Genomic DNA, 112,789 nt, shown 5'->3' with positions numbered 1-112,789 from the left:
GACTGCGACTACACCCACCTGATGCGCTACAGCTGCAACAGCGGCTCCGCCGTCGGCGTCACCACCGCCGAGGCACTGCTGCACGCCCTCAACGAGGCGATCGAGCGGGACGCGCTGTCCCTGCTCCTGGCGCGGGCCTTCCTGGGCGGGGATGGTCTCCGGCTCCGGCTGATCGATCCGGACACGCTGCCGAACGGGCTCGCGCGAGCGTACGCCACGGCGGGAGAGCTGATCGGCTCACCGGTGCACCTGCTGGACATCACCAGTGACGTCGGAGTGCCGACCATGCTGGCGTACACGGCCCCCACCGCCCTCCATCCGCACCGGCGCGGTGCCGGGACCTCGCTGAGCCCGGCCTACGCCGCCTGGCGCGCCCTCACCGAGCTGATCCAGACCACCCTCGGCGAGAGGCTGTCGAGCACCCCCACGCAGTGCGATCTGGCCGGCTTGGCGGCGCACCCGAAACTGCACGCGTGCGGGCGGTTCGACCTCACCGATCTCCTGCGTGAGGCGCGTGTGGTCCCCTTCCCGCAGGTCGTCGAAGTGGTTGCGACTCCCGGCGGCCAGTCGCGGAAGGTGGCCGCGATGCTGGCCGCGCGGGGTCACCTGGCCTACCACCGTACGGTGTGCGTTCTCCCCGGCGGGGTCACCGCCGTGCACGTGATCGTGCCGGCTCTGGAGCGGTTCATGCTGGTCACCAACGGCAACCTCGTCATCCCCGGCCGCCGGGGGCAGGCCGCCGCGACGGGCGGGGCAGGTGCCTTTCACCTGCCTGGGGAAATTTCCGAATCGATGCCACCCGATTGACGATGCCATCAATGAGGCAGCCGGTTTTTCCGTTTTACCGACCTTGCGTGTGGAGTTTGCGGGCCTGTTTTCATATGAAATATGCCCACAATGGATTATGTCTTCACAATACTGGCGGCAGAATCGCAAAGCCATATGGTGGATGGTGTTGGGCGTTTTGCTCCTAGCTCTGGCCATCGCGCTCATGATCGTGGCTCAGCTGTTGCCGCAGGGCCCGGGGACACGGGTCGGAGTCCTCCAGATCATCGCGGCGGCGGGCAGTGTGATGACGCTGGGCAACGGTCTGGTGCCGTACCTGTTCTGGTGGCGTAAACGCGGCGAGCCCGTGCCCGTGCCGACGTCCGCCGACATCGGCAAGGCGAAGGACGTCCTGGCCGGCCTGGTGACTCAGCAGTGGCGCGACGAGACGGTCCTGCGCTCTCTGGGCGATCCCGAGCCCATGCCGCTGGCCTGGCGCTCGACCGAACGCCGCGAACTGGCCGACCATCCTGAGATCATCGCCAAGGGCGCTGTGGCCTTCCCCGGCGTGGACGTGCACATGGCGGACATGGTGCGCAACTTCCGTGCGCTGCGCTGCCGCCGGTTGATCATTCTGGGCGGTCCTGGCACCGGGAAGACGACCCTGGCCGTGCAGCTGGTGCTCGAACTGCTGCGCACGCGGCAGCCAGGGGAGCCCGTCCCGGTGCTGCTGTCGGCCGCGCGCTGGAACGACCGCGTACATCCGCAACTGCGGGATTGGCTGGTCGCGAGCCTGGCGGCGGACTATCACGCGCTGCGCGCCGAGGGCCTCGGCCCCGACATCCCGGAGACGCTCGTGGCCCGCAGTGAGGTGCTGCCTGTCATCGATGGGCTGGACGAGTTGCCGGAGGCCGCCCGCGCGGCCATGCTCACCGCGCTCAACCGCGGGATGTACGAGACCGACCAGCTCATCCTCACCTGCCGCACGACGCAGTTCGCCCAGGCCGTGGCGGAGATAGGCGACGTCATCACAGCGACGGCGGTCATCGAGCCGCAGCCGATGTCCCCCGCCGCCGCGACCGACTACCTGCGGGCGTGCCTTCCCCCCGTGCCCCACCCCATCTGGCTCGAGATCCTGGAGGCGCTGCGCACGGGCGCCGCCCCAGCCCTGTCCAAGGTCGCCTCGGCCTCCCTGGGGCTCTGGCTGGTCCGTGCCACCTACATCGCACCGCGGGTGGATCCGACGCCGCTGCTGGAACTCGGGCGCGGCAGTGCGGCCGAACTGCACGACCATCTGTGCGATCAGCTCATCCCCGCCCTGGTGAGCACGCGGCCGCCCGTTCCCGGCCCACCTCGGCCCTTCCGGCCGCGGTACGCATGGACCTCGGATCAGGTCAGCCGCTGGCTCACGTACCTGTCCCGACAGGTCACGCTCAAGGGGGAGGACTCGCTCGACATGGCGTGGTGGCACCTGGCTCGCCACACGCCCAGCCGTCCGGTCCGGGTGTGGGCCGGCATGGTGATCGGAGTCGTGGTCGGTTTGGCCTTCACCCTGCTGACCCGGCTCCCCGTCGCCGGCGTGGTCATCGGCCTGCTGTCCGCGCTGGTAGTCATGATCATGATCGGATCCTGGTTCACCGAGTCGCCGGGCCATGCCGACTTCCAGCTCCGCGGCCGGCTCTCCGAGGTCCTCCGCGTCCTCAGGGATGGGCTTCTCGTCGGAGCTCTGGGGGCTCTCGTCGGCTGGCTCATGGGCGGTTCGGTGGGCGGAGTGAAGGCCGGTCTGGCGGGAGTCGTGCAGGGGGGCTTGGCGGGCGTGAGGGACATCGGCCTGCTGTCCGGCGTCGGGTTCGTCGTCGTGCTCGGCCTGATCCGCTGGGTCGAGCGCCCCGCCACCACCGCGACCGCGAGATCCCCTCGCTCGACCTGGCAGGCCGACCGGAAATTGACCGTCATCCGGATCATCAGCGGGCTCGTGGTCGGGCTCATGGCCGGGGCCATCGGGGTGCGGGCACACCTGCCCACAAGCGTGGCGATCGTGGGCGGGCTGTTGCTGGGGCTGCTGTCCGGGCTCATGCTGGGCAGCCACCACGCCTGGCTGGCCTACAACCTGACGGTGCCCCGCCTGGCCACCAAGGGGATGCTGCCCCTGCGGGCCATGAACTTCCTGGACGACGCGCACCGCCTGGGCCTGCTGCGTGCGGAGGGGCCTTACTACCAGTTCCGGCACATCGAGCTGCAGCGGCATCTCGCGCGCGGGCAGCATGCGACACCCGGGGAGCAGCCGCAGCAGCCGTCACCGCTGCCGTGACTCACGACCTGCTCCAGCGGGACAGTGCTGATCAGGCAGAGATCCGCGCTGCCGGGCACGGCACGCGCGGCCTTCGGCTCGAATTCGTGGCCCGCCTCGTGCAGATTGATCTTTGAACGGCCGAACGCGAGCGCCCGGCGTCCCTCGAAGGTGACCGGCTCCATGCCGAGAACGCGGCTGTAGAAGTCGACCGTCGCCTCCAGATCGGCGACGGTCAGCACCAGGTGGTCGAGGCGGTCGATACGCATCAGGGGTCCCCTCATCGCTCTGGCCGGTACAGGAGGCGGCCATAGTGACACGTCGGTCAGGGGATGAAAAGTCGTGAGGTGCCCTGTCCCCCGGGTGTGGCCGCCGCCCAGAACCGTGCGGCGGTTACGCGGTCGGCTGAGCCCGGTCGGTCGACAGGCGGTACCGCGTGGGCGTGACGCCGTACGAGCGGGTGAACCAGCGGGTGAGATGGGCCTGGTCGGTGAATCCGGTCTCGCCGGCGACGCGGGCCGCGGGATGCCCCTGGCCGAGCAGGCGACGGGCGGCGCGCAGTCGCAGTTGGCGCTGGTACTCGCTCGGCGTCAGCCCGTAGGCGGCGCGGAAGGCCCGGTAGACCGCGTACCTGCTGGCATCGGTCCAGGCAGCGAGGTCGTCGGCGCTGATCGGCTCGGCGTAGCGGTCGTGGACGAGCTCGCGCGCCTTCGCCGCCAGCCGCGCCATGGCGGGCGAGTGGAGCGGGGCGGGCGGCGGGGGCGGTGTTCGCGCCGCGCCGTGGACGAACGCGGTGATCACAGAGGAGAGGAGTTCGTCGCGCTCAAGCGGGGTGGCGCCCCGCAGCAGGGCGGTGTGCAGCTCGCGCAGCCGCGCCGCCAGGACCGGCGTGTCCAGGACCGGTGCGGCGAACAGCGGCAGCCCGGCCGGACGCCCGGTCACGTCCGCGAGCACGTCGGCGATCAGTTCATGGCCGATGTGCACGATCCGGTACATGAAGCCCAGCTCGTGGGCCGCGTGCCCGTCGTGGACCTCGTCGGGGTTGAAGACCATCACCATGCCGGCCGAGCTCGTGTGCCCGGCGCCACGGCAGGTGAAGGTCTGCGCGCCGTGCTCGGTGACGCCGAAGGAGTAGGTCTCGTGGCTGTGCCGGTGGTAGCGATGGCGTAGGAAATGCGCGTACATGGCCTCCAGCGGCTTCTCGGGCGAACGCCAGTACCGGGTCCATTCGCCGGCCTCGCCGCTCAACCCGTCGTCACCCCTTCCCGCTCCGCACTGAGTGCACGAGCGTACAAGACCGGCATACCGGCTTCGGCGCAGGCTGGTCACTGCCGCCGAGGGCGGCGGCAACTGTGACGGAGGTGACTTCATGGTGAGCACGGCGACGAGTGACCCCGTACGGACCAGGCCGTACCTACTGCTGGGAACGACGATGTTGCTGTGGGGGAGCGGCTTCGGCAGCTCCAAGGTGATCGTCGATTACCTGCCGCACCCCGTGGTGGCGGCGCTGCGGTTCGGCGGTGGGGCCGTGGCTCTGCTGATCGCCCTGCGACTCTTCCGGCGGGGCGGCGACGCCCGGCGGGCGTCCTGGCGGGACCGGGCGCGGGCGGCCGGCGCGGGTGTGCTCGGTGTCTTCGTGTACAACGTGCTGTTCTTCTGGGGGTTGTCACTCGCGCCGGCGATCGACGGGAGCACCATCGTGCCGGTCATGAGCCCCGTGCTGACGACGTCCTTCCTGTTGCTGGCGGGGAAGGAGAAGGCGTCCCCGGCGCGCGTGGCGGGTCTGGCCGTCGGCGCTGCCGGTGCGCTGATCTTCTTCGCGGGTTCGGGCGGCGCGGCGGGCGGTGGACAGGGCCGGCTCGCCGGGGACCTGCTCTTCCTGCTCAGCGCCTGCTGCTGGGCGGCGTTCACGCTGGCGGGGCGCCGCGTGCTCGCGGGGATCGAACCGCTGGAGGCGACGACGTACGCGACGCTGAGCGGGGCGGTGCTGCTGGCGGTGTACAGCGTGCCATCGGCCGTCGAGGTCGCCTGGCAGAGCGTGCCCGCCCACGTCTGGCTGAACGTCGTTTTCGTCGCGCTCGGCCCGACCGCGGTGGCCAATCTGCTCTATTACCGGGGCATCCACGCCGTCGGCCCCGCCTCCGCGTCGATCATGATGTTCCTCGTGCCCGTGGTCGGGACCACCTGCTCGGCCCTGTTCCTGGGGGAGTCGTTCGGCACGGTGCAGGCGGTGGGGGCGGCGGTGCTCCTCGTCGGCGCCGTCCTCGCCGTCACCCAGGGCCGGCTCGGCAGCCGCTGACCAGCACCCGCGAGCGTGCGAGCAGGCCCCGAGCACGCTCGCACGCTCGCGGGCCGTCAGGCGACGACGAGGGACTCGGCCCTGAACTCCCGACCGGCGACGATCTCGGACACGAAGCCGTCGGGACCCACAGGCCGGTCACCGATCAGGGTGACCCGGTGGAGGGTGCGCTGGACGTCCAGGTGGTCGAGGTCGGACGGAGCGAGGTGGGCGGTGGCCCGGTTGTCCCAGAAGGCCAGACTGCCCGGCTGCCAGCGGAACCGGACGGTGTACTCGGGACGGGTGATCTGCTCGTACAGCAGGTCCAGCACGCGGCGGCTCTCCACGGCGGACAGGCCGATGATGTGATCGGTGAAGCCGGGGTTGACGAACAGCGCCCGTTCGCCGGTCTCGGGATGCACCCGCACCACCGGATGTACGGAGACCAGCAGGTTGTCGTTGATCCGCTTGACGAGCTTGCCGTCGTCCTCGGCCGGCCGGTATCCGGCGAGGAAGCGGTGCTCGGCGCGCAGACCGTCCACGAACGCCCGCAGCGGCGCGGACAGGCCCTCGTACGCGGCGACCAGGTTGGTCCACTGGGTGTCGCCGCCGAACTCCGGCACGGTCTCGGCCCGCAGGATCGAGGCGGCCGGCGGGTTGACGGCGGCGGTGACGTCGGTGTGCCAGCCGGAGTTGTAGGAGTAGCGCCGCTTGCGGTTCAGCTCGCGGTAGTCGGGGCCGTACCTCTCCTCGTAGCGGCGCGGGTCGATGGTGAGGATCTGCGGGTGGTCCTCCGGCCGGGTGTCCTCGTGCGGGTGGGCGTGGGTCAGCTCGCCGAACTGGCGGGCGAAGGCGATCTGGTCGGCGTGGTCGAGGGTCTGGCCACGGAAGAAGACCACCTTGTGGGCGAACAGGGCCTGGCGGATCTCCTCGACGGTGGAGGGGTCCAGGGGGTGGGCGAGATCGATGCCGGTGATCTCGGCACCGATGTGCCCGGCCACGCGATTGACGGTCAGAATGCTGGTCGTGGGCATGCTGAAGCGCTCCTGAGATGGTGGAGTGTGAAAAGGGAAGACGGGGAGCGGGACCCGGAGGTCACCGCATGGCACAGAGCGCGCTCGCCTGCCGTCTGAGATCGACGTGGAGGCGAGCCACCAGAAGCTCGCTGCTCTTCACAGTCCAGATCCTGCGCTAAATTCCCCACAAAAGCAATAGGAAATTAGGGGAATTCTCAAAGGCGGCCGCTCTCGATCGCCTCCTTCAGCGCCACCTGGGTCTGCTGGTGGGAGGAGACGCCGTTCGTCACGGTGAAGTCGATGAGCAGGACGTTCGCCTCGAACGTGAGGTGCTCGGTCACCCGGGTGTGGCCGCCGCCCAGATCGGTGAAGACGATCACCTGGTGGGTGACGACGTTGGGCATGGTCCAGGTGTCGGTCTCGTAGAAGTGGTCGGCGGCGTGGATGCGCTGCTGGGCGTGCGTGTTGACGGTGACGGGCACCCCGTCGGCGACCGGGACGTCCTCGACGGCCGTGAAGTTGACGTGGCGCAGGCCGTCCTGGAGGTAGTCGGCGTGGGTGGCGACGCGCTTCAGGAACGGGTGCAGGCCGATGTGGTGGTTGATGTCGGAGTACGCCGCGAAGACGTGGTCGATGGGGGCGTCGATGTCGATCGAGAGGTCACGGGTGGCCGCGGTCCGGCCGTCCACGGGGAGGGGCCCGGTCAGGTGCTCGTAGAACCGGTAGGTGTCCCAGGCGAGCTGCCACTGGGTGGCCAGCGCCGGGTCGGTGTCGGCGTGGGCGGGAGCGCCGGTCAGGACGAGGGTCGCGGTGAGCAGTGGGGCGGTCAACAGGCGCAGAAGTCTCCTCACGAGTACCTTCTATCGCAAAGATCGCCGGTTAGCGATCGCCCGGCGCGAGGGGTCCCGCGATCCCGCCCAGCAGGGCGATCACCGAGAGGGTGACCAGCGACAGGACGCTGGAGACCAGGATGGTGTCGCGGGGCAACTCGGTGGGCCGCCCGTACTCGGCGGCGTAGACGTAGGTGTTCTGCGCGGTGGGCAACCCGGCGAACAGGACGGCCGCGAACAGCGCGTGGCCCTCGAGCTGCAGCAGGAAGCGCCCCGCCAGGAAGGCGATCAGCGGCTGGACCAGCAGCTTGAGCGTCACCACCGGGGCGACTCGGCGCCAGGCGACGGCCGAGCCGTTCAGCGACATGCCCAGCGCGAACAGCGCCAAGGGCACCGCCGCGCCGCCGAGCAGGTCCAGCGGTCTCATCACGGGTTCGGGCAGCCGCCAGCCGAGGGCGGACATGGCCAGGCCGAGTACCGAGGCCACCACGATCGGCATCCGCAGCGGGGCCAGCAGGGACGAGCGTTCGACGCCCAGGCCCAGGAAGATCAGCGGAGACATCACCAGCACCTGGAAGATCAGGACCGACACCACGAAGGTCGCGTCGTGCAGGACGTACAGGCCGATGGGGATGCCGAGGTTGCCCGCGTTGACGTAGGCCGACGACATCGCGCCGATCACCCGGTCGGGCAGCTTGCCCCGGAGCGTCACCAGCGCGAGCAGGCCGACCAGGACGGTGCTGATCGCGAAGGCGAGCAGCGGTCGCGGCTGGATCTGGCTCAGCGGCGTCCGGCTGAGCGTGGTGAACAGCACGGCGGGCATGGCGATGGTGAAGGTGAACCCCGTGAGCGCCTGCTGGAACTGCCCGCTCGCCACCCGGAAACGCCCGGTCAGCCAGCCGAGGGCGCCGATGATCCAGATGGGGGTGAACGCCGTGACAACCGTAAGCATCCGACACACCGTATCCAGCGGCCAGCACGTGCGCCGAGGCCGGGTCGCCCCCTCAGCGGCGATCTTGGCGACCTCCTCCGAGATGCAGAGGTTCCGTTCGGTGAGCTGGTCGGCGGCCCACTCGCGGGCGCAGACGGGCAGGATCTCGGCCTCGATGTCCCGGGCGAGCAGGGAGTACTGCCGATCGGCTGCGACTGAAGGTGATCGGACGGTAATGTTGAGTAACAGCCGGGTGTCTGACTGTGCGCTCGGTCCCCGCCCCCGTCGGTGTTCGCATTGATGGGACAGCGTCCGGCGGGGCGGTGGCCCAAGAGCCGCACTCCCCTCAGGAATGCGGAGTCAGGCCCCGACAACGCGGCTCTCAACCACGGTCCGCCCGGCTCGCCGGACGGACGCGGCATCGGCTTCCACCAGATCGCTACCCGACCACGGCCGGCATGCGACGAGGCTACGCTGATGTCCGTTTACTCAGGTAACACAGAGAGCCGAAGACGCTGATGAAGGGCGTGCCGCACAAGGGTTGGCCGGAACGCACATCGCGGGCCGGCCATGATCGGCCGGCCCGCGCGATGTCCGGGTATGGGTCAGGGGAGTAAGGTCCTACCAGCCGCCACCGTGGAGCTGGCCGCGCACCGCGCCGCCGGGGAACTCACCGGTGTGCAGGTTGACGTACCAGTTCTTCGGGTTGTGCTTGATCCCGCCGGCGACCTTGGCGGAGGTGCTCGCCGAGCCGGCGATGCCGTTGATCCCGGCGGGCAGGCCCTTGGCGGCGCTGAAGAAGTCCACGACCACGGGGCCGTTCTTGCCCTTCTTGCCGCGGTGGATGTGCCCGTTCGTCGGCGCGGCGATCTTCTTCCACGCGGTGGCGAAGTGCACCTGGGTGCCCTTCACCCAGACGAGCCACGCGGCCCGGCCATCCTTGTCGCCGACCTTCGTCCCGGGCGCCGGAACCTCCTGGCGGCCGTCGGCCGATGCGGTGAGCGTGGAGTGCGAGCTGTTCGCCAGCACCGACTCGAGCGCCACCGGGCGGATCCGGTAGAGCTGGGCGCGCACGGCGCCGCCGGTGAACTCGCTGGTGTGCAGGTTGGCGTACCACTTCTTGGGGCTGCTGGTGATCCGGTTGAGCAGGCCGGAGTCGCTGACCTTGACGGTGCCCTTCACGGCGCTGAGGCTGCCGGGCAGCGCCTCGCCGAAGAACGGGATTTTGACGTCGCCGTTCTTGCCCGCTTTGCCCTGGTGGATGTGGAACGCGGTCGGGGCGGCGACGTTCTGCCAGCGGATGGCGTAATCGACCTGGTTGCCGTGGATATGGAATACGGCGATCGCGCTGCCGTTCTTGTCGCCGACTTTCTGGCCCGCCGCGGGCACTTCGTTCTTGCCCAGCAGCGAGGCGGCCAGGTAGACATCGGAGCTCGTGCTCGCCTGTGCGGCGGTGGGCGCCAGGGCGCCGGCGACCAGGACGGTACCGAGAACGAGGCCGGGGACGGTGAGGGTGCGCTTCGTCATGATGACCCTTTCAGGTGCCTCGAGGGTGAGGCTCTTCAGCTGTTGACGCACGGTTGTACGGGGTGCGGCAGAGCCTGGGTTCAACGAAGAAATGTGGATAAATACCCATAAGAAAGACTGGCGAAAGGTCTTGATTTACTTTGTAAAGGCATATGCCCGAGTTTAGGGATCTTGTTTGGCAAAGATCCGATCTGCTAGCGGACCGGCTTTTGGCGTACCGCTGCCGCCAGAGCTGCGACCCCGTCGGTGATCTGGCTGTCGTTCAGGCTGGTGTAGCCGAGGATGAGGCCTTGGCGGCCCGGTGTGGTCAGCCGGTAGGGAGCGACGCCGGCGACGCGGACGCCTTGGGCGGCGGCCGCCGTCACTACGTCGTCCTCCTGGAGGTCGTCCGGGAGCCAGACGACGACGTGCAGGCCTGCCGCGATCCCGGTGGGTTCGAAGTCGGGCAGTTGCTGGGCCAGCCGGGCGAGGAGGAGGTCGCGGCGGTGCCGGTAGAGGGGGCGCATGCGGCGCAGGTGCCGGTCGAACTCGCCCCGCAGCAGGAAGTCGGCGAAGGCGAGCTGCTCGATGGCCGGTGAGCCGCGGTCGGCCAGGAGCTTGGCCTCGGCGACGGCGTCGGCCAGGTGCGGGGGTAACACGAGCCAGCCGAGGCGGAGGCCTGGGGCGAGGGTCTTGCTGGCCGAGCCGGCGTACATGACCACGTCGGGGGCGAGGCCCTGCATGGCGCCGATGGGGGCGCGGTCGTAGCGGTACTCGGCGTCGTAGTCGTCCTCCAGGATGAGGGCGCCACGGTCGCGGGCCCACTGAACCGCCTGCATGCGGGTACGGGCGGGCAGGACGCCGCCGAGCGGCCACTGGTGCGACGGGGTGAGGACGACCAGGTCGGCGTCACTGCGTTCGAGGGCGTCCAGATCGATGCCGTGCTCGGCGACCGGCAGGCCGAAAAGGTCGAGGTTGTGCGTGCGCGCGTGCTGCCGTACGTCGTCGTGGGCGGAGGGGTCCTCCACAGCGACCCGGCGCGCCCCGCGCCGGGCCAGCACGCCGGTGACCAGCTGGGCGGCCTGCGCGAAGCCGCTGGTGATGAGCACCTGCGCGGGGTCTGCGCTGGTGCCGCGGGAGCGGTTGAGGTAGTCGGCCAGGGCGGTGCGCAGTTCGGGCAGGCCGTAGCCGTCGGTGTAGTCGAGCCGGTCGTGCGGGGCGTCGGTGAGGACCCGCCGCAGTGAGCGGAGCCAGGCGGCGCGGGGGAAGCTGGCAGGGTCCGCGCGGCCGTACCCGAAGTCGAAGAGCGGGCCGCGGGACCGCGGCGGGTCGGGAGTGGGGGTGGTCTGCCTGGGTACGGCGGCCACGCGGGTGTAGGAGCCGGGCGTGCTGGTGAGGTAGCCCTCGGCGACGAGCTGGTCGTAGGCCCCGACCACGACACCCCGCGAGACCCCGAGCTCGGTGGCCAGGCGGCGGGAGGCCGGCAGAGAGGCCCCATGACGCAGCCGGCCCGCGCGGATGGCGTTGCGCAGAGCCGCCTCGATCTGGCGGTGCAACGGGGTGGTGCCGGTCCGGTCGAGGTCCACCAGCAGGTCGTGTACCAGGCTCGAGTTCACCGTACTCACCGTCGCAGGGTAGTAGCGGTCGGCAGGGCCCGCTCATCCGGCGGCGAAGGCGCCGACCGAGACCGCGCACAGGAGCAGTCCGACGGCGTGCACCAGGTTGGTGCGCTCGCGCAGGACGACGGCGGCCAGTGCGACGGTGAAGGCCGGGTAGAGCGAGGTGATGACGGCCGAGACGGAGAGTGTCCCCTGGCTGGTGGCCAGGAAGTACAGGAGTGTGGCGCCGACCCCCAGCACTCCCGTCCAGAGCGCGGCCCACGGCGGTCTCCGGGTGAACACGTTGTCGGCCCCGGACCGCCTGCCCGCCAGCGCGAACACCGCCAGAGCCGCGGCCAGGACGACGACGGCGCTCAGCTGACTCGCCGCCACCGGCCACAGGCCCGCTTCGTCGCCGGCCCGGTCGAGGCAGATGAACAGCGCCGCGAAGCCCAGCCCGGCGAGCAGCCCCGGGCCGACGCCGCCGGAGCCTTGCCCGCCCGACTGCGTGGAGACCAGCCAGATCCCCGGGATGGCCAGGCCGAGGCCGAGGAGGGCGAGCGGCGTGAACTCGTGGCCGGACAGCAGGTCGACGGGAATGGGCAGGCCCGCCGCGCCGACGGCCGACAGCGGCCCGGCCACGTTCATCTGTCCCCGTGACAGGCCGCGATAGAGCGCCAGCGTGCCGATCGCGCCGCCGATCCCGGCGGCCATCCCCCACGCGATCGCGCTCGGGGTGGCGTGCGTGCCGACGGCGAGCGCGGCGGTCAGACCGCCGGCCGCGGCGGCGCATTGTCCGATGAGCCCGACCAGCCCGTAGTGGGCTCGGCGCGACAGGAGCCCGCCGAGGAAGTCAGAAGCGCCGTACAAGGCCGCGGCGGCCAGCGCGAACAGGATTGCCATCGGCATGGCCGGTCACCGGCCCACGCGGTAGGCGAGGTGGGAGACGTCGGGGCAGGTCGCGCCGTCCGGGGATGGGCTGGTGATCATGATGGTCTGTCCACTCTTTCGCAGCGGTGTATGGGTGAGTCCTATGCTGCCGATGGATTGGATGTCTAGACAGTACCGATTTGTGGCCAGTATTCAGGTCCGATTCTCGCCGCGCGGGCGCGGCGAGAATCAGGCGGTCGTGGCCTCGCGGGCCGCGGCCAGGTCGAGAGCGATGTCGGTGATCATGTCCTCCTGGCCGCCGACCATCTTGCGCCGTCCGACCTCCACCAGAACGGCCCGCGTGTCGAGGCCGTAGCGGGCCGCGGCGGCCTCGGCGTGGCGCAGGAAGCTGGAGTACACCCCGGCGTAGCCGAGTGTGAGGGTCTCCCTGTCCACCCGCACGTCCCGATCCTGCAGGGGCCGGACCACGTCGTCGGCCGCGTCCATCAGCTCGAACAGATCGCACCCGTGTTTCCAGCCCATGAGGTCGGCGACCGCGACGAACGCCTCCAGCGGGCAGTTGCCGGCGCCGGCGCCCTGCCCGGCCAGCGACGCGTCGACGCGCCTGGCGCCGTTCTCGACGGCGACCACGGTGTTGGCGACGCCCAGGGCGAGGTTGTGGTGGGCGTGGATGCCCACCTCGGTGCGGTCGTCGAGCACGTCACGGTAGGCGCGGAACCGGTCGCGCACTCCGTCCATCGTCAGCCGGCCGCCGGAGTCGGTCACGTACACGCAGGCGGCGCCGTACGACTCCATGAGCTTCGCCTGCCGGGCGAGCTCGGCCGGTTCGGCCATGTGGGACATCATGAGGAAACCGGCGACGTCCATACCCAGGTCGCGGGCGGCCGCGATGTGCTGCGCGGAGATGTCGGCCTCGGTGCAGTGGGTGGCGACGCGCACTGAGCGGATGCCGAGCGCGTGCGCCTGCTTCAGATCGTGCACGGTGCCGATGCCCGGCAGCAGCAGCGTGGTCGGCACGGCGTCGCGGACGACGTCGCAGACGGCCTCGATCCACTCCCAGTCGGTGTGCGCGCCGACGCCGTAGGTGATGCTGGAGCCGGACAGGCCGTCGCCGTGGGCGATCTCGATCGCGGCGACCCCGGCGGAGTCCAGGGCGGCGGCGATGGTCCGGGCCTGCTCCACGGTGTAGCGGTGGCGGACGGCGTGCATGCCGTCCCTGAGGGTCACGTCCTGGACGTACAGGTCAGCGGTCATCGGGAGATCACCTCCGTGAAGCGGTGCGCGGCGATGCGTTCCGCGGTACGCAGCGCCGCCGAGGTCATGATGTCGAGGTTGCCGGCGTACGCGGGCAGGTAGTGGGCGGCCCCCTCGACCTCGAGGAACACCGACACCTTCGCCGCCTCGCCGGACCGGGTGCCGGCCGGCAGCAGCGCGCGCAGCGGGTCGTCGGCGGCGACGCGGTCGAACTGCACCTTCTGCTTGAGACGGTAGCCCGGCACGTACGTCTGCACGCGGGCGACCATCTCCTCCACCGAGGCGGTCACCGCGCCGTCGTCGCACTCGCCGACCAGGCAGTGCACGGTGTCCCGCATGATCAGCGGGGGCTCGGCGGGGTTGAGGACGATGATCGCCTTGCCCCGGGCCGCACCGCCGACCTTCTCGATGGCCGCGGCGGTGGTCTCGGTGAACTCGTCGATGTTGGCGCGGGTTCCGGGGCCGGCCGAGCGCGACGAGATCGAGGCCACGATCTCCCCGTAGTGCACCGGGGTCACGGCGGCGACGGCGGCGACGACGGGAATGGTGGCCTGGCCGCCGCAGGTGACCATGTTGACGTTGTCGGCGTCCAGGTGCGCGTCCAGGTTGACCGGGGGGACGACGTACGGGCCGATGGCGGCCGGCGTCAGGTCGATCACCGTACGACCGGCGGCGCGCAGTACCTGGTCGTTGCGGCGATGGGCGCCCGCCGAGGTGGCGTCGAAGACGATGCGGACGTCGGCGAACTCGTCCAGGGCCAGCAGACCGTCCACACCCTCGTGGGTGGTGGCGACCTTCATGCGGCGCGCGCGGGCCAGGCCGTCGGAGTCCAGATCGATGCCGACCATCGCCCCCATCTCCAGGGACCCGGACAGCCGCAGGATCTTGATCATCAGGTCGGTGCCGATGTTGCCCGAGCCGATGACCGCGACCTTGGTCCGCTCGGTGGCGGTCTTCATGCCTTCACTCCTTCCGGGGCCGCGAAGCCGACCCCGACCGTGCCGAGGCCCTCGATCCGGGCCACGAATTCGTCTCCCGGCGCGGCGACCGCCATCGGCCCCAGGGCACCGGTGAGGACGATGTCGCCGGCCCGCAGCGGGTCGCCCAGGCCGGCCAGCGTGGCGGCCAGCCACAGGGCTGCGTTGAGGGGGCCGCCCAGGCAGTCGGCGCCGGTCCCTTCCGAGATGGTCTGACCGTTCTTGGCCATGCTCATCCGTACGCCGCGCAGGTCGACCCGGTTCAGCGGCACGGGGGTGCCGCCCAGGACGAACAGGCCGCTGGAGGCGTTGTCGGCGACGGTGTCGACGATGGTGATGTCCCAGTTCGCGATGCGGCTGTCGACGATCTCCAGCGCGGGCAGCGCGAACGCCGTGGCCCGCAGCAGGTCGGCGACGGTGGGGTCACGGTGCGGCAGGTCCTCGCTCAGCACCAGGGCCACCTCCGCCTCGACCTTCGGCTGCAGGAGCCGGCCGGCGGCGATCTGGCCGCTCTCCGCCACGGCCATGTCGGCGAACAGCACACCGAAGTCCGGCTGCCCCACTCCGAGCTGGCGCTGCACGGCGGGGGAGGTGAGGCCGATCTTGCGGCCGACCGGCCGCCGGCCCGCGGCCAGGCCGCGCTCGACGTTCAGCCGCTGCACGGCGTAGGCGGCCTCGATGTCCGCCTCCGGCAACAGGTCGCGGACCGGGGGGTGGGCCAGACCGGTGCGGGCGGCCTCCGCCAGGAGGGTCGCCACCTTGGCCACGGCATCGGGCAGACTCATGACTGCGGGTACCTCCAGAATCGGGTGCCCCCAGATATAGGCGACCGGTCAGCGGGGCGGCAAAATATGTTCCGTGACACGGAACACAGCCTCGGGGAACATGCTCGACAAGGCGGCAGCGATCCTGGACTGCTACCGGCCGGACGGCGGCGCGTTCCGCTTGACAGAACTATCCGCTCGTACGTCACTGCCCAAGACGACGGTGTTCCGGCTCTGCGCGGATCTGGTCCGCCTGGGCCTGCTGGAACGGGAGGCGGACACCTACCGGCTCGGCGGCAAACTGTTCGAACTGGGTTCGCTGGTGCCGCGCCGCCATGATCTGCGCGAGGCGGCGCTGCCGTTCCTGCAGGATCTGTTCGAGGCCACCCGCGAGACCGTGCACCTGGGGGTCCGGGAGGGGCACGAGGTGGTGTACGTCGAGCGGATCCATGGCCACGACGTCCTGCCGCTGCCCTCCCGCATCGGCGGCCGGCTCCCTCTTACCTGTACCGGGGTCGGAAAGGCCCTGCTGGCCTTCTCGGATGCCGAGCTGACCGAGCAGGTGCTCGCCGGGCCGCTGGCCCGTCTCACCCCTCACTCGATCACCGACCCGGTGCGCCTGCGCACGGCCATCGAACAGGCCCAGGTGTCGGGCCTGGCCTACGAGGAGCAGGAAGCGGCGATGGGCGTCAGTTGCATCGCCGCGCCGGTCTTCGACGGACAGGTGGCGGTGGCGGCCCTGTCGGTGGCCGTGCCGCGCGTGCGGTTCCGGCCGGCTCAGCTCGCTCCCGCCGTACGCACCGCGGCTCTGGGCTTGTCGCGCCTGCTGCGTTCGGGGCGGCCTCAGTAGTTCTTGAGGGTGATGGCGTTCGCGGCGGCGTTGAGCGGCTTCAGGATCGGCCGCAGGGCCAGGTCCTTCCAGGGCAGGTGGCTGACCAGCCGCATCATGGTGGTCTGCATCCGGATCTGGCGGGTGCTGCCGGCCACCATCTGCTTGGCGTTGCTCTCGCCGAGGCTGAGGTTCACGTCGACATATCCCCGCATCTCCTCCTGGTAGCGGGCGAACGCCACCCGGTGGTCGCCACCGGCGGCCTTCAGCTCGCCGGCCAGCACGTACGCGCCGACGAGGGCGAGGCTGGTGCCCTGCCCGGACAGCGGGGACGGGCTGTGCGCGGCGTCACCGACCAGCGCGACCCGCCCGGCCGACCAGCGATCCAGGTGGACCTGGCTCGCAGAGTCGAAGTAGAAGTCGGGGGAGTGCGGCATGGCGGCCAGCAGGGTGGCACTCTCCCACCCGGCGCCGGCGAAGGTCTCGGCGACCAGGCGCTGCTGTGCCACGACGTCGCGACGGTCGGGCAGCACGGCGGGGCTCGGGAAGATGAACTGGGCCTTGGCGGCGGACTGGCGGGTGCTGTAGAGGTTCACGACCCTGCTCGGGGTCGGGTAGATCAGCTCCCAGCGGTCGAGGCCGAGATGGTTGGGCACGGTGAACACGCACGCGTGCATGCCGAGCGGGCGCACGAACTTCGCCTCGTCGCCGAAGACCCGGGCCCGCAGGTTCGAGTGCAGCCCGTCGGCGCCGATCACGAGGTCGAACATCCGCGGCGCGGAGCGCTCGAAGGTGACCATGACGCCGTCGTGGCTCTGGGTGAGGCCGGTGATGGAGTCACCGAACAGGTACTCGACGCCCTGCTTGGTCGCGTCGTACACGATGCGGGCCAGGTCGCCGCGCAGCACCTCGTCGTCGCCGGGGGAGCGCAGGCCGATGAGGTCGGGGCCGAGCGTCGCGAGCGGTTTGCCGGTCTCGTCCACCCATGCCCCGCCACGCATCTGGGTGCTGTGCCGGGTGATGGCCGGGGTGAGGCCCATCCGGTCGACGACATCCATCGCCACGCCGCGCAGGTCGACCTTGTAGCCGCCTTCGCGCAGCGCCGGGGCCAGCTCCACGACGGTGGGGGTGAAGCCGTACCGGTGTAGCCAGTACGCGAGGGCGGGACCGGCGACGCTGGCGCCGGAGATGAGGACCGTCTTGTTCGCGAGGTGCTGTGTCATGGCAGTAGCGTCGCCGGGCCCCCTTACCGAGGACTCACCACGCGCTCACCGTCACTCACCGGCCAGCCCGAGCACCTCCTCGGTGGTCATCCCGCGACCCCGCTGACGCGCCTCGGCATACCGATCGGGCCCGAGCACACGCGCGGCCTCGGCCGCCACCGCAGCCACTCCGCCCACCTCGGCCGCCTCTGCCGCTCCGGCCGCCTCCGCCACCTCGGCCGCTCCAGCTACTGCGGTCACCTCCGCCACCGCGGCCGCCTCGTGGTCGGCGCCCAGTTCCACTCCGCGCAGTGACGCCGCGGCGCCCATGAGGGTCGCGGCCCGTTCCGCGTCGTCGGCCAGCAGTGCGGCCCCGGCCAGACCGTCCACCGCGTCTGCGGAAGCCGGTAGGTTCCCGCCGCGGACAGCCGTCTCGAGGGCGGCACGGTGGTGGGCGCGGGCCCGCGCGGCATCCCGGTCCATGGCGGCCGTCCAGCCGAGCCCGGTGAGGATACGGGCCCGAACGCGCTGCCCGGTGATCGAGGCATCCCCGCAGCCGGCCAGCGCCGCCTCGTACAACTGCCGCGCCGTGCCCGGTTCGCCGGTTCGCCGGGCGAGGTCGGCGAGGCCACGGCGGGCGTCGGCGAGCAGGTCCGGCGCGCCGACCGCGCGGGCGAACTCGACGGCCCGCTCGTAGCCGGCTCGGGCAGCCGCGAGGTCGCCGTCCTCGGCCAGGAGATCGGCGCGGCGCGTGAGCAGGTCCGCGGTGTCCTCCGTACGACCCAGCTCCTCGATGAGCGTGATGGCCTCATCCATCCACGCCACCGAGCGCGCCCGTTCACCCCGCGACGCCGCGATCCCGGCGAGTTTGTCCAGCGCGTTCGCGATTCCCCAGCGATCACCTGCCGACCGGAAACCGGCCAGCGCGATCGTGAGCTCGGCCTCGGCCGCCGAGGTCTGCCCGCCGAGCAGCAGCCGCAGGCCGTCGCCCATGCGCAGGAACGCCTGCGACCACGGGTCGGTGCCGAACAGCCGATGCTGCCGCGCGGGGGCGACATCGACCAGGCGCCCGGCCATGGCCAGCAGGAACACGACGTGAGGCCGCCGCAGCGGCCGGTCGTACGCGGCGAGGCCGGCGGCGGCACGGTCCAGGTGGCCGCGCAAGCCGACGTCGCTCCCGTTACCGGTCGCGGCGGCGGTCACCACGCTGCACGCATATTCCTCGGCCCCCTCGGCAGGGGATCCATCACCCAGCTCGTCGAGCAGCCGGGCGGCGAGCGGGGCGGCCTCGCCGCGCAGGCCGCGCAGCCACCAGAACCACGACAGGGCCGCGATCAGCCGCGACGCCAGCGGCGGGTCGGCGGTGACGGCCCAGCCGAGTGCGGCCAGCAGGTTGCCGTGCTCCGCGCCCAGCCGGGCGAGCCAGTTCAGCTGGTCGGGCCCTCGCAGGTGGTGGTCGGCGGCTTCGGCCAGCGTGGTGAAGCACTCCGCGTGCGCCCGCAGGCATTCCGCCCGCTCACCGGTCTCGGCGAGCCGCTCCGCGCAGTACTCGCGTACCGTCTCCAGCATCCGGTACCGGCCGTCGTGCTCCTCGACCAGCGACTTGTCGACCAGGCCGGCCAGCACACCCGCCACATCGTCGTACCCGACCGGCCCGTCCAGACCGCAGATCTGCTCCGCGTCCGTCAGGGTGGCGCCGCCGGCGAACACGGTGAGCCGGCGCGCGAGCGCCTGTTCATGCGCGTCGAGCAACCCCCAGCTCCAGTCGACCACCGCGCGCAGCGTCTGATGCCGGGGCGCCGCGGTGCGCTCGCCGCGGGACAGTAGCCGGAACCGGTCGGCCAGCCGCGCGTCCACCTCGTCCAGGGTGAACGAGCGCAGCCGGGCCGCCGCCAGCTCGATGGCCAGCGGAAGCCCGTCCAGGGCGGCGCAGATCCGCCGCACCGCGCCGATCGTGGCGGCGTCCACGACGAACCCGTGCCGTACGGCGGCGGCCCGGTCGGCGAACAGCCGCACCGCCGGACCGGCCAGCGCTTCGGCGAGCGTGGCGCCGGGGTCAGGCACGGCCAGCTGCCCGACCGGGAACAGGACCTCGCCGGTGATGCCGAGCGCCTCCCGGCTGGTGGCCAGGACCCGCAGCGCGGGGCAGGCGGCCAGCAGCCGGTGCGCGAGCCCGGCCGCGCCCGCGACGACGTGCTCGCAGTTGTCCAGAATCACCAGCACCGGCCGGTCGGCCAGCGCCGCGACGAGCCGATCCTCCGGCGGCCCCGACTCGCGGAGACCCAGCGCGGCGGCCACGGCCGGCGCCACCTGGGCCCCGTCGCTCAACGGGGACAGGTCGACGAAGCACACCTCTCCGGGCATTCGGCCGCTCGCCTCCACCGCCAGCCGGGTCTTGCCGGTGCCACCCGGGCCGGTCAGCGTGACCAGCCGCGACCCGGCCAGCAGCGTCGCGAGCCGGCGGAGCTCCTCCGCCCTTCCGACGAAGCTGGTGAGCTGGGCCGGCACCCGCCGGAGCGCCGGGGTGGCCGCCGGTTCCGCGCGCAGGATGGACAGGTGCGCCTCGGCCAGCTCGGCGGACGGGTCGACGCCCAGCTCGTCGCCCAGGAACCGGCGGGCCTCCTCGAACACGGTGAGCGCTTCCGCCTGCCGGCCACCGGCGTAGAGGGCTCGCATCAGCAGCGCCCGTGCCCGCTCCCGCAAGGGGTGTGCCTCGACCAGTTCCGCCAGTTCGGCGGCCACCGCGTGGTGCTCGCCCAGGGACAGCGCGGCCTCGGCCCGGTCCTCCGTCGCGGCCAGTCGTTCCTCCAGCAGCCGGGCGGCTGCCGCCTCGGCGAACGGCGCGTCCAGCACGTCCGCGAGCGCCGGCCCGCGCCACAGGTCCAACGCCTCACCCAGCAGCATCGCGGCACCCGCCGGGTCCCCGCCGGCCAGCGCCTGCCTGCCCTGCCCGGCGAGCCGGGCGAACCGGTGCGCGTCCACCGCGTCGAGGTCGACCGCGAGCCGGTAGCCCGCCGACCCGAACTCCACGGCGGCTCCGTCCCGCAGCCCCCGCCGGAGCCGGGAGACCTGCGACTGCAGCGCGTGCTCGGCGTGCGCGTCCTCGCCGTACAGCCCGGCGACCAGCCGGCCGACGCTCACCGCCCGGCCGGCCTCCAGCAACAGCATCGCCAGCAGCGACCGCACCTGCGGACCGCCCACCGCCACCGGGTCTCCATCGGGCAGACGCGCCTCAACAGGTCCCAACACGCCGAACCGCATTAACAGCCCCCGGCTTCGCACATGCCGACAATTATGCCCACCAGCGCTTATGCCACGGGCCTTCTGGCGCGTCTCGTGCTAGGTTTTCTATGTCTTCCTAGTAGGGAAAGTGGGAATTATGTACAAGCCGGAGGAGTGCGCCGAGCTGGCCCGCCGGGCCGCGGAGTCCGTCGACCTCGGCGAGCTGCCGCGGAGCGGACCCGGGGGCTATGTGCTGCTGTGGTCGGACGAGCACTCCATCGCCTGGCTCAACACCTGGTGGGAGGCCCGCGACACCGGCTTCCACGACCACGACGGATCGGCGGTCGGCGTGTACGTCCTGGCCGGCAGGGTGTCCAACGAAGGGCTCCCGATCGAAGGCACGCGGCGGGTCGGGTGGTACGGAGCGGGCGAGTCGTTCTCCTTCCCCGGCACCGGCATCCACCGGATGGATCACGAGGCGGGCGCGATCACGATCCACGTCTACTCGCCACCGCTGCGCGGCATCGGACACTACGAGGTGGTGGACGGGTTCCTGCGGCGCACGCCCGGCTCCCCCGACGAGGCCTCGCCGCCGAGCCCGGCACTACGCGAGGCGCTCGGCGTCGGCTGACACCTCTCACTACTAGGACACCGCGGTTCCCGGTGTGAGGTTCGCGCGGTACCAGTCAAGGGTGGCGGCGATGGCGTCGGCATGCGGTGTCGCGACGAACGGGCCGAACGTACGGGTGAACTTCGAGGCGTCGGCCACGAAGGGCCGATCGCGCTGGTACCAGGACTCGCCGAGGGCGCGAACGGTGGGATTCATCAGGCCGATGAGGCGTTGCATGGGGCGACCGAGGGCTGCCGTTCTGCCGGGTCGGCCCAGTTCGGCGAAGACCAGGTCGAGGAACTGCTGGCCGGTCAGGGGCGGTGCCGCCGGCAGGTGCCAGGCCTGGCCGTCGGCCCGCCCGTCGGTGCCGAGCACCACGAGCCCTTTGGCGATGTCGGGCAGGTAGCTGAGCGTGTGGGGCTGGTCCAGCCGCCCGGACCAGCGGGCGACCTTCCCGTCGAGCGCGGCGGCGAAAACTGTCGTACCGACGCTGGTGTTGACGCCGCCGGGGCCGTAGTAGTCGGAGGCCCTGCCGATGGCGACCCGCAGGGAGCCGGAGAGGTGTGCCGCCAGGAGCGCCTCGGCCATCTCGGCGCGGACACGGCCCATGGGATTGCGGGCGGCATACGGCATGTCCTCGGTCATGGGGCCGGCGACGGGGCCGTACATGTAGAGGTTGTCGGCAAAGACCAGCTTGGCTCCCGCGGCGGCCGCTCCCTGGCAAACCGCGTCGGTCAGGCTGGGGAACTCCTGCACCCACCGGTGGTAGGCGGGGGCGGCGCAGTGGTAGACGACCTGGGCGCCGTCACAGGCGGCCTTGGCGCCGGCGGATGTGGTGATGTCGCCTCGGTGGACCTCGACACCGGGCAGCGCCGGGACCCGGCCGCTGCGGTTGACCGCGCGGACGCGATGTCCCTGGGAGGCGAGCACACGGACCACGGAGCTGCCTACGGCGCCGCTGGCGCCAAGGACGACATGCAGGTCGGATACAGCGGGCACAGCGGCCTCCTCAAGTGGTTCTCCCCAGGGCCGGTGATCGGCCGCCGGAGAGCGGAGCAATTCCGTAATGCTGTTATGAAACAGCGTTACGCTATGCTTGTCAAATGGCCCGCCCACGCACACGCGACTACGACGAATTGCGCCGAGACCTCCTGGACGCAGCCGGCCGGCTGCTCGCCCAGGAAGGCCCGCAGGCGCTGAGCACCCGACGAGTGGCCCAGGAAGTCGGTACGTCCACCACGGCCGTGTACAACCTCTTCGGCGACAAGGCCGGCCTGCTGCGTGCGATGTTTCTGGAAGGGTTCGCCCGACTCGCCCAGGAGTTCGCCATGGTGCCGCGCGATGGCGACCCAGAGGACGATCTGATGGCCCTCGGATACGCCTACAGGGCCGCCGCCCTGGCCAACCCGCACCTGTACGAGCTGATGTTCGGACGGCCCATCGCGGACTTCCGGCCCGACGGGGCGGCGCTGGCTCAGATCCAGGAGACGTTCGACACCCTGGTGCGCGCCGTCGCGCGGTGCATCGATACGGGGCGGTTCGCCCCATCGGATCCTTACGAGGTCGCCGTCCACCTCAACGCCCTGGTGCACGGACTGGCGAGCCTGGAACTACAGGGCGCCTTGGCCGACCGCGATCAGGCCGACCGCCACTGGCGCATCGCCCTGGAGGCGACCTTCCGCGGCCACCGCGCCACCATGCCGTGACGTCGACGCGGCACCGCGTACGGTCGGTGGCTGGTCAAGGAGCTCGCCAAGGCGATCGAAACCACTCGGCAAGCCGAGGTGGCACAGCTGCAGAAGGTCGTCGACCGCCTCTGATCGAGGGATCCAGCGAGCTGCTCAGGTGTCACGAGCGCCTGGGCAGCAGGAACGGGGTCAAGCGTTGATACGTCTGATCAGGACAGTCGTCATGCAGTGAATGCCCGCAGCCGGTCAGGACGTGGACCTCGGCCGCGGGCAGCCGGTCGGCGAACCGATGGAGGAGCTCGACAGGCAGGAAGCGGTCCTGATCGCCCCACAGGAGGAGCACCGGTGCCTTCACCAGGTGCAGGTCCCGCTCGGTGGTCGTCCATCGTACGGATCGCTCGACCCTCAGCAGGGTCGCCCGGTTGCGCGGTGATCTCATCTCCGTGGCCGCCTCGCGCGCCAGGGCATAGGGGATGCGATCACGGTGGACGAAGGATTTACGCAGCAGGTGCCGTACCGACCACAGGGGCATGAGCCGTACGGCGAGTTCGCCGATGAGCGGCAGCCGCATGAGCCGGAACTCCCACACGTCGCGGACGTCGAGCCCGCCGGGAGCCAGCAGCGCCAGGCGGCTGACTCTGGCCGGGAACAGCTCCGCGAAACGCAGGGCGAACCCGCCGCCCCAGGAGTGGCCGACGATGGCGATCTCCGGCAGGTCCAGGGCGTTCAGGAATGCCGCGACGGAGTGAGCGATCGCGTCCACGTCATGCCCGAACGCCGGGTCGAGAACCACCGTGCGTCCCTGGCCGGGAGGGTCGAGGGCGTACACGGTGTGGTGCTCGGCGAGCACCTCGATCATCGCGTGGAACGAGAGCCGCCAGCCTCCGCTGCCGGGTAGCAGCAGCACGGGAGGACCGGATCCGGCCTTGCGGTAGCGGAACCGGGCGATGGGGGTGTCCACGTAAAGGTCGTCCATAGCTCACATCAGCTTGTCCGGAGTGATGGGAAGATCGCGCAGCCGCTTGCCGGTGGCGTGGTAGACGGCGTTGGCGATCGCCGCGGCCACCCCGACGATGCCGAGTTCGCCGATCCCTTTGGCGCCGAGCGGGGTCTGCGGGTCGGGCCGGTCGACGAAGCGCACGTCGATGTCGGGGACGTCGGCGTGGGTCGGCACGTGGTATTCGGCCAGGCCCGGGTTGGCGATCCGGCCGGTGCGCTCGTCGAACAGGGTCTCCTCGGTCAGCGCCATGCCGATGCCCATGATGATCCCGCCCGCCATCTGGCTGGTGGCCTGTTTCGGGCTGACGACGCGGCCGCCGTCGAACGCGCCGACCCAGCGGACCACGCGCACCTCGCCGGTGTCCTCGTCCACCCGCACCTCGCAGAAGTGCGCTCCATAGGTGTTGGTGGCGCGTTTGATCGTCTGGTACGGCAGCGCGGACGAGCCGGTCACCTCGAGCGACTCCCGGCCAGCGGCGGCGAGGATCCGCTGGTAGGTCATGCCACGGCCGTCCGGCAGGAACACGCCCTCGTCGCGCGTCTCCACCTCCTCGGGCCCCAGCCCAGCCAGCGGGGAGCCGGTGCCCTTGGTCAGCGCCAGCAACTCGCGTACCAGGGTGTCGCGGGCGGACCAGATGGCCGAGGCGATGGTGGTGGTGGCGGCCGAGGCGCCCGGGATGCGGGTCTTGGCCACGTTCGAGTCGCCGTGCAGGAAATGGATCTTGTCCATCGGCAGGCCCAGGCGCTGGGCGGCGTGCTGGGTCTGCGCGGTCGAGGTGCCGGCGCCCAGTTCGTTCGTGCTGCTGTGGATGGTGACGGTTCCGTCGGCGTCGAGCCGGAGTCTGACGGCCGCGACGAGTATGGCGTCGGGGTTGATCGCCGCCGCCATGCCGTACCCGATGAGGTGGTGCCCGTCGCGCATGGCGCGCGTCGCGGGCGGGCGGGCGCGCCAGCCGAACGCCTCCGCGCCGATCGCGTACGCCTCGCGCAGGTGACGGCTGGTGAAGCGGTTGCCGGAGACCGGGTCGCGGTCGGGCTCGTTGCGCAGGCGCAGGTCGAGCGGGTCCATGTCGAGCCGCCAGGCGAGCTCGTCCATCGCCGACTCCATCGCGAACGAGCCGGGCGCCACGCCGGGCCCGCGGAAGAACGCGTTCTGGATGCGGTCCACCCGCACCACCCGCTGGTGGGCGCCGATGTTGGGGCAGGCGTACAGGTGGCGGGAGGCGGCGATGGCGGCCTCGGCGAACTCGTCCGTCGTGCAGGTGGACAGCGCGTCATGCGTGATCGCGGTGAGCCGTCCTTGGGCGTCGGCGCCCAGCGCGATCCGGCTCCGGGTGGGCGCGCGCCCGCCGGTCATGTGGAAGGTCTGTGCCCGGGACAGGACGAGCTTGACGGGACGGCCGGCGAGTTTCGCGGCCGCCACCGCCAGCGACACGTGCGGCCAGGCCGTGGTCTTGCCGCCGAAGCCCCCTCCGATGTACGGCGCGAGCACGCGGACTCGCCCTTTCGGTAGCCCGAACTTCTTGGCGAGCATCTCCTTGACGCCATAGGGGTACTGCGAGGCGTCATAGACGGTGAGGTCGTCGCCGTCCCAGTGCGCCAGCGTCGCGTGGGGTTCCATGGCGTTGTGGTGTTCCAGCGGTGTGGTGTAGACGTGCTCCACCTTGACCTGCGCGTTCGCCAGGCCCGCGCGGGGATCGCCGACGAGGGTCCTGGCCTCCTCCAGCACCGCGTGGGCCGGGGTGAAGGCCGCCTCGGGGGTCATCGACAGCACGGCCGGTTCCTGCGCGTACCGTACGTCGATGAGCCTGGCCGCGTGCTCGGCCTGCTCGCGCGTCTCGGCCACGACGACCGCGACCGGCTGGCCGTTCCAGAAGATCTCATCGGTGTTGAGGATCGGCAGGCTCATGGCGGCCGCGGCGACCATTCCCTTGAGCGTGGCGTACGCCGCGGTCGGCTTCATCCTCGGCGCGTTCTGGTGCGTCATCACCAGGACGACGCTCGGGGCCGCGGCCGCTCTGGAGGAGTCGATGGCGAGGATGCGGCCCTTGGGGATCGTGCTGCCGACCGCGACCGCGTGGGCGAGCCCGGGGAGGTCGTGCTCGGCGGTGTAGCGGATGGCGCCGCTGACCTTGGCGCGTCCGTCGACCCTGTCGACCATCCGGCCGATCTCGCCCTTCTCCGTCGACAGCGGGTCGTGACGGCCATCCGGAAGCAGCCTGGCGATCTTGCCCACGGCTCTCATGCCGAGGCCGACTCCACGTGAGGTGAGGCTCATGACAGACCTGCCAGTTCGGTGAGCGTGCGACGGATCAGGCGTTCGGCCAGCTGCACCTTGAAGCCGTTGTGCCGCCGGGGGCGCGCCTCGGCGACCGCCTCCTCGGCGGCCAGACGGAACGCCGGCTCGTCCGCCACCGCGCCCGTCAGCATCTCCTCGGCCGAGTACGCCCGCCACGGCTTGTGCGCCACCCCGCCCAGCGCGATGCGTACCGCCGCCGTCCTGCCCCGCTCGACCCGCAGGAGTACGGCGACGCTCACGAGCGCGAACGCGTAGCTGGCACGGTCGCGGACCTTCACATAGGCCGCCTGCCCCGGCAGATCGGGCGGCAGGTCGACGCTCGTGATCAGCTCGCCGTCCCGCAACTCCGTCTCGACGTCCGGAGTGCGGCCAGGCAGCCGGTGGAAATCGGTGAACGGTACGGCTCGTCGCACCCCGCCGGGCCCCTGCACGTTGACGACGGCGTCGAGGGCGGCCAGCGCGACGCACATGTCGGACGGGTGCACCGCGATGCAGCTCTCGCTCGACCCCAGGACGGCGTGTGTGCGGTTGAATCCGTCGAGAGCGTCGCAGCCGGTGCGCGGCGCGCGTTTGTTACAGGCCGCCGCGGCGTCGTAGAAGTATCCACACCGGGTCCGCTGGAGCAGGTTCCCGCCGACCGTCGCCTTGTTGCGGAGCTGGGGCGAGGCGCCGTTCAGTATCGCCTTCGCGAGCAACGGGTAACGGTGACGGACCCGCTCGTCATGGGCCACCTGCGAGTTGCGGGCCAGCGCCCCCAGCCGCAGGCCACCGCCTGGCTGGTCCTCGATGCCGGCGAGCGGGAGCCGGGTGATGTCCACGAGCCGCTCCGGGCGCTCCACCTCCTCCCGCATGAGGTCGATCAGGTTCGTGCCACCGGCGAGATACCTGGCCGACCCTGCCGCCTGGTCGATCGCGTCGGAGACGGTCGCGGCCCGGACATAGGCAAACTCCTTCATGACCGCGCCACCTCGCGGATGGCGGCCACGATGCCGTTGTAGGCGCCGCAACGGCACAGGTTCCCCGCCATCCGCTCCCTGATCTCGGCGTCGGTGAGTGCTGCAGGGCTGGCTTCGGGTGACACAGCGCTCGGCATCCCGGCACGGTGCTCCGCGAGCATGGCGACGGTCGAGCAGATCTGCCCCGACGTGCAGTATCCGCACTGAAATCCGTCATGGGCCAGGAAGGCGTCCTGCACCCGGCCGCCCACCTCGTGAGCGGCCATGGCCTCGATCGTGGTGATCTCCATGTCCTCGCACTGCACGGCCGGCGCCAGGCAGGAGTTGATCCGCTGACTGTCGGCCAGCACCGTGCAGGCACCGCAGGCGCCCTGGTCGCAACCCTTCTTCGTGCCCGTCAGGCCGAGGTGCTCGCGCAGGCAGTCGAGCAGGCTCACCCGGGGATCCAGCTCCAGCTCGTACGACATGCCATTGACTCTCAACTGGACAGAAACGTTCATGACCGTCCCTCCCTTCAGTGGGCGTGTACGCCGGCGGGGAGCTGGGCCTTGCCCCTGGGCACCAGCGCCAGCGCGATGATCGCGGCCGCCCCGGCGCCGACGGCGCAGGCCGTGTAGGCGGCGGCGAATCCGGCCGTCGAAGCCTGCTCGATGCCGACGGCGGCGATCGTGGACAGGACCGCCGTGCCGATGGACCCGCCGACCTCGTGGAAGGTGTTGACCACGCCGGACGCCAGCCCGGCCTCGTGGTGCGCGACGAACCCGAGCGCCGTGGTGGTGGCGGCCACGAACACCGGCACCACGCCGGCGGCGCCGATGGTCAGCCCGATCACGATGCCCGCCGTACCCTCCGACAGCGCCAGCACCACGGCGCCGCCCCCGGCGAGGACGAGCCCGCCGACCGCGGCCACGCGGGCGCCGAGCCGCCCGATGAGGCGGCCCGCCAGATGCCCGGCGACGGCGGTCGCCACCGCGACCGGCAGGAACAGGAACCCGGCGGTGAGCGCGGACAGCCCCTGCACGCGCTGCAGGTACAGCGAACCGAGGAAGACGAAGCCCAGCAGCAGAGCGGTGCCGATCAGCATGAGGAACGCACCGGTGGCGACGGGACGGCGGCCCAGAACCCGCACGTCCATCAGCGGCTCCTGGACAGCCCGCTCCACCAGCGCGAACACGGCATAGCCGACCACGGCCCCGGCCAGCGCGACCAGCGTGGCGATGCTTGCCCAGCCCGCTTCTCCGGCGTTGACCAGGCCGAAGATGAGCGCCGCCGTCGCCCCCGTGACCAGCACGGCACCAGGCAGGTCCACCCGCCGCCGCACCTGAGGCCGGTCGGCGGGGACCAGGCGGGGCAGCAGGGCCAGTACGGCCAGCCCGACAGGCACGTTGATGAAGAACACCCACCGCCAGCCCGGCCCGGCCGCCAGCACGCCGCCGAGAATCGCGCCAACGGCGAACCCCACACCGCCCAGAGCAGCCCAGATGCCCAGCGCCTTGTTCCGCTCGGCTCCGTGGAAGGTCCGCGTGAGCGTGGCCAGCGCCGAGGGCGACAGCAGTGCGGCGCCGACGCCCTGGGCGAGCCTGCCGCCGATCAGCATGGGGCCACCGGTGGCCAAGCCGGTCACCAGCGAGGCGAGGACGAAGACGATCAGGCCGGTCAGCAGGACGCGACGGGCCCCGAAGGTGTCGCCGAGCCGCCCGCCCAGCAGCATGAGCCCGCCGAAGCACAGCGTGTACGAGGTGACCGCCCAGGTGAGCGGGACCCGGTCGAGACGCAGGTCGGCACCGATGCTGGGCAGCGCCACGTTGATCACGGTGACGTCAAGGATCAGCATGAACTGCGCCACGCACAGCAGGACCAGAGCCGTCCAGCGCCGCGGGTCCGTCGCCTCCGCCTGGTCCGGCGAGTGCGCGAAATGATGGCCGTGAGCCACAAGATCTCCCTAATATGAACAGCGATGTACGAGTTATCGTAGACGAATCTCCGAGTAACTTGAACATGCATGTTCAACTTAAGACGCCTATGGCGAGGGGCATTGGTGCGGGCGGTCAGAGTTCGTCGAGAACCTCGATGTCCTCGGCGGTGACCTCGCGGGCCACCGCGAACGCCTCGGTGGCCGCGGTGGTGCCGGGCAGCGTCTGGCGGGCCGCCCGCAGGCTGGCGGCCGAGTCCCAGCGCCAGACGCCGACCCAGGCGGGGTCGCCGCCCTGTGGTCGCAGGACGTCGATCCGCGGTACGTCGTCCAGCAAGGGGCGGCCAAGGCGCTGGTCGGCAAGCCGGGCGCACGCGCGGAGACGCCGGGGGAGGAGGTCGCCGATCTGCTGTACGGCCTGCTGTATCTCCTGTTCGTGAAGGAGCGGGGGCGGCCGCGTGGGCGCTGGGAGCGATGGGCCTTCGAGACCCTGCGTAACCAGCTCTGCTCGGATCAGCCGTGCAGGCCGTCGGGGTCGCAGTAGTCGACCTGGTTCGTCGGCTTGAAGTTGGACACGACGATCTCGCGTTTGAACGGGCCGCCGCGTGGCACGTCCTCGGCCGACACCTCATAGGTGAACTGCTGCATCGTCCGAAGCCGGGTGCCACCGATGACGACCGGGCGCCGGACCAGGTAGATGGCGGCCCACGGGCAGCAGTAGTAGCTGCCGTACGCGTTGCCCCCGGCATCGGTGGCGTAAGTTATGGCGCCACCGGTGAACGCGGCGTCGATCTCGGCCTGGATGCGCAGGGTGCGGGCCGGATCGGGGTCGTACTCCCACATCTCCTTGATCGCCTGCCGGGCGCGGGGATCCGACTGCCAGATGCCGCGCTTCTGCGGGTCGGTCAGGCACCAGGGATCGAAATTGCGCGCGTTCACCGGCGGCACCGCGACGGGAGGCACGGCCCGTCGCGCGTCCACCCCTTTGTAGCCGGCGATGAGTTGCGGCATCGCGGTCAACTGGCCGAGGTGGTAGTAGATCTCCAGCGCCCGCTGCAGCCGCTGCTCGATCGCCTCGTGCATGCGCGGGTTCGGGTTGGTGTGCAGCAGCCCTTCGGCGTAGTCGGCGGCGGTCGCGGCCTCGGCGACGAGTTGCCTGAGCCGCCGTAACGCGTTCAGGTGCCGGTCGGCGTCGGCGACCGTCTGCTCGAAGACGCCGAGCGCGACCTCGGCGTGCTGGCGGATCGCGCGGGACGCGGCGAGCATGCCGTGCAGGTGCGGCAGCGGACATGGGCTGGCCTCGGCCCACTCCGGCAGGTCGGCCGGGAGGAGTAGTTCCTGCTCCACCAGGTAGCCGGGATTGCCCGCCGCCTGCCGCGCCCGCGACACCCAGCCTTCGACCTGCGCGAAGCACGCCTCCACCTGCTGGGCGGTCACCGGCGGCACGAATCCGGAGGTACGGGGGTCGGCCGCGTAGTCGGCGTCCAGCAGGTGCTCGCCGATGGCCTGGAGGACGAACGCGTTCCACACGCACAGCAGTTGCCCGGCCGCCCCCTGCGGACCGTGCCACAGGTTCACCCCGTCCTGGGCCAACCGGCGCCGGAGGCTTTCCGCCTGCTCCAGCTCGGTGTACACGATCCCGCCCGCCCGCCGGTACGCTTCGAGCTCGTCGGCCCGGACCTCGCCCTTGAAGGCGGCGGCCATCCGCTTCATCATCCCCATGCGATCCCCTCACCCCGTACGTCGTCCGTCGTAGCGTAAGTCGGGATATGGGCGGCGATCTCCGACATACCTCAACGGTTTGATCACGGGTCGACAGGCAGATCCTTCGGCTGTGGCACCGAGGTTCCCTTGTGCGAGGGGCCGTGCGAGTCGGCGCAGTGCGCGTCCGCCTCGCCGATGGTCAGCAGCTCGGGCGGGGCGTGGTCGACCTGCAGGGTGGTGTGTTCGATGGCGTAGGTGTCGTGCAGCAGCCGCTCGGCGGCCACGCGTACGCCGTGGCAGTCGGCGCCCGGCGTGACCAGGATGTGCGCCGACAGGGCGGCGTAGCCGGAGGTGACCTCCCAGACGTGCAGGTCGTGGACCTCGACGACGTGGTCCAGGGCGGCCGCCCGCTGGCCGATCTCGGCGGGGTTCATGCCCACGGGCGCGGCCTCCATGAACACCCGGCCGGCGTCGCGCACCAGCCCCCAGCCCGCCTTGAGCATCAGCCCCGCCACCACCAGGGCGGCGATCGCGTCGGCCTGCGCCCAGCCGGTCAGCCACACCACCGCGCCCGCCACCGTGGTGGCGATGAAGGCGAACAGGTCGTTGAGGATGTGCTGGTAGGCGCCCTCGACGTTCAGGCTGGAACGGTTGGCGCGCGACAGCAGCCAGGTGGCCGCCAGGTTGACGGCGATCCCGGCCAGCCCGGTCACCACCACGTACAGGCCCTCCACCTGGGAGGGCTCGAGGATCCGGCGGATGCCTTCGTAGATGAAGTAGGCACTCAACAGCAGCAGCGTGATGCCATTGACCTGGGCCGAGATGATCTCGGCCCGCTTCAGCCCGTAGGTGAAGCCACCCTGCGGGGGCCGGGCGGCGATGCGCATCGCGATCAGGGCGAAGACGATGGCCACCGCGTCGGTCAGCATGTGCCCGGCGTCGGAGATCAGCGCCAGTGACTGCGCCACCAGGCCGATGACGACCTCGATCGCCATGAAGCCGACGATCAGCGCCAGGGCGCCGCCCAGGTAACGGCGATCGGCGTCCACGCTGACGGCGTGCCCGTGCCCGTGCCCGTGCCCGTGGCCACCGTGGTGATGCTCTTCCGCCATGATGTCCTCTCAAACTAATACATGAACAGATGCTCAGATGTGAGGGTCGCAGGACTGCCGTCGATCTGTCAATCGTCCTCCTACGCCTCTCGTTCGGGGTGGATCGCCTGCGTGTGGGCCGTGTGGGCGGCGGCCAGGTCCAGCAGCATGCGGACGTGCGCGTCGTCGAGCCGGTAGTAGGCCATCCGGCCGGCCCGCCGTACCGAGACCACGCGATGCGCCCGGAGCAGGCGCAGGGCGTGGGAGGTGGCGGACTCGCTCAACCCGCTCACCACCGCTAGGTCGCACACGCAGAGCTCTCCCTCGAGCAGCGCCATGAGCAGCCGCAACCGGCCGGGGTCGGAGAGCAACCCGAAGACGTCGGCGGTGTCGGTCAGGTCGGTCTCCGCCGGCATGCGCGCGTGCACGGCCGCGACCCGCTCCGCGTCGACCACCCTGGTGCTGCAGCTGTCGACGTCCGTCACTTGATTAGCTGAAGATGCGTTCATGCGTCAACCATAGGGCGCGAGGTGGCGAGGTCGCGCAGTGCCAGGGCGAGCCGGTCGACGTCGTCCGCAGAGGTGAACAGGGCGGGAGTCACCCGGACGCAGTCGCCCGCGCTGACGCCGCCGCGGCGGACGGTGAAGATGCGGTGGCGGCTCATCAGGTGGTCGGTGATGGCGAGGTTGTCGGCCTCGCTGGTACGCCCGCTCACCCGGAACGCGGTGATGGCGCCGTACATGGCGGGATCCTCGGGCGTGAGGATCTCCACGCCGGGGACGTCACGCACCTGGTGGACCCACCGGTCGCGCAGGTAGCGCAGGCGTGCCTGCTTGCGCGCCGCGCCGAGAGCGTCATGGAAGTCCAGGGCCGCGCCGACGGTGAGGATCGGGGCGACGTCCATGGTGCCGGAGTGGACCCGGGAGCGGATGTCCTGCGGGGGATAGGTCTCATCGGCGAAGACGCGGTCGACGTCGGCCAGGCGGTCCTGGCGAATGTAAAGGAACCCGGATCCCAAGGGCGCGCCCATCCACTTGTGCAGCGAGAACGCGGCGAACTCCGCGTCGAGGTCGGCGATGGTGAAGTCCAGTTGACCCCAGGAATGGGCGGCATCGACGATGACGTCGACGCCGTGGGCGCGGGCCAGCGCGGTGATCTGCTTGACCGGCAGCACCAGACCGGTGCGGTTGTTCATGTGCGACAGCAGGAGCAGCTTGACTCCCGGGCGCTCGCGCAGGGCTTGGGCGTAGGTGTCCAGCACCGCTCGCCGGGTCGCCGGTTCCGGGATGACGAGCCGCTCGACCCGTACGGTGCGGCGGTCGCGCAGCCAGTTCATCGCGTACTGGGCGCTGTGATAGTCCAGGTCGGCGTACATGACCGCGTCGCCGGGGCGGAGCCCGCGGTAGCCCGCGATCAGATTCTGCAGGGCCTCGGTGCCCCCGCGGGTCAGCGCGATCTCCTCCATCGCGACGCCCAGCAGGGCGGCGATGCGCTGCCGGACCTGGTCGGCCTGGGCCTTGTACGTGGTGCGCAGCAGGTAGGAGCTGACCTCGTTGAGGTGGTCGACGTTGCGGTGATAGGCCCGCCGTACGGGCTCGGGCATGATGCCGTAGTAGCCGTTCTCCAGGTTGACGAACTCCGCGCTCACCCGGAACTGCCGTGCGACGGCGGCCCAGAAGGGCTCATCGCGGGCCAGCCGCTCGGGCGCGACGCCCGGGGGAACGATCAGTGGATCGGCGAGGACGGGGCCGGCGGCCAGTGCGCCGAGCCCGGCCACCATCCTGCGTCGAGACAGGCTCATAGCACGGCAGGATAACCATTCTGGCGAAATGTATTTCGTTGAAATATGGCATGTCGCGAACAGGGAACCCTGCTTTACGGAAACCTTTGTCTTCGCTGGGCGCGTTCTGCCGCGCGCCGGGCATCATTGCCAGTGATGCTCGCGACCCGATCAATTCGTTCTCGCCGTCCGGCCCCATGGAGTGCCGGCCGGCTGCTCGCGAACGCCCTGGTCGTCCTCGTCATGATCATTGGTGTGGTGTTCGCCCATGGCGGCGGGTGCGCGGCCGTGATGCTGTCGGAAGCGGGCGCGCACGCCGGGCACAGCGTCCGGTTCACCCCGATCACGTCGGTGAGCTCGCCGGATGTGCGGTGTCTGCATCGCGAGCTGCCGGTCGGTCATCATCACGGGACGGAAGAGGACTGCTCGGCCGGCGTGTCGGTGTCCTTCGACCTGCCGGCGGGCTCCTGCGCTTCCTCGGCGCAGGTCGCCGGGAGACCTCCGGTGGTCTCGGGGGACAGGTCGCCACCGGCTTTGCCCGGTTTCGCGGAATTCTGCGCCCTGCGTATATAGGACGTCGACCCTTTTATCATCGTCGTCCATTTCCGTCAGCCCGGCGGTTATTCCGTCTTGCCCGGAGAGAATCATTCGCATCGGGGAACAACCACATGCCATCAACATCCGTACGCGTTCAGCGCGCAGGCTACCCATCACTCTCCCTCGCGGTCGGGAACACCCCGCTGACGTTCATCACCGACCCCCGCGTGCCGGAAGGCGGCGGGTTCTGGGCCAAGCTGGAGGGCTTCAACCCGGGCGGGATCAAGGACCGGCCCGCCCTGCACATGGTCCGCCAGGCGCGCGCCAGAGGAGACCTCAAACCCGGCGCGACCATCATCGAGTCCACCAGCGGCACGCTCGGGCTGGGCCTGGCGCTGGCGGGCATCGTCTTCGGCCACCCGGTCGTGCTGGTGGGCGACCCGGGCATGGAGCCGCTCATGCGGCGGCTGCTCACCTCCTACGGCGTCCGCCTGGAGATCGTGGCCCAGCCGCATGCCGTCGGTGGCTGGCAGCAGGCCCGCCGGGAGTACGTACAGCGCCTGCTGACGGAGATCCCCGATTCCTACTGCCCGGACCAGTACAACAATCCCGACAACGTCGACGCCTACGCCGGGCTGGCACACGAGTTGCTGGCCCGGCTGCCCCACATCGACGTCCTGGTCTGCTCGGTCGGCACCGGCGGGCACAGCGCCGGCATCTTCAACGTGCTGCACCGCCACTTCCCCGACCTCAAGCTCGTCGGCGTCGACACGGTCGGGTCCAAGATCTTCGGCCAGCCCGGCAGGCCACGGCTGATGCGCGGGCTGGGCAGCAGCATCCATCCCCGCAACGTCGCCTACGACTCCTTCAGCGAGGTGCACTGGGTCAGCCCGGCCGAGGCGGTGTGGGCCTGCCGTACCCTCGCCGCACGGCACTACATCTCCGGCGGATGGAGCACCGGCGCGGTCACGCTGGTGGCCGGCTGGCTCGCCCGCACCACCGCCGGTCAGACCATCGTCGCCGTCTTCCCCGACGGCCCCTGGCGCTACTGGGACACCATTTACGACGACGACTACTGCCACGCTAACGCCCTGCTCGGCACCGTTCCGAACGACGAACCGGACCTGCTGGCGGCCCCCACCGACCGCGAGGTGCACCGGTGGACCCGCTGCGCCGACGTCAGCGACCCGCTGGGGAGCACGCGGTGATCGGCGCGCTGCGGCAGTTCCGCTCCTTCGACCGCCCGATCCAGCTCCTGCAGGTCAACCAGGTCGGCATCAACCTCGGCTTCTACATGCTCATGCCCTACCTCGCCCATCACCTGGCCACCGGCGCGGGGCTGGCGGCCTGGGCGATCGGGCTGATCCTGGGACTGCGGAACATGAGCCAGCAGGGCATGTTCCTGGTCGGCGGCAGCCTGGCGGACCGGCTCGGTTACAAACCGATGATCATGATGGGGTGCGCGCTGCGTACCGTCGGGTTCGCCCTGTTCGGGCTGACCACCTCGCTCCCGCTGCTGGCTCTGGCCGCGCTGCTGACCGGTTTCGCCGGGGCGCTGTTCAACCCGGCGGCGCGCGCCTACCTCGCCTGTGAGGCGGGGGAGCGCAAGGTCGAGGCGTTCGCCGTGTTCAACGTGTTCTACCAGGGCGGCATCCTGCTCGGCCCGCTCGTCGGCGTGGCCCTGCTGAGTGTCGGCTTCACCGCCGTGTGCCTGTCAGCGGCGGCGATCTTCGCGGCGCTGACGGTCCTGCAGGGGAGGTACCTGCCCAAGCGTCGCGTCATGGACAGAGATGAGCGCCAGCCCGTACTGCGTGACTGGAAGCGGGCGTTCGGCGATCGGGCCTTCCTGTCCTTCGCCACGGCGATGATCGCCTCCTACGGGCTGTCCTACCAGATGTACCTCGGAGTGCCGCTGGAGGTGCAGCGCACCGGCGGCGGCGACGGGGGAGTCACGGCGCTGTACGCGCTGTCGGCCCTGCTCGGCATCGCCGGACAGGTGCGCCTGACCGCCTGGTGCGCCGCGCGCTGGACCCGGGGCCAGGCGATCACCCGCGGGCTGGCACTGATGGGACTGGCCTTCACGCCGATGGCGGTGGCGGTCTCTCCGCCGTGGTCCATGCTGCCCGCGGTCGCCTGCTCGATCCTGCTCACCCTCGGCACCATGATCGCCTTTCCCTTCGAGATGGCGACCATCGCCGACATGGCGGGAGACCGGCTGATCGGCACCTACTACGGGGTGTACAACCTGCTGTCCGGCGTCGGCATCCTGGCCGGCAACCTGCTGGCCGGCGCCCTGGTCGACGTGGCCCGCTCGTCAGGCTGGGCGAACCTGCCCTGGCTGCTCCTGGCCGCCGCCGGCCTGGCCTCCGCGGCGGCCGTCAGCCGTCTGGAGCGCCGCAACCGGCTGACGGCCTTTTGCACGTCTCACTGACTGTCGTACTCGTCGTGGCGGCACCACCAGAAGCCGTTCTCGTTGCGGCCGAGCGGCGCGCGGTCGAGCCACTGGTACATGCCCCAGAGGCCGTCCAGCCCGCGCTCGTACGCCGAGTAGGTGTGGTACACGACGCCGTCCTCGAGCGCGAACGCGCTGACGCCGGGCCCTTCTCGCCGGTACGTCACCCAGTCCGTTCCGACGATGCTCGACGCGAACTCGTCGAGACCGGCACCCTCCTGACCGGTCGGCCGGAAGTCGCTCTTCCGGAAGTTGTACTCGACGGCTCCCGACCGCCACTCCTCCTCGGTGTGCGCCGCATGGAAGTCGTAGTTGAAGTCGCTGCCGTACGACGAGGCCCAGGGAAAGCTCCAGCCCATCCGCCGCTTGTACGCCCGCAGCTTGGCGAGCGGAGCCCGCGACACCGCGCAGAGCGTGACGTCGTGGTTGGCGAGGTGGACGACGGAGCCGTCGAAGCCGTCCGCGATCGCCGAGCAGGACGGACACCCCGCAGCGTAGTCGGGCCCGAACATGAAGTGGTAGACGAGCAACTGCGAGCGCCCTCGGAAGAGATCGGCGAGGGACGCCGGGCCCTCGTCGGTCTCGAAGTGATACTCCTTGTCGACGCGGACCCAGGGCAGCTCCTGGCGCCACCGCGCCAGCTCGTCACCGCGCCGCGTCAGGGCCTTCTCGGCTTCGAGCAGCTCCAGGCGGGCCGCGAGCCACTCTTCACGTGTTCCGGTCTTGTGATCGGTCATTGTTCTTCTCCCTACGTGAGTCCGGGAACCGACGCGGGCGATGATGATCAGGAGGCCAAGCCTGGTGATCGCCAGTGCCGAAGCCGCATCGTTTCCCGTCCTTCACTCATGACAAGCCTTTCCCCACCGTGTCGGTGGCATGCCGGCCCGTCCGGCTGCCCCTCACGACTCCAGCCGGCGTCTGAGGGCGTCGAGGCTGGAGTCCCAGTCACGGGCCAACACGGCGAGAAACTGCTGCGCGACCTGGATGGGGGCCGACTGGAGCCGGTAGCGGACACGGCGCCGCTCGCCGGGCTCGGCGATGACCAGCCCAGCCTCGGTGAGCAGGCCGAGGTGCTTGGCGATCGCCTGCCGGGTGATCGGCAGGACGGCCGCCAGATCCGTCGCCGTGGCCGGCCCGCCGGACGCGAGCGCGGCCAGGATGCTCCGCCTGCTGGGATCGGCCAGCGCGGCGAAGACCTCTTCCGCGACGGCCTCCGGGTCACGCCCGGGCATCGAGGTATTCGACGAGCTCGCCCAGCTCCTTCTGCCAGCCCTCGACGTTGCCGCCGTACGCGCCGGAGTAAAGGTCGTCGGGCAGCTGCGCGAAGCCGGTCTCGACCACGGTGAGCCGGGTCCCTTCGGCCACCGGCTCAAGGGTGAACTCGACATAGGTACGGCGCGGATCGTCGGCCGGCAGGCCATAGATGCCCCAGGTGTAGCCGAACACGCGCGGCGGCTCCAGGCGCTCGATGCGCAGGTCGGCGCGGTGGCCGCCCTCGAAGGTCAGCTGGGCGAGGCCGCCGACGCGCAGGTCGACGGTCGCCTTGTGGCCGAACCACGTGCCCAATCCCTCAGCCGTCGTGATCGCTTCCCACACCGTCGCCGGCGGTTGGGCGACGCTGATGCTGCGCTCGATCCGATCGGGAAAACCCATGACGCACCTCCATCTATGGCAACCATTCGGTTGCTATAAATCTATGGCAACCATCTGGTTGCGTCAAGTCGGTCGGTGCGCGCGTCGCGGGTGCGGGCCGCTCGGCCTGGGCGGTCTCGGAGATCGACCGTGGAGGCCCAGTGGACCGCCCGCGAGCGCAGCCGGGAACGGTTCACCTGCGAGCAGCCGCCGTACAGCATGCTCATGCGCGTGATGACAGCACGGAGCGGCCGCCCTCGGCGGTGCCCGCTGTCCACACGTTGGCCGGTGAGGAGGCCTCGATGCGGGAGAGTTCGCGGAGCGGGAATCCTTGGGGGCCGGACGGGGCCGGGCGCATCTCGGTCCAGACCTGGCCGTTCCACCTCATGCTCAGGGGAGCGGTGAAGGACGAGCCGGTACGCGGATCCCGCCGCTTGGTGCTGCGCGCGCCCGCGGCCCATGCGTCGCTCGGTCCAGTGGCGGCGAGGTCGTTGACGGCGGTGCCTGGGCCGGAGCGGTAGCCGCTGTGTCAAGGAATGACCCACTCCCAGAATGCAATATATTGCATATAGGAAGGAGTGTCATGGATACCAGCCCAACTACGGAGATCATCGGCATCCTGGGCGGCATGGGCCCGGCAGCCACCGCCGACTTCTACGCCAAACTGGTGTCGATGACACCGGGCTCCAGCGACCAGGACCACCTCCGGACGGTCATCTGGTCCGACCCCACCATCCCCGACCGCACCGAGGCCCTGCTGGGCGACGGCCCCGATCCCACGCCCTGGCTCCTCGACGGCAGCCGCGTCCTGCGCGAGGCCGGCGCCACCCTCATCGCCATCCCCTGCAACACCGCCCACGCCTTCGTCCCGCGCATCGCCGACCACGTCGGCCTGCCCATCGTCCACATGATCGGCGAAGTCGCCCGGCATCTCACCACGCTCAGCCCCCGCATCCACACCGCCGGGCTGCTCGCCACCACCGGCACCGTACGCGTCGGCCTGTACCAGGAGTGGCTGGACCGCTTCGGCATCGGCCTCGTCCTGCCCGACGCCGCCAGCCAGGATCACGAGGTCATGACCGCCATCCGCGCGGTGAAGGCCGGCGCGCGTGACGTCACGGTCACCGAGCCGCTGGCGCGGGCCGCGCGCAGGCTCACGGCTCAGGGTGCACAGGTGATCATCGCGGGCTGCACGGAGATCCCCCTCGGGCTATGCGCCGAAGCGGTCGATGTCCCCCTCGTCGACCCGGCGCTCGTCCTGGCTCAGGCCCTGGTCCGCCGGGCCGGAACCAAGCCTGCACAGTAAGTGCGATGTACTGTATGCAATATGTCGCTCGACATCCCCGTCTCCCGCCGCCTCCTCAGTGAGGAGGTCTTCCACCGCCTGCGCGACTCCATCGTGCGCGGCGAACTCGTTCCCGGGGAGAAGGTCAAGGACGGTGAGCTCGCTGAGCGCCTCGGCCTCAGCCGCACCCCGGTGCGCGAGGCGCTCGCCCGGCTCTCCGACATCGGCCTGGTCGAAGCCAAGCCCGGCGTCTACACGCGCATCACGACTCTCAACCGCCGCGACGTTGAAAAGACCCTTGCCGTCCTGCGCTCCCTCGACCAACTCGCCATCGAGACGGCCGTTCCTGTCATGACCGAGCAGGACCTGCGCCGCATGCGAGCGGCCAACCGCGACTTCGAACGGGCCGTCGCCGCCGACGACACCACCGCCGCGCTCGCCGCCGACGACGCCTTCCACGCCGTCCCCATCACGGCCGCCGACAACCCGGTCCTCAGCCGGATCGTCGAACAGCTCCACCCCCAGATCCACCGCATCCTCTACCGCAAGTTCTCCACCCTGTTGGGCGGCCGCAACACCATCGAACACCACGACGAACTCGTCGACGTCTGCGCCGGCGGCGACGCCCGCGCCGCCGCGGAACTCTCCGGACAGCACTGGTCCGAACTCGGCGGCCACATCAACCAGCTCTTCGAGACCAACCAGTTCACGGAACCCGCGATCGCCTGAGGGCCTTCATGTCCCGCCAGATTCAGCCCTTCACGGTGAACACCACACATTGGTACGACGTGAGTGCTGGCGAGCCGTTGTCCGTTGTCTGCAGGATCAGGTGAATCGTCTGGCCGGGCACCGCGTCCTGGGGCACGCGGAAGGTCGCGATGCGGTGGCGCGCTTGCGAGGTCTGGGTGAGCGCGACGGTGCCGGGGTAGGTGTCGGCATCGCCGTACTGCCACCAGGTGCTGGTCAACCGGTCGCCGTCCGGGTCACGGGTGAGGCCGTGGAGAACGACCGGCTGGCCGCGGGCGGCTCGCGGCATAGGTCGCGGACGACTGGCCGCTCGGGTTGGTGTCGGGCCCGTTGCGTCCGCCCCAGCCGCCGTAACTCGGATCGAGGTATCCGCGCAGACCGTTGTCGAGCAGGTTCATGAAGATCGAGGTGTCACCCTCGGAGATCCACGAGCCTTTCTCCTGAGGAGCCGTCCAGACCACGTAGCCCATGCCCTTGAGTTGTTCGGTGGTCAGGCCGGAAAAGCCGAAGTAGTCGAAGATGTCATGGGGCACCATCTGCTTTCCATCGCCCCAGACCCGATAGAACTCGCCGAACAGGCCGACGCCGGACACGTTGGCCTTCGTCCACTCGGCGGACAGGTACCTGGCGTCCTGCGGGAGCACCGAGCTCCGGGCACCGTACAGAGGGATGATCGTTCAGCACGCGAGACACCGTTACGTGCGACACGCCGGCCTCGCGTGCCACATCCGCCGCGCGTTCCCGCCAGAGCGGCGCTGGGGCCACGGACTCATCGCGACAGGTGCTTTCGGAGGAAGTTCAGGGTGGACCGATGTAGCCGGGTGCGGTGCGGGACCGTGGCCCAGGCGTGGTCGGCGCCCGGGACCACTTCCAGTTCCGCGTTGCCGTTGTAGTGGTCGAGGTAGCGGCGTGCGTAGGAGAGCGGGGCGATGTCGTCCTTGTCGCCATGGATGATGTGGACCGGGCCGGTGTAGGGGCGGGCGCGGCCGTACACGTCGAGGTGGGTGATGTCCTCGACGAGCGCCGGGCTCATGCGATGGCTGTCGGCGTCGAAGTACCCCTGCTCCGCGATTTCGGCGGCGATATCGCGTCCTTTGAGAAAGCCGCCGCCGACTTCGAAAGGCGCGACGGCGGCGGGCGACCACAGGCACAGCGCCCGGATGCCGGGCTCCTCGGCTGCCACGATGCTCGCGACGACGCCGCCCATGCTCATCCCGATCAGGCCGATCCGATCGGGGTCGGCGAAGTCGAGCGTCCGTACGTCCTGGATGACCGAACGCACCTCGGCTATCTCGCCGGTGATGGTGACGTCGAAGAAGTCGCCGTCGCTTTCTCCATGGCCCGAGAGATCGACCCGTACGGACGCGATGCCCGCCCCCTCAAGCAGCCGGGAGATGTGGACGAAGGACGCGGCCTCCAGCCGATTGGCGCTGAAGCCGTGCACCAGCACCACGGTCGGCTGGCGCGTGGACCCCTGGGGGAGGTGCACGGTGGAGCGCAGGGTCAGTCCCTGGTGATGGAAGTCGTGGTTGAGGATCAAGACCAGGAGCTCCTTCGGATCAGCCCTTGACGGCGCCGGCGGTCATCCCGGCGACGATCTTGCGGTTGAAGAAGACGAAGGCCAGCAGCGGTGGGATCGTGATCAGCACGATGTCCATGAACAGCAGGTTCCACTGCGTGCTGTACTGGCTCTGGAAGTTGTAGAGGGTGACCTGCACGGTGGCGTTCTCGTCGCCCGGCGTGAAGTACAGCGGGTTGACGAAGTCGTTGAAGACGGCCACCGAGCCGGTGAGGATCACCGTTATGGTGACCGGCCGCAGCAACGGGAAGATCACCCGGAAGAACAGGGCGAGCCCGGTGCAGCCGTCGATCATGGCGGCCTCGTCCAGTTCGCGCGGGATAGCCGCGATGAACGCGCGAAACAGCAGCACCGCGTACGGCAGCCCGAACGCGACCTCCACCAGGACCAGCCCCGGCAGGGTCTTGAACAGGCCGAGCGCCTGCAGCAGCCAGATGGTGGGCACGATCGCGGGCGGGATGATCAGCCCGGACAGCACCAGGGAGCCGGCCACCGAGCCGAGCTTGCCGGAGCGGCGCTGCAGCACGAAGCCGGCCATCGCCGCGAAGATCACAATGAACGCGACCGAGGCGACCGTCAGGATGGTGCTGTTGACGTAGGCGCGCAGCAGCACGTAGTCGCGCGCCTCGATGACCGCCGTCAGATTCTGCACGATCCGCCAGTCGGCCGGCCAGGAGAAGTCGAGGTCGGCGGCCTGTGCCTGGTCCTTCACGGCGGTGAGCAGCATGAGCGTGAACGGGATCAGGAAGATCACGGTGGCCAGGACCAGCGCGATCGCTTCCGCGCTGAGCCTTTTGACTGCTCTCATAGGGCGACCTGCCTTCTGCTCAGGAAGTGGTTGAGCGGGAGTACGAGGGCGGTCACGAGAACGAACAGGATGACGTTGCCCGCGGTGGACAGGCCGAAGAAGCCGGCCTGGTACTGCTTGTAGATGATCGAGGCGACGGTGTCGCTGGTGAATCCGGGCCCGCCGCGGGTCATCGTCCAGATCAGGTCGAACGAGCGCAGCCCGCCGATGAACGACAGGATGATCACCGAGAAGGTAGCCGGCCGGCTCAGCGGCAGCGTGACGTGCCGGAAGCGATGCCAGGCGCCACCACCGTCCACAGCCACCGCCTGGTAGTAGTCACGCGGGATGGACAGGATGCCGGCGATGTAGATCACGGTGGCCAGGCCGACGCCCTTCCACACGTCCACCAGCGCGACCGACAGCAGCGCGGTGTTCGCATCGCCCAGCCAGTCGGGGCCCTCGACGCCGATCAGGGCGAGGGTCCGGTTCACCAGCCCGGTGTCTGGCTTGAGCAGCACGCTGAAGGTGATGCCGACCGCCACCGTGGAGACCAGCACCGGGAAGAACACCACCGAACGCAGGAAGCCGCGCGTCCGCAGCCTGCTGGTCAGCACCACGCCCAGCAGCAGCCCGAGCACCACCTTCAGCCCGCTCGTCAGCACCGCGTAGATGACGGTGTTGGCGAAGCCGATGCGCAGGTTCTGCTCGGCGAAGAAGTCCCGGAAGTTCTGCAGCCCCACGAAGGTGCTGTCGAACAGCGTCCAGCGGGTCAGCGCGAAGTAGAACGCCATCACCGTCGGCACCAGGAAGATCACCAGGTAGACGACGGCGGCCGGCAGGTACAGCCAGTACGGGTAGGCCGAGCGCTGCCGGTTGTGGGAGGCGCGGGCATGGCGCTGGTCGGGTACTCCGTCGGACCCCGCGCGGGGTCCGACGGCCTGCTTGGTCACCACCCCGTGAGGCCCAACTGCTTGGCCTGCTTCTCCACGTCCTTGTCGTACTGGGCGGCGCCCTCGGCCGGCGAGGTCAGCCCGGAGCCGACCGCGACGGTGATCTGCTCCAGCGACGGGCCTTTCACCGGGGACAGGAACTCCAGCGCGGGCGCGGTGGCGCCCTTGTCGATGTACGCCTGCACGTCCTTGGCCACCTGCAGGGCGTTGTCCGGCAGCTTGGCGCCCTTGACCCGGTACGGCCCCGTCGGCTGCACCACTGTGTTGATCGCGTCGGCGGCGGCCGGCGAGGCGACGAAGGCCACGAACTTCTTGGCCGCGTCCAGATGCTTGGTCGTCTTGGGGACGTAGATCGCGGGTGGCTCCCAGACGCTGGCGCCGTTCTTGGCGGCGTCGGTGCCCGGGACGCCGAAGAAGCCGATGTCGGTGGCCGCCTGTGGGCTTGTCGCCAGTACGGGCGGCAAGATCGCGGTGAGCATCGGGTAGTGCGCGCCTTTGCCGTCGGCGAGCAACTTCAGCCCTTGATCGAGGGTCGCCGAGCCGAAACCTTTGTTGAGGTAGCCCTTGGCGTGCACTTCGGCCAGATGCTGGAAGCCTGCCTGCGCTGCCGGGGTGGTGGCGAACTTGGCCTTGCCCGCGGTGTAGTCCTGCGCGAAGGCCGGCACGGCGGCCTGGACGTTGTAGTAGTCGGCCAGCACGAACAGCTGCGAGGTCCAGGTGTCCTTGAACGTCGAGATCACCGGCGTGATCCCGGCCGCCTTGATCTTCTCGTTGTTGGCCATGAACTCGTCCCAGGTCTTGGGCACCTGCAGCTTCAGCTGCTCGTAGACCTTGCGGTTGTAGAGGATGCCGCCGCCGGACGCGGCGCTGGCCGGGACGCCGTACACGTGGTCGCCCTGGGTCACCACCGGCAGGTAGTCCGGCTGGACGTTGGCCAGCACGGGGTCGCCGGTGAGGTCGACGAGGGTCTGGGCCGGATTGAGCGCCTGCAGCAGTGACCCGGAGTTGTACCAGAACACATCCGTCATCTCGCCGGTCGAGAGCCTGGTCTTGACGATGTTGTCGCCCTCGCTGCCGCCGGGCTGCGTCTCGATCGCGATCTTGATCTTGGGGTTGGCCCGCATGAAGGCGTCGGCGAGAGCCTTCGTGGTGTCCACGGTCGACTGGTCGCTGCCCGTCATGAAGGACAGGGTGACGCTGCCGTCGGCGGCTGGCTGCGAGCCGGAGCCGCAGGAGGTCAGGGCCGCTGTCGTGAGTACGGCCAAGGCCGCCGCCCACGTGCGGTGAGAGGTCTGCACAACACCCTCCAGATTCGTTGAATCGTTTTAACGGCCCCCGATGCGACTTAACGTAAGCGTTACGTCGCCGAAGCGTCAAGGCTCGTTTTGGGTAACGTTTTCCACGTGTTTCCCTGCTCGAAGCTGTGGATCTCTCTGGTCGAAATAGATAACGTTTCCCAAGTGACCAGTGCCGGAGCCCGTACAATCGGATCCCGCCTTGTGAAGGGAGCTCGATGGTCACGCCCAATCGACGGCGACGGGTGACGATCGCCGACGTGGCCAGTCACGCCCAGGTCTCCATCACCGCGGTGTCCAAGGTGATACGCAACGCCTACGGCGTGAGCCCGGCCATGAAAGACCGGGTCAAGACGGCCATCGAGGAGTTGGGCTATCGCCCGCAGGCGGCGGCGCGGGCGATGCGCGGGCGCACCTTCACGATCGGCGTGGTGCTGCCGCACATCAGAAACCCGTTCTTCGCCGACATCCTCGACGGGCTCACCGAGCAACTGGAGGGGACCGACTACCAGGCGATCATGATCCAGGGAGGCGTCACCCGTCAGGCCGAGAAGCGAGCGGTCGACGCACTGATGGATCGGCAGGTCGACGGCATCCTCATGGTCGGCCCCCTCGCCGCCAAGACACGACTGGAGGAGGTGGGGCGGGACATGCCCACCGTGGTGCTCGGACGTCACGAGCGCTCAGCCGTCTACGACTCGGTGGTCGACGATGACGACGCCGGCTCCGAACTCGTGGTCAAGCACCTGATCTCGCTCGGACACCGGCGGATCGTGCACATCACGCACCAGGACAACAGCAGCGCGCGGCCTGCCGACCTGTTGCACATCATCCGGGCCGAAGCCTACAAACGGGTCATGCACGAGCACGGTCTTCAGGACGAGATAGCCATCGCGAAGGCCTACTACAACGAGGAAGGCGGCTATCAGGGCGCCCGCGAGCTGCTGGGCCGTTCGCCTCGCCCGACGGCGATCTTCGCGGGAGCCGACCAGGCGGCCTTCGGCGCGCTCGCCGCAGTGCACGAGGCCGGCCTGTCGGTCCCGGCGGACATCTCGGTCGCCGGCTATGACAACACCAAGCTGGCCGACCTGCCCAACATCTCGCTGACCAGCGTCGACCAGGACGGCGCCGTCATGGGCAGCACCGCCGCACGGCTCCTGCTCGAACGCGTCGAAGGCCGTACGTCGGCGGTGCGCTTCTCCGTGAACCCACGGCTGGTCATCCGCCACTCCACCGCTCCTCCAGACGGCTCACCGCAGACCACGACATGACGGATATATCGGCTTTCGTGAGTTGGCTTGACTGTTGATCACAGGTGCACGAGATTGTTCGCGTCTTTCCGGACCATCCAAGGAATCCAATGAAGCGAACCATCGTCGGCTTCGCCGTGGTCGCGGGCCTGATGCAGCTCACCGCCGCCCCGGCGCAGGCAGCACCCAGGGTCGACCCGATCAAGGCGCTCAAGGCCGAGCTGACGCGCGGCAAGGCCGTCAACGTCGTGTCCACCGTGAAGGTGAACTACGGTCGCGGCCTGTCCATCAGCGTCGACATGGACGGCACGATCGGGTTCGGCCCCCAGGGCGAGATCGCCTCCGACCTGTCCCAGACCATGCAGTACAGCAAGAAACTGATGAGCATCGCGAAAGAGGACGGTACGGAGGACGACGCCGTCCTGTGGCAGACGCCCCTCAGAATGATCTCTTCGGGCTACGACGACTACGTCTCAGGCCCCCTGGTGGATGAGGCGTTGCCCCAGGGGACGAGCTGGGTGCGTTACCGGAATACGGATCTGCCGGCCAGCGACCTGGTGCTCGAGGTCCTGGAGCCCGCCACGCTCAAGGCCCTCCTGGCCCACCGCACGTACTGGCGGGACGGGGTGCTGAAAGGGACGATCAAGACCGACAAGCTGGCCAAGGTGTCCCCCTCCTTCGTCTCGCACTTCGGATCTCGCTCGAAGAGCGGGCGCGTCGGCAAGGTCTCCTACACCATCCGGCTGAGCTCGACCGGCCTGGTGGAGCGGCTGTCGGCCACCGCCGTCCTGCCCTTCTACGACGGCTCCCTGCGGATCGAGTCGGACACCCGCTACTCCGCGTGGGGGCGTCAGGTGACCGTACTCCTGCCCCTGAACGGCGATGTGATCGACAGACAGGAGCTCGGGGAGAAGCTGCCGGACCAGGTGCCCGGCATCTGGCGCTGACCGGTTTCCCGCGCACCGAAAGAATCGTCGCCCAGGCGGTGGACCGCCTGGGCGAACTGCGGACGGTTCCGGTCAGGGGATGATGACGTGGAAGCCGGTGTCGCGGGCGCCGGCGGCGGTACCGGTGCCGACGAACACGTCGCGGGAGTCCCCGCAGGGGACACTGCCGTCAGGGCGGACGAAGATACTGGAGTCCCAGGGCGCGCCCGTCCACTGGCTGGTGGCGACCGGGACGGTGTTCATGGCGTTGATATCGGCGTCGAGCCGGATGCAGTACTGGCCGACGGCGATCCTGCGGACGGCGGTGACACCCTTGGAGCGGACGACGGAGCCGTTGGCGTTGACGACGGCGGCTGCGCGGACACCCGGGCCGGAAGCGCCGCCGAGGTCGGCCAGCGCCGGGAGGGCGAAGGCGCCGAGCGCGCCGGCGCAGGTGGTCAGGGTCACGGCCATGGCCATGGTGGTCTTCTTGACGCGAGGCATGCTGGCTCTCTTTCGAGCAAGGGACTGTACGGGACAGGCTTCTCATCGGGCCGGGCGATGAGCTGCCGACCGTTCCGAAGCCAGCACTCACTGTAGTTTTTCGGTCGCAATAAGTGGCTGCGGCGACACGGTAAAGATCAAGTCTTCTGGCATTCTCGCCGATGGAACCACGCGGGGATCGGCTGGATCCCGGGCCGCCTGATCAGCCAGGCACAGCTGCCAGATTGAGCACCACCAGTTCGGGGGCCTTTCCCTGTCGGCAGGGGTTCGCGCAGGGCGGCGCGTCCCAGCTGATCACCAGGCTGGATGAGAAACCCATACTTATCGTCACCACACCTTCCGCGGCCTTCGGCCCGATCTCGGCGCCCTGCCCGGTCGTGAGGTCGTACACGTCCAGGCCGGTGGTGTTCACGAACCGATCCCTTCGGATCTGCGAGAACATCGCGTTGAGGGCGCCGCGCAAGGGCTGCGGGCGGCCGCCGTCGCGGCGCCATGCCATCGCGTGCTCGCCCTGCATGCCCACGCACCAGGTCGGGGCGCAGCGCATTTGCTTGACTCCCTGCGGCGCGCGCAGAGGGGTGCGCTTGCCGGTCTCCAGGTTGACCAGCACGCGCTGGTTCGCCTGGCGATCGACGGCCTGCCCTGTGTCGTCCGCCCAGGGCCAGGACACCAGGTGCAGGCCATCGGTGCCGGGCATGGCCCGCGCCGGGCCGCCGCTGATCGGGACCGAGTACAGCCCGCCCTTCTTGACCGACCAGACGACGCGGTCACCCGAGACCCCGATGCGGTCGATCGACGTCGGTGGCACGCTGATCCGGGCCACTTTGGCCGCCGTTCCGCCCGTGCGGGGCAGCACCCACAGATCGACAGCGTCATGCGCGTTCAGAGCCGTGGCCCACCAAAGGATGTACGTGGGACCGAGCTCGATGCCCTGCGGAAAGGAGTAGGCCCGCACATCAGGAATCTTGCCCAGGACCGTGGCCTTTCGACGCGCTGTGTCGTACACCTCCAGCCTGAGCCCTTCCAGGGGGGACTTGTCCGCCCGAAGTAACAGCTCGGTGGCGCTCATCGCGGTGACGGGCCGGTACGTCGAGCCGTCCGCCGCCTTGGCGGGGATGGTGGTGACAGCGGACGGCCAGACCTCGGCGGCGGGCCGGAGCGCATCGGTGCGCGTGGGTGAAGGGCTGGTGGCCACGTCCTGCCGGCCCGGCGCGGTCAGCGACCCGGTCGCCAGCACCAGCGCGGTGGCGGCCGCGGCGCCGACCGGCATCAGGATCGCCAGCGCCCGGCGGCGGTGGCGCAGCCTGCGTCCCGCCTGGATGGCTACCTTCACGTCCACCCGTGAGGGTGGCTGCTCCTCCGGCACCAGCGTGTCGAACAGTGGCTTGAGCTCCATCAGCGATCCTCCTTGGTTGCCACCACGTCCAGCAGCACGCGCAGGGCGGCCAGTCCGCGGGCGGTCTGGGTCTTGACGGTTCCGGTGGAGCAGCCGAGCACCGCGGCGGTCTGCTCCACGCTCAGATCGCAGTGGAAGCGCAGCACCAAGGTGGCCCGCTGCCGCGGTGACACCCGGTCCAGCGCGCGGTGCAGATCCATGGCGAGGTCCGCGTCCTCCGCGCGGGCCGCTGCCTCGGGCGGGGCCGCGCTCAGCCTGGTACGGGAGAACCAGCCGGCCCGCTGCTCCTTCAGGAAGATCCGGACCAGGATCACCCGTACGTACGCGTCCAGGTCGGCGGCCTCGCGGGCGTGGCGCCACTTGACGTACAGCCGCGTGATCGTCGTCTGCACCAGGTCGTCGGCCCGATGCCAGTCCCAGCACAGCGCGTACGCGATCCGGCGTAACCAGAGCAGGCGTCCGCTGACGTACGCGGTGTACTCCTCGTCGGTGTTCACGCCTGGTGGATGCCTCCGGTGGCCGGCCAGGTTGACGGCTGGGCCGAATCTATTTCACCGTCATCAGAAGACGAGCTGTCTGTCAGCGGGGCTTGGTGAGCGACCACAAGGATGCCGCCATGAGGAGAGCGGTCAGCCCGCCGCAGATCATCACGGTGGAGACCGTGAAGGCGTCGACGCCGCCGCCGCCGACGAGCGCGCCGAGGGCGAAGGTCGCCTGGAACGAGGAGGTGAAGAGGATCGTGGCGCCTTCCGGCGCTTGGGGAGCGGAGTTGAGGAACCACGCTTGGGAACAGAGGGGCACGCCCCCATAGGCCAGACCCCACAGCACCAGCAGCACGACAGCGCCGACGGCTGTGGTGCCGACCACGGGCAGCATCAGGGTGGTGAGCGCGATCAAGCAGCCGGTGGCCACAAAAGCGCCGCGCAGGCTCATGGCGATGGCTTTGCCCGCCAGGAAGTTGCCGGCGATTCCGGCGACGCCGTACGCCAGGAGCGCCGCGCTGATGGCCGTGGGGGACAGGTGGGTGATGTGCTGGAGGAAGGGCGTGATGTAGGTGTAGGTGCCGAAGTGCGCAAGGACGATGAGGAACGTGGCCAGCAAGGCGATCTTCGTACCTCGTTCGCGCAGCAGGTCGAGCAGGACGCGGGGGCTGGTGACCTGGTGGGCGGGCAGCGGTGGCAGCAGCGCCAGCAGGGCGATCAGGACGAGGATCGCCAGCGCGGCCAGGGTGAGGAAGGCGGTTCGCCAGCCGGCGAGGTGGCCGATGAAGGTTCCGGCCGGCACACCGAGTACGGAGCCCAGCGGCACGGCGGAGAAGATCAGGGCGGTGGCGGTGCCGACTGACGGCGGCGGCACCAGGCGGGCGGCCAGCCCGGCCCCGATCGACCAGAAGCCGCCGATGGTGAGGCCGACGAGCGCCCTGGAGATCAGCATGATCCAGTAGGAGCCGGCCACGGCCGCCAGCACGTCGGCTGTGGCGAGTACCGCCATGAGAACACACAGCATGACCCGCCGGTCCAGACGGGCGGTGGCCAGCGTGACGGCGGGCGCGGCTATCGCGGCGACGATGCCGGGCAGGGTCATGGTCAGCCCGGCGATGCCGTCGGAGAGGCCGAAGTCGGCGCCGATGGTGGTCAACAGGCCGATGGGCAGGATCTCACTGGTGACGATCGCGAAAATGCCCAGGGTGAGCGAGGTGACCGCCAGCCAGTCGACGAGTGGTGAGCGTGGTCGGATGGATGTGATCGTGGACATGGTTCCCGTTCAGGCTGGAGTGCGTGGAGTAGGGCAACCAGCCAAGCAGTGACCAAGCTGCAGGCACCGGCATGTTTCGGACCACACCATCGCTGGGCGACGTGCGCGGGCGCTCTCAGCGGGCGACCGGATCGGCGGTGATCGTCGTACGGTGGTCATCCGGCGCGGCCCTGCGGACCAGGAGCAGGACAACGGCCGCGGTGATCAGCGCGCCGACTCCGCTGAGCAGGAAGATCTGGTCGAGGCCGGAGACGAAGGCGGATCGCGCGGTACGGCCGGCCGCGTCGGTCAGGCCGGCCAGGACGGTGTCCGCCTGGCCACCGATGACCGCGGCGGTCGCCGAGTCCAGATCGGGGAAGTAACCGCTGTCGGCCAGCACCGGCCGGACCGCACCGGCCATCGCGGTGGTCATGATCGGGATGCCCAGCGCGAAGCCGAGCTGGCGCAGGGTGTTCACCGCGGCGCCCGCCATGCCGGCCTTGCCGGGCGGGACGGCAGCGGCCGCGGCGGCGGCCAGTGTCGGCGAGGAGATTCCGACCCCGGCCCCGGTCACGAGCAGTCCGGGCAGCAGCGCCGTCCACTCCGAATCGCCGGACACGAGCATGTCCAACAGCCCACCGGCGCCGATGAGCAGCAACCCGATCCCGATGGGCCACTGAGGGGCGACGCCGCTCATGAATCGCCCGGCGAAGCCGGACACCACGAACGCCATGGCGCCCAGAGGCGTCAGCACCAGCCCGGCCGCGACCGGGTCGAAGCGCAGCACCGACTGCGCCCAGATCGACACGAAGACGAGATTGGCGAACGCGGACGCGCTGAGGATCAACGCGCCCAGCATGAGAGCGGCGAACGACGGGGTACGGACCAGCGCCAGGTCCAGCATGGGATCGCGCCGGCGCCGCTCGACGAGCACGAACGCCACCAGCGCGGCGGCGGTCGCCGCGAAGAGCGCGACGGGGACCGGGGCCGTCCAGCCGTCGTCGCCGACCCGGATCAGCCCGAAGATCAACAGCGTGGCGGCGAGGGTGAACGTGATGGTGCCGGGGACGTCGACGCGTCCGCCGGCCGGGTTCTTCGACTCGGCCACATGACGCCGGGCGATCACCCAGGCGAGCGCCGCGATGGGCAGATTGACCAGGAAGATGGACCGCCACCCGATGTGCTGGGTGAGCAGCCCGCCCAGGATCGGCCCGGCGGCGGCCGAGATGCCGTTGACCGCTCCCCAGATGCCGAACGCCACGCTTCTGTCCCGGCCGCTGTAGGTTCCGGCGAGCAGCGCGATGTTGGTCGAGAGCATCGCGGCGGCGCCGAGCCCCTGAACGCCGCGGGCGGCGACGAGGAGACCGCTGGTGGGCGCCAGGCCGCAGGCGAGCGACGCCCCGGCGAAGACGACCAGGCCGACGAGGTAGACCCGGCGCCTGCCGACGAGGTCGGAGGCGGACCCGGCCGCCATCAGCAGGGCCGCCAGCACCAGAACGTACAGATCGACCGTCCACTGCAGGGCCGAAAGCGATGAGTGCAAGCTGGTCGTCATGGCCGGTACGGCCACGCTGACGATGGTGATGTCGACCAGCAACATGAGCGTGGCCAGACAGACGGTCAGGAGAGGAAACCATTTCCGCATCGATAGCTCCGAATGATGGAAGACAAGTCCCGGAACGGTTCGCGGGCTGTGCGGACGAGGCTTCCCGATGCCGATCGCCATCGACGCAGAATCCGCGGTATGCGGCGTTTTCTGACAGGCGGCTAGCATTCCGTGGTGGATCCACTCACCCTTGACGATCTCGACCGGCAGCTGGTGCACGCTCTGCAGATCGACGGCCGCGCCCCGTTCAGCCGGATCGCCGCCGTGCTGGGCACATCCGATCGAACCCTCGCCCGCCGTTATCGCCGGCTTCGGTCAGCGGGGCTGCTCCGTGTGGTCGGTCTGCCGCATGTTCGGCCGTTGGGGCATGTCGACTGGTTCGTACGCATCCGGTGCACGCCCGATGCCGTCACCACGGTCGCGGCGGCGCTGGCCCGCCGCGAGGACACCTCCTGGGTCACGCTCACCTCCGGCGCCACCGAGGTCACCTGCATCATCCGCGCCCACATCCGGTCCGATCAGGACAACGTGCTGTTGCCGAAGCTGCCACGTACGGCCCGGATCACCTCGGTCACCGCGCACTGCCTGCTGCGCGCGGTCGCCGGCACGAACGGCTGGCCAGGCCGTACCAGCGCCCTGAACCCCCAGCAGATCGAGACCCTCAGCCCTCGGCCACCCGCTCTGAACGGCCACATGGAGCTGACCGAGGCCGACCAGCGGCTCCTGCCCGTGCTGGCCGCGGACGGGCGCGCCGGCTACCCGAGCCTGGCCGCCGCGACCGGATGGTCCGAGTCCACCGTCCGCCGCCGCCTGGACGAACTGCGCCGCAACGACGTGCTCTACTTCGAGGTCGAGATCGACCCCATGCTGTTCGGGTACGCCACCGAGGCCGTGCTGTGGCTGACCGTCGCCCCGTCCGCGCTGACCGGGGTGGCCCAGGCGCTGGCCGGCCACCCCGAGATCGCCTTCGCCGCGGCCACCACCGGCGATCCCAACATGATCGCCTTCACGGTGTGCGCCGACCCCGGTGCCCTGTACGACTACCTCGCCACCCGGATCGGCGCCCTGTCCGGAGTGCTGAAGGTGGAGACCGCCCTGATCGCCCGCCACGTCAAACGCGCCGGCGCCCGCCTGCTGCCGATGTCCCGCTGACCGCCGCTCGCGGCCATCGTTTCGTTCGTCCGCGACCGCTGCGGCTCGCCGAGTTTCGCGTCGCGTCGCCGGCCGAGGCATCCCTCCAGATCGAGCTCACCTCGGGCTTCCCGCTCAACCCGAGCGGTCCACTGCTGCGCGACCACTGCCCCGACTGCCGTCAGTGCTTCCGATCCGATTAATTGCCTGATAATAGTTGTTGCATAACTCTTGCAACTACTAATCAATCGCATGGGAGATAGTGATGGGCCAGTACGCCCTTCCGGACATGCCGTACGACTACGCGGCGCTGGAGCCGGCCATCACCGGGGAGATCCTGGAGCTGCACCACGCCAAGCACCACGCCGCTTACGTCAAGGGTGCCAACGACACCCTGGAGAAGCTGGCCGATGCCCGCGACAAGGGCGAGTTCGGCGGCCTCGTCGGGCTGGAGAAGACGTTCGCCTTCAACCTGTCCGGCCACGTGCTGCACACGATCTTCTGGCAGAACCTGTCCCCGGACGGCGGTGACCGCCCCGACGGCGAGCTGGGTGAGGCGATCAACGAGCACTTCGGCTCCTTCGACGCCTTCGCCAAACAGCTCACCACGGCCACCGCGACCGTGCAGGGGTCGGGCTGGGGCGTGCTGGCATGGGAGCCGCTGGGCCGCCGCCTGGTGATCGAGCAGATCTACGACCACCACGGCAACGTCGGCATGAACACCACTCCGCTGCTCGTCTTCGATGCCTGGGAGCACGCCTACTATCTGCAGTACCGCAACGTCCGGCCCGACTACGTCGAGAAGCTCTGGGGCCTGATCAACTGGAACGACGTCATCGCCCGCTTCGAAGCGGCCAAGGGCGTCTGACCCCTCATGACCGCGGTGCCCGTCCACCAGCCCATGCTTGGTCCGCCGGGCCGGGCGGGCGCCGCCTGGCCCGAGATCCGCCTGTTTCAGGGCGGTGAGGCGCACCGGCTCCTGGCGGCCAGGTCTTCACCCGCCCGCCCTGGGCCGAGCCGTCCAGCTTGCGCAACTTGCGGTCGATCCGGCCCGCGCAGGCCGCGCAGGTCATGCCGCCGATGGAGAGTTCCGTCGTCACGGCAGGTGGAGATCGGGAGCATCGGGGGTGAGGTAGACCTCCGGGCAGCCGCAGCCGCAGCCGTTGCCGCAGTCACGGCACAGGATGGCGAGCGGGCTGAGTTCGCAGTTCATGATTACCTCTCTTGGTCGGTCATGCTCGGTGAAGCGACGGCGATGTGTGGTCGTCCGGTGATGGGATGCGGTCCGACGTGCGCTCGGACGCCGAAGACCTCCTCGATGAAGGCAGGCGTCAGCACCTCCAGCGGAGGGCCGTGCCCGGCGACGTGGCCGTCGCGGAGTACGACGATCTGGTCGGCGTACGCGGCGGCCTGGTCGAGGTCGTGCAGAGCGGCCAGCAGGGTCAGACCCAGGGAGCGGATGAGATCCAGCAGGAGCAGCTGGGATCCCACGTCCAGGTGATTGGTCGGTTCGTCGAGTACCAGCAGCGGCGCCTCCTGCGCCAGCGCGCGGGCGAGCAGGACGCGTTGCCGCTCTCCGCCCGACAGGGTGGTCATCAGCCGGTCGGCGGCCCAGTCCATGCCGACCCGTTCCAGCGCGGTGATGACCACCGCGCGATCGGCCGAGGTCTCCCGGTCGAGCAGCCGTTTGTGGCTGTGGCGACCGGCCGCGACGACCTCGGCGACGGAGAATCCCTCGCCGACCTGGCTGTGCTGGGGAAGGACGGCGCGGTGGCGGGCGGCCTGGCGAGGCCGCATCCGCCACAGGTCCTGCCCGTCCAGCCGGACGACGCCGCCCGAGGGACGCAGTGCTCGGTAGACGGTACGCAGCAGCGTGGACTTGCCGCTGCCGTTGGGCCCGACCAGCGCGACGAACTCGCCCGGCCCGGCGGTCAGGTCGACACCGTGCACGATGGGGCGCGCGTCGATATGGGCACTGACACCGGCGAGGTCAAGCCGCATCGGCGCCTCCGCTCGCACGGCGGCGCAGCAGCCACAGGAAGAACGGTACGCCGAGCCCGGTGGTGAAGATCCCGACCGGCAGCTCGTTGGGCCGGTCGGCGGTCCGGGCGGCCAGGTCGACCAGCACCAGGAACAGCGCGCCGGACAGCAGGGATACCGGCAGCACGCGGCGGTGGTCGGCGCCGACGACGAACCGGACCATGTGCGGGATCATCAGCCCGATGAAGCCGATGCCGCCGACGACGCTGACCACGGTGGCCGTGAGCAGTGACCCGATCACCAGCAGCCCGATCCGCAGGGTGGCCACCGGCACGCCGATGGCGATGGCGGCTTCCTCGCCGGCCAGCAACGCGTTGAGCGCGCGGGCCTGCAGCGACAACCACGCCATGCAGGAGACGATGAGCAACGCGGGCACGCCCAGGTCGGTCCAGGCCGCGCCGGCGACGCTGCCCATGAGCCAGAACATCATGCCCTGCAGCTCCGTCGGGTTGAGCTGGAGCTGCACGAAGGTGGTGGCCGCGGTGCACAGGTAGCCGATGGCCACGCCGGTCAGCACCAGCCAGGAGTCCAGCAACCGCCCGGCGCGCTGGGCCAGGACGTAGACCAGCAGCGCCGACAGCATCGCGGCGGCGAAGGCGGCACCGGTGACGCCGAGCGCGCCGGTCAGACCGGCCAGTGCGGTGCCGCCGAGCGCGGGCACCAGCACGGCTCCGAGCGAGGCCGCCGAGGACACGCCGAGGACATAGGGGTCGGCGAGCGGGTTGCGAACCAGGGCCTGCAGGGCGACCCCGGCCACCGAGAGGGCGGCTCCGGCGAGCGCGGCCAGCAGGGCCCGGGGCGTACGGATCTCCCAGACGACCTGGCTGAGCAGCGGGTCGGCCTGCGCGCCCCGTCCGGTCAGGTGCGCCCAGACCACCCCCCAGACCTGGCCGAGGGGCAGGTTGACCGAGCCGATGGAGATGCCGGCCACCAGGCCCGCGACCAGCGCGACGGCCAGGGCGGCCAGCAGCATTCCGGTCGCGGGCCCGGACACCAGGTGCGGGCGCCGGGAGCTGCCTGGCGCGGATACGGCTTGCGGTGTGGAGGTCAGGGTGTCAGTCACCGGGGTGGACCACCTTGGAGATCTTCTCCACGGCCCCGGCGTTGAGCGGGCCGAGGTAGACGCCGTCGGAGACCACCGTGTAGGTCTTGGACTTGGCCGCGGCCCAGTTCGGGTAGGCGGCGAACAGCTTGGCCGCCTCCGCGTCCCCCTTCTCCTGCGGCGTGAACAGCCCGACCACCAGCACGTCCACCTCGGCGGTCGCGAGCTGTTCCTTGTTGAGGGTGCGGGTCGCGTCCGCGGTCTGGCCGGCGAAGGCATTGACCCCGCCGGCGGCCTTGATCACGTCGTCGTAGATGCCGCCGGTCATGACGGCCGGCAGGCCGTTGGCGTTCATCATCGCCATGCCGGGGTAGGCGATGAGCACCTTCTTGGCAGGCAGGTTCGACACGCGCGTGCGTACGGCCTCGACGCGGGCGCGCAGCTCGCCGATGAGATCGAGCGCGCGTCGCTGGACGTCGAACACCCGCCCGAGCAGGCCGATGAACTCCAGCGACGAGTTGATCGACTGGTTGCGGTAGGCGACCTTCTCCTGCTCGGTCGCCTCCGGCTTGCCCATCGCGCAGTTGACCGGGTTGACCAGCGAGGTGATCCCGGCCGCGGCGAGCTGCTCGCGGGTGGCGAAACCGGTCTTGGCGTCGAACCCGCCGGACCAGGTGGACACCACCAGGTCGGGCTTGAGCTTGAGGACCTGCTCGGCGGGGACGTCGAAGTTCTTGTTCATCGTGAGCCCGCCGGTCGGCAGCGCCTTGATCTTGCCGATCATGGATGGGTCGTCGGAAACGCCGTAGCTCTGGGCGTTGGCCAGGATGTTCTGCTCCAGGCCGAGCATGATGAAGCTCTCCACCTCGCCCACGCTGGTGCCGTTGAGGATCAGCACCCGCTGGGGCGGCTTCTGGAAGGTGACCTTCATGCCGCAGTTGTCGAAGGACAGGGGATAGCTGGTCGAGCCGGCAGGAGCGGCGGCCGCGGTGGCGACAACGGCGGCTTCGCCGGAGCCACCGCAACCGGTGGCGCTCAAGGCGACGAGCGCGGACACCGCGAGGGCCAGAGGACGGCGCGAACGACAAGGGTTCATGGGTACGTGTGCTCTCTTTGGGTTGATTCCGAAGGTGCGCACGCCTCAGCCGACCATGGTGGTGACTGATGTGGCGGCGACCGGCTTGCCGTCGGAGGAACCGCAGGTGGTGCCGATAGTCATGGCGAGGACCGCCGGCAAAGGAGCCGTACGGCGCGCGCCAGGGCAGAAGTCCGGCCCCTGGACAGGCGAAACAGCGCCAAGTCCAGGAAGCACGTGGAGAAGCGCGGTCCTTACCGCACGCTTGAGGGCTGCCCCTGAGAAGCCGGCGCGGACGACCGGCACATGATCATCGGATCACAGGACCACTGCGGGTCCGGCCTGCCCTTCAGGGGGTCCCCGGAGCACGAGGGCGTATCTCAGGAACAGCCGGATGCGCGCGGTCTCGTCCTCGCGCGCATGCACGATCGCTCGCGGTCCGGCGAAGATCCACCCGGCCACCATGAAGAACAAGACCAGGAGCGGGCGCAGCACCCGTCCGGCCAACTGCCGGACCAGGGCGCAAAGGCCCGCTTCCACCCACCGCAGCCAGACGGAGGTGAGCAGCACACTCGCCGCGTGCACGAGGAGCATCCCCACACCCGAGGAATCGGTCTGCAGATGGCTCATCTCACCCATGCCCGGGGCGGCCGAAAGAGGTGCCGCCGCATGACGGCCGCAGCTCTGGGTGAGCAGGACATGCAAGATGACCTGCGACGAACCGGTCGCGGGCAGGATGGAGGCCAGAGTGCGTTCGCGTCCGCTGAGTGCCAGAGCCGGCAGCAGGATGAGCAGGAATCCGCTCAGCGTCGCCAGCGGGTCGAAGCAGCCGCCACCGGCCAGGTGCCCGAGCGTGGCCAAGGCGGCGCACGTAGCGGCGAAGCTCGCCGCGCGCACCCACCGCACCACAGAGAACGGACCCATCGTGGCCAGATCCTCCCACACCGCTGTCGACGTCTATGGATCAGGTGACTCTCGCCAGGTTGAAACGGCTCGGTGCGTGCATGGCCGTCTGTAGAGAGGGATACGCGGCCGGTGGTCGCCTGGTTCAGCCTGTGGTGACTGCCTTCAGGCCAAGGTGCTCGCGGGCCGGAGCCGAGTTCGGCGTATGGCACTATTGCCGGGTGCATGTCGGCCGACCTCTCCTGCGCGCCTTGCGGGCCGCCGTGTTCGCGGCGGCTTGCGTGCTGGTCTCGGCGGCCCTGCACGTGCTGGCCGGAGGCACGGTCGTGCGGCTGACGGCCATAGGGGGCGCCCTGGCTCTGGCATGGTCGGGCGCGTACGTGCTCGGCGGACGCCAGCGTGGCATGAACGTGCTCCTGGGCGCCTGCTTCGCCGCCCAGTACGGCATGCACCACCTCTTCGGCGCCACCGTGCCGGACCTGCCCTCCGTGACGTCGCAGAGCCCGCACGAGCACGGTGGCGGGCTCGGGATGCTGGTGGTCCACGCGGTGGCGGCGTTCGGATCAGCCTGGTGGCTCGCCCGGGGTGACGCCGCTCTGGCGACTCTGCTGCGTCTGGCCGTCACGTCCGTCAGCGGCTTCTGTTCCGCGCTGTTCGCGCTGGCGGGTGCGCTGATCGAGATCGTCCTGCCCGGCCGAGCCCGGTCCTGGGACGACGCCGCGCCGCGCCGCTCGTCACCGTTCGCCGCGACGGTCTCCAGCCGCGGTCCTCCGATCTCCTTCTCCGTTCTCTGACCAGGCTCTGACGCCTGACCCCAAGCCGCGGCACGTCCCGCGGCCATTCCCGCGTGGCCGCCGAGGCGGCCCGCACGCGAACTGTCTCGCGAGATGCCGCATATCTGGTTGGTGCGCGCGTGCTCGCAGAACGGAGAAACACCCCATGACCTCCTCTGTCGACGTCCCATCCACGCCGGTCAAAGAGCCGGACCCGCAGCGTGGCGCGAACTGGGCGGCGCTGCGTCCGCTGGTGCTGCGGCTGCACTTCTACGCGGGGCTCCTCATCGCCCCCTTCCTCCTGGTTGCCGCGATCACCGGCCTGCTGTACGCCGCCTCGTTCCAGATCGAGAAGGTCGTCTACCAGCACGAGTTGACCGCACCGGTCGGCCAGTCCCGGCTGCCGCTGGCCCAGCAGGTCGCCGCCGCCCGTGCCGTACAGCCCCAGGCGAAGGTCAGCTCGGTTCAGCCGGCCGTGGAGGCCGACCGGACCACCAGGGTGCTGCTCGACGTGCCGGGGCTGGCGGAGAGCACCAAGCTGGCCGTCTTCGTCGATCCCTACACCGCCCAGGTACGCGGTTCGCTGGAGAGCTACGGCAGCTCCGGCGCGCTGCCCGTCCGCGCCTGGATCTCCCACCTCCACCGCCAGCTCCACCTGGGCGAGCCCGGGCGCCTCTACAGCGAGCTGGCGGCGAGCTGGTTGTGGGCGGTGGCCCTCGGCGGTCTGCTGCTGTGGGTCACCCGACGCCGCCGCGAACGCCGCCGGTTGATCCTGCCCGAGCGTGAGCTCGCGGGTTCGCGACGCATCCTCTCCTGGCACGGCTCCGTCGGCCTGTGGGTGGTACTGGGCCTGATCTTCCTGTCCGCGACCGGCCTGACCTGGTCGAAGTACGCCGGAGCGAACGTCGATGAACTGCGCTCCGCCCTCGGCTGGACGACCCCGGCGATCGCCACCTCGGGCGGAGACCACGCCGCCCACACGTCGGGCGGCCACCAGCACGGCACCACCGCCGCCATCAGCGCCGACCAGGTCGCCCAGGCGGCGGCGAGCAAGGGCCTGTCCGGCCCGCTGGAGATCGTCTGGCCGACGGAGGCCGGCGGTCCCTACCTGGTGAAGGAGATCGACAAGCAGTGGCCCGTGCGCCTGGACCAGATGGCCGTCAACGCCACCACCGGCCAGGTGAGCGGGGAACTACGCTTCGCCGACTACCCGCTGGCCGCCAAGCTGACCCGCTGGGGCATCGACGCCCACATGGGCCTGCTGTTCGGCCTGGTGAACCAGATCCTGCTCATGGGGGTGGCCGCCGGGCTCATCACGCTGATCGTGCTGGGCTATCGCATGTGGTGGCGGCGCCGCCCCACCCGCGGTCTCGCCGTACCGCCCGCACGCGGCGCCTGGCGGCACGTGAACCGGGTGATGCTGGGCGCCTTGGCGCTGGTCGCCGCGGGCGTAGGCGTCTTCCTGCCGCTGATGGGCGTCTCCCTGATCGCGTTTCTCGTGCTCGATGTCCTTCTGGGACGGCGCTCCCAGGTCATGAGGTCACGTTAGCGGTCACGACATTTCCGCGAATATATTGCTATTGCAAGTATTGTGCAGGAAGCTGGCGTGGTCCTTACGTTCGCGGGACGCGGAGCTCCTCAATGCCTCACCTGATGTCGGATGCCGGACCACAGCGGGTCCTGGCCGCCGCCAACTTCGTCTACACCCTTGGCAGCGGCCTCTACCTGACCGCCGGGGTCCTGTATTTCACCGAGGGAGTCCACCTTCAGGCCGGCCAGGTGGGTCTGGGGCTCGGCATCGCCGGTCTCGTCTCGCTGGCCTTGGGCATCGCCATAGGTCATCTCGCGGACAAGTACGGGGCGCGCGGTGTGTACGCGATCACGCTCGTCGTCCAGGCCCTGGCGACGGCCGGTTTCCTGCTGGCTGACAGCTTCTGGCCGTTCCTCCTTGCCGTGTGCACGGCCACCGGTGCGAAGGCGGCCGGGCTGGCCGCACGTAGTCCGCTCATCCGGCACTACGGTGGCGACCGGCCCCAGGAGTTCCGCGCGTACCTCCGCGCCGTCACCAACGTCGGTGTCTCCTTCGGTGCCCTGCTGGCCGGTTGGGCCGTCCAGGCGGACACTCTCATGGCGTACCGGTTGCTCGTGGTGGGCAATGCCGTCGCCTTCGCCGCTTCCGCGGTGATCCTGGTGCGCCTGCCACCGGTCCCGCCCGGGCCCGTCGTCCGGGGGCCACGCTGGATCGCCCTGCGGGATCGGCCCTACCTGCTGCTCACCGGGCTCGACGGCATCATGGCCGTCCAGTTCAAGGTGCTGACCGTGGCCATACCCCTTTGGCTGGTGGGAGCCACCGCCGCACCGCGCTGGCTCGTGTCGGGGACCATGCTGATCAGCACCGTCATGGTGGTCGCGCTCCAGGTACGAGCCAGCCGCGGCATCGATTCCCCGCTGGCCGGCGGGGGCGCCTATCGCCGGGCAGGCGTGGCCTTCCTCATCTCCTGCTCGCTGATCCCGTTGTCCGCCGGAATCCCGGGATGGGCCGCGGCGGCGCTGCTCATCGTCGCCGTGGTGATCCATACGATCGGCGAGCTGTGGCACTCCGCCGCGGGCTTCGAGGTGTCCTTCGCCCTCGCGCCGGCGCACGCCACCGGCCAGTACCTGGGCGTGTTCGGCCTGGGCGCCGGGCTGGCCGAAGGTCTCGGCCCCGCCCTGCTCATCGCGCTCTGCATCACGTGGGGTGCCCCTGGCTGGTACGTCGTCGGCGGGCTGTTCGCCCTGACCGGCCTGGCGGCACCACTCGCCGTCCGCTGGGCGGAGCGACAGCGGCATAGCCGCCGTCCACCTGCTCGTGATGTGCCAGGACGGGTAAGGGGACCAGCATGACGACCACGCCTCCGGTCAACCCCGAGACCGTCTTCACCTACGGCGCGCCCCAGCTGAAGTTCGGCAACGGCGCCGCCGGCGAGATCGGCTTCGACCTCAGCGGGTACGACGGCGTCCGGCGCGTCCTGATCGTCACCGATCACGGCGTCGCCGCCACCGGCACCCCGCAGCGAATCGCCGATCAGATCCGCGGCCACGGCATCGCCGCCCAGGTCTACGACGAGGTCCACGTCGAACCGACCGACGCCAGCCTCGACGCCGCCATCGCGCAGGCCCGCGCCACCGGCCCCTGGGACGCGATCGTCGGCGTCGGCGGCGGGTCCAGCATCGACACCGCCAAGGCGATCAACCTGATGCTCACCAACCCCGGCGAGCTGATGGACTACGTCAACGCCCCGGTCGGGCTGGGCAGCGCCCCGGTCAATCCGCTCAAACCGCTCATCGCCGTACCCACGACCACCGGAACCGGCGCCGAGAGCACCACCATCTGCGTGCTCGACGTGCTGACACTCAAGGTCAAGACCGGCATCAGCCACGCCAGGCTGCGCCCCACGCTCGCCGTCGTGGACCCCGACCTGACGCTGACCCAGCCCGCGCAGGTGACCGCCTCAGCCGGCATGGACATCCTCTGCCACGCGGTCGAGAGCTACACCGCCCGCTGGTACACCGGCGGCGAGCGTAAACGCCCCGAGCAGCGCGTGCCCTACTGCGGCGCGAACCCGATCTCCGACATGTGGGCAGAGCAGGCCATGCGGCTGCTGTCCCGGTCGTTCCGGCGCGCCGTGCGGCACGGCGACGACGAGGCGGCCCGCGGCGAGATGGCCCTGGCCGCGACGTTCGCCGGGATGGGCTTCGGCAACGCCGGCGTGCACATCCCGCACGCCAACGCCTACCCCATCGCCGGACAGGTACGCGACTTCCACCCGAAGGGGTATCCCGGGCACGAGCCGATGGTCCCGCACGGGATGTCGGTCGCGCTCACGGCGCCGGAGGCGTTCAGGTTCACCTTCCAGGCGGCGCCGGAACGCCACCTGCGCGCCGCACGGCTGCTCGCCCCGGACCGGCGGGAACCGGCTGCGGCGGCCGAGTTCCTGCCGTCCGTCCTCATCGACCTCATGCGCGACATCGGCCTGCCCAACGGGATCGGCGCCGTCGGGTACGGCACGGGCGACATAGACGCACTCGTCGAAGGGACGATGAGACAGCAGCGCCTGCTCGCGACCGCTCCGCTGCCGGTGACCGAGGATGACGTGGCAGGCATCTTCGCCCGCTCGATCGAACTGTGGTGACTGTGGCTCACGCGGACATGATCATGTCGTCTCGTTCCTTCCTCGAATACCGGGCCATGTTCGCGCTCGACGACCGTGACCTGGACGGCGTCAGCCTCGACTGCGCCGGGGGCGCCTCCGGCTTCGTCGCCGAGGCCGGAGCGATGGGCGTCCGGGCGCTGGCGGCCGACCCGCTTTACGCGCATGGCGCCGCCGTGCTCGCCGAGCGTCTGTCGGGCGACCTGGAGCAGGGCAACGCCATGATCAGCGCGAACGCCGACCGGTTCGTCTGGGGATGGTACGGCTCGGCCGAACGCCGCCGGGAGATGCGGCTGCGCGCCAGGAGCGCGTTCGTCGCCGACATCCACCGGCGGCCCGGCGCGTACCTCGCCGCCCGCCTGCCCCACCTCCCGCTGGCCGATGGCAGCGTGGACCTGGTGCTCTGCTCACACCTGCTGTTCACCTGGGCCGACCGGCTGGATCAGGAATGGCACCGGGCGGCGATCATGGAGATGAGCCGGGTCAGCCGGCGCGAGGTGCGGATCTTCCCGCTGGTCCGCATGGGCGACGGCGAGCCGGTCCCGTTTCTCGACGCGCTCCGAGCGGACTTGCGGGCCGAAGGGCTGAGGTGCGCGGTCCGCGAGGTCCCGTACGAGTTCCAGCGCGGCGCCCGCCACATGCTGACCGTCGCCAAGCGCCACTGACCTTGCCCCAGCCTGGGGAACAACCTCACGAGCGCTGCCTGGACTCCGCGGCGGCCCAGGCGAAGATGCCCTTCGCCATGAGGGACAGCTCGCCGGCCGCCCTGGCGGAGAAGACCTCCGCGCGTACGCGATGCACCCCCGCGTCGTCCGGCGCCGCCAGGGCGGCCATTTCCGCCAGGTGCCCGGCCAGTCGCTCGTCGCCTTCGGAAAGGGCCTTGAGCGCCGCGTCCGCGAGGGCTCGCGCCCCGCCCGCGAGTTCCGCCACCGATTTCGCCAGCACCGCCTCGGGGGCGGGCTTCAGCTGGGCCGGGTTGCCGTCGTACCAGCCACCGTAGAGGCGCCACAGATTGCGTACGACGAATTCCGGCTCGTCGTACCGTGCCCGCAGATAGGGCCGGTCGGCGAGATGCCCCGGCGCCTTCACGGAGTGGACGATCTCGTCGAGCCGCGCGCCCGCGTTGAGCAGTTCCAGGGTCTGCGTGATGAGCGACTCCAGCCATTCGGCCGTTTCCAGCAACGCCTGCTGGATGCGGTCGCGGCCGAAGATCGGGGCGCCGTGACCGGGAAGCATGATGTCGGCGTCCATGGCGGCCATCCGGCGCAACGCGTGCACCCATTCCCGGGGATAGCGCTGCGCCTTCTGCGGGTTGCCGCAGTTGGGCGTCACCCAGATGAACAGGTCCCCGGGCAGCAGCAGTTTGTGCTCGCGTACGTAGCCGATGGTCCCGTCGTCGGTCTCGCCCTTGGCGTGCACGAGGTCGAACGTGAGCCCGCCACGCCGCACGGTCAGCGCGTCTGTGTAGGTCACGTCCGGACGGCGGTAGTCGGTGGGCCAGCGGAGCCCGGGGGCCTGGAACTGCCGCTGGTTGATCACCGAGTTGTAGCCATTCGTCAAGACGTAACGCTCGAACCGATCGACCACCGCTTGATGGGCGTAAATCGTGGCCGACGGCCCCGATTCCTCGAACGGCCCCGTCCCGAAGACGTGATCGATGTGCCCGTGCGAGTAGAACGCGGCGGTCAGCGGAGCCCGGGTCCAGGCCCGGACGTCCTCGTGTAATTGCGCCGCCGAGAACGAGCCGCCGGTGTCGAACAGCACCAACTCGCCCTCGGTCTCGAACGCGGTCACGTTGCCGAACCCCGGCCACCAGCCGAGACCCTCGGTGATCGGCTGTACGCCCTTGCCCTGCATGCCCGCGTCCACGACGCTGTCGTCCGATTCGCCGCGCCACACGCGTTCGGCGTACTCGATAATCATGGGGCAACCCTGCTTCTAGAACCCGATTCTAGGCAAGGGCGAATTTCAACGGTTGCTTAAAGTAGTCGTATAGGTACTGTAGGTAGCGACAGTGCTGGCAGGCGTTCAGGAGGCAGCTGTGTCCCAGGAACTGGTCGAGGCCAACATCGCCGGCGTCTTCGCGGTCTTCGACAGCGACGGCGACGGCCACATCAGCGAGTCGGACTTCACCGCGCGGGCCGGGCATCTCTGCGCCGCCCTGGCGCCAGAGGCCGGCTCCCCCCACCACGACGCCCTTCGGTCCGCCTTCGCCGCCTGGTGGGAGCAGATCCGCGACGACATCGACAGCGACGGCGACGGCAGGGTGAGCAGGGAGGAGTTCGTCGCGGCGATGCTCTCGGGCGCGGGCCGCGATCCACGCTTCCTCGCGGTGACCGACCGGGCGACCGCTGCCGTCTTCGACGCCGCCGACAGCGACGGGGACGGCACCATCTCACGCGCGGAGTTCGCCCGCTTCTACCACGCTGTGGAGATCCCCGACGAAGCCATCTCGATCGCCTTCGACAAGCTGGACACCGACGGCGATGGCACGATCTCCCGCCAGGAGCTCATCGAGGGCACGCAGGCGCTGCTGACCAGTTCGGATCCGGCCGAGCCGGGGACCTGGTTGGTGGGTAAGACGCCGGCGCACTGATCGGCGCGACCTCCCGCCGGCTCGCCCGTCCTCGGTTACGGGCGAGCCGCTACCTCAGGGAGGCGAGCCAGTCGCTGAGGATCTCGTTGACCTCCTCGGGGCGCTCCTGCTGAATCCAGTGACCGCAGCCGTCGAGGATGTGCGAGGAGACCAGGCCCGGCAGGGTGACGGGATACGCCTTGATGGCGTCGGCCAGCCACGTGGTGGAGGCGTCCAGCGCCCCGCCGATGAACAGGGACGGCTGGGTGATGGGGGAGCCGTCGAAACCGGCGAGGTCTTCCCAGTCCCGGTCCATGTTCCGATAGCGGTTGAGCGCCCCGCTCATGCCGGTCCGCTCGAACTCCGCGGCATAGACATCGAGGTCGTCCTCACTGAGCCACGCGGGCAGCCGGTCGATGGGGAAGCGGTCGCGCAGCGTCCCGCCCGGGGACACGAAGGCGGCCAGCACCGGCAACTGGTGGCGCCAGGAGTACCAGGACTCGGGGAACCCATGGACCAAGAGCACCAGCGGCCCGGAGCCCTGCTCCACCAGGTGGATGCGGCCGGTGCCGGACAAGACCAGACGATGTGTCGTCTCCGCGACCGGATCATGCCGTGCCATCAATCCTCCAAAGCTCCGGGGGTGCCGACGGCACCCCCGCCAAGCATCCGGCGGACGGTGGGAGCATCACGAATCGCGTTGCCGTATCGGCAAACCCGGTCACACCGGGGCGGCCGCGGCGCGCTCGCGCTGGAAGACGCGCACGCCGGCCACCCCGAGGGGCAGGTACAGCGCGGCGAACGCGGTGCCGATCACATACGTCAGGTCGACCGGGATGAACATCATCGCGACGAAGGCGCCGAGATAGACCGCGGTCAGCCACCAGCCCACGACACCCGCCCGGGCGAGCCCGGCGCACAGGGCGAGCAGGCCCAGGAAGGCGAACATCTCGGTCCCGCTCCACAGGGGCATGAACGCCGACCCGTCCACGGTGTCGGAGATCCGCACCGCGACGTCCATCGGGAGCTGCTGCCCGGTGACCATCCGCCACCAGTCGTCGCGCACCGCCCCGGACACGTTCAGCAGTCCAAGTGCGGTGGCCAGCACGCCGAACGCCACCGGCCACCGGCCCTTACGGCCGCGGACCAGCCCGGGCACCGCCAGCGCGCCGAGGGCGCCGACGATCAGGCCGTAGTGCAGCAGGATCGCCGACAGCTCCGTCAGGAACGAGTCGCGGGCCAGCGAGGTGACGTAGTCGATCGTCGAGTCCGAGTCCTGGGGCGGGCACGCCATCATGCCGGCGAACATCAGCAGCGGGCTGCCGATCAGGGCGGTGCCGCCGGCGCGCCGCAGGAACCGGCTCGTCCGGTCGGCGCCCTCGGGGAGCACATCAGGGGCGGTGTGGGTGAGGGGGGCCATGTCGTACCTCCGGGTCGCTGGGGTGGATCGTTGCGGTGAGAACTCTTCCGCCGCGGCACCCTGTGGCGCGTCAGCCATCGCGCACCGTGCTCGATCCCCGATCCGGCGGACGGCAGTCCGGCCGGGTCCGCCGAACGGTGGACCCCGCGGCCTGCGGTGGTCCGCCATCCGGGGGAGTCGGCCGACGGCGCGCCTGGTTACGATCGGTGGCCATGACGATGACCCGGCTGAGGGACGTCCGCCTCATCCCCCTGGTCGCCGGCCCGCTGATCGGTTTCCTGGCCGTGATGGAGACACGGCTCGACGACTTCTTCGGCGCCGGCGCCACCGCCACCTGGATCTGGGGCGTCCTGCTGGGGGCCGGGGTGGTGGTCGCGTCCTGGTACCCGCTGGCCGGTACGGTCATCGCGGCCGCCTGCCTGCCGATCCCCGTGGTCGCGTTCGACGCGCCGGGAGTCGGTGGCGCGGCGATGATCGGGCTGATCGGGGTGGTGGCGTGGGCCGGCTGGCGCGAGCCGCCCCGGCGCTCGGCCCTGGCGTTCTGCGCGGCGGCCCTGTCCTTCGCGAGCGCCCAGATGGTCGCCGGCCTGTCGCTGTGGGAGCTGTTCTTCATCCCGGCGATCCTGCTGCCCGGCCTGGGCATGGGGCTGCTCGCCCGCCGCAGCGGCGAGCGGGCGGCCAAGCTCGTCGAACTGGCCGCCGCTCTCGACGCGGAACGCGAGGCGAACGCCCAGGCCGCGGTCGCGCAGGAGCGTACGCGCATCGCACGGGAGGTGCACGACGCGGTCGCGCACTCGGTCAGCGTGATGACCCTGCAACTGGGCGGCCTGCGCCGGGTGCTCGACGGACGCCCGGCCGAGCAGGAGATCGTGGCCGGGCTGGAGCGTCTCGGCCGGCAGACGGTGGAGGAGATGCGCGGTCTGGTCGGCATCCTGCGTGAGCACGTCGACGGCGAACGGCCGGCCCCGGCGCCATCACTGGCCCGCGTCGGCGAGCTGATCGCGGATGTCCGCGCCGCCGGCCTGAAGGTGACCCTGGATTCCCCCGCCGAGCCGCCCCGGCTGCCGCCGGTCCTGGATCTCACCGCGTACCGGGTGCTTCAGGAAGCTCTGACGAACGTGCTGCGCCACGCCGGAGAGGTGCCGACCGCGGTCACCATCGGCTACACCGACCAGGCCCTCACCCTTGAGGTACGCAACGAGCCCGGACCAGCGGCGCGTCGAGTCCCTGGGCGTGGCGGCCACGGGCTGGTCGGCATGCGTGAACGGCTGGCGATGGTGCAGGGAAACCTGCACGCCGCTGCGGAGCCGGACGGCGGGTTCGCGGTCCGCGCCCGGTTCCCCATTCCTCGCACATGGTAGGAAAAGCGGCATGACAATCTCGGTGGCGCTCGTCGACGACGAGGCGATGATCCGCGTGGGCCTGCGGCTGGTGCTCAGCAGCGAATCGGACATCGAGGTCGTCGGCGAGGCGTCCGACGGCGTCGAGGCGCTCGACCTGGTCGCGCGTACGCGGCCCGACGTCGTGCTGATCGACGTGCGGATGCCGAAGATGGACGGGCTGGAGGCGTCGCGGCGGCTCGTACGCGACCACCCCGAGAGCAAGGTCGTCGTGCTGACCACCTTCGACGAGGACGCCCACGTCGCCGCCGCACTGCACGCGGGCGTCAGCGGCTTCCTGCTGAAGGTCGCCCCGCCCGAGCATCTGGTCGAGGCGGTCAGGACGGTGGCGGCCGGCGGCGGGCTGCTCGACCCGGCGGTGACCCTGCGGGTGATCGCCGCGTTCGCCGGCCAGCCGGATCCCTCCCGCGCCACGAGCCGGGCAGCCGAGCTGGACGCGCTCACCGGCCGGGAGACGGACGTGCTGAAGCTGCTGGCCCAGGGCCTGACGAACACCCAGATCGCCGCCCGGCTCTTCCTGGGTGAGGCGACGGTCAAGACCCACCTGTCCCGGGTCCTGATGAAGCTCAACCTGACCACACGCGTTCAGGCGGTCGTCTTCGCCTACGAGAGCGGCCTCGTCCGCCCTGGAGAGCAGGACCGCCACAGATAAACCATTTGAACGAGTGAGTACTCGCTCAGTATGCTCGCCCCGTGACAAAGAGGCGCAGGGTGCCGGCTATGGCGCCAGAAGACCGCCGGGCCGCGCTCATCGCCGCCACGGTTCCCCTGTTGCGTGAACACGGCACCGCCTTGAGCACCCGGCAGATCGCCGAGGCCGCGGGCGTGGCCGAGGGCACGATCTTCGGCGTCTTCCCCGACAAGGCCTCGCTGCTGCGGGCGGCGCTGATGAAGGCGTTCGACGCGCAGCCAGCGGTGGACGCGCTGGCGGCCATCGGCACGCGGACCGAGCTCCGGGCCCGGCTGCGCGAGGCCGTCGCGATGCTGCGGGCGGGCATGATCTCCAACGCCAAGCTCTCCGCCGCGCCCGGGGACCCGCTGGTCGACGACCCCGAGTTCCGCAAGCGGATGCTGGACAACCGGCGCCGGATCGGGTCGGCGCTCGCCGCCCTGGTCGCGCCCGACCGCGACCGGCTGCGCCGATCTCCCGAGGGCGCGGCGCACCTGCTCCTCATGCTGATCGCGGTGAGCGTCTACCGCGGTTTCGGCCTGGACGGCGAGTTCGGCGACATGGACGACGCGGAGATCGTCTCCGTCCTGCTCGACGGGCTGCTCATCCGGCCGTCCTCCACTCCTCCTCCTACAGAAAGCCCTACGTGATGCTGCTCCGTCTTCTGCGGGTCCAGCTCAGGCCGTACGGGAAAGAGATCACGCTCGTCGTCCTCTTCCAGTTCGTGCAGACGCTGGCCACGCTCTATCTCCCCACCCTCAACGCCGACATCATCGACAACGGCGTCGTCAAGGGCGACACCGGATACATCGCCCGCATCGGGCTGGTGATGCTCGGTGTGACGCTCATCCAGATCACCTGCTCGATCGTGGCCGTGTACTACGGCGCCCGGACCTCGATGGCCCTGGGCCGGGATCTGCGGGCCGCGATCTTCCACCGGGTGCAGGACTTCTCCGCCCAGGAGGTCAACCGGTTCGGACCGCCGTCCCTGATCACCCGGACCACCAACGACGTGCAGCAGATCCAGTTGCTCGTGCTGATGACGTTCACGATGATGGTGGCCGCGCCGATCATGTGCGTCGGCGGCATCGTGCTGGCGCTGCGCATCGACGCGACGCTGTCGTCGCTGCTGCTGGTCGTGCTGCCCGTGATGATCGTCATCGTGGGCCTGATCGTGATGCGGATGCGGCCGCTGTTCCGGTCGATGCAGGAGCGCATCGACCGGATCAACCAGGTGCTGCGCGAGCAGATCACCGGCATCCGGGTCATCAGGGCCTTCGTCCGCGACAGGCACGAGCGCGAGCGCTTCGGCGTGGCCAACGACCAGCTGACCGATGTGTCGCTGCGGGTCGGGCGGCTGATGGCGCTGATGTTCCCCTCGGTCATGCTGGTGGTGAACCTGTCCAGCGTCGCCGTGGTGTGGTTCGGCGGTCACCGCATCGCCGACGGGAGCATGCAGGTGGGCGCGCTGACCGCGGTCATCTCCTACCTGATGCAGATCCTCATGTCGGTGATGATGGCGATGTTCATGTTCATGATGATCCCGCGGGCCGAGGTCTGCGCCGAGCGCATCGACGAGGTGCTCGACACCGAGCCGACCGTCCACCCGCCGGCCACCCCCATCACCCCGGAAAGACACCTCGGCGAGCTGGAGCTGCGCTCGGTGGACTTCCGCTATCCGGGCGCCGAGGAGCCGGTGCTGTGCGACGTGAGCTTCACGGCGCGGCCGGGCCGTACCACCGCGATCATCGGCAGTACGGGCAGCGGTAAGACGACGCTGCTCAACCTCATCCCCCGCCTGTTCGACGCGACCGCCGGCGAGGTGCTGGTCGATGGCGTCGACGTACGCGACCTCGATCCGGCCGCGCTCGCCCGGGCGGTCGGCCTGGTCCCGCAGTCGCCCTACCTCTTCTCCGGCACCGTCGCCTCCAACTTGAGGTACGGCAAGCCGGACGCGACCGACGAGGAGCTGTGGCAGGCCCTTGACGTGGCCCAGGCCCGCGAGTTCGTCGAGGCGATGCCCGGCGGCCTGGACGAGCCGATCTCCCAAGGCGGCACGAACGTCTCCGGCGGCCAGCGCCAGCGCCTGGCCATCGCCAGGACGCTGGTGCACCGGCCCGAGATCTACCTGTTCGACGACTCCTTCTCCGCCCTCGACTACGCCACCGACGCTCGGCTGCGCGCCACGCTGGCCGAGAAGATCACCGATGCCACGATCGTCATCGTGGCCCAGCGGGTGAACACGATCCGCGACGCCGACCGCATCCTCGTCCTCGACGACGGCCGTGTGGTCGGCAGCGGCACCCACACCGAGCTCATGACCAGCTGCCCGACATATCGGGAGATCGTGCTGTCCCAGCTCACTGAACAGGAGGCAGCATGACAACCGAGGCGCCCCCGCGCCGTCCTCAGCCCAGTTTCGGCCCAGGCAGGATGATGTCCGGGCCCGCTGAGAAGGCGCTCGATTTCGGCGGTTCGCTCCGCCGGTTGCTGCGGTTACTGCGTCCCGAACGCGCGCTGCTGGGGATCGTCCTGGCCCTCGGGGCGGCCAGCGTCGCGCTGAGCGTGACGGGTCCCAAGATCCTCGGCCACGCCACGGACCTGATCTTCTCCGGCATCATCGGGGCCCGGCTGCCCGCGGGGATCACCAAGGAGCAGGCCGTGGCGGGGCTGCGCGCCAAGGGCCAGGGCACGTTCGCCGACATGGTGTCGTCGATGAGCGTGGTGCCCGGTCACGGTGTCGACTTCACCGCGCTGGCCCAGGTGCTGGGCTGGGTGCTGGCGATCTACCTGCTGGCGTCGCTGCTCGGGGTCGCGCAGTTCCGGCTGACCACGACCATCGTGCAGCGGGCGGCGTCCCGGCTGCGTGAGCGGATCGAGGCCAAGCTGGCGCGGCTGCCGCTGAGCTACTTCGACGGCCAGCCGCGCGGCGAGACCCTCAGCCGCGCCACCAACGACACCGACAACATCGCGCAGACGCTGCAGCAGACGATGAGCCAGCTCATCACGTCGGTGCTGACCGTCGTGGGGGTGCTGGTGGTGATGTTCTGGATCTCGCCGATCCTGGCGCTCATCGCGCTGGTCTCGGTGCCGCTGTCCATCTACGTCACCACGGTCATCGGCAAGCGGTCGCAGCCGCAGTTCATCAAGCAGTGGTCCTCGACGGGCAAGCTCAACGGCCACATCGAGGAGATGTACGGCGGGCACACGCTGGTCAAGGTGTTCGGCAGGCAGAAGGAGGCCGCCGAGATCTTCGCCGAGCACAACCAGGCCCTGTTCACCTCCAGCTTCCGCGCCCAGTTCATCTCCGGGATGATCCAGCCGGCGATGATGTTCATCGGCAACCTCAACTACGTGCTGGTCGCCGTGGTGGGCGGGCTCAAGGTGGCCTCGGGCTCGATCTCGCTGGGCGACGTGCAGGCCTTCATCCAGTACTCGCGGCAGTTCAGCCAGCCGCTGACCCAGGTGGCCGGCATGGCGAACCTCGTGCAGTCGGGCGTCGCCTCGGCCGAACGGGTCTTCGAGCTGCTGGAGGCGCCCGAGCAGTCCGAGGAGCCCGCCAAGCCCGCACGGCCCGCGCAGGTCAGGGGCCGCGTGGCGTTCGAGAACGTGTCCTTCCGCTACTCGCCGGACCGGCCACTGATCGAGAACCTGTCGTTGACCGTGGAACCCGGCCAGACCGTGGCCATCGTCGGCCCCACGGGAGCGGGCAAGACGACGCTGGTCAACCTCATCATGCGCTTCTACGAGGTGACCGGCGGCCGTATCACGCTCGACGGCGTCGACATCGCCGAGATGTCCAGGGAGGAGCTACGCGACAACATGGGCATGGTGCTGCAGGACACCTGGCTGTTCGCGGGCACGATCGCGGAGAACATCGGCTACGGGGCTGAAGGCGCCACGCCCGAACGGATCGAGGCCGCCGCGGAGGCCGCCCACGTGGACCGCATCGCGCACACGCTGCCCGACGGCTACGACACGGTGATCGACGAGGAGGGCGGCGCGACGGTCAGCGCGGGGGAGAAGCAGCTGATCACGATCGCCCGGGCGTTCCTGTCCGAGCCGGCGATCCTGATCCTGGACGAGGCGACCAGCTCGGTCGACACCCGGACCGAGGTGCTCATCCAGCGGGCGATGAGCACGCTGCGCGGGGGACGCACGAGCTTCGTGATCGCCCACCGGCTGTCCACGATCCGCGACGCCAACCTGATCCTGGTCATGGAGAACGGGCGGATCGTCGAGCAGGGCACGCACGAGTCGCTGCTGGCCGCGGACGGCGCCTACGCCCGGCTGTACTCGGCCCAGTTCGCCCAGGCGGTCGCGGAGGTGGATTAGCTCCGCACACGCATCGGTGCCCGGTGAGATCTCACCGGGCACCGATGCCTTTCTACTGGGTCACGATCAGCACACGATGAAGATGCTCTGCCAGCCGACAGGCGTCCGCTGCTCGGCGTTGCGGTTGGAAGGCAGCTCGAAGTGCATCACACCCTGCGCGTTGGGCTGGTTGTACATGCGCCCCGACTGGCCGTCGCCGTACCACTTGTAGGAGCCGTGGAAGGGGATGTTGGACGGCCCGCACGCGTCGATGACGACGGACCTGCCGGTGAAGCCCCGGCCTTCGTAGGCGACGTACTGCGAGGCGTAGGCGGCACTGGCGGTGAGCGCGATGATTCCGGCTGTCAGGGCGGGGACGAGAAGGATTCTCTTCACGATGCTCCTTGAGTGCAGTTCTGCTCGGCCGTCCCCCATCATGTACGGAAAGTAATTGAGGCGACACTTACTGTGACGGAAGGCTGTGCTCGCCTCAGCGATACCACGCGGCGCGGAGGGCCTGGATCTCGTCGGGGGTGCTCTCCCGGGCGATGTACGGGATGTCGAGGATGTGGCGGCTGCCGGGCAACTTGGCGCGGACCACACCGGCGTCCTGGAGGATCTGCGCGTAGACGGAGGCCCCGTCCATGCAGAACACGTCGATGACCGCCACCCGCCCATCGAGGGCCCGCCGCAGGTTGCCGGGATTCAGGTCGATGCCGTCCCACCAGGGCGTCCTGGCCCGGAACTCGGCGTCGACCGCGGCGGCGGCCTGCCGTACGTCGGCCAGGGCCGCATCGCCCTCGCCCGCGCGCCACTGGCGGGCGACCTCCTCGGCCCGCACCGTCTCCAGCGGTGCCAGGAATTCCAGCACAGCCAGCGTGCCGCCGCCGTCCAGCGGGCTGTCGACGGCGACCCGCGGCAGGTAGGGGTTACCGCGCCGGCGACGACACAGCTCGAGGAAGGCGGCGTAGGCCGGATCGAACGGACACACCCTGGCCGCCCAGAGCCCGTCGGGAGAGCGCAGGCCGATCGCCCAGTCGCCGACGCCGCACGGCGTCCAGCCCGCCAGCACCAGCTCGGCCGTGGCCTCGCGGTGCGTCATCGAAGGCCACGGGGCGTCGGGGAGCACGGGCGCAGCCTACGAGATCCGCCCGAGCGGACGCACCCGGGTTTCGGCTCGGCCCCACCGCTACACCCACGACCGGTCAGCCCGTCCGACCAGCCCCTTGACGACTCGGAACCTGACGCCGCCGTCCACACCATGAAGATCATCGATGGCGTCCGTCTGGTGCAGCAGCGCCGAGACATGGTCGCGGACCAGATCATGGAACCGGTACCGGCAGGGGGCGGACTCCCGCAGGAGATGGACGTCCAGCAGCCGCTCCAGCAGCCGTCTCGCCCGCGTCACGGTCGTGCCCAGCGCGGCGGCGGCCTCGGCGGCGCCGAACTCGGTGCCGACGTGCGAGCCCAGCAGCCGATACACCCGCCGCTGCTCCTCGGAAAGCCGCTGATAGGACAGGTCCAGGGCGGCGGTGACACTGTGCGGCCCGGCCGTCAACTCGGCCAGCCGATCATCCGTCAACCGGTTCAGCAGATGTCCGGCGCTCCAGGTCGCACGCGCCTGAAGCTGGACGGCGGCGATGCGGATGGCGAGCGGGAGCAGCCCGCACCGCTCCACGATCTCCACCAGAACGGTCGCCGGCGCATCCGCCACCTGCTCCTTCCCGGCCGTGCGGGTGAACAGGGCGACCGCCTCCCTCGGCGGCAGGACATCAAGCGACAGGGTCCGGGTGCCGTCCAGGGCGATCAGCCGGCGCCGGCTGGTGATGATCAGCCCGCAGCCCGGGCCGGCCGGAAGCAGCGGGCGGACCTGGTCTTCATCGGCGGCATTGTCCAGCACGATCAGGATTTTGCGATCGGCCAGCACACTGCGATACAGCGCGGCGCGGTCATCGATGTGCTCAGGGATGTGTTCGTCGACGACGCCGAGTGTGCGCAGGACGCGGGCGAGCGCGTCACCTGGATCGACGGGTGACATTTCCTCGGTATGGCCGTGGAGGTTGACGAACAACTGCCCGTCGGGAAAGCGAGAGGTAAGACGATGGGCGGCATGAACGGCCAGTGCCGTCTTACCGACTCCGGCCATGCCGTCAATGGCGACGACCGTCATCGTGCTCGCATTCTCGTGGTAATCCGCCAATGCCATCAGTTCACGCCGCCGGCCGACAAATGCCGCCACGCCGGCCGGTAGCTGCCGCGGAATGGGTGGCCGGCCGGACCCTGCCGGATCATCGTGTTCAGCGGAGGCCGACGGACCGCGAGCCACGGTGACCAGCGTCGCGCGCTCTGCGCCGTCCAGCCTCAACGCCTCCGCCAGCAGCAGAATCGACCTGATACGAGGCTGCTGGAGCCCGTCGTGTTCCAACCGGCGAACGGTCCGGACGTTCAGGCCGGCCCGTTCGGCCAGCTGCTCCTGCGTCAGCAACGCCCGCTTCCGCCACGTGCGCAGCAGCGTTCCCAAAGAAGAATCGGCGTCGGGTGGCCGTATGACGTCCACCTGCCGGGAAGCGGTGGAGATGGTCACGGCGACTCCGAGCTCATCAGGTTGGATAAGGTCGTCCTTACGTCCGCACGCCTTTGGAGATCTGTGTCTGATACTCATGGCCGGTCGACACCCCCGTTCTTGTCGCCGGACCTGGCCGGTGAGATCCGCAGATACATCAAAAGCGCGTTCGGGCTGTTCGAACCACTGGTCAGACGAAAGCGAACGGAATCAGACGGCCTGCGGAGGCCGGCTCATCGCGTTTCGATGCGTTTGATCGGCCTCGGCGCGATTAGCAAGAATGAAGGCCATGGGTGAGGGTGACGAGGATGGGGCGCGGTGCTGAGAAGCCACGGTGCCCTGTTGTCGCCGGAGGTGTGCCCCTACCAAGGCTTGGCGCCGTTCGAGAGCGAGAAGAGCGAGTTCTTCTTCGGACGGGCCCGGGCGACCCACAGCCTTCTTGAGCGCCTGGCACCACGCCTGGACGAGCACGGGTCCATCCTGCTGATCTCGGGTGCCTCGGGTGTGGGCAAGTCGTCGCTGTTACGGGCGGGGCTGATGCCCGCGCTGGCGAAGGGGATGTTTCCGGTCGCCGGATCGCACCGTTGGCCGCGGCTGCTCCTCACGCCGACCTCAAGGCCGTTGCGGGCGCTCGCCGAAGGGTGGGCGGAGGAGTTCGGCGGGCGCGTCGAGACGGTGCACGAGCACCTGCGGGACGATCCACGGCGGACGCTGTCGGAAGCTCTCTTACCGGACGGTCGTCTCCTCCTGGTGGTCGATCAGTTCGAGGAACTGTTCGTCCTGGTGACCGACGAGCAGGAGCGCCAGGCGTTCGTGCGGGTTCTGGACGTCCTGGCCGAAGGCCCGCGGGGCGCCGGAGTGATCATCGGGGTGCGCGCGGACTACTGGGACCGTTGCGCGGCCTACCCGCAGTTCGCCGGGGCCATCCAGGACGGCCAGGTCATCGTCGAGCCGATGGCGGAGGCGGATCTGCGGCTGGCCATCACCGGCCCCGCGGCCGCGGTGGGCCTGGAGATCGAGCCCGGTCTGGTGGAGACCATCCTGGGGGAGCTGACCGCCGGCGATCGTTACGAGGCCGGGGCCCTGCCGTTGCTGTCGCAGGCTCTGCGCAACACCTGGGAGAGACGTGAGGACGGCCGGCTGACCGTCCGGGGCTATGAGGAGTCCGGCCGGGTACGCGATTCCGTGCGGCGTACGGCCGACGAGGTCCTCGGGCGGCTGCCGGCGGAGGACCGTAAGGCCGCGCTCCGGATCTTCCGGCGCATGACCTTGATCACCGCGGGCGGGCGGGTGGCGCGGCGCAGAGCGACGCTGACCGAGATCCACGCCGCCGCGTCGGCGGACTCGGCGGAGCGGCGAGACCGGGCGGAGGCGCTGCTCTCCGCGTTCGCCGACCAGCGCCTGCTCACCCTGGACGAGGACAGCGTCGAGATCGCCCATGACGCGCTCCTGATCGCCTGGCCGACGCTTCGCCAATGGCTCGAACCCGACCTCACCGCGCAGACGGTGTACGACCAGCTCATCGACGACGCCGCCCAATGGGCCGAGAACCACCGCGACCCCGCCTTCCTCTACCGGGGTGCCCGGCTGCTGGCGGTCCAGGACACCCGGCCCCGCTGGGACCGCGACCCCGACAGCTTCCCACCGCCCGGCCCCACAGTGGAGCGCTTCATCACGGCGTCGACGGGGGCGGCACGGCGGGCCGGCCGCCGCCGGCGCCTCGTCATGGCCGGTCTCGCGGTGCTGTCGGTGCTCGCCCTTATCGCGGCCGGCGCCGCCGTCAACGCGGCGAACGAGGCCGATCAGCAACGCAGACAGGCGCTCTCGCGCCTGTTGGCGGCGCAGAGCGAGGGCGCCGGCGACCCGGTCATCGCCGCACTGCTGGCTGTGGCCGCCTGGCGGATCGCCCACACCTCCGAGGCCCGTTACAGCCTGCTCGACGCGGCGACACAGCCGGGCCGGGCGGTCCTGCCCGGCCACAAAAGCCCCGTATCCGGATACAACAGCCCCATAAGGGAACTGGCCTTCAGCCGCGATGGCTCGATCATCGCCACCGTGACGGACTACGATGACGCCGTGCGGCTGTGGGACACCGCGTCGCGCCGGCAGCTCGGCGCCCCGATCGTCCATTTACAACTGGCGTGTGGCGCGGGCGCCCACGTGGCCATCAGTCCCGATGGAAAGATGTTGGCCACGGCATGCGGCGGGTTCATCCTGTTCTGGGATATATCCGCGCACCGGCAGCTGGGTGTCCCGCTGGAGAACAGGGCGTCCGCGCAGGCGCTGGATTCCGTACAGGCGTTGGCGTTCAGCCCGGATGGAGGGACCCTCGCGGCCGCGACCTACGAGGGCACCATCCGGCTGTGGGATGTGGCCACCCGCCGCCAGATCGGGGACACCATGGGACGTCCCGGCCAGCCGACGGGCAAGAAGGCGATCAATGCGGTGGCCTTCACCCCAGACGGGAAACGCCTGGTCACTGGCGGAGCCGACAACACCGCGCGGCTGTGGGACCTCGCCACACACTGTCAGATCGGGGGCACGTTCCGGCACGCCGACGACGTTCATGACGTCTCCATCAGCCCGGACGGAACGACTCTCGCGACAGCGAGCAAGGACGGGACCGCCCGCCTGTGGAACCTTGCCACCCATCACCAGATCGGCAGTGCTCTGCGAGAGCGAGACGGTTTCTACGGGATAGCGTTCAGCCCGGACGGAAAGAGGGTCGTCACCGCCGGAGCCGACGGCTTCACCCGGCTATGGGACACCGCCGGCCATCAACGGGTGGGCCCCGCGCTCGCCGACAAGCGGCAACCTGCCAAAACAGTGGCGTTCAGCCCTGACGGGAGGATTGTGGCGGCCGCCGGTGATGACGGCGTGGTGTGGTTGTGGGATCCGGTGGCGCATCGACAGGTCGGTGCGGCAATGCCCGCGATATCCGAGGTCGCCTTCAGCCCCGACGGGAAGACACTGGCCGCCCCCGGCCCCGGTGTCAGCCCACGCGACAGGGATGCTGATTTCGCGGTCCGGCAATGGGATGTGGCGACCCAACGTGAAATCAGTCGTCGCGTCCAAATCGAAGATGGCCGGCCGTCCGGTATCCACAAAATCAGATTCAGTCCCGATGGCAGGAAGCTCACCATAGCGAGCGTCCTCGGCGACATACGGTTGTGGGACACCGCCACTCTTCGTCAGATCGGCCCGCTCGTCTATTCGGACCGGAATAACTGGCCCCAACGAGAGATCAGCCCCGACAGCAGGGTCGTCGCCATGCGGAACGATGGTTTCATCAGTTTCTGGGACGTTGCCGGCCGCCGTGAGATCTGGCCGCGCATCACCGTCAGCGACGACAACTACGCCGTCACGGCCATGGCATTCAGCCCGGATGGCGGCATGTTGGCTGTCGCGGGCGGTGACCGTACCGTGCGGCTTTTCGACGTGGTCACTCACCGCCAGATCGGGGCCCCGTTGCCGGCCGCCACCGAGGGCAGATCAACCGATGCCCTCGCATTCAGCCATGACGGCAAGACCCTGGCCACCACGCCTGGCAACGGCACCGTACGACTGTGGGACGTGGCAGGTCATCGTCCGACCGGGGCCGTTCTGACCGGCCACACCGACTACGTCGGCGCCGTCGCGTTCAGCCCCAAGGGCAATACTCTTGTCACAGGCTCCGCGGACCACACCATCCGGCTGTGGGATCTGCAGACCAACCGTCAGATCGGGGCCCCGCTGACCGGTCATACGAGCGTCGTGAGCAAGGTCGTGTACAGCCCGGACGGCACCACCGTCGCCTCTGCGAGCTACGACAAGACCGCGCGGTTATGGAACGTCGCGATACCCGCCGATCCCGCCGCCACGGTATGCGCCAACGTGGGCCGCTCCTTCACCCGGGCCGAGTGGGAGCGCTATATACAGGGAGAGAAATTCCAGCAGATATGCACCTGACCATCCCCGTTAACGGACGGACCAAGGATGTTTCTTAGGGGTTTCCGGCGACGGACCGGCAAGCCCGTCCCGGAACTGGCCGCGTTGTTCCGCTCGATCGTCGCGGACGGCCGGAAGGTCCACCCGATGGCGTCGGATTTCCTGGAACACTTCATGGACGGCGTCGGTGCCTCCAGGACGATGTCACTGCGCTGGCTCCGCTCGTTCAAAGTGATCAAGAAAGCCGAGCGCAAGAACCAGCGCCGTTTCGAACGGCAGCTCACGCGAGAGGCGGGCCTGCTTCGGGACGGCGCCTCCACCTGGTTACACGACTATTGGGACGCGCGGGTCAACGCGTTCATCGGCACGGAGCTCTTCTACGTCAGCAGGATGAGTCTGCTGCGCTCGCAGGGCTCGTTCGTCCTGACCCGGACCGGACCCGAGGTGCGAGCGTCCGGTACGGTGCGCCACCACTGGTTCGATCCCTATGACTGGGACCGCGGCCGATGGGTCTACATTCCCCGGCACGGGTTCGTGCCCATCGCGGTCGGCCGGGAGCTGGTGGAGTCCGATGAGGCGCGCAATTTCCTGATGGAATCACGTCATGTCCAGACACTGGTAGGCACGTGCAGGGATGGCCGGTGGCCCCGGCACGGGAAGGCGGTGTTCGAGTGGTCGCTGGTGAGGACGACGCGCTGATGACCGCGGATCAGCCCCGTCCACCCGATCCCACCGAGGCCGGCAACGCCGCGGACTTCGTCCGGTCGCTGGTCCGGCTCAAACAGTGGGCCGGCGAGCCATCCTTGAGCAGGCTGCGCTCTCTCGGCGGCCAGACGGTGACCTCGGACGGCGTCAAGATCGACGCGTTGCCCAAAAGCACGACCTCGCAGGTGCTGCGGCAGACCGACAGGCTGCCGCGGTGGGATTTCGTGCAGGCCTTCGTCACCGCCTGCCTGCGTTACCGCGACTATCCGAGTGAGCTGATCCCCGCTGAGCTCGAACGCTGGCGGGTGGCCAGGGCCGCCTTGACCGAACCGGTCACCCACACGGAGACCCCGGCGGAGACGGTCACGGAGGGTGACGCGGTGGAGATCGAGGCGGCTCCCACCGGCCGGGACCATGCCGTCGAACTCCTGGCGCGGCGCGTAGCCCGGGAGGAGGACAGAGCGCGTAAAGGGCTGCTCGGCGGCTACAGCATCGCGCCGGTCTCGTTCGCACCGTACGCGGACCCGATCCACGACGACGCCACCGGCGAGGGGAAGGACGACCTGCACTCGATCGGGACGTTCTTCAGCGGGCTGCGCCCACAGCGCCTGCTGGTCGTGGGCGAGTCGGGAGCGGGCAAGACGGTGCTCGCCATCGAACTCGTGCTGCAACTGCTGGAGCCCCTCCTGACCACCGGTGGCCGACCCGGTCAGCGGCAGATGGTGCCGGTACGCCTGAACGCCGCACGATGGACCTTGGGCAGCCCGTTCGAACCATGGCTGGCCGAACAGCTCGTGCGCGACTTCGGACTCGCGGCCAAGGACGCGGAGCGGCTGGTGCGGGACCGCCAGGTGCTGCCGGTGCTGGACGGACTGGACGAACTGGACCCCGAGCCGTCCATGGGCCCGCCCCGCCGGGCGATCGGCCTGCTGGCCGCGCTCAACCGGTACAGCGACCTTTCCGGACGGCGACCGGGGGCGGTCGTCGTGACCTGCCGCGCCGACCGCTACGCCGAGCTGTCCGAAGCCCGCGCCGGACTCGACGACGCCACCCGGATCCATCTGCGTGACCTGACCATCGAACAGATCAACGCGTACCTGCGCACCCGCTGGCCGGACGGCCATCCCTGCGACACCTACCGCGACGGCATCCACGCGGCACTCTCCGGACCGTCGGGGACGGCCATCCGCACCGCCCTGGCCACGCCGTGGCGGCTGTTGCTGACCGTGACCGCCGTGGAGTCCGGCGCCGATCCGGCCGAGCTGCTCCGCGCCGGCCCGGACCCCGACCCACGGGTGGCGGCGGCGCGGATCGCCCGGGGGCTGCTCGACGCGTACGTCCCGGCGGCGACCGGCCTGACCCCGCGCGCCGCCCACGGCACCCCCTACCGTCCTGAACAGGTGCGGTCCTGGCTGGAGAACCTGGCCTCGCACCTGCGATGGCAGGCCGCCTACACCGCCGGGACGGATCGGCCGCCGCCCGGTCTGACGCCGATCGACATCGTTCCGCACCTGCTGTGGCCGATCGGTGGCCGGCGGCTGGTCCGGGCGCTGCACTGTCTGTGCTGCGTGATCTTCGCCGTCATCGCCATGCTGGCGTTCTGGGCGGGGTCGGGGGCCGAGCGTCCCGGTGACCCGCGCGACTGGCTCGACGCGGGGGAGGGGCTCACCTTGGCGCTCATGGCGGGCTGGGTGGGCATCGCCACCGGCCTGTCGCTGTCGCCGTGGCCGGCCGCCGCCGGGGGGCGGGCCAACGTCCCGCACCGGCGGCGCATGATCGGCGGTCTGCTCGGCGCCCTGGTGGGCGGCCCGGTCGGCGTGCTCTGCGGCCTGGCCGGGTTCGTACTGACCGGCGGCAAGGTCTTCGACCCCGGGTTCGCCGTCGCCGCGGGGGCGGCCGGGGGCGGGGTGTTCGGGGCGGTCATCGGATTGACCGCCGCCGCGCGGCCGGGAGCCGAGCGCATGTCCATACCCGAGGCGGTCCGCGCCGAGCCGGCCATCCTGCTGGGCTTCGGACTGTGCGGCGCCCTCACCGGACTGCCGCCGCTGCGCCTGGCCGACGCCGGCCCGCTCCCCCTGGCCGCGGAGATCATGGGGGCCTTCGCCTCGGCCTTCGCGCTCGGGGTCGTCTTCAAGATCGCCACGGGTGGCTGGAGCAAGGACGCCGAGCTGGCCCACCCGCGAGAGGCCCTGCGCCGCAACCCGATGATCGGCGTGGCCTTCGGCCTCACCGGCGGTGTCGCCGCCTTCCTCGTGTTCGTCATGAACCGGGGAGTCGTCGAGTCGCTGGCGTGCGCGCTCATCGGCGGTGTGACCTTCGGCCTCGCCTTCGGCGCGATCGCCTGGTCCCGCACCATGATCGGCCTGATCGTCTCGGCCGCTCGCGGTGTGCTTCCGCTACGGCTGTGGACCTTTCTCGACTGGGCCTGCGAGGCCCGGCTGCTGCGCGTCAGCGGCGCCACCTACCAGTTCCGGCACCGCGAACTCCAGGACTTCCTGACCCCGCCGGAGGACGACTGAGCTTTCAGCGCAGGTAAGAGGCGCCGTTGAGGTCGAGCACCGTGCCGCTGACGAACTCCGCCTCGGCCGAGGCGAGATACCGCACGGCCGCCGCCACCTCCTCCGGCTGGGCGATCCGGCCGAACGGGCTCTGCGCCTCGACGCCGGGCCGGTTCTCCTCGGTCAGGAGGGAGGCCACCATGTCGGTCTCGACGAACCCCGGCGCCACCGAGGAGACCGCGATGCGATGCGGGGCGAGCGCGATGGCCAGCGACTGCCCCATCGCGGTCAGGCCGGCCTTGGCGGCGGCGTATCCCGGTGCCTGCGGCTCGCCCCGGTAGGCGCCACGGGAGGCGACGTTGACGATGCGCCCGCCACGGCCGCGCTCCACCATGTGCCGGGCCACGCACCAGGAGACGTTCGCGGCGCCGATCAGGTCCACCTCGACGGTCCTGCGCCAGGTTCGCTGCCAGGAGGCGTAGTCCACGGTCAGCGGATCGTGGAAGAGGTAGACGGCGGCGTTGTTCACGAGCACGTCGATGCCGTCGAGGGCGTCGATCGCCGCCGAGACGAACGCGGCGACGGCGTCCGGATCGGCTATGTCTCCCTGGACGACGGCGTGGCCGTCGCCGTCGAGCGCCGATCTGGTCTCCTCCGCCTCGCCGGGGGAGTCCCGGTGGTGGACCGCGACCCGGTCGCCTCCGGCGGCGAAGATCTTGGCGATCTCGCGGCCGATCCCGCGCGACGATCCGGTCACGAGTACGCCTCGGCTGTTCACAATTGACCTCTTTCACCCACAGGCTGCCGTCTGCCATGCAGATTAGAGGGGCATATTTCGCACTCCTTCGCGGGGGTCCCGAAGATCGGCACAACGCCCCCGCTTCCTCGGAGGCGTTGTGCCGTGGCAGGCCGGAGGTCAGCAGGTGGCGAGCATGCTGCTCAGCGCCGTCTTCTCCGCGCTGTCGAGGGTCAGGCTGTAGTACCACTTGACCTGGATCCAGGATCGGGCGTAGCGGCAGCGCTCGGCGGTGCGCGGCGGCTGCCATTCGGCCGGGTCCTGGTCGCTCTTGGACTGGTTGACGTTGTCCGTCACGGCCCACAGCTCGGGGCCGCCCAGGTCGTTGGCGTACGTCTGGCGCTGGGCGGTCGTCCACGCCCATGCCCCCGAGGCCCATGCCTCGGCCAGGGGGACCATGTGGTCGATGTCCACGTCGGAGGCGGCGGTCCAGGTCGCGCCGTCGTAGGGGCTGTACCAGGAGCCGGAGACGGCCGCGCAGGCGGAGTTGGTCACCACGTTGGTGCCGTCGCGCTTGAGGACCTCTTCGCGGGTGTTGCAGGTCCCGCTCTGGGTGATCCAGTGCGGGAACAGGTCGCGGTCGTAGGTGCTGCTGTGGGATTCGGCGGCCACGGTCAGGGCCGCGAGCCGGGTGGCCGCGGTGGCGGCGGACGGGATGTTCGGCGGGATGGCCGCGGCCGGTTGCGTGGTGATGGCCAGGGTCAGAGTGGTCGCGCAGGTGACGCTGAAGGCAGCCGATAACGCACGCTTGAGGTGCATGGGGGGTGGCCCTTCTGCCGCCGTCCTCGGACGGGAGCAACTGCCTCGTCGGGGGCGAGGAGGGCGGGCACCTTGACGGTGACAGCGTCCGGTTGGTCCATAAATGGCCAGGTTTGCCGAGCGACAAAGTGGGCGTTGGTCTATTCCTGACACTGGCCGTCATGGCCCCGCCGACAGGCCGGTCAATGAGCGTGATGGCTTGCGTCGGACTTCCGGTTTCTGCCTGAAAGTTTTCGCTGAAGTATTGCAAGTGCTCGAAACGCGGATGTAACGTCACGCGGCAACAGGCCAAACCTCCTCATCCCCCCAGGAGTTCCTCCATGGCCCACCTCGACCGACGCCGATTCCTCCAGCTCAGTGCCCTGGCCGCCGGTGGGGCCGCGATGTCCGCCTGCGGTGGCGGCGGCGCCGCCCCGGCGGCCGCTCCGGCGGGCCCGACCGGCACGGCCGCCAAGGGCAACATCACCGTCTGGAGCTGGCAGGGCCCGGCCGCGATGATGAAGGAGCTCGTACCCGGCTTCCAGAAGCAGTTCCCCGGCATCAAGGTCGATGTCCAGGACATCGGCAATCCGGCCATCTGGGACAAGATCACCGCCGGGATGGCCGCGGGCGGTCAGGGACTCGGCGACGTCCTGCACATCGGCATCGACTACCTGCCTGCCTACATCGAGAAGTTCCCCGGCGGCCTGGCCGACCTCGTGCCGCTCGGCGCCGACCGGCACAAGGCGGAGTTCGCCCAGGGGATGTGGGAGACCGTCAGCCGCGACGGCAAGGTCTACGCGCTGCCGTGGGAGGCCAACTCGGCCGGTTTCTACTACCGGGCCGACCTGTTCGAGAAGGCCGGGATCGACGCGGAGGCACTGAAGACCTGGGACGAGGTCATCGAGGCCGGGATCGAGCTCAAGAAGAAGACCGGCGTCCAGCTGCTCGGCATCGACAAGCCCGCCTCCCAGGCCGACTCCGCCAACTTCTTCCAGATGCTGCTCCAGCTCCAGGACACCTTCTACTTCGACATGCAGGGCAACGTCACGCTCGACTCGCCACAGGCGGTCACCGCGATGACGATCATCAAGAAGCTCAACGACGCCGGCCTGGTCGCCGACATGTCGGGCGGCTGGAACACGATGATCAGCCAGCTCAAGAGCGGCAAGGTCGCGGTCCAGTCCATGCCCACCTGGTTCGGCGGGGTCGTCGAGGAGAACGTGCCCGAGCAGAAGGGCAAGTGGAAGGTCCGCCTCCCGCCCGCCGTCACGGCCGGCGGCAAGGTGTCGGCGACGGTCAACTCCACGCACCTGGCCGTCGCGGGCACCAGCAAGGTCAGGGAGGCCGCGTACGCGTTCGCCGAGTTCGTGCTCACCCGGCCGGAGAGCCAGGTCACGATCTATCGCGGCAAAGGCATCGCGCCCGCCCTCATGTCGGCGTACGACGACCCGATCTTCCACGAGACGTCCGCGTTCTTCAGCGGCCAGAAGAAGGGCGAGGTCTTCCTCGACGCGCTCAAGCGGCCCTCCTACGTGACCAACTACTCCGCCGACTACCCCCGCGCGCTCAAGGCCGTCACGGACGCCCAGACCAAGGTGCTGCTCAAGGGCGCCGACCCGGCCACCGTGCTCAAGGAGGCCGCCGACCTGATCGCCCAGCAGACCGGGCGCAAGGTGTTGCGATGACCGCCGTCACCGAGCGGGTGGCCACCGTTCCGCCGGACCATCGCGTGCCCGCCCGCGGGTGGCAGGGCAGGAGGCTCGCGCCGTACCTGTTCGTGCTGCCCGCGCTGGCCCTGTTCGCGGCGTTCAAGCTGTACCCGATCGTGTGGTCGTTCTGGCTGAGCCTGTTCAGGACGGACGGCGCGCTGCAGACCTTCGCGGGAGCGGCGAACTACGAGCGGCTGGTCGCCGACCCGCTGTTCTGGACCGCGCTGCGCAACACCGCGGTCATCCTGCTCGTCCAGGTGCCGATCATGCTGGCGCTGGCGATCGGGCTGGCGGTGGCGCTCAACTCGCGGCTGCTGAGGTTGCGAGGGTTCATCAGGCTCGGGTTCTTCATGCCGATGGTCACCGGTCTGGTCGCGTACGGGCTGCTCTTCGCGGTGCTGCTGAACCCGCAGTTCGGCCTGGTCAACTGGGTGCTCGGGCTGGTCGGCGTCGGTCCGGTCCCGTGGCTGACGGACACGCTGTGGGCCCGCATCGCCATCGGCCTCGCGCTGACCTGGCACTACACGGGCTACAACGCGGTGATCTACCTGTCCAGGCTGCAGTCGCTGCCGCAGGACCACTACGACGCGGCGGCCGTGGACGGAGCCGGCGCCTGGAACCGTTTCCGGCACGTCACGCTGCCGGGACTGCGCCCGGTCATCCTGCTCACGCTCATCCTGTCCACGATCGGCACGCTCCAGCTCTTCGACGAGCCGTACATCATGACCAACGGCGGCCCCGACAACAGCACGCTGACCGTGGGCCTGTACCTGTACAACAACGGCTTCAAGTACTTCGACTTCGGCTACGCCTCGGCCATCGCCTACGCGCTCGCCGTGATCATCGGGCTGCTCGGCCTCGCGCAGTTCCGCTTCCTGGGAGACCGGACGTGACCCGCCGGGTGATGCTCACCTCGTCGCTGCTGATCACGGTCACCGTGGTCCTCGCGCCGTTCTACTGGCTGGTCGTCGCCAGTACGCACAGCACGGCCGAGGTGTTCGGCAACCCGCCGCCGCTGCTGCCCGGCGGGCACGTGCTGGACAACCTGGCCACGCTGGAGTCGACCATCGGCTTCAGCCGGGTCGTGCTCAACTCCACCCTGATCGCCACCGTCTACACCCTGCTCGCGGGGCTGGTGTGCACCATGGCCGGGTACGGCTTCGCGAAATACCGCTTCCGCGGCCGGGAGCCGATGTTCGGGCTGCTCATGCTGGGCCTGGTCATCCCCAGCCAGGTGACGCTGGTGCCGCTGTTCAAGATGATGCTGGCGCTCGACTGGCTCAACACCTACCAGGCGATCATCCTGCCCAACCTGGCCCTGCCGTTCGGGATCTTCCTGATGCGGCAGTCGATGTCGGCGCTGCCCGACGAACTGCTCGCGGCCGGGCGCGTCGACGGCTGCGGCGAGCTACGGCTGTTCTGGCGGGTGGTGCTGCCGCCGATGCGGCCCGCGCTCGCGGCGCTCGGCATCTACCTCTTCCTCTACCAGTGGAACGACTTCGTCTGGCCGCTCATCGCGCTGCGCACGCGTGACGCCTACACGATCCCGCTGGCCATCGCGTCCATGCAGGGCGCCAACGACACCGACTACGGCGCGATCCTCGCGGGCACCGCCGTCGCCGCGATCCCGATGGCGGTCCTGTTCCTGCTGCTGCAACGCCATTTCATCTCCGGACTTCTCGCGGGAGCTGTGAAAGAGTGAGCGTCACGACCGCCGGGCTCGCGCCCGCGCCCACCGAGCCCCTGCTCGACGACGTACGGCTGGCCGTCCTGACGCACACCCCGGGCGCCACGGTCCGCCACGAACTGGCCGCCCGGCCCGACGGCACCGAGCTGCTGGAGATCCACTCCGACGGGGAGCTGGAGATCAGGCTGTCGGTCCCGCTCGGCGACGCGGCCGGCTTCTGGCACCCCGACGCCCAGTGGAACCGCACGATCGTCGCCGACTGGGCGGGGCTCACGCGGGTCTCGCTGGTGCGCGGCGCCGTGGCCGGCTGCCTGTACGACAGCGGCGGCACGTCCATGCTGGCCTTCGCCGCCCTGGACCCGGTGCCCGAGACCACCATGCGCTACGGGGTGTCCGAGGAGAACAAGACGTTCGTGGTCCACCTGCGCGTGCCCGCGGGACGCTCGCCGTACCGGATGGCCTTCGCCCGCAGCTCGCCGACGGTCGCGACCGCCCTGCGCAAGGTGCGCGGCGCGCTGGGGGCGGGACCGGCCGCGGTGCCGGAGGGGGCGCGGGTGCCGGTCTACTCGACCTGGTACGGCTTCACCCAGGCGGTCGAGGCGTCCGCCGTGGAGGCGGAGGCGCGGCTGGCGGCCGAGCTGGGGTGCGGGACGATCATCCTGGACGACGGGTGGCAGGAGCTGGGCAACCGGCGCGGGTACCACGGCGTGGGTGACTGGCGCCCCGATCTAACGAAATTTCCGGACTTCGCGGGGCATGTGGGCCGGGTCCGTGAGATGGGGCTGAACTACGTCGCCTGGGTGGCCCCGCTGCTGCTCGGCCTGGAGGCCGAGTGCTTCCCCGCGCTCGCCGCCCACGCCCCCGAGACCGGGGGAGTGCCCGGCGCGCACGTGCTCGACCCGCGCATCCCCGAGGTACGCGAGCACGTCGTGCGGACCTGCGTCAGGCTCGTCCGGGACTACGGGCTGGACGGGCTCAAGATCGACTTCCTGGACAGGGCGATGACCTACGCGGGCACGCCCTCGCCCGGCGACATCGCCGACGTGGGCACCGCCATGCGGGACCTGCTGGCCGAGGTGGTCGCGGAGGTCGAGGCGGTGCGGCCCGGCGCGCTGATCGAGCTCCGCCAGCCGTACGTGGGGCCGGGCATGACGCCGTTCGGCAACATGCTCCGCGCCAACGACTGCCCGGCCGACGCGGTCGCCAACCGGGTGCGGACCATCGACATCGGGCTCCTGACCGGGTCCGGCGCCGTACACGCGGACATGCTCATGTGGGACCCCGCCGCCCCCGCGCGGGCCGCCGCCCGCCAGCTGATCGGCGCGCTGCACTCGGTGCCGCAGATCTCGGCGCGGCTCGGCGAGCTGAGCGGCGAGCACCGCCGGATGGTGGCGTTCTGGTTGCGGCGCTGGCGGGAGCTGCGGCCGGTGCTGCTGGACGGGGAGGTCGAGCCCGGCCGCCCGGACGAGCTCTACCCGGTCGTCCGCGCCTCGCTCGGCGACCGGTGCGTGATCAGCGTGACCGCCGACCGGGTGGTCACGGTCGACGCCGCCCGGCACGCCAAGATCACCGTGGTCAACGGCACCGCCTCGGATCGGCTCGTGCTCGAGGTCGGCGGTGGCACCCTCGACGTGGCCGCGATCTTCCATGCCGACTGCTCCAGGGTGGACGTGGACGGCTCTAGGATCGAGCCGTCGGACCGGCGGCTGGGGCCGGGCCTGTGCGTGCTCGCCGTTCCGCCCTCGGGGCAGGCTGATCTGGAGGTGACGCGGTGAAGATCGGCATCACCGAGGTGGCGGCCATGGCCGAGGTGAGCGAGGCCACGGTCAGCCGGGTCGTCAACCGGCGCGCCGGGGTGTCGGCGAAGACCCGCGAGGCGGTCGAGCGGGCCATGGCCGAGCTGGGCTACGAGCGCTCCACCCGCGGCCAGCTCGTCGCGGTGATCACGCCGGGGCTGTCCAGCCCGTTCTTCACCGATGTGGCCGAGCTCATCGAGGCCGCGCTGGCGCCGCACGGGCTCAAGGGAGTGATCTGCCCGGCCATGCCCGGCGGCGTCCAGGAGCGCGAGTTCGTCTCCGCGCTGGCCGAGCACGGCGTGGCCGCGGTGGTGTTCCTGTCGGCCAGCAACACCCTCGACGACGCCGATCCCGGGACCTGTGACGTGCTGGCCGCGCGGCGGATCCCGTTCGTCGGGGTCAACGGCGGTTTCGACGGGCACGACATGCCGGTGCTGTCGACCGACGACCAGCTGTCGGCCGAGCTGGCCGTCGACCACCTCTGGTCGCTGGGCCACCGCAGTATCGGGCTGGCCTCGGGCCCCGCCGGCAACCGGCCGGCCGACCGGCGGGTGGCCGGGTTCCGGGCCGCGCTGGAGCGCCGGGGCGTCGAGGACACCGAATCGCTGGTGGTCAGGCAGCACTACACGGTCGAGGGCGGCCAGTCGGCGACGGCCGAGCTGCTCGGGCGCGGCGTGACGGCGGTCGTGGCGGCCAGCGACTTCATGGCGCTCGGCGCGATCAGGGCGGTGCGCAGGGAGGGACTCCGGGTGCCCGGCGACGTGTCCATCGTGGGGCACGACGGGTCGATGATCATGGAGTTCGTGGATCCGCCGCTGACCACCGTGCGCCAGCCGATCGACCGGCTGGCCAAGGAGGTGGCGCGGAGCGTCATCGCGCTGGTGGGCAACCGCGAGGTGCCCAAGGGCGAGCTGCTGTTCACTCCGGAGCTGGTGGTGCGGGGCTCCACCGCCCCGCCGCCTCGTTGAAGGAGAATCCCATGAAGTGGAAGGCCTTATCCGTCGCCATCGGCTGCTCGCTGCTCGCCTCCGCGGCCCAGACCCCCGCGCGAGCCGCGGTCCTCGCCGGAGGCCCGCTGATCGTCGTGAACCCCGGCTTCGAGCACGACGCCGAGGGCTGGACGTTCACTGAAGGCACCGGCGTGGCCACCAATCGGCCGCACGGCGGCGCCAAGCTCGTCTACCTCGACTCCGGCGCCGGCAAGAGCATCAGCCAGACCGTGATCGCGCCCGCGACGGGCAGCTACTCGATCTCGGCCTGGATCGCCACCGGCGGCGCGGCGGGCACGTTCACCGTCAGGCGCAACGGCGCCGACGCGGGCACCGTCACCCTGCCCAGCCGCTCGATGTACACCCGCTACACGATCTCCGACGTTCCGGCCGCCGCGGGCGACCGTATCGAGATCGTCTTCGGGTCCGGCTCGGGCTGGGTGAACGCCGACGACGTCATGGTCTCGCCGGGAGCCACCACCGACCCGCGTGTCACCTCCTCCAACGCCAAGATCATCGAACTGTTCGCGTGGGCCAAGGCCAAGGCCGGGAGCTGGGCGCACCAGGACGGCGTCCCCGGCCTGCTCAACGTGGACGAGCGCGTGCCCGGCGGCACCGGCGAGGGCGTCTACGCCGCCACCTACTGGGCCGGATACGCCCATCGCACCGGCTACTACTCGCGCGACTTCGCCCACCAGCTCGCCGGGGCCCACATCCTGGGCCTGGACCAGGAGAACAAGAACATGCTCCGGTCCTTCGCCGCCTCGGCGACGGAGGAGCACAAGTACTACCCGGTCTGGGCGCTGAACTTCGACGCCAAGACCTACCTGGCCATCGACTACCGCTCGCCGACCAACTTCGTCCGCGAGGTGCCCGCCACGTTCGAGCTGGTGGAGAAGGCCAACCAGGCGTTCAGGTGGACCGGCGACCGCGCCTACCTCGACGACCCGGTGTTCTGGTCCTACTACCAGCGCGCGACCGACGATTTCGTCAGCCTGCACGACGGCCAGCTGCCCAACGGTCCGGTCAAGGTCGCCGAAGGCACGGGCAAGGGCATCTTCCAGGGCGCGGCCAGCTACAACGAGGTCAGCGGCGAGCCACTGGCCGAGGCCGGCGACGCGATCGGCGCCCAGTACCAGGCCTACCGGGCCCTGGCCGAGCTCGCCCTCGACAGACTCGACCTCAAGACCTCGCTCAAGGCGGCCAAGCAGGCCCGCGACCTCAAGGCGTACTTCAACCAGACCTGGAGTGTGAAGCCGGGTTCCGCTGAGTTCGTCCGCGCGTACACGGTCGACGGGACCCCGCTGACCGGCTTCGGCAAGGAGAACAGCTGGTTCATGCCGATGAAGGGCATCATCGACGCCGGGCCGCGCAACGACGCCTACCTCGACTTCATCGACGCCGAGGCGAGCGGCGCGGGCCGGCCGCGCAACATCGAGGCGATCACGTACCTGCCCGACACGTTCTTCAGGCACAACCGCGACGAGACCGCCTGGAAGTGGATGAGGTACGTCTACGAGCAGCGCGAGACCAGGCACGCCAACAGCCGCCAGGGGCTGAACGGCGACTACCCGGAGGTGCCGTTCACCCTGGTCAGCCAGACCGTCGAAGGACTCATGGGCATCCAGCCGGACGCGCCGCGGCACACCGTCGCCACGCAGTCGCGGCTGCCCGCCGACATCGGCTGGCTCCAGGTGGCCGGGGTGCCTGTGGGCGACGGCACGGTGACCGTACGGCACGACGGGCACACGTCCACGACGTTCACCAACGGCTCGCGGACGCCGCGCATCTGGGAGGCCCGCTTCGCGGGCAGGCGTCCGTGGCTGGAGGTCAACGGCCACCGCGTCCCGGGTTTGCCCAAGGTGATCGACGGCGTCAGCTACACCGTCGCCCTGGTGCCGGTGCCCGGCGGCCACACCGTCACCGTCAAGGTCGCGGGCTGACCCGGTCTCAGAGTGCCGTCGCCGTCGACCCCCGTACGATCAGCTCGGTGGCCAGTTCGACGTGGTGAGAGTCGACCTTCTCCCCGGCCGCCAGGCGCAGCGCCGTACGTACGGCGACGCCGCCCATCTCGCGGAGCGGCTGGCGGACGGTGGTCAGCGGGGGTGAGGCCATCCGGGCGAGCTGGGTGTCGTCGAAGCCCACGATGCTGAGCTCCTCCGGGATGCGCAGGCCCCGCGCCCGGGCGGCCTCCATGACGCCGAGGGCCGTCTCGTCGCTGCCCCCGAAGATCGCCGTCGGCGTCTGGGCCAGGTCGAGCAGGGCCGCGCCGTTGACCACGCCGTCCTGGTAGCGGAAGTGCCCTGTCCGGACGTAGCCGGGCGGCACGGGCACCCCCGCGGCCTCCATGGCGGCGCGGTAGCCGTGCATACGCGCCTGGTTGCAGGCCGCGGTCGCCGGGCCGCCGACGTAGGCGATGCGCCGGTGCCCCAGGGAGAGCAGGTGCTGGGTCGCGGCCAGGCCGCCGGCGAAGTTGGTGGAGCCGATGCTGGTCACGCGGGTGCGCGGCAGGTTCAGCGGGTCGATCAGGACCAGCGGCAGGCGCGCCCGGGACAGGGCGGCCAGCTGCGGGGAGGTCAGTTGGCTGGTCACGGCGATCAGCGCACGGCGCCCAGCGGCGATGAGGTCGCGCGCCCACGCGGCGGTACGGTCCTCACCCCGCCGGATGCTGAGGACGACCCCGACGCCGAGCTCGGCCCCGGCTTCGACCGCGCCTTGGATGATCTCGGTGGAGTAGGCGGTGAAGTCCGCGTCGAACTGCACCTCGATCGTGGCGCCGCCGGTGGCTTCGACCCGGCGCGGTGCCGGGGCGACGTAGGCGTGCTGCTGCAGCAGCGACTGCACCAGGGAGCGGGTCGCCGGCGCGACGTCGCTGCGGCCGTTGAGCACCTTGGAGACGGTCGCGACGGACACGCCGGCCGAGGCCGCGACGGTGGCCAGCGTGGCCCGCCTAGGACTGTCCGGCATCTCGGCCCTCCTGTTCGCCCATGGCAGGGCTCACCTCCACGGGCGTGACGAGCCGCCGGCCCCGCCCGACGACCCGCAGCGGGCCGGTCAGCCGGACGACGGCGCGGCACGGCAGGTCGGCCGCCGACGTGCCGACGAGCACCTCGACGTCTCCGGGCTCGACGATCCGCCGCAGGTCACGGCCGGTGAAGGCGGTCCGATCCGCGTGTACGCGGAACCGCACCTCCGTGCTCGTACCAGGCTCCAGCCGCACCCGCGCGAACCCGGCCAGCTGCCGTACGGGCCGGGTGACCTGGGCGAGAACGTCGTGCAGGTACAGCTGGACGACCTCCTCACCCGCCCTGCCGCCGGTGTTGCGGACACGGACCGACACGGTGAACTCGCCGTCGGTGGGCACCTCGGCGTCGCTGACCCGCAGGTCGCCGACCTCGAAGGAGGTGTAGGAGGTGCCGTATCCGAACGGGAACAGCGGCGTCGGGTCGAGGTTGCTGATGCCGTGGCTGTTCGCGCCCAGTGGCGGCTGCAGGTAGGTGCCCGGCTGCCCGCCCGGCCCGCGGGGGATCTGCACGGGCAGCTTGCCGCCGGGCTGGACCCGGCCGGAGAGCACGCCGGCGATCGCCGCCGCGCCTTCCTCGCCGGGCATGAACGCCTGTACGAGCGCCGCGGCACCGGCGTGCACCTCGCCCAGCGCGTACGGGCGGCCCGAGACGACCACCACCACGACCGGTGTCCCCGTGGCGGCGAGGCCGGCCAGCAGGTCCTCCTGCACCCCGGGCAGCCGGAGATCCTCGGCGTCGCAGCCCTCGCCCGAGGTCCCGTGCCCGAACAGGCCCGCCAGGTCGCCCACGACGGCGATGCACAGGTCCGCCTCGCGGGCCGCGGCCGTCGCGGCGGCGAAGCCCGAGCGGTCCTCGCCCCGCACGTCGCAGCCGCGTTCGTGGACGATCTCGCTGTGCGGCAGCTCGGTCCGCAGGGCGTCGAGCAGGCTGGGCGCGTCGACGCCGAGCCCGAGGCCGGGGTAGCGGGGCAGGACGTGGTTGGGGAAGGCGTAGCACCCCATGAAGGCACGCGGCTCGGCGGCGGAGGGTCCGACGACCGCTATGCGGCGTGGCTCCGCCGCGTCCAGGGGCAGCGTGGTGCCGCCGTCGAGCAGGACGATGGACCGCTCGGCCAGCTCGCGGGCCAGCGCCCGGTTGGCCGGCGAGTCCAGGTCCACGGCGGCCGCCGCCGACACCGAGCCCTCGGGCGTCCAGTCCTGGTCGAGCAGCCCCAGCTCCACCTTCTGGGTGAGCAGCCGGCGCGCCGCCCGGTCCACCAGGGACTCCGGCAGCTCGCCCCGCCGCACCCGCTCGACCAGGTGCCCGCCGAAGCCGAGGGTGTCGGGGAGTTCGACGTCGATGCCCGCGGTGAGCGCCAGGACGCCGGCCTCGTCGGTGTCGGCGGCGACCTCGTGCATGGTCGCCAGGAACGGGACGGCCCAGTAGTCCGAGACGACGGTCCCGGTGAATCCCCACTCCTCGCGCAGCAGGTCGGTCAGCAGCCAGGAGTCGGCCGCGGCCGGGACGCCGTCGACGTCGGAGTAGGAGTTCATCACCGAGCGCGCGCCGCCCAGAACGATGGCCGTCTCGAACGTGGGCAGGATCATGTCCATCAGCTCGCGGCGGCCCATCGGGACGGGACCATGGTTGCGGGCCGCGCGCGAGGCCGAGTATCCGGCGAAGTGCTTGAGGGTGGCGATGATCCCGGAGCTCTCCAGACCGCGGACATAGGCGGCGCCGAGCATCGAGACGAGATAGGGATCCTCGCCCATCGTCTCCTCGACCCGGCCCCAGCGGTAGTCACGCACGACGTCCAGCACGGGGGACAAGCCCTGGTGCACGCCCACGGCCCGCATGTCCCGCCCGATGGCGGCGGCCATCCGCTGCACGAGCTCGGGGTCGAACGTCGCGCCCCACGCGATGGCCGCGGGATAGACGGTCGCGCCGTAGGTCGTGAATCCGGTGAGGCACTCCTCATGGACCAGCGCCGGAACGCCGAGTCGGGAACGTTCGACGACCACGTGCTGCAGCCGGACGACCTCCGCGGCGCCGTCCGCCGCGGTCACCGGTCCGCTGCCGAAGACGCGGGTCAGGTGACCGAGGCCGTGACGGCTCGCCTCCTCAAGGGAGATGGTCCCGGACGCGGCGAACACGTCCTGCATGGGCGCCACATTGATGCTCGCCTCAGGGTCGGGATCAGGCTGGTCGGTGACCCGCATGTCATTGCCGACCCACCGGCTGCCGAGCTGGCCGACCTTCTCCTCCAGGGTCAGCTCCGCAAGGAGGGCCTCGACGCGCTCGGCCACCGGGAGCGTCCGGTCCTGCCACGGGCGCAGGATCCGGTCCGCCGCGGGGGTCCGATCTACAGCTGTCATCTGGCGCTCTCCTTAGTCCCGCAATTGTTTCGCAATGTTTCGACGCCGTCGAATGATCTTTACGCGTAGGGGTCGCCGCTGGATTACTGGGTCTTGACACGTGAACAGCCGAAATCTAGATTGACGGCCGCGCGGTCATTTCGCAAATGTTTCGAGAACCTACTTATGGGCGGATTTGGGGGAGAGGCATCCGGGGGTGCTGATCCACTGACCGCCGGCCACCGCATCCGATGATCAACGAGCCGCGGCGCAGCCCCCGGCCTTCGAGTACGGAGATCAGCGTGGAGTCCAGGAACACCTCTCGCCGCACCTTCCTCAGCCTCTCGATGGGCCTGCCCCTGGGCGCCGCGCTCGCCGCCTGCGGCAGCTCCGGCCCGACCCGCCCCGGTGGTGGGGGCGCCAGTGGTGGTGGCACCAAGGCCACTTATTGGTATCTCTCCACGCAGCCGCAGGAAGGCATCCGCACCGCCGCCATGGAGCGGTTCAACAAGGCCAACCCCAACGGCCAGATCACCGGGACGACCTTCCAGAACGACGCCTTCAAGACGAAGATCAAGACGGCGATCGGCGCCGGCCAGGCGCCCACCATCATCTGGGGCTGGGGCGGCGGCGGTCTGCGCAGCTACGTACAGGCCGGCCAGGTCGAGGACCTCACCTCATGGTTCGGGCAGAACGCCGCGGTCAAGGACCGGCTGTTCCCGTCCTCGTTCGGGGCCGCGACGGTGGACGGCAAGATCTACGCGATGCCGTGCGAGACCGTGCAGCCGATCGTCCTGTACTACAACAAGAAGCTCTTCGAGCAGATCGGCGCCCAGCCGCCCCAGTCCTGGGGCGACATCATGGACCTGGTGCCCAAGTTCAACGCCAAGGGCATCGCGCCGTTCTCCCTGGGCGGGCAGTCCCGCTGGACGAACATGATGTGGCTGGAGTTCCTCTTCGACCGCATCGGCGGCTCCGAGGTGTTCCAGAACGTGTTCGACGGTCAGAAGGACGCCTGGTCCAACCCGGCCGCCATCGACGCCCTGACCAAGATGCAGGCCCTGATCAAGGCCAACGGGTTCATCAAGGGCTTCTCCTCGATCACCGCGGACTCCAACGCCGACCAGGCGCTGCTGTACACCGGTAAGGCCGCGATGATGCTCCACGGCGGCTGGACGTACGGGAGCATGTCCGCCGACGGCGGCGACTTCGTCTCCGGCGGCAGCCTCGGCTACATGAACTTCCCGCCGGTCGACGGCGGTAAGGGCGACCCCAGCGACACGGTCGGCAACCCCGGCCAGTACATGTCGATCTCCGCCAAGGCGAGCCCGGAGCAGAAGGAGATCGCCAAGAAGTTCTTCGCCTCGGTGCTCTCGGACGAGGAGGTCAAGGCGTGGGTCGGCGTCGGCTCGGTGCCGATCGTCAAGGGCGCCGACAGCGCGTTCACCACCTCCAAGGACGCGGAGTGGCTGAAGTTCGTCTACGGCATCGCCAGCAACGCCAAGACGTTCGCCCAGTCCTGGGACCAGGCGCTCAGCCCCACGGCGGCCGAGGTGCTGCTCGACAACATCGCCAAGCTGTTCCAGCTGTCGATCTCACCGCAGCAGTTCACGACGAACATGAACGCGGTCATCGGCAAGTGACCGCGCTCCCGACCTCCCACGGGCGGGGGGCGCCGCAGGCCGACACGCGAGGGCCCAGCAACGGGTCCCTCGCGTGGCTGACCGTGCCGGCCTTGGTGTTCTTCGTCGGTTTCGGGGTCATCCCGCTGATCGGGGTCCTCGCGCTCAGCTTCACCACCTGGGACGGGATCGGCGACATCCACTTCTCGGGCTTCACCAGCTGGCAGGCCGTCCTCGCCGACCCCGGCCTGCCGCACGCGCTGTTCGTGACGTTCCTGATCATGGCCCTGTCCTGGTTGGTGCAGACACCGGCGAGCATCCTGCTCGGGGTGTTCCTGGCCGGCGCCCAGCGCTACCGCGCGCTGCTGTCGGTGCTGTACTTCATCCCGCTCCTGCTCAGCTCGGCGGCCATCGCGATCACGTACAAGGCGCTGCTCGACCCGAACTTCGGACTCGGCGCCGGCCTGAAGTTCGGGCTGCTCACCCAGGACTGGCTCGGCAGGCCCGGCCTCGCCGTCGGCGTGGTGGTCTTCGTGGTGTCCTGGCAGTTCATCCCGTTCCACTCGCTGATCTATCAGGGCGGCGTACGGCAGATCCCGCGCTCGATGTACGAGGCCGCGGAGCTGGACGGCGCAGGGCGGATCCGCAAGTTCTTCAGCATCACCCTGCCGCAGCTGAAGTACACGATGATCACGTCCTCGACCCTCGTGGTCGTCGGCTCGCTGACCTTCTTCGACCTGATCTTCGTGCTGACCGCGGGCGGTCCGGGCGACGCCACCCGGGTGCTCGCCCTGGACATGTACAAACGGGGCTTCCAGGCCAACCTCATGGGCCCGGCCAGCGCGATCGCCCTCATCCTCGTCTTCGTGGGCCTCGTCCTCTCGCTGTTGCTCCGCCGGATCGGCGGCGGCAGGTCCGACACCAGCCAGTTGGAAGGGGCCTGACATGGGGACGACCCTGACAACTCGCTCTGCGCGGACCCGCGCCCAGCAGCCCCGGAACGAACGCCGCACGGTCGCCCGTCACTGGAACTGGCTGGGCGGCCTGACCGGGTGGCTCTGGCTGGTGATCGTGGTGGTGCCCATCTACTGGATCGTCATCACCAGCTTCAAGACCCAGAGCAACTACTACGCGACCAACCCGCTGGCGCCGCCGGCGGAGCCGACGCTGGCCAGCTACCGGATGGTCATCGAGGCCGACTTCGTGCAGTACTTCGTCAACAGCCTCGTCGTCACCATCGGCGCGGTGGTCCCCGCGGTCACCGTCTCCTTCATGGCGGCCTTCGCGATCGTGCGGGGCGGCTCCGGCCGGTATCTGCGGTCGGTGAACTCCCTGTTCCTCATGGGCCTGGCCATCCCCCTGCAGGCGACGGTCATCCCGATCTATCTGATCATCATCCGGCTGCACCTCTATGACACGCTGCTGGCGATGATCCTGCCGTCGATCGCCTTCGCGATCCCGCTGTCGGTGCTGGTCCTGTCCAACTTCATCCGGGACGTCCCCAAGGAGTTGTTCGAGTCGATGCGGCTGGACGGTGCCACCGAGTGGGGGACACTCTGGCGCCTGGCGTTCCCGCTGTCCCGCCCGGCCGTGGTGACGGTGACGATCTACAACGCACTGACGATCTGGAACAACTTCCTGCTGCCGCTGATCCTCACGCAGAGCCCGGACAAGCGGACCCTGCCGCTGGCCCTCTGGTCCTTCCAGGGCCAGTACAGCATCAACGTGCCGGCGGTGCTCGCCTCGGTCGTCCTCACCACCCTGCCGATCCTGACCCTGTACGTGGTGGGCCGCCGCCAGCTCCTCAGCGGCCTGATGGCCGGGTTCGGCAAGTGACCTTCAGCCGGCGCGCGGCGCGTCCAGGAACGCCACGATCCGCGCCGCGCCGGTGCGGGCGAGCCAGGTGCGGAAGTCCATCAGCCCGGGGTGCAGCCGGCGGGCGAGGGAGACGTCGGCTCGGTAGCCGCGTTCGTTGAGCCACTCGTAGGCGTACGCGAAATCCTCGCCGGCCTGCCTGATCACCTCGATCGGGAGCTGGACGTTCGGCAGGGGCCGCCCGATCGCCTCGGCGATGGCCGCGGCGATCTCGATCGGGGTCAGTTCGTCGCCGGCCAGGTCGATCGTGCGGCCGAGCCACTCCCGCGGCCCAGCGAAGGCCCGCGCGGTGAACAGGCCGAGGTCGTCCACGGCGATGACCTGCTGCCTGACGCCGGGGTCGAACGCGGTCGCCAAGGTGCCGTCGCGCAGGTGGTATCCGCCGGTGTAGTTCTCCATGAAGGAGACCGGCCGCAGGATCGTCGCGGGCAGGCCGAGCTTGGTGATGTGCTGTTCGATCCGCCATTTGCTCGCCACGTTCAGCGGCAGTACCTCGCTGTCGTGCCGGCCCGCGCCGGCGACCGAGGTGAAGACGAAGTGCCGGACGCCGGCCGCGTGCGCGGCTTCGGCGACGTTGACGCCCCAGCGGACCTCGTCATCCGCGGCGAAGCCCGGCGCGGTGCCGGGGGAGCCGACGGTGGGCTGGACGCTGAACACGCCGTAGGCGCCCTCGGCCGCCGCGATCAAGGTGGCGACGTCCTCCATGTCGCCGAACACGGTCCGCGCGCCGGCCGCCTCCAGGGCCCGCGCCGGTGCGGCGTCCGGGTCTCGGGTCAGCGCCCGGACCCGCCAGCCGTCGGCGAGCAGCCGCTTCGTCACCGCGCGGCCCTGCAGGCCGGTCGCCCCCACCACCAGGATGGACTTGTTCACAATCTCTCCTCACCTTGAAGCGGGGTGGGCCCCCGCTTCTGCGGCGTTACAATATGGAGGACCACCCCATTTGGCAACCCGCTGGAGGAACCCGTGTCCCACCCCGGCACCGGGCGGTCGCCCCGCGCTGACGCGCGCCGCAACCACGACCGGATCCTCGCCGCGGCCGAAACCGCCATCGCCGAGTACGGGGCCGAGGCCTCCCTGGAGGAGATCGCCCGGCGCGCCGGGGTCGGCTCGGCCACCTTGCACCGGCACTTCCCGTCGCGTCAGGCGCTGTTGGAGGCCGTCTTCCGGGACCGGGTGGCCGGCCTCTGCGCGAAGGCGCGCGACCTGGCCACCGACCTCGACCCCGGGCCCGCGCTGGTCGCCTGGCTCCGTGCCGTCGCCGCGCACGCCACCGGCAACCGTGGGCTGGCGGCGTCACTGATCCGCGGCGCCGGCGAGGGCGACCCGGCCTGGGGTGCCACCTGTCACACCATGATCGTGACCGCCGGCGACGAACTTCTGGTGAGCGCGCGCCGGGCGGGCGCCGTACGCCCCGACGTCGCCATCGCCGATCTGCTCAAACTCGTCAACGCCATCTCCCTGGCCGTCGAACAGGAATCCGACGGCACGGCCGAGGCGGACCGGCTGCTCACCCTGGCCATTGATGGCCTGCATTTCCGGAAAGGTGAGGATTTCTGAGGCATCTCATTCCGGATACCTGACTCGAAGCGCGGTAAAATCGCCTGGGGGAATACCATGACCATCACCCACGCCATCCCGCTTCCCAGGGTCGGCGGAACATCAGCCCGGACCACGGTCCACCTGGCCGGCGAGATCGACATCTTCACCAGCAACGCGCTGCGCCAAGGCCTGATGGCCGCCCTGCTGACGAGCACCAGCACGCTCGTCATCGACCTGTCGGGAGTCTCGTTCTGCGACACCGTCGGCCTGGGCATCCTGGTCGGCATCCAGCACCGCGCCCGGGCGCAGGGCGTCACGCTCGTCCTGGCCGGTCCCCGCCCGCACATGATCAGCCTCCTGCACGTTTCCGGCCTGGACCGGAGCCTGCCGATCGCCCTGTGACCCCCCGAGGTCGAAGGGCGTCAGTCGGCGAGGTAGCTGATCGACTGGACGTCGTACCCCCGGTTGACCGAGCCCTTGAGGTGCATCAGCAGGGCGCCGCCGTCGTAGGAATAGGCGCAGGAATAGCCCTTCGTCTCCTTCGTGCAGCCCTGGAAGTAGTACGTCACGCCCTTGGGGTCGTACTTGGTGCGGAAGAGCCTGGCGACCACCTTCTGGGTGGCGACCTCGAGGCCGAGGTTGCGGTCGCCCTTCTGCCACGCCGTGAGCAGGTGCTTGGCGGCCACCGCCGGCTTGGTCACGAGGCGCGACTGGTAGACCGTGGTCACCTTCGACCCGGAGACGATCATGAGCAGGCCGTTGAGCCCGCCCGGCACCCGGACGCTGGTGTGGATGAACCGGCAGGCGTTGCCCGAACAGCCGGCGAACTCGTCGGGTGCGCGGTAGACGTACGAGAAGATCGACTTGACCGCCGAAGGCGTGGCCACCTTCGCGGCCGCCGCGCGGTCGCGCCGCAGCCATGCGTGGAACAACGCGTTGGACACCTTCGCCGGACTGGCCGCCGGGGCTGTCGCGTTCGTGTTCGCGCTCGCCGGAGAGGATGTGACCAGCAGTGCGGCGACCGCGGTCGCCGCGCCCGCACCGAAAAACCATCGTCGTGACATACCCGGACGTTAACGACACCCGCTTGCACAGAGGTTGACGCCTACTTGGTGTCTTCGCCGGTCGGTTGCGGAGCGAGCCAGTGGCGGGTGAGGTCGCGGATGGCTTGGCGCCATGGTTGGGGTTGATCGCCGGCGGAGATCGCGTCGCCGGCACTGTGCAGGATGGCGAACAGGAAGGTGGCCGCGATCTTGGCGGATACGGGGCGGAAGACGCCCTCTGCCATGCCGCGGTCCAGCGCCCTCGCTATGGCGGTGATGATGTCGAGGCGGTCGTCGACGGGAGGGCCGACGGCCGCGTGAAAGACGGCCTGGTGCAGGCCGCCGGGCTGGGCGATGGAGTCGAGGGCGGCATCGCATTCGGCGTCGACGGTGGCCCACCAGTCGATCGGGTCGGTGCTTTCGGCGATGTGGTGGAACCGGTCCACGTAGTCGCGCAGGACCCGGTCCCGGACGGCGACCAGCATCTCTTCCCAGGAGGCGAAGTAGACGTAGAAGGTGCCCTTGGCCGAGCCTGCTTCAGCCGTCACGGCCTGGACCCAGTTGGTCACTTCCTGGCCGGACTCCAGGAGCCGGACGGCGGCGTCGATCAGCTCACCGCGTCTGGCCTCGGGGGAAAGCCGCCGGCGACTCCTGGAAGTGACCACGGCGACAGGCTAACGGAACGTGCGAGTCACGTGCGCGATGGGGAGTTCGCTGACTCCGCGCAGGTTGAGGTGTTCGCGGTACGGCGGTGGGTCGGCGATGAGCCGGGGGTTCTGGACGCGTCGGGCGAATCCGGCCATGGCCAGGCGGCCTTCGAGCCTGGCCAGCGGCGCGCCGAGGCAGAAGTGCGGGCCGAAACCGAAGGCCAGGTTACGCGCCTGGGTGCGGTGCGGGTCGAAGCTGTCCGGGTCTGGATTCGCCTCCGGGTCCCGTTGGGCCGAGGCCAGCAGGAGGATGATCATGCTGAGTTTGGGGACGTCCACCTCTCCGATGCGCATGTCCTCGGCGGCTATCCGGGCGGTGAGCTGGACGGGTGGGTCATAGCGCAGAATCTCCTCGACGACCGCGGGCGCCAGGTCCGGATCGGCGCTGAGCGCGGTGAGGTGGCGGGGGTGCCGTAGGAGGGCCAGCACGCCGTTGGCGATGAGGTTGACCGTCGTTTCGTGGCCGGCCACCAGCAGCAGCACGATGGTGGAGACGAGTTCGTCGTGGCTGAGCGCGTCCCCGCCGTCCTTGGCCGCGATGAGGTCGGAGATCAGGTCGTCCTTGCGGGGGCTTGTGCGCCTTTCGGCGATGAGCTCGTTGACGTACCTGTGCATGTCGGTCATTCCTGGTTCCCACTCCGGCGTCTCGCCGTCGGTGGTGGCGTTCGACAGGCCGTCCACCAGGCGGGTGAGCTGGGCGGACCACCCCTGGAACAGCGGCTCGTCCGCCACCGGGACGCCCAGCATGCGGCAGATCACCGCCACCGGCAGCGGGTAGGCGAAGTCGTGGAGCACGTCGAACGTGTCACGTTCTGACGCCCGGTCGAGGAGATCGTCCACCAACTGGGTGATGTACGGCTCCATCCGGGCGATGGTGCGGGCGGTGAACGCGCTGCTGACCAGCCGCCGCAACCGCGTATGGTCCGGTGCGTCCTGGGAGAGGAACCAGGGCTGGTGCACCGAGGACGGCGCGTCGGGGGGATAGAGGCGGTCCGCCTGATCGCCGCCACGCCGCCAGCGCTCCGCGCTGAGCCGCGGGTCCCGCAGCAAGGTCTCGCACTCGCCGTATCGGGCCACCACCAAGGTCGTCATCTCCTCGATCCACACCGGTCCGCCGAGGTCGCGGAGCTCGGCGTAGATCGGGTACGGGTCGGCTCTCGACGCCTGGTCGAGCAGCTTGCCGATCAGCTGAGAGCCGGACACTTCTCTGTCGTGCGCCTCTGACATCTACGCTCCCTGGGTGCGTGGTTATTGACCTCAGGTCATTAGTAAATGACCTGAGGTCAATATGTCAAGGCGGTGCGATCGAGCCCCGGCTGAGCGAGGAGCCCGCACGGCTCCCCGCTCAGGATCAGGGGGTCAGCGGACGGAGACGTCGTTGAAGACGTTGATGGCGCCGTCACCGTGGTTCGCCGACTTCGCGACGATGTCGGTGGGGGCGTTGTTGGCGAAGGCGCGGTGGCTGTAGGCGCCGATGATGTAGCCCCAGCCCCGGCTCAGCTGCAGGTCCTGCAGCCAGGGGCCGCCGCTGGCGCCGTGGTGCATGTCGCAGTTGATCTGGATCAGGTCGTCGAAGGTGCCGACGCGGCTGGTGTTGCCGAAGCAGTACCACAGGTCGTTGCCGGAGAAGTCGGTGCGCTGGTAGCCGTCCTGCGGGAAACCGAAGGTGTTGACGCCGGTCCACGCCTGGCCCTGGTTGAACTTGTAGCCCTGCGAGCCCGTCCAGTCCTGCAGGTTGCCGTGGGCGGCCTGCGAGTTGAACGCGATGGCGGCGACGTCGTAGTGCAGGTTGCCGCTGTTCTGCCAGCCGACGGTGGTGTTGGCGTACTTCCAGGTCCACCGGCCCCACGGCTCGAGGTTGTTGTCGGCGTCGGGGACGAAGATGAAGTTGCTGAAGTAGTTGCCGGAGCCGCCGCCGCCGGCGTGGATGCAGTGGCCCGCCGTCCACACCGTGCTCCTGTTGCTGGCGTTGATGACGCTGCCGGAGCAGTAGCCGCCGGTGCCGTTGTTGCGCGTGTAGTAGATCTTGCCGATCGTGATGGCCGGCATGCTGTACTGCCGCCCCCAGCGTTCGGCGCGCTGGCCGGCCAGCAGGCCCGTCTTCGGGCTGGCCGGTGGGCTGAGCTTCCTCGTGGGCAGCGAGCCCTCGGAGGCCTTGCCCGGCAGGACGTTCTCGACCTGCTCCTGCACCTGCTTGGCGTCCATCACCGGAACCGGCTCCGGCGTGGCCGCCTTCATGCGTTCCTCGGTCCAGAAGTCGAGCAGGCTCTGGGCGCGGGCCTTGTTCGCCACCCCCGTCGCCGGGGCGGAGGGCTTCTCCGCCGCGGCGGACGCCTGTGTGGAGGCGGTCGCGCTCATCCCCGAGACGGCCAGCAACGTGGCTAAGACGATTGCGGCGTGCCTTGAGCGTGGCTGCATGATCTTCCTTTCTGAAAGCGAATTCGACGAACTTTTACATATTGAGTACGGATTCGCCGGTTGGGAAGAGTAATGTCCTTGATTTTTGCGGGCGAATGCGCCCTTTGCGCGCCACGTGATAGGGAAAGGCGATCGGCGGGGATTGTCCAAGCTTGTCAAGTGAATTTCTGCCGCTTCAGCATTACGGCTGAGCTCTATAGCGGGTGCTCGTCAGGCGGCCCGGAAAGGGGCATTTTCCTGGTCGGAGAGGGTGCCCGTCGGCGGGTTACGGGTGCGAGCGCGGTGGGATAAGTCCGGCGCGATTATGCGCTCGGCGGCGTCTCGGGCGCTGCCATATGGGGGATAAGAGCCAGCCGGTTATCCCGTAATTCGCGCCGCGGGCGTCAGGAATGGACGGCGCGGATCTCCGTGACGGTGAACTCGTCGACGATGTGCTGGTTCTGCAGCAGGAACCCGACCAGGCCCGCCACCGCCTCCGAACCCAGACCGGCTCGTATCTGTCCGCTCAGGAGGTAGACCAGGGGAGTCGACGGCTGGTCGAGCGCGAAGCGGCGGCCATGGCGGTGCACGTCGTGCAGCGCCCTGATCGGGATGGCCCGCGCCGAGGTGAACCACACGGCGACCTCCCAGAGCGGCAACGCCGGATCGGCGTCGGCCGAGAGCTCGTAGCATGTGACGCACCCGTGCCCGGCGTGCTGCCCGTGCGGGCAGGTCCACTGGGCGATGTCGGCCCGGCTCTGATCGTGGCTGCTCAGGATCGCCGACTCGGTCACGCGACGGCGCGCCGATCGCGGCTGGTCCCCGGGTGAGGGGAAGTAGTCGTTGGCGATGATCGGGTCCCTTCGCTGCCGCATTCCGATCTGTCGAGACTAGCTCCCACGCGACCACCCCACCGCACAGCGACGCCCGCGGGCGCGACCAGGTCGAAACCCTGCTCGCCGCCTGCCCGCGGGCGTGACCGGCCTTCACCGCATCGGCATGTCAGTCCGCCGGGAGGGGGCGCCGGCTCTCCAGGTCGGGCAGGAGCACCGTGCTCTCCTGCTCGCGCGGGTCGGTGCGGGCGAGGACCACTTCGGCCGGCTGACTGTCACTGAGGTTCACGGGCATGTGCGGGGTGCTGGCGGGGATGTAGATGAACTCCCCCTGGCGTGCTTCGAGGTAGTGCTGCAGGTCGTCGCCGTACCAGGCGCCGACGGCGCCCTTGATGACGTAGATGGCGGTCTCGTGGTGGTCGTGCTTGTGGGCTCGGCCGCTGCCGGCGGGCGGGATGGTCTGCAGGTGCATGCAGATGTTGCGCGCGCCCACGGTCTCGGCGGCGATGCCGGCGAAGAACTGGAGGTGCTGTTTGCCCTCGTACATCAGGGCGGAACGGATGACTCGGCAGTGGCCGTCGGGCTGCGGGGGGTGCTCCACGTCTTCTCCTCAGAGTCGGCCGAAGATCAGGTTGCCGGGGGCGTCCGGGTCGGTGCTGTGGTAGAAGTCGCGCTGTGCGGCGTGGATCTCGCTGATGTCGAGCTGCCCGCTGCCGTCGGTGTCGAGCCGGTCGAACACCGCGCGGCGCTCGGCCTCGGGCAGGGAGGAGATGCCGGGAATGGCGGCGAACTCCTGGAAGGAGATCTGGCCGTCGCCGTCGGTGTCGCAGACGATGAGGACGGACTCGGCGATCCGACCGGCGGTCGCCGCGTAGCCGCTCGTGCGGAACTCCTCGCCGGCGAGGTAGGCGGTGAACTCCGCGCGCGTGAGCTGCCCGTCGCTGTCGTCGTCGGCGCTGTGGATGAGGGCGTTCCACATGCTCGCGTAGGCGGCCAGCACGTCCCGGCCCTTGGGGGAGTCGGCCGGTACGCCGAACGCCGCCAAGAATCTCGTGGCCGCGGTCTGGAAGTCGTCCTTGGTGAGCACATCGTCGGCGTCGGCGTCGAACAAGGTGAATCTCTTGTCGAATTTCCGGGCGAGAACGTCGGGTACGGCGAAGGACACGGCTCTCCTCCATCGGATGGGTGGAATGGGCACCCGCACATTAACACTACTTAAAGTTATCAACAATCACCCTTTGTGATTGACCCTGCGCTCCCGCTCACCCGTGCCGATCCGGCACATCTCGCTTGGTTGGGTGGCATGATCATGCTTGGCGTGTCGGTTTCAAGGAGGTTGCCTTAATAAGGCAGGCGACTTAGGGTGAGTCGGGTCAAGTTCCCGAGCTGGAGGACACGATGACTGCTGAGGCGACCCCTGATTTCCCGTTCGGTCGGGCCACGGCCCTGGAGCCTCCGTCGGAGCTGGCCGAGCTCCGTGAGCAGTGCCCGGTGGCGCACGTCCGGCTGCCCAGTGGGGACACCGCCGCCCTGGTGACCCGCTACGACGACGCCAGGTCGGTGATGGCGGACCCGCGCTTCAGTCGCAACCTTCGCAGAGAGGGCGCCGCCCGGCTGTCCACCACGAAGGACGGCGGCCTGTTCAGCCGGCGCAGGATGGGCAGCGAGGACATCAGCGACGGGCCGGGGCACCTGCGGTGGCGGCGGCTGCTCAGCCGCTCGTTCACGGTCCGGCGGATGGAGGTGTGGCGTCCCAGGATCCAGGCGATGACCGACGAACTGCTGGACTCCCTCGTGGCCAAGGGGTCTCCGGGGAACCTGTCGGCCGGGCTGGGGCTGCCGCTGCCGGTGCGCGTCATCTGCGCGCTGGTCGGGGCGCCCAGTGAGGATCAGGACAAGTTCGCTCACTGGTCGCGCACCATGCTGACTCTGACGCGTAACACCCAGGAGGAGGTCGACGAGGCGTACGAGGGCTTCAACGAGTACGTCTCCGACCTGGTCGACCGGAACCGGGCGAACCCGGGAGACGACCTGCTCAGCGAGCTGACGCAGATCTCCGACGCCGAGGACGGCCGGCTCAGCCATGCCGAGCTCATCGCCACCGTACGCGGGCTGCTGCTCGCCGGGCATGAGACGACCTCCAACATGATCGCGATCATGGTGGCGATGCTGCTCTCCGAGCGCGAGCGCTTCGAGGCGGTCATCGACGACCCCGAGCTGATCCCGGGCACGGTCGAGGAGGTTCTCCGCCTGGACAGCACGCTGTCCGCGATCGGCGGGGTGCCCCGGTTCATCACCGAGGACGTGAACGTGAGCGGAGTGGAGGTGCCCGCGGGGACGACCGTGATCCCCAACACGCCCTCCGCCAACCGGGACCCGCGCAAGTTCCCCGAGCCCGAGCGGTTCGACCCGCGCCGGGAGAACAACCAGCACCTCACCTTCGGCGCCGGACCGCACTTCTGCCTCGGCCAGCCCCTGGCCAGGATGGAACTCCAGGTCGTGCTGGGCACCCTGGCCCGGCGGCTGCCGGGCCTGCAGCTCCGGGACGCCCCCGAGGACCTTCAGCTGCGTACCGGCGGGATCTCCGGCGGACTGCAGGACGTCTGGGTCACGTGGTGACCATGAAGGTCAGCGCCGACCAGGACCTGTGCTGCGCCAGCGGGTTGTGCGTGATGAAGGCCGACAAGGTCTTCGACCAGCGCGAGGAGGACGGCGTCGTCATCGTGCTGGACGAGGCGCCACCGCTGGAACAGCACGAGGCGGTACGCGCCGCCGCCGCGGCCTGCCCCACCTTGGCCATCCAGCTGTCGGAGTGACGTCAGGGCGACCCCGGCGCGCTGACCGGGGCCAGCCACAGCCCGGTCACCGCGTCGATCAGCCCGGTCGCGGCGGCGTCCCACGTCGGGTGCGGGGTGGGCGTGCCCTCGTGCAGCGCGCGTTCGCGCTCGGCGCACATGTGCACCAGCAGGTGCCGCATCATGTCGCCGCGCTCGCGTCGTACCTGCTCGGGCAGGGCGGGGACGAGCAGGAAGATCCCCTCGAGGGTCTGCCGCAGCGACGGCGAGGCGGTCGTCTCGTCGGTGACGAGCTGGCGGAGGGCGGGGTCGGTGGTGATCTGGGCGGCGAACCGGGCGTACCAGGTCGGATTGCCCAGGTCGGCGAGGTGGCCGGTGACGGGGCGTACGAGGCAGGCGATCCATTCGTGCAGGCCGGACGCCTCGGTGAGCGTCGCGAGCATCTCGGCGCGGCGCCGCTCCATCGGCGCGGAGTGCCGGCGGACGATCGCGAGCACGACATCGGTCTTCGTGCCGATGTGGTATCCGACCGCGGAGTTGTTGGCCTGCCCCGCCGCCTCGCTGATCTGCCGGCTGGACACGGCCGCCACGCCGTGCTCGGCGAACAGCCGCTCGGCGGTCGTCAGGAGCAGCTCGCGGGTCTCGCCGCCGCGCTCGGGCCTGGTCGTGGTCACCATCACCTTCCCACGGTAGTGGCAGCACCGTAGAGTGACCGCCTCGATTAAGTCAACTGCTTGACTCGATTGAGGCGGTCACCTTACGGTTATCCTGGCCGCCGCATGATTCCGCAGATCACCGCGTGAGTACGGCGAGCAAGGGGGAGTGGTCATTGAGGGCACCCCATACCGCAACGATCGAGACAGGACGTCGATGACGACGGTGGTCCCCGGGACCCAGAAACAGGCGCCGAGCAGCGGCCTGACAGTGGCGGTGCTGGCGTTCGCCGGCATCGTGGTCGCGCTCATGCAGACCCTGGTCATACCGCTGATCCCGCAGCTCCCCACGCTGCTGCACGCCTCCCCGTCGAACACCTCGTGGGCCATCACCGCCACCCTGCTGGCCGGCGCCGTGGCCACCCCGGTGTTCGGGGGGCTGGGTGACATGTTCGGCAAGCGGCGCATCCTGGTGCTCTGCCTGGGGCTGCTGGTGGTCGGGTCGGTCGTCTGCGCGCTCAGTGACTCGCTGACCCCGATGATCGTGGGCCGGGCCCTGCAGGGCGCGGCGGCCGGTGTCATCCCGCTGGGCATCAGCATCATGCGTGACGAACTACCCGCCGAGAAGCTCGGCTCGGCGATCGGGCTGATGAGCTCCTCGCTGGGCGTGGGCGGCGCGCTGGGTCTGCCCAGTGCCGCGCTGCTCGCGGAGCACATCGGCTGGCACGTGCTGTTCTGGGTCTCGGCGGGGCTCGGTGCCGTGGTCGCCGTTCTGGTGGTGGCCGTGGTGCCGGAGTCGCCGCTGCGCTCCGGCGGCCGGTTCGACGTGCTCGGCGCGGTCGGGTTGTCGGCCGGACTGGTGTGCCTGCTGCTGCCGATCTCCAAGGGCGGCGACTGGGGGTGGACGAGCGGCACCGTTCTGGGGCTGTTCGCCGCCGCCGTGGTCATCCTGCTGCTGTGGGGCCGGTGGGAGCTGCGGTCGCCGCGACCGCTGGTGGACCTGCGGATCACCGTCGGCCGCCGGGTGCTGCTGACGAACCTCGCCTCCGTCATGGCCGGCTTCTCGATGTTCGCGATGTCGCTGGTGCTGCCGCAGGTGCTCGGGATGCCGAAGGCCACGGGCTACGGTCTCGGCCAGTCGTTGCTGGTGATCGGTCTGTGCATGGCGCCGGGCGGGCTGGTGATGATGGCCATCTCGCCGTTCGCGGCGCGCCTGTCGGCCGCGCGGGGCCCGAAGGTGTCGCTGATGGCGGGCGCGTTGGTGATCGCCATCGGGTACGGCCTGGGCGTCGTGCTCATCGGCGCGGTCTGGCAGATCATCGTGTTCACCTGCGTCATCAGCGCCGGGGTCGGCATCGCGTACGCCGCCATGCCCGCGCTGATCATGTCGGCGGTGCCCGCGTCGGAGACCGGCGCCGCCAACGGGCTGAACGCCCTCATGCGGTCGATCGGCACCTCCACCTCCAGCGCGGTGATCTCGGTCGTGCTGGCCGACATGGTCACCCGCTTCGGCCCCGTCGAGCTGCCGTCGCTCAGCGGCTTCCGGGTCGCCATGCTCATCGGCTGCGGCGCCGCGCTGGCCGCGTTCCTGATCGCCGCGTTCATCCCTGGTCGGCGCGATGCGGGTAACCTGGCCCCGGTGGCGGCTGATGCCGCCGCCAGAGCGCGGTGAACTAGAACGAGGTCAGGAACGGTCATGAAGGTCAGTGCTGGATGACACTCTCCGAGACGGCCGCCACGATCTCCCCCCGCTCCGCGCTCGCCAGGGACAAGCTGATGCACACCGCGGAGCGGCTCTACGCGGAGCACGGGTTCGCGAACGTGTCGATCAGGAGGATCGGCGAGGAGGCGGGCCAGCGCAACAAGTCGGTGGTGCAGTATCACTTCAGCACCCGCGACGATCTCATCCACGCGATCCTGGACCGCCACATGGCCGCCATCGAGAAGCACCGCATCTCGATGGTGGCCGCGCTCGGCGAGCCGGGCGCGCTGTCCCTCCGGGACTGGATCACCTGCGTCGTCCAGCCGAGCATCGAACATCACATCGACCTGGGCACACCGTCCTGGTACGGCCGCTTCCTCGCGCAGACCGTGGTGGAGCCCACCCTGCGCGAGTACACGATCCAGGCGCACCTGAAGATGCCCTCGTTCCGCCGCATCGAAGAGCTCGGTTACCCGTACGGGCCTGACCTGGATCGCGAGCTGGTCGTCCAGCAGGGTGCGATGATCCGGCAGCTCATCGTCCACATGAGCGCCGAGCTGGAAGCCGACCTGGCCAGCGGCCGAGCCGACCACGCGGCCGCGGAGCGGTCCTGGCGCCGGCTGGGGGACAACCTGATCACGGCCATCTACGGGCTCAGCTCCTCCTTGCTGGGAGAACGCCGCTAGAGGTCACGGCTATCGGTGGTTCCAGCCGGCCATCCGTCTGGTCAGCGCCACCCGGGAACGCACGTCGAACTTGCTGAAAATGCGCGCCACATGGGTCTCCACCGTCTTCTGGCTGAGATGGAGACGCTCGGCCACTTCCCGGTTGGTCAACCCCTGGCTGACGAGTTCAGCGACCTGGCGCTCGCGCGCGGTCAGCGCCGGCGGGCCGACGGCCTTCCGCGCCGTGTGCCGGGGGCCGCGCGCGGCGAGCTGCCGCTCCACCCGAGCCAGCTGACCGGCGAGCCAGTCGGCGCCCGACTCCCGGTAGGCGGCCTTGGCCCAGCCGATCTCCGCGCGGGACGACACCACGTCTCCCATGCGGCCGAAGATGGTGGCGAGCTGCTGATGAGCCAGGCCGCGTTCGCCGACGGCGCCGCTCTCGGCGAACCGCTCGGTGGCGATCCGGGCGGCCGCCGCGGCTCCGGCCAGGTCGTCGCGGCCGCACAACGCGCGGGCGCGGGCGTCGTACGCGATCCCGAGACGGTACGCGGGACCGTCGGCGGCGGCGGCGACCGCGGCC

The 112,789-nt window shown here is 69.9% G+C and carries 108 protein-coding genes and 1 pseudogene (1 of these 109 cut by a window edge); 45 read left to right on the top strand and 64 right to left on the bottom strand.

The window, feature by feature from the left end:
- Together KME78_RS08700 and KME78_RS08695 are read left to right on the top strand one after the other, a co-directional pair.
- On the top strand, window positions 1-807 hold the 3' portion of the coding sequence (locus KME78_RS08700) for a YcaO-like family protein (RefSeq protein WP_219528291.1). 495 nt of this gene lie to the left of the window's left edge; the window shows 807 of its 1,302 coding nt (coding positions 496-1,302); its start codon lies off the left edge, out of view; the stop codon is at window positions 805-807.
- Window positions 808-955: 148 nt separating this feature from the next.
- Entirely contained in the window at window positions 956-3,076 is a 2,121-nt protein-coding gene (locus tag KME78_RS08695; RefSeq protein ID WP_219528290.1) for an NACHT domain-containing protein, read from the top strand.
- On the opposite strand, the gene KME78_RS08690 is transcribed toward KME78_RS08695, so the two are convergent.
- The gene (locus KME78_RS08690) at window positions 2,980-3,324 is read right to left on the bottom strand and encodes a VOC family protein (protein ID WP_219528289.1); all 345 of its coding nucleotides are present in this window, start codon (window positions 3,322-3,324) and stop codon (window positions 2,980-2,982) included. The two genes, KME78_RS08695 and KME78_RS08690, sit on opposite strands and share 97 nt — an antisense overlap.
- A 124-nt stretch (window positions 3,325-3,448) precedes the next feature.
- Window positions 3,449-4,303 (bottom strand): AraC family transcriptional regulator, encoded by an 855-nt coding sequence (locus KME78_RS08685; protein ID WP_219528288.1) that lies wholly within the window; start codon window positions 4,301-4,303, stop codon window positions 3,449-3,451.
- Window positions 4,304-4,424: 121 nt separating this feature from the next.
- Here KME78_RS08685 and KME78_RS08680 point away from each other — a divergent pair, with 121 nt between their 5' ends.
- Entirely contained in the window at window positions 4,425-5,354 is a 930-nt protein-coding gene (locus KME78_RS08680) for a DMT family transporter (RefSeq protein ID WP_219528287.1), read from the top strand.
- A 56-nt stretch (window positions 5,355-5,410) separates the two neighbouring features.
- Here KME78_RS08680 and KME78_RS08675 read toward each other — a convergent pair whose 3' ends face one another.
- From KME78_RS08675 to KME78_RS08635, 10 genes are all read right to left on the bottom strand, one after another.
- Window positions 5,411-6,367, bottom strand: coding sequence for a TauD/TfdA dioxygenase family protein (locus tag KME78_RS08675; protein WP_219528286.1), 957 nt, complete (start codon window positions 6,365-6,367; stop codon window positions 5,411-5,413).
- 61 nt (window positions 6,368-6,428) lie between these two features.
- Complete coding sequence (locus tag KME78_RS67865) at window positions 6,429-6,509, bottom strand: putative leader peptide (protein WP_355451062.1); 81 nt, start codon at window positions 6,507-6,509, stop codon at window positions 6,429-6,431.
- A gap of 55 nt (window positions 6,510-6,564) precedes the next feature.
- A complete protein-coding gene (locus tag KME78_RS08670) occupies window positions 6,565-7,200 on the bottom strand; it encodes an SRPBCC family protein (RefSeq protein WP_219528285.1) in 636 nt (211 codons plus the stop codon).
- A 28-nt stretch (window positions 7,201-7,228) separates the two neighbouring features.
- Window positions 7,229-8,131: an AEC family transporter gene (locus KME78_RS08665; RefSeq protein ID WP_219528284.1), complete on the bottom strand. Its 903-nt coding sequence runs from the start codon at window positions 8,129-8,131 to the stop codon at window positions 7,229-7,231.
- A 600-nt stretch (window positions 8,132-8,731) separates the two neighbouring features.
- Complete coding sequence (locus KME78_RS08660; protein WP_219528283.1) at window positions 8,732-9,637, bottom strand: CHRD domain-containing protein; 906 nt, start codon at window positions 9,635-9,637, stop codon at window positions 8,732-8,734.
- Window positions 9,638-9,831: 194 nt separating this feature from the next.
- Window positions 9,832-11,241, bottom strand: a complete 1,410-nt coding sequence (pdxR, locus tag KME78_RS08655; RefSeq protein WP_219528282.1) for a MocR-like pyridoxine biosynthesis transcription factor PdxR — start codon at window positions 11,239-11,241, stop codon at window positions 9,832-9,834.
- 33 nt (window positions 11,242-11,274) lie between these two features.
- Window positions 11,275-12,123 carry an EamA family transporter gene (locus KME78_RS08650; RefSeq protein WP_219528281.1) on the bottom strand — a complete coding sequence of 283 codons (849 nt, stop codon included), beginning with the start codon at window positions 12,121-12,123 and terminating at the stop codon, window positions 11,275-11,277.
- Between the two features lie 210 nt (window positions 12,124-12,333).
- Window positions 12,334-13,359 carry a 4-hydroxy-2-oxovalerate aldolase gene (dmpG, locus tag KME78_RS08645; RefSeq protein ID WP_219528280.1) on the bottom strand — a complete coding sequence of 342 codons (1,026 nt, stop codon included), beginning with the start codon at window positions 13,357-13,359 and terminating at the stop codon, window positions 12,334-12,336.
- On the bottom strand, window positions 13,356-14,318 hold the full coding sequence (locus KME78_RS08640) for an acetaldehyde dehydrogenase (acetylating) (protein ID WP_219528279.1): 963 nt from the start codon (window positions 14,316-14,318) through the stop codon (window positions 13,356-13,358). The genes dmpG and KME78_RS08640 overlap by 4 nt, the downstream gene beginning before the upstream one ends.
- A complete protein-coding gene (locus tag KME78_RS08635; RefSeq protein ID WP_219528278.1) occupies window positions 14,315-15,121 on the bottom strand; it encodes a 2-keto-4-pentenoate hydratase in 807 nt (268 codons plus the stop codon). The genes KME78_RS08640 and KME78_RS08635 overlap by 4 nt, the downstream gene beginning before the upstream one ends.
- Window positions 15,122-15,194: 73 nt before the next feature.
- Here KME78_RS08635 and KME78_RS08630 point away from each other — a divergent pair, with 73 nt between their 5' ends.
- Window positions 15,195-15,950, top strand: a complete 756-nt coding sequence (locus tag KME78_RS08630; RefSeq protein ID WP_308126854.1) for an IclR family transcriptional regulator — start codon at window positions 15,195-15,197, stop codon at window positions 15,948-15,950.
- Here the strand turns inward: KME78_RS08630 and KME78_RS08625 are convergent.
- The gene (locus tag KME78_RS08625) at window positions 15,944-17,152 is read right to left on the bottom strand and encodes an FAD-dependent monooxygenase (protein WP_219528277.1); all 1,209 of its coding nucleotides are present in this window, start codon (window positions 17,150-17,152) and stop codon (window positions 15,944-15,946) included. The two genes, KME78_RS08630 and KME78_RS08625, sit on opposite strands and share 7 nt — an antisense overlap.
- Window positions 17,153-17,203: 51 nt before the next feature.
- A complete protein-coding gene (locus tag KME78_RS08620) occupies window positions 17,204-20,338 on the bottom strand; it encodes an AfsR/SARP family transcriptional regulator (protein ID WP_308126853.1) in 3,135 nt (1,044 codons plus the stop codon).
- A 172-nt stretch (window positions 20,339-20,510) separates the two neighbouring features.
- On the opposite strand from KME78_RS08620, the gene KME78_RS08615 reads away from it, so the two are divergent.
- On the top strand, window positions 20,511-20,984 hold the full coding sequence (locus KME78_RS08615; protein ID WP_219528275.1) for a cupin domain-containing protein: 474 nt from the start codon (window positions 20,511-20,513) through the stop codon (window positions 20,982-20,984).
- A 12-nt stretch (window positions 20,985-20,996) separates the two neighbouring features.
- Here the strand turns inward: KME78_RS08615 and KME78_RS08610 are convergent, their stop codons facing one another.
- Complete coding sequence (locus KME78_RS08610; protein ID WP_219528274.1) at window positions 20,997-21,962, bottom strand: NAD-dependent epimerase/dehydratase family protein; 966 nt, start codon at window positions 21,960-21,962, stop codon at window positions 20,997-20,999.
- 104 nt (window positions 21,963-22,066) lie between these two features.
- On the opposite strand from KME78_RS08610, the gene KME78_RS08605 reads away from it, so the two are divergent.
- Window positions 22,067-22,669, top strand: a complete 603-nt coding sequence (locus KME78_RS08605) for a TetR/AcrR family transcriptional regulator (protein WP_219528273.1) — start codon at window positions 22,067-22,069, stop codon at window positions 22,667-22,669.
- Window positions 22,670-22,811: 142 nt separating this feature from the next.
- Here the strand turns inward: KME78_RS08605 and KME78_RS08600 are convergent, their stop codons facing one another.
- The 10 genes from KME78_RS08600 to KME78_RS08555 form a co-directional block, all read right to left on the bottom strand.
- Window positions 22,812-23,627 (bottom strand): alpha/beta fold hydrolase, encoded by an 816-nt coding sequence (locus KME78_RS08600; RefSeq protein ID WP_219528272.1) that lies wholly within the window; start codon window positions 23,625-23,627, stop codon window positions 22,812-22,814.
- 3 nt (window positions 23,628-23,630) lie between these two features.
- Window positions 23,631-25,895 (bottom strand): xanthine dehydrogenase family protein molybdopterin-binding subunit, encoded by a 2,265-nt coding sequence (locus tag KME78_RS08595; RefSeq protein ID WP_246650752.1) that lies wholly within the window; start codon window positions 25,893-25,895, stop codon window positions 23,631-23,633.
- Between the two features lie 29 nt (window positions 25,896-25,924).
- The gene (locus tag KME78_RS08590) at window positions 25,925-26,905 is read right to left on the bottom strand and encodes an FAD binding domain-containing protein (RefSeq protein ID WP_219528271.1); all 981 of its coding nucleotides are present in this window, start codon (window positions 26,903-26,905) and stop codon (window positions 25,925-25,927) included.
- Window positions 26,902-27,405, bottom strand: a complete 504-nt coding sequence (locus tag KME78_RS08585) for a (2Fe-2S)-binding protein (protein WP_219528270.1) — start codon at window positions 27,403-27,405, stop codon at window positions 26,902-26,904. Before KME78_RS08585 ends, KME78_RS08590 begins: the two co-directional genes overlap by 4 nt.
- A gap of 14 nt (window positions 27,406-27,419) precedes the next feature.
- Entirely contained in the window at window positions 27,420-28,838 is a 1,419-nt protein-coding gene (locus tag KME78_RS08580; protein WP_308126852.1) for an MFS transporter, read from the bottom strand.
- A 115-nt stretch (window positions 28,839-28,953) separates the two neighbouring features.
- Window positions 28,954-29,154 carry a hypothetical protein gene (locus tag KME78_RS08575; protein WP_219528269.1) on the bottom strand — a complete coding sequence of 67 codons (201 nt, stop codon included), beginning with the start codon at window positions 29,152-29,154 and terminating at the stop codon, window positions 28,954-28,956.
- A gap of 176 nt (window positions 29,155-29,330) precedes the next feature.
- The gene (locus tag KME78_RS08570; protein ID WP_219528268.1) at window positions 29,331-30,539 is read right to left on the bottom strand and encodes a hypothetical protein; all 1,209 of its coding nucleotides are present in this window, start codon (window positions 30,537-30,539) and stop codon (window positions 29,331-29,333) included.
- A gap of 83 nt (window positions 30,540-30,622) precedes the next feature.
- On the bottom strand, window positions 30,623-31,633 hold the full coding sequence (locus tag KME78_RS08565; RefSeq protein WP_219528267.1) for a cation diffusion facilitator family transporter: 1,011 nt from the start codon (window positions 31,631-31,633) through the stop codon (window positions 30,623-30,625).
- An 80-nt stretch (window positions 31,634-31,713) separates the two neighbouring features.
- Entirely contained in the window at window positions 31,714-32,121 is a 408-nt protein-coding gene (locus KME78_RS08560) for an ArsR/SmtB family transcription factor (protein ID WP_219528266.1), read from the bottom strand.
- On the bottom strand, window positions 32,118-33,413 hold the full coding sequence (locus tag KME78_RS08555; protein WP_219528265.1) for an aminotransferase class V-fold PLP-dependent enzyme: 1,296 nt from the start codon (window positions 33,411-33,413) through the stop codon (window positions 32,118-32,120). The genes KME78_RS08560 and KME78_RS08555 overlap by 4 nt, the downstream gene beginning before the upstream one ends.
- A gap of 135 nt (window positions 33,414-33,548) precedes the next feature.
- Here KME78_RS08555 and KME78_RS08550 point away from each other — a divergent pair, with 135 nt between their 5' ends.
- The 3 genes from KME78_RS08550 (at window position 33,549) to KME78_RS08540 (ending at window position 36,360) form a co-directional block, all read left to right on the top strand.
- Window positions 33,549-33,965, top strand: a complete 417-nt coding sequence (locus KME78_RS08550; RefSeq protein ID WP_219528264.1) for a hypothetical protein — start codon at window positions 33,549-33,551, stop codon at window positions 33,963-33,965.
- Window positions 33,966-34,060: 95 nt separating this feature from the next.
- Window positions 34,061-35,137 (top strand): PLP-dependent cysteine synthase family protein, encoded by a 1,077-nt coding sequence (locus KME78_RS08545; RefSeq protein ID WP_219528263.1) that lies wholly within the window; start codon window positions 34,061-34,063, stop codon window positions 35,135-35,137.
- Window positions 35,089-36,360: an MFS transporter gene (locus KME78_RS08540; protein WP_308126851.1), complete on the top strand. Its 1,272-nt coding sequence runs from the start codon at window positions 35,089-35,091 to the stop codon at window positions 36,358-36,360. Before KME78_RS08545 ends, KME78_RS08540 begins: the two co-directional genes overlap by 49 nt.
- On the opposite strand, the gene KME78_RS08535 is transcribed toward KME78_RS08540, so the two are convergent.
- The 3 genes from KME78_RS08535 to KME78_RS08525 all read right to left on the bottom strand — a co-directional run bounded on the left by KME78_RS08535 (window position 36,354) and on the right by KME78_RS08525 (window position 38,034).
- The gene (locus KME78_RS08535) at window positions 36,354-37,118 is read right to left on the bottom strand and encodes a DUF899 domain-containing protein (RefSeq protein WP_219528262.1); all 765 of its coding nucleotides are present in this window, start codon (window positions 37,116-37,118) and stop codon (window positions 36,354-36,356) included. The genes KME78_RS08540 and KME78_RS08535 overlap by 7 nt on opposite strands.
- Window positions 37,119-37,280: 162 nt before the next feature.
- Window positions 37,281-37,613, bottom strand: coding sequence for an ArsR/SmtB family transcription factor (locus KME78_RS08530; protein ID WP_219528261.1), 333 nt, complete (start codon window positions 37,611-37,613; stop codon window positions 37,281-37,283).
- Window positions 37,600-38,034 carry an SRPBCC domain-containing protein gene (locus KME78_RS08525; RefSeq protein WP_219528260.1) on the bottom strand — a complete coding sequence of 145 codons (435 nt, stop codon included), beginning with the start codon at window positions 38,032-38,034 and terminating at the stop codon, window positions 37,600-37,602. The genes KME78_RS08530 and KME78_RS08525 overlap by 14 nt, the downstream gene beginning before the upstream one ends.
- A 281-nt stretch (window positions 38,035-38,315) precedes the next feature.
- Between KME78_RS08525 and KME78_RS08520 the strand changes: the two genes are divergently transcribed.
- The 3 genes from KME78_RS08520 to KME78_RS08510 all read left to right on the top strand — a co-directional run bounded on the left by KME78_RS08520 (window position 38,316) and on the right by KME78_RS08510 (window position 40,027).
- Window positions 38,316-38,534: a hypothetical protein gene (locus tag KME78_RS08520; RefSeq protein ID WP_219528259.1), complete on the top strand. Its 219-nt coding sequence runs from the start codon at window positions 38,316-38,318 to the stop codon at window positions 38,532-38,534.
- A gap of 62 nt (window positions 38,535-38,596) precedes the next feature.
- Window positions 38,597-39,319, top strand: a complete 723-nt coding sequence (gene cuyB, locus KME78_RS08515) for a cysteate racemase (RefSeq protein WP_219528258.1) — start codon at window positions 38,597-38,599, stop codon at window positions 39,317-39,319.
- Between the two features lie 21 nt (window positions 39,320-39,340).
- A complete protein-coding gene (locus tag KME78_RS08510) occupies window positions 39,341-40,027 on the top strand; it encodes a GntR family transcriptional regulator (protein WP_219528257.1) in 687 nt (228 codons plus the stop codon).
- Window positions 40,028-40,049: 22 nt separating this feature from the next.
- On the opposite strand, the gene KME78_RS08505 is transcribed toward KME78_RS08510, so the two are convergent.
- The 7 genes and pseudogenes from KME78_RS08505 to KME78_RS08475 all read right to left on the bottom strand — a co-directional run bounded on the left by KME78_RS08505 (window position 40,050) and on the right by KME78_RS08475 (window position 44,662).
- Window positions 40,050-40,265 (bottom strand): hypothetical protein, encoded by a 216-nt coding sequence (locus KME78_RS08505; RefSeq protein WP_219528256.1) that lies wholly within the window; start codon window positions 40,263-40,265, stop codon window positions 40,050-40,052.
- A 16-nt stretch (window positions 40,266-40,281) separates the two neighbouring features.
- Complete coding sequence (locus KME78_RS08500; protein ID WP_219528255.1) at window positions 40,282-40,689, bottom strand: nucleoside hydrolase-like domain-containing protein; 408 nt, start codon at window positions 40,687-40,689, stop codon at window positions 40,282-40,284.
- 13 nt (window positions 40,690-40,702) lie between these two features.
- Window positions 40,703-40,810 (bottom strand): annotated as a pseudogene (locus KME78_RS68410) (LacI family DNA-binding transcriptional regulator); the annotation flags it as partial.
- 4 nt (window positions 40,811-40,814) lie between these two features.
- Window positions 40,815-41,585, bottom strand: a complete 771-nt coding sequence (locus tag KME78_RS08490; RefSeq protein WP_219528254.1) for an alpha/beta hydrolase family protein — start codon at window positions 41,583-41,585, stop codon at window positions 40,815-40,817.
- Window positions 41,586-41,604: 19 nt separating this feature from the next.
- Window positions 41,605-42,432 carry a carbohydrate ABC transporter permease gene (locus KME78_RS08485; RefSeq protein ID WP_219528253.1) on the bottom strand — a complete coding sequence of 276 codons (828 nt, stop codon included), beginning with the start codon at window positions 42,430-42,432 and terminating at the stop codon, window positions 41,605-41,607.
- Entirely contained in the window at window positions 42,429-43,364 is a 936-nt protein-coding gene (locus KME78_RS08480; RefSeq protein ID WP_219528252.1) for a carbohydrate ABC transporter permease, read from the bottom strand. Before KME78_RS08480 ends, KME78_RS08485 begins: the two co-directional genes overlap by 4 nt.
- Window positions 43,361-44,662 carry an ABC transporter substrate-binding protein gene (locus KME78_RS08475; protein ID WP_219528251.1) on the bottom strand — a complete coding sequence of 434 codons (1,302 nt, stop codon included), beginning with the start codon at window positions 44,660-44,662 and terminating at the stop codon, window positions 43,361-43,363. The genes KME78_RS08480 and KME78_RS08475 overlap by 4 nt, the downstream gene beginning before the upstream one ends.
- Window positions 44,663-44,877: 215 nt before the next feature.
- Between KME78_RS08475 and KME78_RS08470 the strand changes: the two genes are divergently transcribed.
- Entirely contained in the window at window positions 44,878-45,930 is a 1,053-nt protein-coding gene (locus KME78_RS08470) for a LacI family DNA-binding transcriptional regulator (RefSeq protein WP_219528250.1), read from the top strand.
- Between the two features lie 89 nt (window positions 45,931-46,019).
- Window positions 46,020-46,856: a hypothetical protein gene (locus KME78_RS08465; RefSeq protein ID WP_219528249.1), complete on the top strand. Its 837-nt coding sequence runs from the start codon at window positions 46,020-46,022 to the stop codon at window positions 46,854-46,856.
- Window positions 46,857-46,928: 72 nt separating this feature from the next.
- Here the strand turns inward: KME78_RS08465 and KME78_RS08460 are convergent, their stop codons facing one another.
- The 5 genes from KME78_RS08460 to KME78_RS08440 form a co-directional block, all read right to left on the bottom strand.
- Window positions 46,929-47,339: a hypothetical protein gene (locus KME78_RS08460; RefSeq protein WP_219528248.1), complete on the bottom strand. Its 411-nt coding sequence runs from the start codon at window positions 47,337-47,339 to the stop codon at window positions 46,929-46,931.
- 202 nt (window positions 47,340-47,541) lie between these two features.
- Window positions 47,542-48,735 carry a hypothetical protein gene (locus KME78_RS08455; protein ID WP_219528247.1) on the bottom strand — a complete coding sequence of 398 codons (1,194 nt, stop codon included), beginning with the start codon at window positions 48,733-48,735 and terminating at the stop codon, window positions 47,542-47,544.
- Window positions 48,735-49,232, bottom strand: a complete 498-nt coding sequence (locus tag KME78_RS08450; RefSeq protein WP_219528246.1) for a sigma-70 family RNA polymerase sigma factor — start codon at window positions 49,230-49,232, stop codon at window positions 48,735-48,737. The genes KME78_RS08455 and KME78_RS08450 overlap by 1 nt, the downstream gene beginning before the upstream one ends.
- Before the next feature lie 82 nt (window positions 49,233-49,314).
- The gene (locus tag KME78_RS08445; protein WP_219528245.1) at window positions 49,315-50,490 is read right to left on the bottom strand and encodes an MFS transporter; all 1,176 of its coding nucleotides are present in this window, start codon (window positions 50,488-50,490) and stop codon (window positions 49,315-49,317) included.
- A 115-nt stretch (window positions 50,491-50,605) separates the two neighbouring features.
- Complete coding sequence (locus KME78_RS08440; protein ID WP_219528244.1) at window positions 50,606-52,114, bottom strand: MFS transporter; 1,509 nt, start codon at window positions 52,112-52,114, stop codon at window positions 50,606-50,608.
- 135 nt (window positions 52,115-52,249) lie between these two features.
- On the opposite strand from KME78_RS08440, the gene KME78_RS67070 reads away from it, so the two are divergent.
- Window positions 52,250-53,227 (top strand): Lrp/AsnC family transcriptional regulator, encoded by a 978-nt coding sequence (locus KME78_RS67070; RefSeq protein ID WP_219528243.1) that lies wholly within the window; start codon window positions 52,250-52,252, stop codon window positions 53,225-53,227.
- Between the two features lie 244 nt (window positions 53,228-53,471).
- Complete coding sequence (locus KME78_RS08430) at window positions 53,472-54,074, top strand: superoxide dismutase (RefSeq protein WP_219528242.1); 603 nt, start codon at window positions 53,472-53,474, stop codon at window positions 54,072-54,074.
- A gap of 347 nt (window positions 54,075-54,421) precedes the next feature.
- Here the strand turns inward: KME78_RS08430 and KME78_RS08425 are convergent, their stop codons facing one another.
- The 4 genes from KME78_RS08425 to KME78_RS08410 form a co-directional block, all read right to left on the bottom strand.
- Window positions 54,422-55,207 carry an ABC transporter ATP-binding protein gene (locus KME78_RS08425; protein WP_219528241.1) on the bottom strand — a complete coding sequence of 262 codons (786 nt, stop codon included), beginning with the start codon at window positions 55,205-55,207 and terminating at the stop codon, window positions 54,422-54,424.
- Entirely contained in the window at window positions 55,197-56,309 is a 1,113-nt protein-coding gene (locus KME78_RS08420; protein ID WP_219528240.1) for a FecCD family ABC transporter permease, read from the bottom strand. Before KME78_RS08420 ends, KME78_RS08425 begins: the two co-directional genes overlap by 11 nt.
- Window positions 56,302-57,384 carry an ABC transporter substrate-binding protein gene (locus KME78_RS08415; protein WP_219528239.1) on the bottom strand — a complete coding sequence of 361 codons (1,083 nt, stop codon included), beginning with the start codon at window positions 57,382-57,384 and terminating at the stop codon, window positions 56,302-56,304. The genes KME78_RS08420 and KME78_RS08415 overlap by 8 nt, the downstream gene beginning before the upstream one ends.
- A 297-nt stretch (window positions 57,385-57,681) precedes the next feature.
- A complete protein-coding gene (locus KME78_RS08410; RefSeq protein ID WP_219528238.1) occupies window positions 57,682-58,287 on the bottom strand; it encodes a hypothetical protein in 606 nt (201 codons plus the stop codon).
- A 200-nt stretch (window positions 58,288-58,487) separates the two neighbouring features.
- On the opposite strand from KME78_RS08410, the gene KME78_RS08405 reads away from it, so the two are divergent.
- The 5 genes from KME78_RS08405 (at window position 58,488) to KME78_RS08385 (ending at window position 63,894) form a co-directional block, all read left to right on the top strand.
- Entirely contained in the window at window positions 58,488-59,060 is a 573-nt protein-coding gene (locus KME78_RS08405; protein WP_219528237.1) for a hypothetical protein, read from the top strand.
- 145 nt (window positions 59,061-59,205) lie between these two features.
- Window positions 59,206-60,588, top strand: coding sequence for a PepSY-associated TM helix domain-containing protein (locus KME78_RS08400; protein WP_219528236.1), 1,383 nt, complete (start codon window positions 59,206-59,208; stop codon window positions 60,586-60,588).
- A gap of 92 nt (window positions 60,589-60,680) precedes the next feature.
- Complete coding sequence (locus tag KME78_RS08395; RefSeq protein WP_219528234.1) at window positions 60,681-61,922, top strand: MFS transporter; 1,242 nt, start codon at window positions 60,681-60,683, stop codon at window positions 61,920-61,922.
- Window positions 61,919-63,211 (top strand): hydroxyacid-oxoacid transhydrogenase, encoded by a 1,293-nt coding sequence (locus KME78_RS08390; protein ID WP_219528233.1) that lies wholly within the window; start codon window positions 61,919-61,921, stop codon window positions 63,209-63,211. The genes KME78_RS08395 and KME78_RS08390 overlap by 4 nt, the downstream gene beginning before the upstream one ends.
- 23 nt (window positions 63,212-63,234) lie before the next feature.
- Complete coding sequence (locus tag KME78_RS08385) at window positions 63,235-63,894, top strand: methyltransferase domain-containing protein (RefSeq protein ID WP_219528232.1); 660 nt, start codon at window positions 63,235-63,237, stop codon at window positions 63,892-63,894.
- 25 nt (window positions 63,895-63,919) lie between these two features.
- Here KME78_RS08385 and KME78_RS08380 read toward each other — a convergent pair whose 3' ends face one another.
- The gene (locus tag KME78_RS08380) at window positions 63,920-65,152 is read right to left on the bottom strand and encodes an alkyl sulfatase dimerization domain-containing protein (protein ID WP_219528231.1); all 1,233 of its coding nucleotides are present in this window, start codon (window positions 65,150-65,152) and stop codon (window positions 63,920-63,922) included.
- 118 nt (window positions 65,153-65,270) lie between these two features.
- Here KME78_RS08380 and KME78_RS08375 point away from each other — a divergent pair, with 118 nt between their 5' ends.
- Window positions 65,271-65,825: an EF-hand domain-containing protein gene (locus tag KME78_RS08375; RefSeq protein ID WP_219528230.1), complete on the top strand. Its 555-nt coding sequence runs from the start codon at window positions 65,271-65,273 to the stop codon at window positions 65,823-65,825.
- A gap of 49 nt (window positions 65,826-65,874) precedes the next feature.
- Here KME78_RS08375 and KME78_RS08370 read toward each other — a convergent pair whose 3' ends face one another.
- Window positions 65,875-66,429 carry an alpha/beta fold hydrolase gene (locus tag KME78_RS08370; protein ID WP_372454892.1) on the bottom strand — a complete coding sequence of 185 codons (555 nt, stop codon included), beginning with the start codon at window positions 66,427-66,429 and terminating at the stop codon, window positions 65,875-65,877.
- A gap of 96 nt (window positions 66,430-66,525) precedes the next feature.
- Window positions 66,526-67,224 carry a hypothetical protein gene (locus KME78_RS08365; protein ID WP_219528227.1) on the bottom strand — a complete coding sequence of 233 codons (699 nt, stop codon included), beginning with the start codon at window positions 67,222-67,224 and terminating at the stop codon, window positions 66,526-66,528.
- Between the two features lie 212 nt (window positions 67,225-67,436).
- Here KME78_RS08365 and KME78_RS08360 point away from each other — a divergent pair, with 212 nt between their 5' ends.
- The 5 genes from KME78_RS08360 (at window position 67,437) to KME78_RS08340 (ending at window position 73,629) form a co-directional block, all read left to right on the top strand.
- Window positions 67,437-68,585 (top strand): sensor histidine kinase, encoded by a 1,149-nt coding sequence (locus KME78_RS08360; RefSeq protein WP_219528226.1) that lies wholly within the window; start codon window positions 67,437-67,439, stop codon window positions 68,583-68,585.
- 10 nt (window positions 68,586-68,595) lie between these two features.
- Window positions 68,596-69,276, top strand: coding sequence for a response regulator (locus KME78_RS08355; protein ID WP_219528225.1), 681 nt, complete (start codon window positions 68,596-68,598; stop codon window positions 69,274-69,276).
- A 68-nt stretch (window positions 69,277-69,344) separates the two neighbouring features.
- Entirely contained in the window at window positions 69,345-69,944 is a 600-nt protein-coding gene (locus KME78_RS08350) for a TetR/AcrR family transcriptional regulator (protein WP_219528224.1), read from the top strand.
- A complete protein-coding gene (locus KME78_RS08345; RefSeq protein WP_219528223.1) occupies window positions 69,944-71,677 on the top strand; it encodes an ABC transporter ATP-binding protein in 1,734 nt (577 codons plus the stop codon). Before KME78_RS08350 ends, KME78_RS08345 begins: the two co-directional genes overlap by 1 nt.
- Window positions 71,674-73,629: an ABC transporter ATP-binding protein gene (locus KME78_RS08340; RefSeq protein ID WP_219528222.1), complete on the top strand. Its 1,956-nt coding sequence runs from the start codon at window positions 71,674-71,676 to the stop codon at window positions 73,627-73,629. The genes KME78_RS08345 and KME78_RS08340 overlap by 4 nt, the downstream gene beginning before the upstream one ends.
- A gap of 66 nt (window positions 73,630-73,695) precedes the next feature.
- Here the strand turns inward: KME78_RS08340 and KME78_RS08335 are convergent, their stop codons facing one another.
- From KME78_RS08335 to KME78_RS08325, 3 genes are all read right to left on the bottom strand, one after another.
- Complete coding sequence (locus tag KME78_RS08335) at window positions 73,696-74,004, bottom strand: MiAMP1 family antimicrobial peptide (RefSeq protein WP_219528221.1); 309 nt, start codon at window positions 74,002-74,004, stop codon at window positions 73,696-73,698.
- A gap of 94 nt (window positions 74,005-74,098) precedes the next feature.
- Window positions 74,099-74,737, bottom strand: a complete 639-nt coding sequence (locus KME78_RS08330; protein WP_219528220.1) for a hypothetical protein — start codon at window positions 74,735-74,737, stop codon at window positions 74,099-74,101.
- A gap of 60 nt (window positions 74,738-74,797) precedes the next feature.
- A complete protein-coding gene (locus KME78_RS08325; protein ID WP_219528219.1) occupies window positions 74,798-76,192 on the bottom strand; it encodes an ATP-binding protein in 1,395 nt (464 codons plus the stop codon).
- Window positions 76,193-76,489: 297 nt separating this feature from the next.
- Between KME78_RS08325 and KME78_RS08320 the strand changes: the two genes are divergently transcribed.
- From KME78_RS08320 to KME78_RS08310, 3 genes are read left to right on the top strand one after another with little or no spacing between them, the layout of a single operon-like run.
- On the top strand, window positions 76,490-80,119 hold the full coding sequence (locus KME78_RS08320) for an nSTAND1 domain-containing NTPase (RefSeq protein ID WP_219528218.1): 3,630 nt from the start codon (window positions 76,490-76,492) through the stop codon (window positions 80,117-80,119).
- A gap of 27 nt (window positions 80,120-80,146) precedes the next feature.
- The gene (locus KME78_RS08315) at window positions 80,147-80,797 is read left to right on the top strand and encodes a hypothetical protein (protein WP_219528217.1); all 651 of its coding nucleotides are present in this window, start codon (window positions 80,147-80,149) and stop codon (window positions 80,795-80,797) included.
- Window positions 80,770-83,322: an NACHT domain-containing protein gene (locus KME78_RS08310; protein ID WP_219528216.1), complete on the top strand. Its 2,553-nt coding sequence runs from the start codon at window positions 80,770-80,772 to the stop codon at window positions 83,320-83,322. The genes KME78_RS08315 and KME78_RS08310 overlap by 28 nt, the downstream gene beginning before the upstream one ends.
- A gap of 4 nt (window positions 83,323-83,326) precedes the next feature.
- On the opposite strand, the gene KME78_RS08305 is transcribed toward KME78_RS08310, so the two are convergent.
- Both KME78_RS08305 and KME78_RS08300 read right to left on the bottom strand, forming a co-directional pair.
- Window positions 83,327-84,058 carry an SDR family NAD(P)-dependent oxidoreductase gene (locus KME78_RS08305; RefSeq protein ID WP_308126850.1) on the bottom strand — a complete coding sequence of 244 codons (732 nt, stop codon included), beginning with the start codon at window positions 84,056-84,058 and terminating at the stop codon, window positions 83,327-83,329.
- Between the two features lie 159 nt (window positions 84,059-84,217).
- Window positions 84,218-84,856 (bottom strand): HNH endonuclease family protein, encoded by a 639-nt coding sequence (locus KME78_RS08300; protein ID WP_219528214.1) that lies wholly within the window; start codon window positions 84,854-84,856, stop codon window positions 84,218-84,220.
- A gap of 320 nt (window positions 84,857-85,176) precedes the next feature.
- Here KME78_RS08300 and KME78_RS08295 point away from each other — a divergent pair, with 320 nt between their 5' ends.
- From KME78_RS08295 to KME78_RS08270, 6 genes are read left to right on the top strand one after another with little or no spacing between them, the layout of a single operon-like run.
- On the top strand, window positions 85,177-86,523 hold the full coding sequence (locus KME78_RS08295) for an ABC transporter substrate-binding protein (RefSeq protein WP_219528213.1): 1,347 nt from the start codon (window positions 85,177-85,179) through the stop codon (window positions 86,521-86,523).
- Complete coding sequence (locus KME78_RS08290) at window positions 86,520-87,440, top strand: carbohydrate ABC transporter permease (protein ID WP_219528212.1); 921 nt, start codon at window positions 86,520-86,522, stop codon at window positions 87,438-87,440. The genes KME78_RS08295 and KME78_RS08290 overlap by 4 nt, the downstream gene beginning before the upstream one ends.
- A complete protein-coding gene (locus tag KME78_RS08285; RefSeq protein ID WP_308126849.1) occupies window positions 87,437-88,249 on the top strand; it encodes a carbohydrate ABC transporter permease in 813 nt (270 codons plus the stop codon). Before KME78_RS08290 ends, KME78_RS08285 begins: the two co-directional genes overlap by 4 nt.
- A complete protein-coding gene (locus tag KME78_RS08280; protein WP_219528211.1) occupies window positions 88,246-90,009 on the top strand; it encodes a glycoside hydrolase family 36 protein in 1,764 nt (587 codons plus the stop codon). Before KME78_RS08285 ends, KME78_RS08280 begins: the two co-directional genes overlap by 4 nt.
- Window positions 90,006-90,998: a LacI family DNA-binding transcriptional regulator gene (locus tag KME78_RS08275; RefSeq protein ID WP_219528210.1), complete on the top strand. Its 993-nt coding sequence runs from the start codon at window positions 90,006-90,008 to the stop codon at window positions 90,996-90,998. Before KME78_RS08280 ends, KME78_RS08275 begins: the two co-directional genes overlap by 4 nt.
- An 11-nt stretch (window positions 90,999-91,009) precedes the next feature.
- Window positions 91,010-92,962: a carbohydrate-binding protein gene (locus KME78_RS08270; protein WP_219528209.1), complete on the top strand. Its 1,953-nt coding sequence runs from the start codon at window positions 91,010-91,012 to the stop codon at window positions 92,960-92,962.
- A gap of 7 nt (window positions 92,963-92,969) precedes the next feature.
- Here the strand turns inward: KME78_RS08270 and KME78_RS08265 are convergent, their stop codons facing one another.
- Both KME78_RS08265 and KME78_RS08260 read right to left on the bottom strand, forming a co-directional pair.
- Window positions 92,970-93,986, bottom strand: coding sequence for a LacI family DNA-binding transcriptional regulator (locus tag KME78_RS08265; RefSeq protein ID WP_219528208.1), 1,017 nt, complete (start codon window positions 93,984-93,986; stop codon window positions 92,970-92,972).
- Window positions 93,970-96,399 carry a glycoside hydrolase family 3 N-terminal domain-containing protein gene (locus KME78_RS08260; RefSeq protein WP_219528207.1) on the bottom strand — a complete coding sequence of 810 codons (2,430 nt, stop codon included), beginning with the start codon at window positions 96,397-96,399 and terminating at the stop codon, window positions 93,970-93,972. The genes KME78_RS08265 and KME78_RS08260 overlap by 17 nt, the downstream gene beginning before the upstream one ends.
- 281 nt (window positions 96,400-96,680) lie before the next feature.
- Between KME78_RS08260 and KME78_RS08255 the strand changes: the two genes are divergently transcribed.
- From KME78_RS08255 to KME78_RS08245, 3 genes are read left to right on the top strand one after another with little or no spacing between them, the layout of a single operon-like run.
- Window positions 96,681-98,021, top strand: coding sequence for an extracellular solute-binding protein (locus KME78_RS08255; protein ID WP_308126848.1), 1,341 nt, complete (start codon window positions 96,681-96,683; stop codon window positions 98,019-98,021).
- Window positions 98,018-98,944 (top strand): carbohydrate ABC transporter permease, encoded by a 927-nt coding sequence (locus KME78_RS08250; protein ID WP_308126847.1) that lies wholly within the window; start codon window positions 98,018-98,020, stop codon window positions 98,942-98,944. Before KME78_RS08255 ends, KME78_RS08250 begins: the two co-directional genes overlap by 4 nt.
- A gap of 1 nt (window position 98,945) precedes the next feature.
- On the top strand, window positions 98,946-99,836 hold the full coding sequence (locus KME78_RS08245; protein WP_219528206.1) for a carbohydrate ABC transporter permease: 891 nt from the start codon (window positions 98,946-98,948) through the stop codon (window positions 99,834-99,836).
- A gap of 3 nt (window positions 99,837-99,839) precedes the next feature.
- On the opposite strand, the gene KME78_RS08240 is transcribed toward KME78_RS08245, so the two are convergent.
- Complete coding sequence (locus KME78_RS08240) at window positions 99,840-100,745, bottom strand: NmrA/HSCARG family protein (protein WP_219528205.1); 906 nt, start codon at window positions 100,743-100,745, stop codon at window positions 99,840-99,842.
- Window positions 100,746-100,838: 93 nt separating this feature from the next.
- Between KME78_RS08240 and KME78_RS65990 the strand changes: the two genes are divergently transcribed.
- Both KME78_RS65990 and KME78_RS08230 read left to right on the top strand, forming a co-directional pair.
- Window positions 100,839-101,432, top strand: a complete 594-nt coding sequence (locus tag KME78_RS65990) for a TetR/AcrR family transcriptional regulator (protein ID WP_219528204.1) — start codon at window positions 100,839-100,841, stop codon at window positions 101,430-101,432.
- 57 nt (window positions 101,433-101,489) lie between these two features.
- Window positions 101,490-101,816, top strand: coding sequence for an STAS domain-containing protein (locus KME78_RS08230; protein WP_219528203.1), 327 nt, complete (start codon window positions 101,490-101,492; stop codon window positions 101,814-101,816).
- A gap of 20 nt (window positions 101,817-101,836) precedes the next feature.
- Here the strand turns inward: KME78_RS08230 and KME78_RS08225 are convergent, their stop codons facing one another.
- The 7 genes from KME78_RS08225 to KME78_RS08195 form a co-directional block, all read right to left on the bottom strand.
- On the bottom strand, window positions 101,837-102,478 hold the full coding sequence (locus tag KME78_RS08225; RefSeq protein ID WP_219528202.1) for a hypothetical protein: 642 nt from the start codon (window positions 102,476-102,478) through the stop codon (window positions 101,837-101,839).
- A 41-nt stretch (window positions 102,479-102,519) separates the two neighbouring features.
- Window positions 102,520-103,122, bottom strand: a complete 603-nt coding sequence (locus KME78_RS08220) for a TetR/AcrR family transcriptional regulator (protein WP_219528201.1) — start codon at window positions 103,120-103,122, stop codon at window positions 102,520-102,522.
- A 9-nt stretch (window positions 103,123-103,131) separates the two neighbouring features.
- Complete coding sequence (locus tag KME78_RS08215) at window positions 103,132-104,391, bottom strand: cytochrome P450 (protein WP_246650750.1); 1,260 nt, start codon at window positions 104,389-104,391, stop codon at window positions 103,132-103,134.
- A gap of 132 nt (window positions 104,392-104,523) precedes the next feature.
- Entirely contained in the window at window positions 104,524-105,582 is a 1,059-nt protein-coding gene (locus KME78_RS08210; RefSeq protein ID WP_219528200.1) for a trypsin-like serine peptidase, read from the bottom strand.
- 383 nt (window positions 105,583-105,965) lie between these two features.
- Window positions 105,966-106,436 carry a hypothetical protein gene (locus KME78_RS08205; RefSeq protein WP_219528199.1) on the bottom strand — a complete coding sequence of 157 codons (471 nt, stop codon included), beginning with the start codon at window positions 106,434-106,436 and terminating at the stop codon, window positions 105,966-105,968.
- 127 nt (window positions 106,437-106,563) lie between these two features.
- Entirely contained in the window at window positions 106,564-106,995 is a 432-nt protein-coding gene (locus KME78_RS08200) for a cupin domain-containing protein (protein ID WP_219528198.1), read from the bottom strand.
- 9 nt (window positions 106,996-107,004) lie between these two features.
- Entirely contained in the window at window positions 107,005-107,559 is a 555-nt protein-coding gene (locus KME78_RS08195) for an EF-hand domain-containing protein (RefSeq protein WP_219528197.1), read from the bottom strand.
- Between the two features lie 233 nt (window positions 107,560-107,792).
- On the opposite strand from KME78_RS08195, the gene KME78_RS08190 reads away from it, so the two are divergent.
- A complete protein-coding gene (locus tag KME78_RS08190; protein WP_219528196.1) occupies window positions 107,793-109,013 on the top strand; it encodes a cytochrome P450 in 1,221 nt (406 codons plus the stop codon).
- A gap of 2 nt (window positions 109,014-109,015) precedes the next feature.
- Complete coding sequence (locus KME78_RS08185; RefSeq protein ID WP_219528195.1) at window positions 109,016-109,210, top strand: ferredoxin; 195 nt, start codon at window positions 109,016-109,018, stop codon at window positions 109,208-109,210.
- Window positions 109,211-109,212: 2 nt separating this feature from the next.
- On the opposite strand, the gene KME78_RS08180 is transcribed toward KME78_RS08185, so the two are convergent.
- Window positions 109,213-109,866, bottom strand: a complete 654-nt coding sequence (locus KME78_RS08180; RefSeq protein ID WP_219528616.1) for a TetR/AcrR family transcriptional regulator — start codon at window positions 109,864-109,866, stop codon at window positions 109,213-109,215.
- A gap of 193 nt (window positions 109,867-110,059) precedes the next feature.
- On the opposite strand from KME78_RS08180, the gene KME78_RS08175 reads away from it, so the two are divergent.
- Complete coding sequence (locus tag KME78_RS08175; protein ID WP_219528194.1) at window positions 110,060-111,514, top strand: MFS transporter; 1,455 nt, start codon at window positions 110,060-110,062, stop codon at window positions 111,512-111,514.
- Window positions 111,515-111,555: 41 nt separating this feature from the next.
- Window positions 111,556-112,230: a TetR/AcrR family transcriptional regulator gene (locus KME78_RS08170; protein ID WP_219528193.1), complete on the top strand. Its 675-nt coding sequence runs from the start codon at window positions 111,556-111,558 to the stop codon at window positions 112,228-112,230.
- A gap of 9 nt (window positions 112,231-112,239) precedes the next feature.
- Here the strand turns inward: KME78_RS08170 and KME78_RS08165 are convergent.
- Window positions 112,240-112,789, bottom strand: a 550-nt coding sequence (locus KME78_RS08165) for a response regulator transcription factor (protein ID WP_219528192.1), incomplete at its 5' end; no start/stop codon positions are given.

The organism is Nonomuraea guangzhouensis, assembly GCF_019396345.1.
Lineage (GTDB): Bacteria > Actinomycetota > Actinomycetes > Streptosporangiales > Streptosporangiaceae > Nonomuraea > Nonomuraea guangzhouensis.
The sequence above is the reverse complement of the archived record's forward strand: the minus strand, read 5'-3'. Positions and strand labels throughout refer to the sequence as shown.

Excerpts from the sequence above, each read along its gene's own strand:
- dmpG (WP_219528280.1), bottom strand. The coding sequence starts at position 13,359 with ATGACCGCTGACCTGTACGTCCAGGACGTGACCCTCAGGGACGGCATG.
- KME78_RS08260 (WP_219528207.1), bottom strand. The coding sequence starts at position 96,399 with ATGACAGCTGTAGATCGGACCCCCGCGGCGGACCGGATCCTGCGCCCG.
- KME78_RS08410 (WP_219528238.1), bottom strand. The coding sequence starts at position 58,287 with ATGGGTCCGTTCTCTGTGGTGCGGTGGGTGCGCGCGGCGAGCTTCGCC.
- KME78_RS08210 (WP_219528200.1), bottom strand. The coding sequence starts at position 105,582 with ATGCAGCCACGCTCAAGGCACGCCGCAATCGTCTTAGCCACGTTGCTG.
- KME78_RS08170 (WP_219528193.1), top strand. The coding sequence starts at position 111,556 with ATGACACTCTCCGAGACGGCCGCCACGATCTCCCCCCGCTCCGCGCTC.
- KME78_RS08530 (WP_219528261.1), bottom strand. The coding sequence starts at position 37,613 with ATGCCCGGGCGTGACCCGGAGGCCGTCGCGGAAGAGGTCTTCGCCGCG.
- KME78_RS08395 (WP_219528234.1), top strand. The coding sequence starts at position 60,681 with ATGCCTCACCTGATGTCGGATGCCGGACCACAGCGGGTCCTGGCCGCC.
- KME78_RS08605 (WP_219528273.1), top strand. The coding sequence starts at position 22,067 with ATGGCCCGCCCACGCACACGCGACTACGACGAATTGCGCCGAGACCTC.
- KME78_RS08190 (WP_219528196.1), top strand. The coding sequence starts at position 107,793 with ATGACTGCTGAGGCGACCCCTGATTTCCCGTTCGGTCGGGCCACGGCC.
- KME78_RS08355 (WP_219528225.1), top strand. The coding sequence starts at position 68,596 with ATGACAATCTCGGTGGCGCTCGTCGACGACGAGGCGATGATCCGCGTG.
- KME78_RS08545 (WP_219528263.1), top strand. The coding sequence starts at position 34,061 with ATGCCATCAACATCCGTACGCGTTCAGCGCGCAGGCTACCCATCACTC.
- KME78_RS08360 (WP_219528226.1), top strand. The coding sequence starts at position 67,437 with ATGACGATGACCCGGCTGAGGGACGTCCGCCTCATCCCCCTGGTCGCC.
- KME78_RS08265 (WP_219528208.1), bottom strand. The coding sequence starts at position 93,986 with ATGCCGGACAGTCCTAGGCGGGCCACGCTGGCCACCGTCGCGGCCTCG.
- KME78_RS08270 (WP_219528209.1), top strand. The coding sequence starts at position 91,010 with ATGAAGTGGAAGGCCTTATCCGTCGCCATCGGCTGCTCGCTGCTCGCC.
- KME78_RS08440 (WP_219528244.1), bottom strand. The coding sequence starts at position 52,114 with ATGCGGAAATGGTTTCCTCTCCTGACCGTCTGTCTGGCCACGCTCATG.
- KME78_RS08485 (WP_219528253.1), bottom strand. The coding sequence starts at position 42,432 with ATGAGAGCAGTCAAAAGGCTCAGCGCGGAAGCGATCGCGCTGGTCCTG.
- KME78_RS08590 (WP_219528271.1), bottom strand. The coding sequence starts at position 26,905 with ATGAAGGAGTTTGCCTATGTCCGGGCCGCGACCGTCTCCGACGCGATC.
- KME78_RS08560 (WP_219528266.1), bottom strand. The coding sequence starts at position 32,121 with ATGAACGCATCTTCAGCTAATCAAGTGACGGACGTCGACAGCTGCAGC.
- KME78_RS08665 (WP_219528284.1), bottom strand. The coding sequence starts at position 8,131 with ATGCTTACGGTTGTCACGGCGTTCACCCCCATCTGGATCATCGGCGCC.
- KME78_RS08425 (WP_219528241.1), bottom strand. The coding sequence starts at position 55,207 with ATGCGGCTTGACCTCGCCGGTGTCAGTGCCCATATCGACGCGCGCCCC.
- KME78_RS08680 (WP_219528287.1), top strand. The coding sequence starts at position 4,425 with ATGGTGAGCACGGCGACGAGTGACCCCGTACGGACCAGGCCGTACCTA.
- KME78_RS08415 (WP_219528239.1), bottom strand. The coding sequence starts at position 57,384 with ATGAACCCTTGTCGTTCGCGCCGTCCTCTGGCCCTCGCGGTGTCCGCG.
- KME78_RS08555 (WP_219528265.1), bottom strand. The coding sequence starts at position 33,413 with ATGAGCCTGTCTCGACGCAGGATGGTGGCCGGGCTCGGCGCACTGGCC.
- KME78_RS08565 (WP_219528267.1), bottom strand. The coding sequence starts at position 31,633 with ATGGCGGAAGAGCATCACCACGGTGGCCACGGGCACGGGCACGGGCAC.
- KME78_RS08650 (WP_219528281.1), bottom strand. The coding sequence starts at position 12,123 with ATGCCGATGGCAATCCTGTTCGCGCTGGCCGCCGCGGCCTTGTACGGC.
- KME78_RS08520 (WP_219528259.1), top strand. The coding sequence starts at position 38,316 with ATGCGGGAGAGTTCGCGGAGCGGGAATCCTTGGGGGCCGGACGGGGCC.
- KME78_RS08300 (WP_219528214.1), bottom strand. The coding sequence starts at position 84,856 with ATGCACCTCAAGCGTGCGTTATCGGCTGCCTTCAGCGTCACCTGCGCG.
- KME78_RS08455 (WP_219528247.1), bottom strand. The coding sequence starts at position 48,735 with ATGGAGCTCAAGCCACTGTTCGACACGCTGGTGCCGGAGGAGCAGCCA.
- KME78_RS08350 (WP_219528224.1), top strand. The coding sequence starts at position 69,345 with ATGGCGCCAGAAGACCGCCGGGCCGCGCTCATCGCCGCCACGGTTCCC.
- KME78_RS08245 (WP_219528206.1), top strand. The coding sequence starts at position 98,946 with ATGGGGACGACCCTGACAACTCGCTCTGCGCGGACCCGCGCCCAGCAG.
- KME78_RS08295 (WP_219528213.1), top strand. The coding sequence starts at position 85,177 with ATGGCCCACCTCGACCGACGCCGATTCCTCCAGCTCAGTGCCCTGGCC.
- KME78_RS08225 (WP_219528202.1), bottom strand. The coding sequence starts at position 102,478 with ATGTCACGACGATGGTTTTTCGGTGCGGGCGCGGCGACCGCGGTCGCC.
- KME78_RS08230 (WP_219528203.1), top strand. The coding sequence starts at position 101,490 with ATGACCATCACCCACGCCATCCCGCTTCCCAGGGTCGGCGGAACATCA.
- KME78_RS08290 (WP_219528212.1), top strand. The coding sequence starts at position 86,520 with ATGACCGCCGTCACCGAGCGGGTGGCCACCGTTCCGCCGGACCATCGC.
- KME78_RS08385 (WP_219528232.1), top strand. The coding sequence starts at position 63,235 with ATGTCGTCTCGTTCCTTCCTCGAATACCGGGCCATGTTCGCGCTCGAC.
- KME78_RS08180 (WP_219528616.1), bottom strand. The coding sequence starts at position 109,866 with ATGGTGACCACGACCAGGCCCGAGCGCGGCGGCGAGACCCGCGAGCTG.
- KME78_RS08445 (WP_219528245.1), bottom strand. The coding sequence starts at position 50,490 with ATGTCCACGATCACATCCATCCGACCACGCTCACCACTCGTCGACTGG.
- KME78_RS08635 (WP_219528278.1), bottom strand. The coding sequence starts at position 15,121 with ATGAGTCTGCCCGATGCCGTGGCCAAGGTGGCGACCCTCCTGGCGGAG.
- KME78_RS08600 (WP_219528272.1), bottom strand. The coding sequence starts at position 23,627 with ATGGACGACCTTTACGTGGACACCCCCATCGCCCGGTTCCGCTACCGC.
- KME78_RS08400 (WP_219528236.1), top strand. The coding sequence starts at position 59,206 with ATGACCTCCTCTGTCGACGTCCCATCCACGCCGGTCAAAGAGCCGGAC.
- KME78_RS08175 (WP_219528194.1), top strand. The coding sequence starts at position 110,060 with ATGACGACGGTGGTCCCCGGGACCCAGAAACAGGCGCCGAGCAGCGGC.
- KME78_RS08675 (WP_219528286.1), bottom strand. The coding sequence starts at position 6,367 with ATGCCCACGACCAGCATTCTGACCGTCAATCGCGTGGCCGGGCACATC.
- KME78_RS08585 (WP_219528270.1), bottom strand. The coding sequence starts at position 27,405 with ATGAACGTTTCTGTCCAGTTGAGAGTCAATGGCATGTCGTACGAGCTG.
- KME78_RS08625 (WP_219528277.1), bottom strand. The coding sequence starts at position 17,152 with ATGACACAGCACCTCGCGAACAAGACGGTCCTCATCTCCGGCGCCAGC.
- KME78_RS08525 (WP_219528260.1), bottom strand. The coding sequence starts at position 38,034 with ATGGGTTTTCCCGATCGGATCGAGCGCAGCATCAGCGTCGCCCAACCG.
- KME78_RS08595 (WP_246650752.1), bottom strand. The coding sequence starts at position 25,895 with ATGAGAGCCGTGGGCAAGATCGCCAGGCTGCTTCCGGATGGCCGTCAC.
- cuyB (WP_219528258.1), top strand. The coding sequence starts at position 38,597 with ATGGATACCAGCCCAACTACGGAGATCATCGGCATCCTGGGCGGCATG.
- KME78_RS08460 (WP_219528248.1), bottom strand. The coding sequence starts at position 47,339 with ATGCCTCGCGTCAAGAAGACCACCATGGCCATGGCCGTGACCCTGACC.
- KME78_RS08470 (WP_219528250.1), top strand. The coding sequence starts at position 44,878 with ATGGTCACGCCCAATCGACGGCGACGGGTGACGATCGCCGACGTGGCC.
- KME78_RS08660 (WP_219528283.1), bottom strand. The coding sequence starts at position 9,637 with ATGACGAAGCGCACCCTCACCGTCCCCGGCCTCGTTCTCGGTACCGTC.
- KME78_RS08690 (WP_219528289.1), bottom strand. The coding sequence starts at position 3,324 with ATGCGTATCGACCGCCTCGACCACCTGGTGCTGACCGTCGCCGATCTG.
- KME78_RS08185 (WP_219528195.1), top strand. The coding sequence starts at position 109,016 with ATGAAGGTCAGCGCCGACCAGGACCTGTGCTGCGCCAGCGGGTTGTGC.
- KME78_RS08640 (WP_219528279.1), bottom strand. The coding sequence starts at position 14,318 with ATGAAGACCGCCACCGAGCGGACCAAGGTCGCGGTCATCGGCTCGGGC.
- KME78_RS08205 (WP_219528199.1), bottom strand. The coding sequence starts at position 106,436 with ATGCGGCAGCGAAGGGACCCGATCATCGCCAACGACTACTTCCCCTCA.
- KME78_RS08535 (WP_219528262.1), bottom strand. The coding sequence starts at position 37,118 with ATGACCGATCACAAGACCGGAACACGTGAAGAGTGGCTCGCGGCCCGC.
- KME78_RS08510 (WP_219528257.1), top strand. The coding sequence starts at position 39,341 with ATGTCGCTCGACATCCCCGTCTCCCGCCGCCTCCTCAGTGAGGAGGTC.
- KME78_RS08345 (WP_219528223.1), top strand. The coding sequence starts at position 69,944 with ATGCTGCTCCGTCTTCTGCGGGTCCAGCTCAGGCCGTACGGGAAAGAG.
- KME78_RS08380 (WP_219528231.1), bottom strand. The coding sequence starts at position 65,152 with ATGATTATCGAGTACGCCGAACGCGTGTGGCGCGGCGAATCGGACGAC.
- KME78_RS08365 (WP_219528227.1), bottom strand. The coding sequence starts at position 67,224 with ATGGCCCCCCTCACCCACACCGCCCCTGATGTGCTCCCCGAGGGCGCC.
- KME78_RS08570 (WP_219528268.1), bottom strand. The coding sequence starts at position 30,539 with ATGGGGATGATGAAGCGGATGGCCGCCGCCTTCAAGGGCGAGGTCCGG.
- KME78_RS08390 (WP_219528233.1), top strand. The coding sequence starts at position 61,919 with ATGACGACCACGCCTCCGGTCAACCCCGAGACCGTCTTCACCTACGGC.
- KME78_RS08465 (WP_219528249.1), top strand. The coding sequence starts at position 46,020 with ATGAAGCGAACCATCGTCGGCTTCGCCGTGGTCGCGGGCCTGATGCAG.
- KME78_RS08550 (WP_219528264.1), top strand. The coding sequence starts at position 33,549 with ATGCTCGCGACCCGATCAATTCGTTCTCGCCGTCCGGCCCCATGGAGT.
- KME78_RS08215 (WP_246650750.1), bottom strand. The coding sequence starts at position 104,391 with ATGTCAGAGGCGCACGACAGAGAAGTGTCCGGCTCTCAGCTGATCGGC.
- KME78_RS08315 (WP_219528217.1), top strand. The coding sequence starts at position 80,147 with ATGTTTCTTAGGGGTTTCCGGCGACGGACCGGCAAGCCCGTCCCGGAA.
- KME78_RS08430 (WP_219528242.1), top strand. The coding sequence starts at position 53,472 with ATGGGCCAGTACGCCCTTCCGGACATGCCGTACGACTACGCGGCGCTG.
- KME78_RS08615 (WP_219528275.1), top strand. The coding sequence starts at position 20,511 with ATGTACAAGCCGGAGGAGTGCGCCGAGCTGGCCCGCCGGGCCGCGGAG.
- KME78_RS08340 (WP_219528222.1), top strand. The coding sequence starts at position 71,674 with ATGACAACCGAGGCGCCCCCGCGCCGTCCTCAGCCCAGTTTCGGCCCA.